Annotated in this window: 94 protein-coding genes, 3 pseudogenes and 5 CRISPR repeat arrays (2 of these 102 cut by a window edge); of the genes and pseudogenes, 54 read left to right on the top strand and 43 right to left on the bottom strand. The window is 71.0% G+C overall.

The window, feature by feature from the left end:
• The 4 genes from ABEB06_RS06415 to ABEB06_RS06400 form a co-directional block, all read right to left on the bottom strand.
• Positions 1-424, bottom strand: partial view of a hypothetical protein gene (locus ABEB06_RS06415; RefSeq protein ID WP_345695809.1) — the beginning only. It extends 1,232 nt beyond the left edge of the window; the window shows 424 of its 1,656 coding nt (coding positions 1-424); the start codon lies at positions 422-424; its stop codon lies beyond the left edge, outside the window.
• Positions 421-3,006, bottom strand: coding sequence for a lantibiotic dehydratase (locus ABEB06_RS06410; RefSeq protein ID WP_345695808.1), 2,586 nt, complete (start codon positions 3,004-3,006; stop codon positions 421-423). The genes ABEB06_RS06415 and ABEB06_RS06410 overlap by 4 nt, the downstream gene beginning before the upstream one ends.
• 292 nt (positions 3,007-3,298) lie before the next feature.
• Complete coding sequence (locus ABEB06_RS06405) at positions 3,299-4,354, bottom strand: hypothetical protein (RefSeq protein WP_345695807.1); 1,056 nt, start codon at positions 4,352-4,354, stop codon at positions 3,299-3,301.
• Between the two features lie 170 nt (positions 4,355-4,524).
• Positions 4,525-4,716 carry a thiopeptide-type bacteriocin gene (locus ABEB06_RS06400; protein ID WP_345695806.1) on the bottom strand — a complete coding sequence of 64 codons (192 nt, stop codon included), beginning with the start codon at positions 4,714-4,716 and terminating at the stop codon, positions 4,525-4,527.
• A 363-nt stretch (positions 4,717-5,079) separates the two neighbouring features.
• Between ABEB06_RS06400 and ABEB06_RS06395 the strand changes: the two genes are divergently transcribed.
• The 12 genes from ABEB06_RS06395 (at position 5,080) to ABEB06_RS06340 (ending at position 18,668) form a co-directional block, all read left to right on the top strand.
• Positions 5,080-6,066, top strand: a complete 987-nt coding sequence (locus ABEB06_RS06395; protein ID WP_345695805.1) for an ATP-binding cassette domain-containing protein — start codon at positions 5,080-5,082, stop codon at positions 6,064-6,066.
• Positions 6,063-6,821 carry an ABC transporter permease gene (locus ABEB06_RS06390; RefSeq protein ID WP_345695804.1) on the top strand — a complete coding sequence of 253 codons (759 nt, stop codon included), beginning with the start codon at positions 6,063-6,065 and terminating at the stop codon, positions 6,819-6,821. Before ABEB06_RS06395 ends, ABEB06_RS06390 begins: the two co-directional genes overlap by 4 nt.
• Positions 6,822-6,857: 36 nt before the next feature.
• A complete protein-coding gene (locus tag ABEB06_RS06385) occupies positions 6,858-8,156 on the top strand; it encodes a M16 family metallopeptidase (protein ID WP_345695803.1) in 1,299 nt (432 codons plus the stop codon).
• Positions 8,153-9,667 (top strand): M16 family metallopeptidase, encoded by a 1,515-nt coding sequence (locus tag ABEB06_RS06380; protein ID WP_345695802.1) that lies wholly within the window; start codon positions 8,153-8,155, stop codon positions 9,665-9,667. Before ABEB06_RS06385 ends, ABEB06_RS06380 begins: the two co-directional genes overlap by 4 nt.
• A 31-nt stretch (positions 9,668-9,698) precedes the next feature.
• Entirely contained in the window at positions 9,699-10,757 is a 1,059-nt protein-coding gene (locus tag ABEB06_RS06375; protein ID WP_345695801.1) for an LLM class flavin-dependent oxidoreductase, read from the top strand.
• Positions 10,754-11,845 (top strand): hypothetical protein, encoded by a 1,092-nt coding sequence (locus ABEB06_RS06370; RefSeq protein WP_345695800.1) that lies wholly within the window; start codon positions 10,754-10,756, stop codon positions 11,843-11,845. The genes ABEB06_RS06375 and ABEB06_RS06370 overlap by 4 nt, the downstream gene beginning before the upstream one ends.
• Positions 11,842-13,641 (top strand): hypothetical protein, encoded by a 1,800-nt coding sequence (locus ABEB06_RS06365; protein WP_345695799.1) that lies wholly within the window; start codon positions 11,842-11,844, stop codon positions 13,639-13,641. Before ABEB06_RS06370 ends, ABEB06_RS06365 begins: the two co-directional genes overlap by 4 nt.
• 45 nt (positions 13,642-13,686) lie before the next feature.
• On the top strand, positions 13,687-15,201 hold the full coding sequence (locus tag ABEB06_RS06360) for a hypothetical protein (RefSeq protein WP_345695798.1): 1,515 nt from the start codon (positions 13,687-13,689) through the stop codon (positions 15,199-15,201).
• 22 nt (positions 15,202-15,223) lie between these two features.
• Positions 15,224-15,865 (top strand): CE1759 family FMN reductase, encoded by a 642-nt coding sequence (locus tag ABEB06_RS06355; RefSeq protein WP_345695797.1) that lies wholly within the window; start codon positions 15,224-15,226, stop codon positions 15,863-15,865.
• Positions 15,866-16,578: 713 nt separating this feature from the next.
• The gene (locus ABEB06_RS06350; protein ID WP_345695796.1) at positions 16,579-17,241 is read left to right on the top strand and encodes a hydrolase; all 663 of its coding nucleotides are present in this window, start codon (positions 16,579-16,581) and stop codon (positions 17,239-17,241) included.
• Between the two features lie 5 nt (positions 17,242-17,246).
• The gene (locus tag ABEB06_RS06345; protein WP_345701753.1) at positions 17,247-17,780 is read left to right on the top strand and encodes a DoxX family protein; all 534 of its coding nucleotides are present in this window, start codon (positions 17,247-17,249) and stop codon (positions 17,778-17,780) included.
• Positions 17,781-18,026: 246 nt separating this feature from the next.
• Positions 18,027-18,668: a GPR1/FUN34/YaaH family transporter gene (locus ABEB06_RS06340; RefSeq protein ID WP_345695795.1), complete on the top strand. Its 642-nt coding sequence runs from the start codon at positions 18,027-18,029 to the stop codon at positions 18,666-18,668.
• A 307-nt stretch (positions 18,669-18,975) separates the two neighbouring features.
• On the opposite strand, the gene ABEB06_RS06335 is transcribed toward ABEB06_RS06340, so the two are convergent.
• Positions 18,976-19,125, bottom strand: coding sequence for a hypothetical protein (locus tag ABEB06_RS06335; protein ID WP_345695794.1), 150 nt, complete (start codon positions 19,123-19,125; stop codon positions 18,976-18,978).
• 349 nt (positions 19,126-19,474) lie between these two features.
• The gene (locus ABEB06_RS06330; protein WP_345695793.1) at positions 19,475-19,675 is read right to left on the bottom strand and encodes a hypothetical protein; all 201 of its coding nucleotides are present in this window, start codon (positions 19,673-19,675) and stop codon (positions 19,475-19,477) included.
• Positions 19,676-20,022: 347 nt separating this feature from the next.
• On the opposite strand from ABEB06_RS06330, the gene ABEB06_RS06325 reads away from it, so the two are divergent.
• The 8 genes from ABEB06_RS06325 to ABEB06_RS39305 all read left to right on the top strand — a co-directional run bounded on the left by ABEB06_RS06325 (position 20,023) and on the right by ABEB06_RS39305 (position 27,021).
• Positions 20,023-20,859 (top strand): alpha/beta fold hydrolase, encoded by an 837-nt coding sequence (locus ABEB06_RS06325; RefSeq protein WP_345695792.1) that lies wholly within the window; start codon positions 20,023-20,025, stop codon positions 20,857-20,859.
• A 155-nt stretch (positions 20,860-21,014) separates the two neighbouring features.
• Positions 21,015-22,112, top strand: a complete 1,098-nt coding sequence (locus tag ABEB06_RS06320; protein ID WP_345695791.1) for an LLM class flavin-dependent oxidoreductase — start codon at positions 21,015-21,017, stop codon at positions 22,110-22,112.
• On the top strand, positions 22,109-22,723 hold the full coding sequence (locus tag ABEB06_RS06315; RefSeq protein ID WP_345695790.1) for an FMN reductase: 615 nt from the start codon (positions 22,109-22,111) through the stop codon (positions 22,721-22,723). The genes ABEB06_RS06320 and ABEB06_RS06315 overlap by 4 nt, the downstream gene beginning before the upstream one ends.
• Before the next feature lie 137 nt (positions 22,724-22,860).
• A complete protein-coding gene (locus ABEB06_RS06310; protein ID WP_345695789.1) occupies positions 22,861-23,694 on the top strand; it encodes an alpha/beta fold hydrolase in 834 nt (277 codons plus the stop codon).
• Positions 23,695-23,732: 38 nt separating this feature from the next.
• Entirely contained in the window at positions 23,733-25,643 is a 1,911-nt protein-coding gene (locus ABEB06_RS06305) for an amidohydrolase (protein ID WP_345695788.1), read from the top strand.
• 130 nt (positions 25,644-25,773) lie between these two features.
• Entirely contained in the window at positions 25,774-26,169 is a 396-nt protein-coding gene (locus ABEB06_RS06300) for a YoaK family protein (protein ID WP_345695787.1), read from the top strand.
• Between the two features lie 5 nt (positions 26,170-26,174).
• Positions 26,175-26,510, top strand: coding sequence for a DUF1275 family protein (locus ABEB06_RS06295; protein WP_345695786.1), 336 nt, complete (start codon positions 26,175-26,177; stop codon positions 26,508-26,510).
• A gap of 79 nt (positions 26,511-26,589) precedes the next feature.
• Positions 26,590-27,021, top strand: coding sequence for a hypothetical protein (locus ABEB06_RS39305; RefSeq protein WP_425559579.1), 432 nt, complete (start codon positions 26,590-26,592; stop codon positions 27,019-27,021).
• 93 nt (positions 27,022-27,114) lie between these two features.
• Here ABEB06_RS39305 and ABEB06_RS06285 read toward each other — a convergent pair whose 3' ends face one another.
• From ABEB06_RS06285 to ABEB06_RS06275, 3 genes are all read right to left on the bottom strand, one after another.
• Positions 27,115-27,558, bottom strand: a complete 444-nt coding sequence (locus ABEB06_RS06285; protein ID WP_345695785.1) for an SsgA family sporulation/cell division regulator — start codon at positions 27,556-27,558, stop codon at positions 27,115-27,117.
• A gap of 137 nt (positions 27,559-27,695) precedes the next feature.
• The gene (locus tag ABEB06_RS06280; protein ID WP_345695784.1) at positions 27,696-28,250 is read right to left on the bottom strand and encodes a Dps family protein; all 555 of its coding nucleotides are present in this window, start codon (positions 28,248-28,250) and stop codon (positions 27,696-27,698) included.
• 89 nt (positions 28,251-28,339) lie between these two features.
• Complete coding sequence (locus tag ABEB06_RS06275; RefSeq protein WP_345695783.1) at positions 28,340-29,314, bottom strand: alpha/beta hydrolase; 975 nt, start codon at positions 29,312-29,314, stop codon at positions 28,340-28,342.
• An 884-nt stretch (positions 29,315-30,198) separates the two neighbouring features.
• On the opposite strand from ABEB06_RS06275, the gene ABEB06_RS06270 reads away from it, so the two are divergent.
• Positions 30,199-32,526: a helix-turn-helix domain-containing protein gene (locus tag ABEB06_RS06270; protein ID WP_345695782.1), complete on the top strand. Its 2,328-nt coding sequence runs from the start codon at positions 30,199-30,201 to the stop codon at positions 32,524-32,526.
• A gap of 28 nt (positions 32,527-32,554) precedes the next feature.
• Here the strand turns inward: ABEB06_RS06270 and ABEB06_RS06265 are convergent, their stop codons facing one another.
• From ABEB06_RS06265 to ABEB06_RS06250, 4 genes are all read right to left on the bottom strand, one after another.
• Positions 32,555-33,598, bottom strand: a complete 1,044-nt coding sequence (locus ABEB06_RS06265; RefSeq protein ID WP_345695781.1) for a helix-turn-helix domain-containing protein — start codon at positions 33,596-33,598, stop codon at positions 32,555-32,557.
• Between the two features lie 416 nt (positions 33,599-34,014).
• Positions 34,015-34,986, bottom strand: a complete 972-nt coding sequence (locus ABEB06_RS06260) for an AraC-like ligand-binding domain-containing protein (protein ID WP_345695780.1) — start codon at positions 34,984-34,986, stop codon at positions 34,015-34,017.
• Positions 34,987-35,275: 289 nt separating this feature from the next.
• Complete coding sequence (locus ABEB06_RS06255) at positions 35,276-36,940, bottom strand: hypothetical protein (protein ID WP_345695779.1); 1,665 nt, start codon at positions 36,938-36,940, stop codon at positions 35,276-35,278.
• Entirely contained in the window at positions 36,937-37,347 is a 411-nt protein-coding gene (locus tag ABEB06_RS06250) for a hypothetical protein (RefSeq protein ID WP_345695778.1), read from the bottom strand. Before ABEB06_RS06250 ends, ABEB06_RS06255 begins: the two co-directional genes overlap by 4 nt.
• A gap of 179 nt (positions 37,348-37,526) precedes the next feature.
• On the opposite strand from ABEB06_RS06250, the gene ABEB06_RS06245 reads away from it, so the two are divergent.
• Positions 37,527-37,778: a DUF397 domain-containing protein gene (locus tag ABEB06_RS06245; protein ID WP_425559578.1), complete on the top strand. Its 252-nt coding sequence runs from the start codon at positions 37,527-37,529 to the stop codon at positions 37,776-37,778.
• A 69-nt stretch (positions 37,779-37,847) separates the two neighbouring features.
• On the opposite strand, the gene ABEB06_RS06240 is transcribed toward ABEB06_RS06245, so the two are convergent.
• Together ABEB06_RS06240 and ABEB06_RS06235 are read right to left on the bottom strand one after the other, a co-directional pair.
• Positions 37,848-38,075 carry a DUF397 domain-containing protein gene (locus ABEB06_RS06240; protein ID WP_345695777.1) on the bottom strand — a complete coding sequence of 76 codons (228 nt, stop codon included), beginning with the start codon at positions 38,073-38,075 and terminating at the stop codon, positions 37,848-37,850.
• Positions 38,072-38,917: a helix-turn-helix domain-containing protein gene (locus ABEB06_RS06235; RefSeq protein ID WP_345695776.1), complete on the bottom strand. Its 846-nt coding sequence runs from the start codon at positions 38,915-38,917 to the stop codon at positions 38,072-38,074. Before ABEB06_RS06235 ends, ABEB06_RS06240 begins: the two co-directional genes overlap by 4 nt.
• A gap of 301 nt (positions 38,918-39,218) precedes the next feature.
• On the opposite strand from ABEB06_RS06235, the gene ABEB06_RS06230 reads away from it, so the two are divergent.
• Positions 39,219-39,809 (top strand): ATP-binding protein, encoded by a 591-nt coding sequence (locus ABEB06_RS06230; protein ID WP_345695775.1) that lies wholly within the window; start codon positions 39,219-39,221, stop codon positions 39,807-39,809.
• Between the two features lie 429 nt (positions 39,810-40,238).
• Here the strand turns inward: ABEB06_RS06230 and ABEB06_RS06225 are convergent, their stop codons facing one another.
• The 9 genes from ABEB06_RS06225 to ABEB06_RS06185 all read right to left on the bottom strand — a co-directional run bounded on the left by ABEB06_RS06225 (position 40,239) and on the right by ABEB06_RS06185 (position 49,322).
• Positions 40,239-40,364, bottom strand: a complete 126-nt coding sequence (locus tag ABEB06_RS06225; protein WP_345695774.1) for a hypothetical protein — start codon at positions 40,362-40,364, stop codon at positions 40,239-40,241.
• Between the two features lie 809 nt (positions 40,365-41,173).
• A complete protein-coding gene (locus tag ABEB06_RS06220; RefSeq protein WP_345695773.1) occupies positions 41,174-41,749 on the bottom strand; it encodes a DUF4913 domain-containing protein in 576 nt (191 codons plus the stop codon).
• Positions 41,742-43,478, bottom strand: a complete 1,737-nt coding sequence (locus ABEB06_RS06215) for a type IV secretory system conjugative DNA transfer family protein (protein WP_345695772.1) — start codon at positions 43,476-43,478, stop codon at positions 41,742-41,744. The genes ABEB06_RS06220 and ABEB06_RS06215 overlap by 8 nt, the downstream gene beginning before the upstream one ends.
• Positions 43,475-44,899, bottom strand: a complete 1,425-nt coding sequence (locus ABEB06_RS06210; RefSeq protein WP_345695771.1) for an ATP-binding protein — start codon at positions 44,897-44,899, stop codon at positions 43,475-43,477. The genes ABEB06_RS06215 and ABEB06_RS06210 overlap by 4 nt, the downstream gene beginning before the upstream one ends.
• 110 nt (positions 44,900-45,009) lie before the next feature.
• Positions 45,010-46,452, bottom strand: a complete 1,443-nt coding sequence (locus tag ABEB06_RS06205) for an SCO6880 family protein (protein WP_345701751.1) — start codon at positions 46,450-46,452, stop codon at positions 45,010-45,012.
• A gap of 2 nt (positions 46,453-46,454) precedes the next feature.
• Positions 46,455-47,873 carry a hypothetical protein gene (locus ABEB06_RS06200; protein ID WP_345695770.1) on the bottom strand — a complete coding sequence of 473 codons (1,419 nt, stop codon included), beginning with the start codon at positions 47,871-47,873 and terminating at the stop codon, positions 46,455-46,457.
• A complete protein-coding gene (locus ABEB06_RS06195; RefSeq protein WP_345695769.1) occupies positions 47,870-48,586 on the bottom strand; it encodes a hypothetical protein in 717 nt (238 codons plus the stop codon). Before ABEB06_RS06195 ends, ABEB06_RS06200 begins: the two co-directional genes overlap by 4 nt.
• 70 nt (positions 48,587-48,656) lie before the next feature.
• A complete protein-coding gene (locus ABEB06_RS06190) occupies positions 48,657-48,920 on the bottom strand; it encodes a hypothetical protein (RefSeq protein ID WP_345695768.1) in 264 nt (87 codons plus the stop codon).
• Positions 48,921-48,947: 27 nt separating this feature from the next.
• Positions 48,948-49,322 (bottom strand): hypothetical protein, encoded by a 375-nt coding sequence (locus ABEB06_RS06185; protein ID WP_345695767.1) that lies wholly within the window; start codon positions 49,320-49,322, stop codon positions 48,948-48,950.
• 273 nt (positions 49,323-49,595) lie between these two features.
• On the opposite strand from ABEB06_RS06185, the gene ABEB06_RS06180 reads away from it, so the two are divergent.
• Complete coding sequence (locus ABEB06_RS06180; protein ID WP_345695766.1) at positions 49,596-50,612, top strand: bifunctional lytic transglycosylase/C40 family peptidase; 1,017 nt, start codon at positions 49,596-49,598, stop codon at positions 50,610-50,612.
• Between the two features lie 581 nt (positions 50,613-51,193).
• Positions 51,194-52,222 carry an NAD-dependent epimerase/dehydratase family protein gene (locus ABEB06_RS06175; RefSeq protein WP_345695765.1) on the top strand — a complete coding sequence of 343 codons (1,029 nt, stop codon included), beginning with the start codon at positions 51,194-51,196 and terminating at the stop codon, positions 52,220-52,222.
• On the opposite strand, the gene ABEB06_RS06170 is transcribed toward ABEB06_RS06175, so the two are convergent.
• Positions 52,219-53,565, bottom strand: a complete 1,347-nt coding sequence (locus tag ABEB06_RS06170; protein ID WP_345695764.1) for an NsdA family TPR-like regulatory protein — start codon at positions 53,563-53,565, stop codon at positions 52,219-52,221. The genes ABEB06_RS06175 and ABEB06_RS06170 overlap by 4 nt on opposite strands.
• Before the next feature lie 251 nt (positions 53,566-53,816).
• On the opposite strand from ABEB06_RS06170, the gene ABEB06_RS06165 reads away from it, so the two are divergent.
• From ABEB06_RS06165 to ABEB06_RS06125, 9 genes are all read left to right on the top strand, one after another.
• Positions 53,817-54,257, top strand: coding sequence for an ATP-binding protein (locus tag ABEB06_RS06165; protein ID WP_345695763.1), 441 nt, complete (start codon positions 53,817-53,819; stop codon positions 54,255-54,257).
• 228 nt (positions 54,258-54,485) lie between these two features.
• Positions 54,486-54,653 carry an FxLD family lanthipeptide gene (fxlA, locus tag ABEB06_RS06160; RefSeq protein WP_345695762.1) on the top strand — a complete coding sequence of 56 codons (168 nt, stop codon included), beginning with the start codon at positions 54,486-54,488 and terminating at the stop codon, positions 54,651-54,653.
• Positions 54,654-54,785: 132 nt separating this feature from the next.
• A complete protein-coding gene (locus ABEB06_RS06155; RefSeq protein WP_345695761.1) occupies positions 54,786-57,812 on the top strand; it encodes a lantibiotic dehydratase in 3,027 nt (1,008 codons plus the stop codon).
• Entirely contained in the window at positions 57,809-59,065 is a 1,257-nt protein-coding gene (locus ABEB06_RS06150; protein WP_345695760.1) for a lanthionine synthetase C family protein, read from the top strand. The genes ABEB06_RS06155 and ABEB06_RS06150 overlap by 4 nt, the downstream gene beginning before the upstream one ends.
• A 15-nt stretch (positions 59,066-59,080) precedes the next feature.
• Positions 59,081-61,165, top strand: a complete 2,085-nt coding sequence (fxlM, locus tag ABEB06_RS06145) for a methyltransferase, FxLD system (protein WP_345695759.1) — start codon at positions 59,081-59,083, stop codon at positions 61,163-61,165.
• A gap of 4 nt (positions 61,166-61,169) precedes the next feature.
• Entirely contained in the window at positions 61,170-62,279 is a 1,110-nt protein-coding gene (locus ABEB06_RS06140; protein WP_345695758.1) for a hypothetical protein, read from the top strand.
• 383 nt (positions 62,280-62,662) lie between these two features.
• Positions 62,663-63,136, top strand: coding sequence for an ATP-binding protein (locus tag ABEB06_RS06135; protein ID WP_345695757.1), 474 nt, complete (start codon positions 62,663-62,665; stop codon positions 63,134-63,136).
• Between the two features lie 260 nt (positions 63,137-63,396).
• The gene (locus ABEB06_RS06130; protein WP_345695756.1) at positions 63,397-63,831 is read left to right on the top strand and encodes an NUDIX hydrolase; all 435 of its coding nucleotides are present in this window, start codon (positions 63,397-63,399) and stop codon (positions 63,829-63,831) included.
• Positions 63,832-63,863: 32 nt separating this feature from the next.
• Entirely contained in the window at positions 63,864-64,403 is a 540-nt protein-coding gene (locus tag ABEB06_RS06125) for a radical SAM protein (protein ID WP_345695755.1), read from the top strand.
• 211 nt (positions 64,404-64,614) lie between these two features.
• On the opposite strand, the gene ABEB06_RS06120 is transcribed toward ABEB06_RS06125, so the two are convergent.
• Together ABEB06_RS06120 and ABEB06_RS06115 are read right to left on the bottom strand one after the other, a co-directional pair.
• Positions 64,615-65,430 (bottom strand): hypothetical protein, encoded by an 816-nt coding sequence (locus tag ABEB06_RS06120; protein WP_345695754.1) that lies wholly within the window; start codon positions 65,428-65,430, stop codon positions 64,615-64,617.
• Between the two features lie 88 nt (positions 65,431-65,518).
• On the bottom strand, positions 65,519-66,205 hold the full coding sequence (locus ABEB06_RS06115; RefSeq protein ID WP_345695752.1) for a DUF488 family protein, N3 subclade: 687 nt from the start codon (positions 66,203-66,205) through the stop codon (positions 65,519-65,521).
• Between the two features lie 238 nt (positions 66,206-66,443).
• Here ABEB06_RS06115 and ABEB06_RS06110 point away from each other — a divergent pair, with 238 nt between their 5' ends.
• From ABEB06_RS06110 to ABEB06_RS06100, 3 genes are all read left to right on the top strand, one after another.
• The gene (locus ABEB06_RS06110) at positions 66,444-67,250 is read left to right on the top strand and encodes a hypothetical protein (RefSeq protein ID WP_345695751.1); all 807 of its coding nucleotides are present in this window, start codon (positions 66,444-66,446) and stop codon (positions 67,248-67,250) included.
• 2 nt (positions 67,251-67,252) lie between these two features.
• Positions 67,253-67,417 carry a hypothetical protein gene (locus ABEB06_RS06105; RefSeq protein WP_345695750.1) on the top strand — a complete coding sequence of 55 codons (165 nt, stop codon included), beginning with the start codon at positions 67,253-67,255 and terminating at the stop codon, positions 67,415-67,417.
• A 379-nt stretch (positions 67,418-67,796) separates the two neighbouring features.
• Positions 67,797-68,564, top strand: coding sequence for a hypothetical protein (locus ABEB06_RS06100; RefSeq protein ID WP_345695749.1), 768 nt, complete (start codon positions 67,797-67,799; stop codon positions 68,562-68,564).
• Between the two features lie 28 nt (positions 68,565-68,592).
• Here the strand turns inward: ABEB06_RS06100 and ABEB06_RS06095 are convergent.
• A pseudogene (locus ABEB06_RS06095) lies at positions 68,593-68,739 on the bottom strand (IS5 family transposase); the annotation flags it as partial.
• 811 nt (positions 68,740-69,550) lie between these two features.
• Here ABEB06_RS06095 and ABEB06_RS06090 point away from each other — a divergent pair.
• Together ABEB06_RS06090 and ABEB06_RS06085 are read left to right on the top strand one after the other, a co-directional pair.
• Complete coding sequence (locus ABEB06_RS06090; RefSeq protein WP_345695748.1) at positions 69,551-70,306, top strand: hypothetical protein; 756 nt, start codon at positions 69,551-69,553, stop codon at positions 70,304-70,306.
• Between the two features lie 71 nt (positions 70,307-70,377).
• A complete protein-coding gene (locus tag ABEB06_RS06085; RefSeq protein ID WP_345695747.1) occupies positions 70,378-70,500 on the top strand; it encodes a hypothetical protein in 123 nt (40 codons plus the stop codon).
• 51 nt (positions 70,501-70,551) lie between these two features.
• On the opposite strand, the gene ABEB06_RS06080 is transcribed toward ABEB06_RS06085, so the two are convergent.
• The 3 genes and pseudogenes from ABEB06_RS06080 to ABEB06_RS06070 all read right to left on the bottom strand — a co-directional run bounded on the left by ABEB06_RS06080 (position 70,552) and on the right by ABEB06_RS06070 (position 71,768).
• A complete protein-coding gene (locus ABEB06_RS06080; protein ID WP_345695746.1) occupies positions 70,552-71,034 on the bottom strand; it encodes a DUF6924 domain-containing protein in 483 nt (160 codons plus the stop codon).
• A gap of 124 nt (positions 71,035-71,158) precedes the next feature.
• A pseudogene (locus ABEB06_RS06075) lies at positions 71,159-71,263 on the bottom strand (LexA family protein); the annotation flags it as partial.
• A 187-nt stretch (positions 71,264-71,450) separates the two neighbouring features.
• Positions 71,451-71,768, bottom strand: coding sequence for a hypothetical protein (locus tag ABEB06_RS06070; RefSeq protein WP_345695745.1), 318 nt, complete (start codon positions 71,766-71,768; stop codon positions 71,451-71,453).
• Between the two features lie 252 nt (positions 71,769-72,020).
• A CRISPR array of direct repeats spans positions 72,021-73,574; the repeat unit is 29 nt; unit sequence GGAGCAACCCCCGCGAGCGCGGGGACGAC.
• 1,557 nt (positions 73,575-75,131) lie between these two features.
• A CRISPR array of direct repeats spans positions 75,132-75,649; the repeat unit is 29 nt; unit sequence GGAGCAACCCCCGCGAGCGCGGGGACGAC.
• 454 nt (positions 75,650-76,103) lie between these two features.
• A CRISPR array of direct repeats spans positions 76,104-78,121; the repeat unit is 29 nt; unit sequence GGAGCAACCCCCGCGAGCGCGGGGACGAC.
• A gap of 91 nt (positions 78,122-78,212) precedes the next feature.
• Positions 78,213-83,847: a CRISPR direct-repeat array (repeat unit 29 nt; unit sequence GGAGCAACCCCCGCGAGCGCGGGGACGAC).
• Positions 83,848-84,021: 174 nt separating this feature from the next.
• Here ABEB06_RS06070 and cas3 point away from each other — a divergent pair.
• The 7 genes and pseudogenes from cas3 to cas1e form a co-directional block, all read left to right on the top strand.
• Complete coding sequence (gene cas3 / locus ABEB06_RS06065; protein ID WP_345695744.1) at positions 84,022-86,913, top strand: CRISPR-associated helicase Cas3'; 2,892 nt, start codon at positions 84,022-84,024, stop codon at positions 86,911-86,913.
• A gap of 220 nt (positions 86,914-87,133) precedes the next feature.
• Entirely contained in the window at positions 87,134-88,843 is a 1,710-nt protein-coding gene (gene casA / locus ABEB06_RS06060; protein WP_345695743.1) for a type I-E CRISPR-associated protein Cse1/CasA, read from the top strand.
• Positions 88,833-89,438, top strand: coding sequence for a type I-E CRISPR-associated protein Cse2/CasB (casB, locus tag ABEB06_RS06055; RefSeq protein ID WP_345695742.1), 606 nt, complete (start codon positions 88,833-88,835; stop codon positions 89,436-89,438). The genes casA and casB overlap by 11 nt, the downstream gene beginning before the upstream one ends.
• A gap of 79 nt (positions 89,439-89,517) precedes the next feature.
• Positions 89,518-90,657, top strand: coding sequence for a type I-E CRISPR-associated protein Cas7/Cse4/CasC (gene cas7e, locus ABEB06_RS06050; protein WP_345695741.1), 1,140 nt, complete (start codon positions 89,518-89,520; stop codon positions 90,655-90,657).
• The gene (cas5e, locus tag ABEB06_RS06045) at positions 90,657-91,505 is read left to right on the top strand and encodes a type I-E CRISPR-associated protein Cas5/CasD (protein WP_345695740.1); all 849 of its coding nucleotides are present in this window, start codon (positions 90,657-90,659) and stop codon (positions 91,503-91,505) included. Before cas7e ends, cas5e begins: the two co-directional genes overlap by 1 nt.
• Before the next feature lie 5 nt (positions 91,506-91,510).
• Complete coding sequence (gene cas6e / locus ABEB06_RS06040; RefSeq protein WP_345701750.1) at positions 91,511-92,275, top strand: type I-E CRISPR-associated protein Cas6/Cse3/CasE; 765 nt, start codon at positions 91,511-91,513, stop codon at positions 92,273-92,275.
• 3 nt (positions 92,276-92,278) lie between these two features.
• Positions 92,279-93,196: pseudogene (gene cas1e / locus ABEB06_RS06035) on the top strand (type I-E CRISPR-associated endonuclease Cas1e); the annotation flags it as partial.
• 67 nt (positions 93,197-93,263) lie between these two features.
• Here cas1e and ABEB06_RS06030 read toward each other — a convergent pair.
• Positions 93,264-94,453 (bottom strand): IS3 family transposase gene (locus ABEB06_RS06030; RefSeq protein WP_345694688.1). Its coding sequence is split into 2 segments (ribosomal slippage): positions 93,264-94,189 and positions 94,189-94,453, totalling 1,191 coding nucleotides; the frame shifts between segments, so codons are not numbered across the junction.
• Between the two features lie 152 nt (positions 94,454-94,605).
• Here ABEB06_RS06030 and cas2e point away from each other — a divergent pair.
• Entirely contained in the window at positions 94,606-94,884 is a 279-nt protein-coding gene (gene cas2e, locus ABEB06_RS06025) for a type I-E CRISPR-associated endoribonuclease Cas2e (protein WP_345695739.1), read from the top strand.
• A gap of 18 nt (positions 94,885-94,902) precedes the next feature.
• Positions 94,903-96,273: direct repeats of the CRISPR family, unit length 29 nt; unit sequence GTCGGCCCCGCACGCGCGGGGATCTCTCC.
• A gap of 229 nt (positions 96,274-96,502) precedes the next feature.
• Here the strand turns inward: cas2e and ABEB06_RS06020 are convergent.
• From ABEB06_RS06020 to ABEB06_RS06010, 3 genes are all read right to left on the bottom strand, one after another.
• The gene (locus tag ABEB06_RS06020) at positions 96,503-97,645 is read right to left on the bottom strand and encodes a hypothetical protein (protein ID WP_345695738.1); all 1,143 of its coding nucleotides are present in this window, start codon (positions 97,643-97,645) and stop codon (positions 96,503-96,505) included.
• Positions 97,646-97,668: 23 nt separating this feature from the next.
• On the bottom strand, positions 97,669-99,333 hold the full coding sequence (locus tag ABEB06_RS06015; RefSeq protein ID WP_345695737.1) for a mobilization protein: 1,665 nt from the start codon (positions 99,331-99,333) through the stop codon (positions 97,669-97,671).
• 80 nt (positions 99,334-99,413) lie between these two features.
• Positions 99,414-99,818: a hypothetical protein gene (locus tag ABEB06_RS06010; RefSeq protein WP_345695736.1), complete on the bottom strand. Its 405-nt coding sequence runs from the start codon at positions 99,816-99,818 to the stop codon at positions 99,414-99,416.
• A 174-nt stretch (positions 99,819-99,992) separates the two neighbouring features.
• Here ABEB06_RS06010 and ABEB06_RS06005 point away from each other — a divergent pair, with 174 nt between their 5' ends.
• Positions 99,993-100,322: a hypothetical protein gene (locus ABEB06_RS06005; RefSeq protein ID WP_345695735.1), complete on the top strand. Its 330-nt coding sequence runs from the start codon at positions 99,993-99,995 to the stop codon at positions 100,320-100,322.
• Between the two features lie 1,061 nt (positions 100,323-101,383).
• Here ABEB06_RS06005 and ABEB06_RS06000 read toward each other — a convergent pair.
• Complete coding sequence (locus tag ABEB06_RS06000; protein WP_345695734.1) at positions 101,384-101,572, bottom strand: DUF4158 domain-containing protein; 189 nt, start codon at positions 101,570-101,572, stop codon at positions 101,384-101,386.
• Positions 101,573-102,144: 572 nt separating this feature from the next.
• Between ABEB06_RS06000 and ABEB06_RS05995 the strand changes: the two genes are divergently transcribed.
• Positions 102,145-103,305, top strand: coding sequence for an ROK family protein (locus ABEB06_RS05995; protein ID WP_345695733.1), 1,161 nt, complete (start codon positions 102,145-102,147; stop codon positions 103,303-103,305).
• 20 nt (positions 103,306-103,325) lie between these two features.
• On the opposite strand, the gene ABEB06_RS05990 is transcribed toward ABEB06_RS05995, so the two are convergent.
• Genes ABEB06_RS05990 through acpS form a run of 3 tightly spaced genes read right to left on the bottom strand, consistent with a single transcriptional unit; the run spans position 103,326 to position 106,224 of the window.
• Complete coding sequence (locus ABEB06_RS05990; protein WP_345695732.1) at positions 103,326-104,645, bottom strand: DUF6271 family protein; 1,320 nt, start codon at positions 104,643-104,645, stop codon at positions 103,326-103,328.
• Complete coding sequence (locus ABEB06_RS05985) at positions 104,642-105,688, bottom strand: phytanoyl-CoA dioxygenase family protein (RefSeq protein ID WP_345695731.1); 1,047 nt, start codon at positions 105,686-105,688, stop codon at positions 104,642-104,644. Before ABEB06_RS05985 ends, ABEB06_RS05990 begins: the two co-directional genes overlap by 4 nt.
• A gap of 14 nt (positions 105,689-105,702) precedes the next feature.
• On the bottom strand, positions 105,703-106,224 hold the full coding sequence (gene acpS / locus ABEB06_RS05980; RefSeq protein ID WP_345695730.1) for a holo-ACP synthase: 522 nt from the start codon (positions 106,222-106,224) through the stop codon (positions 105,703-105,705).
• Between the two features lie 273 nt (positions 106,225-106,497).
• On the opposite strand from acpS, the gene ABEB06_RS05975 reads away from it, so the two are divergent.
• The 5 genes from ABEB06_RS05975 to ABEB06_RS05955 are packed head-to-tail and all read left to right on the top strand — an operon-like array spanning position 106,498 to position 111,098.
• On the top strand, positions 106,498-107,832 hold the full coding sequence (locus tag ABEB06_RS05975; protein WP_345695729.1) for a condensation domain-containing protein: 1,335 nt from the start codon (positions 106,498-106,500) through the stop codon (positions 107,830-107,832).
• Positions 107,833-107,869: 37 nt separating this feature from the next.
• Positions 107,870-108,148, top strand: coding sequence for an acyl carrier protein (locus ABEB06_RS05970; protein ID WP_345695728.1), 279 nt, complete (start codon positions 107,870-107,872; stop codon positions 108,146-108,148).
• Positions 108,145-109,419, top strand: a complete 1,275-nt coding sequence (locus tag ABEB06_RS05965; RefSeq protein WP_345695727.1) for an AMP-binding enzyme — start codon at positions 108,145-108,147, stop codon at positions 109,417-109,419. The genes ABEB06_RS05970 and ABEB06_RS05965 overlap by 4 nt, the downstream gene beginning before the upstream one ends.
• Entirely contained in the window at positions 109,412-110,137 is a 726-nt protein-coding gene (locus ABEB06_RS05960) for an SDR family NAD(P)-dependent oxidoreductase (RefSeq protein WP_345695726.1), read from the top strand. The genes ABEB06_RS05965 and ABEB06_RS05960 overlap by 8 nt, the downstream gene beginning before the upstream one ends.
• A 31-nt stretch (positions 110,138-110,168) precedes the next feature.
• Positions 110,169-111,098, top strand: a complete 930-nt coding sequence (locus tag ABEB06_RS05955; protein ID WP_345695725.1) for a transglutaminase-like domain-containing protein — start codon at positions 110,169-110,171, stop codon at positions 111,096-111,098.
• Positions 111,099-111,849: 751 nt separating this feature from the next.
• Here the strand turns inward: ABEB06_RS05955 and ABEB06_RS05950 are convergent.
• From ABEB06_RS05950 to ABEB06_RS05935, 4 genes are all read right to left on the bottom strand, one after another.
• On the bottom strand, positions 111,850-112,668 hold the full coding sequence (locus ABEB06_RS05950; RefSeq protein WP_345695724.1) for an ABC transporter permease: 819 nt from the start codon (positions 112,666-112,668) through the stop codon (positions 111,850-111,852).
• Entirely contained in the window at positions 112,665-113,507 is an 843-nt protein-coding gene (locus ABEB06_RS05945) for an ABC transporter permease (protein ID WP_345695723.1), read from the bottom strand. Before ABEB06_RS05945 ends, ABEB06_RS05950 begins: the two co-directional genes overlap by 4 nt.
• Positions 113,504-114,520: an ABC transporter ATP-binding protein gene (locus ABEB06_RS05940; protein WP_345695722.1), complete on the bottom strand. Its 1,017-nt coding sequence runs from the start codon at positions 114,518-114,520 to the stop codon at positions 113,504-113,506. The genes ABEB06_RS05945 and ABEB06_RS05940 overlap by 4 nt, the downstream gene beginning before the upstream one ends.
• Before the next feature lie 114 nt (positions 114,521-114,634).
• Positions 114,635-115,343, bottom strand: partial view of a Gfo/Idh/MocA family protein gene (locus ABEB06_RS05935; protein WP_345695721.1) — the 3' portion only. The gene runs 554 nt beyond the window's last position; only the last 709 of its 1,263 coding nucleotides appear in the window; its start codon lies beyond the right edge, outside the window; it ends in the stop codon at positions 114,635-114,637.

The following is a 115,343-nucleotide window of genomic DNA, read 5'->3' as shown; positions in this document are numbered from 1 at the left end:
GGGTGCGGACGGCGGTGCGCGCGGCCGGGCCGGTGCCGAGGACGATGACGGTGGTGGCGCGCAGCACGGCGAAGTCCCGGTAGGGGTCGACGCTGCGGGTCTCCAGGTGGGCGAGGACGTCGGCGTACTCGGCGGCGGTCTGCGGGTCGGGCGCGGGCACGGTGAGGGCGTCGAGGTCGAGCAGGACGTCCTGGTGGAGCAGCCGGCCCAGCACGTGGGCGAGGACGGGCCGGGCGGCCGGGTCGCCGGTGGCGGCGGTCAGCTGGTCGAGGTCGGCGCCCTCGGTGAGCGGGCCGAGCAGGCCGTCGACCAGCTCGTACAGGGCGGGCGGGCCGGCGAGGACGAACTCGCGGCCGCCCCGGGCGACGTACAGGCCCTGCGGGACGGGCGCGTAGTGGGTGTCGGGCCGCAGCTTGACTCTCATCGGTCGGTGGCCTCCCGGTCGACCTCGACCGCCCACTCGAAGGCGTTCGCGCCGTTGCGGACCTCGGGCAGCGCCTCCTCGAAGTAGCCGCGGTGGCGGCGCTCCATCAGCCGGGGCAGCACCCGGACCATCAGGGCGCTGGCGAGGTCGAGGTACTGAGGCTTCTCGCGGCGGCGGGCGGCGATGATCTGCTCGATCCTCGGCGCGGCGGACTCCTCGCCGGGACGGGCCATTCCGGGCAGCCGCCACAGCGGGGTCTTGACGACGATCTGCTCGGGCACCTCGTGCCGGGCGCGCCAGGCGGTGAGGGCGAGCAGGTCGGCGACCTCGTCGACCGGGGCGGTGGGCGCGGGCAGGTCCTCGCCGGGGTACCAGCGGCGGCGCTGCAGGATGCAGTCGCCGGCCACCAGCCGGGGGTACCGCACGGTCGGGGCGGTGTCGCCGAGCGGGCGGGCGGCGGTGCGGTGGGCGCGCTCGACCGGGTCGAAGGCGACCAGGCTGGGCCCGTGCAGCCAGGCGGCGACCAGCAGCGGGGCGGGCTGGGCGTCGATCCACTTCATGCCGAGCGAGAGCACCCGGATCGGCTGCCCGTCGCCGTCCAGCAGGACGAGCCGGTCGGTGGCGGGGTCGTGGACCAGCCGGGCGCGGACCCAGTCCTGCGGGGTGAGGCGGCGTTCCAGCAGCGGCAGGCGGTGGTTGAGGTTGCTGCCGTGCAGGCCGTGGTCCTCGACGGGCTGTTCGCCGCGTCCGGAGTGCAGCCGGTGGAGCCGCTCGCGCAGCCGGTCGCGGAAGACGCCGTCCTGGTCGGCGGTGTCCAGGAAGCGGGTGGTGAGCTGCCCGGACCCGGGGTAGCAGGCGTTGACCACCAACCGGTCCGCGCCGGCGGGCTGGACCAGCAGGCCGTACGAGGGGCTGTCCCCGGCGCACTCCTCGGGCAGGCCGTCGGCGAGGGCGGCCAGTTCGGCGGCGGTCAGCCGGGCCTCGGCCAGGCCGTCGGCTCGGGAGCGCTCCAGCAGCTCGGTGAGGGCGCCCTCGGCGCGGGTACGGGCGCGGTGGAGCTGTGCCAGGACGCCCTCGGCGGCGGCCGGGTCGGTCTCCACCCGCTGCTGCCGGGCCCGGACCTCGGCGACCAGCTCGGGGGCGTGGTCGAGCAGCGGGGCCTGACCGCCGGTGCCGAAGCGGTCGGTGAAGGCCCGGACCAGCAGGGCGCGTACGTCGTGGTGGCGGTCGAAGAGGTGCAGGAACCGGCCGACGGCGGGCAGTTCGCCGAGCGCCGTGGCGTGGCCGCCGGGGCTGACCGGGGTGGGCGGCAGCAGGTGATCCTCGTTGACCCGCAGCCGCACCGGCACGGCGCTGAGGGTGTTGAGTTCGCGGCCGGCGCGTTCGATCCGGCTGAGCGCGGCGACCCGTTCGGGCACGGCGGCCCGGGCGGCGCGGGTGAGCTCGGCGCCGATGCCGTCGAGGAGTTCGGCGGCCCGGCCGTGGCCGGTGGCGAGCGCGGCGGTGGCGTCGGCGAGCAGCGTGGTGCTCTGCTCGTCCAGCAGCGGAGCGGGGATGAGGATCTGCGCCCGGACGGCGGCGGTGATCAGCGTGCCGGCGGCCTCGACGGGGACACCGAGGCGGTCGGCGGTGGCCGCGGCGAGCTCCGGCGGGGTCAGCGGGCCCATCTCAGTGAGCCGGAGCAGCACCGTCAGCTCGCGGTTGAGCTCGGCGGCGAGCATCCGGCCCTGGCCGTCGCTGTGGTGGTGGAAGCGGATCCGGTCGCCCTCGACGCGCAGCATCGGGTTGCGGGCGAGCACGGTCGGGCTGGTGTGCTCCGGGGCCTGGAGGATGCCGTTGACCAGGCCGGACAGCTGCGGCTGGTCGAGCCCGAGCACGCTGCGGGCGTCCCGCCGGGCGAAGCGCACCTGGTCGAGCGGGGTGCCGTCGTCCGCCCATTCGGCGAAGGCGACGGCGGTCAGCCGGGCGAGCGGGCTGACCCGGACCACCGCGCGCGTCCAGTGCTGGACCAGTCCGCGCTCGGACTTGCGGTCGCGGGCCGAGGCGCGCCCGGCGGCCTTGCGGTAGCGCTGCACCGCGTCCAGGACCTGCGGGGAGTTCAGCGCCAGCGAGAGCTGGAACGGCTCGCTGCCGAGCACGTCCGCGAAGGCAACGCGCTCGTGGGCGAGGAACGCGGCGTGCCCGGTCCGGACGGCGGTCCGGGCGAGCCGCCGGCGGTCGTCGGCGTCCAGCCAGGCGGTGACCGGTTCGGGCAGCGGCTCGGGCCACGGCCCCGGGCCGGGATCGCGGTCGTTGTGGACGGCGCGGCGCAGGTGCAGCAGCCGGTGCCGGTCGGCGCCCTCGGCGTGCGCGATCGCCTTGTACAGGCTGTCGCAGGCCGGATCGGCGAGCCGGGCGCAGCGCTGCTCGGACTCGGCGAGCGCGCTCAGCGCGGTGCGCAGCTCGGGCGCGGCGAGCCGCCGCCCGGGGGTGGGGTTGATCCGCAGCATCACGCTGTCGGCCAGCACCCAGCCGCCGGCGGACGCGGACGGGTGAGGCGGCGCGGCGGGTTCGGCGGGGGAGGGAACGGCGAAGGTGGGCACCGGGGAGCGGCCTCTCTGGGAGCGGAACGCGGCTGCGCGACGGAAAGCGGGGTGCGCTTATGGAGCGCTGGTGCGCGCTACGGAACGCGGGTGCGCCACGGAGCACGGGGGCGCCACGGAGCACGGGGGCGCGCTGCAACGCGGATGCGCGCGGGAACGCGGCTTGGGACGGCGCGACTTGGCGACGGCGCGCGGCGCCCACCGCGGGTCCGGGGCCCGGGACGGGCCGCACCGGAGCGCGGGCGGGCACGGCGGCGAAGCGGGGCCGGCGGCCGTCGGCAGGGGGCGAGGGTCAGGACGCGGCGAGCTGGCTGCGCCGGGCCCGCATCCGTTCCACCGACGTGGCTCCGGTGAGCTCGTCCGCCGCCTCGGCGATCCCGTAGCAGAGGTAGTAGCGCTGCATGGGGGTGATGCCGAAGCAGGTCAGCGTCGGGTAGAGGGTGTTGAGCAGCAGCCGGTACGCGTTCTGCCGGTAGTTCTGCTCGGCCGCCTGCCGGTTCTCCAGGTACGCGGCGATGAACTCGCTGCGCACCGGCCTGCCCAGCGGGTACTCCATCGGGCCGACGGCCTGGTGGATGGCGTCCTCGTTGAGGGTGCCGTGCGCGCACGCCGCCTCGGCGGTGCCCCAGATCCGGGTCAGCGCCTTCTCCCAGCCGGCCAGCAGCGCGCTGTCGACGGGCCGGGTGAGCGCCTCGGTGAAGCGTTCCGCGTCCTGCCGGTACCGCCGGGCGTAGATCGCGCGCAGGTCGGTGTGGTTCCCGGTGGCGGAGCAGACGCCCTCGACGTGGGAGCGCAGGGCCAGGGTGCCCACGGGGTAGCCCTGCGGGTGGGAGCGGGCGACCAGGGCGAGGATCCGGGCGAGCTGCGGCAGCAGGTCCTCGTCGGGCAGCGCGGCGGTGTCCAGGACGGAGTCCAGGTAGGCGTCGGCCATCAGGTCGCGGGTGAGCAGCAGCGGGGCGGAGAAGCGGGCCGCGTCCTCGTCGGGTCCGGACTCGACGTGGCCGTGCGGGTGCAGCGGCAGCGGGTCCTCGCGGCGGTTCTCCCAGCGGCCGAGCTGCTCGGCGCGGCGCAGGTAGTCGCTCTCGGTGGGCGGCTGCGCGGTGAGCGCGGCGGCGGCCCGGCCGGCCTGCTCGGTGAACTCCTCCAGCACCGGCGGCCGGTGCGGGTAGGAGCGGACCAAAACCCGCAGGTGCGAGCCGTGCAGCCAGCCGCGGCGCAGGTGCACCACGGGAAGCTGCTGCGCGTCCCTGAGCTGCCTCAATGGCGTGTCCAGGGCGCGCAGCAGGTCCCGCGGCTGCGCCGAATGGTCGGTGATACGTACGGCCGTGCCCGGGCCGATGGTGTCCATGGCGTGTCTCCCGGAGGTACGCGAGGCGACCGGTGCGGCTGAGACCGCGCGGTCGTTCGCAGGTGGCCGATGGGCTGTTCGGTGGCGCCGTCCCCGTCCGTCCTCAGTGCGGAACGTGCGGAACCTTTTCCGCCTGGCGGATCGTCAGCGCCTCAGCTGCTGGGGCCAGGTCAGCAGCAGGAGGTGGACAGCGAGCCGGAGATGCCGTTCAGGTCGGCCTCGCCGAGGACCTCCTCGCCGTCGGGGGTGACGGTCGGGTAGATGATGACGATGGACGCGCCCATGTCGGGCAGCGCGACGCCGTCGCCGGCCTCCAGGACCTCGAGCTCGGTGACGTCGAAGGCGCCGAAGTCGATGCTCATGGCGATTTCCTCTCGGTTCGTTCGAGGACGCCGATCGTCCTCGCAACGGCAATCAGCTTCCGGCCCGGGAGATCGAACCGGCAAGCGGATGGCGCGGCATCAAGTTGCCGTCCTATGACGGGTTTTGACGCGATCAGGAACCGGATTTGACGGTTCGTGGGGGCGCCGTCGGCAACCGGAACGGAGCAAACCGGTCATTTCCCGCTTGCAGTTTGCTGCCAACGACCTCTCCGGGTCCCCGTCCGCTCTGGACGGCATCGGTGCCGAGCTCGCAGAGTCGGTGATCGGCCTGGCGGCGCACCTGCGGCCGCGGCCCTCCTTCCGCCGATCCGGCCGGGCACCCCGCTCAGAATCGGAGCCATCGTGATCCAAGCCCAGGGACTGACCCGAAGCTTCCGCACCCGCTCGGGCCCCATGGAGGCCGTCGCCGGCGTCGACCTGTCGGTCGCCGAGGGCGAGGCCGTCGGCTTCCTCGGCCCCAACGGGGCCGGCAAGACCACCACCGTGCGGATGCTGTGCACCCTGCTGCGCCCCACCTCCGGCACCGCCACCGTCGCCGGGCTGGACGTGGTGCGCCAGCGGGCGGAGGTGCGCCGGCAGATCGGCTACGTGGGGCAGAGCGGATCCGGCGGCGACCACCGCGCGGGCGACGAACTGCGCACCCAGGCAAGGCTGCAGGGCATGACGGCGGCGCAGGCCGCCGAGCGGGCCGCCGAGAGCGCCGAGCGCTTCGAACTGACCGAGCTGCTGGACCGCCCGTGCGGGCGGCTCTCCGGCGGCCAGCGCCGCCGCCTCGACCTGGCCCTCGGCCTGGTGCACCGGCCGAAGGTGCTCTTCCTCGACGAGCCGACCGCCGGACTCGACCCGCAGTCCCGCGCCAACCTGTGGGAGCACCTGCGGGCCCTGCGCGCCGAGCAGAACCTCACCGTCTTCCTGACCACGCACTACCTGGAGGAGGCCGACGGGCTCTGCGACCGGATCCTGGTCATCGACGGCGGGAAGATCGTCGCCGCCGACACCGCCAAGGCACTGAAGGACCAGATCGGCGGCGACGTGATCATCCTGGAGACCCAGCAGGTCGGCGACTGCGCCGCCGCCGCGGCCCGGGTCCTGCCCGACTGCCGGCCGGACGTGACCGCCGAACGCGTCCACCTGCACTGTGCCGACGCCCAGCGCCGACTGCCCGAACTGCTCAAGGCCCTGGACGCGGCCGGAGTCGCGCTCAGCTCGGTGGAGGTCAAGCGGCCCAGCCTGGAGGACGCCTTCCTCCGGCTCACCGGCCGCTCGCTGCGCGAGGACCGCCCCGCCACCGCCGCCGCCCCCGTCTCCGCTCCGGCGGTGGCCCGGTGAACACCCTCCGCACCAGCCTCATCATCTTCCGCCGCTCGCTGCGGTTCACCCTGCGCAACCCCGCCTGGGTGGTCATGAGCCTCATCCAACCGCTGCTCTACCTGGTGCTGTTCGGCCCGCTGCTGGCCAAACTCGCCGCCGTGCCCGGCTTCGGCAGCAATCCGTGGCGGGTGTTCGTCCCCGGCCTGCTGGTCCAGCAGAGCGTCTTCGCCTCCGCCTTCGTCGGCTTCGGCGTGATCGCCGAGATCCGCTCCGGCGTCCTCGACCGGATGCGGGTCACCGCCGCCGGCGAACTCGGCCTGCTGCTCGGCCGGGTGATGCGCGACGCCGTCGTGTACGCCGTCCAGGGCGGCCTGCTGGTGCTCGGCGCCGTCGGCCTCGGCCTGCGCGCCTCACTCGCCGGCGTGGTGCTCTCGTTCGTGCTGCTCTGCGTACTCGGCCTGGCGATGTCGGCGCTGTCGTACGGGCTGGCGCTGCGGATTCCCGCCGAGGACGTGTTCGGGCAGCTGATCAACGCGGTCACCCTGCCGACGCTGCTGCTCTCCGGCGTGCTGCTGCCGATGACGCTCGCCCCCGGCTGGCTGTCCGGGCTCTCCCGGGCCAACCCGCTGACCCACGTGGTCACCGGGGTGCGCGAGCTGTTCGACGGGCGGCTCACCTCCAGCGGCACCCTGACCGGCGCGGCGGTCGCGCTCGGCCTGGCCGCGCTCACCGTCTGGTTCGGGCTGCGCTCGGTCCGCTCCGCCGACCGCTGACGCCCGCGGCCGACCGCCACTCAGAAGGGAACTCCCGTGCCACTCGGCACCACCGCGCCGTCCGCCCCCGGGCAGCTGCTGCGCCACCGGCTCGGCAACGGGCTCACAGTCGTCCTGCTGCCCGACCCCGAGGTCCCGGCCGTCGCCGTCGCGGTCGCCTACGACGTCGGCTACCGCAGCGAGGCCCGCCCCGGCTTCGCCCACCTCTTCGAGCACCTGATGTTCCAGGGCAGCTCCACGCTCCCGAAGCTCGCCCACGCGGAGCGGGTGCAGGCCGCCGGCGGCGCGTTCAACGCCGTCACCCAGCGCGACCACACCTGCTACTACCAGGTGGTGCCCGCCGAGGCGCTGGAACTGGTGCTGTTCCTGGAGGCCGACCGGATGCGCGGCCCCCGGGTCACCCCGGAGACCATCGCCAACCAGGTCGCGGTGGTCGCCGAGGAGATCAACCAGAACTTCCTCGGCCGCCCGTACGGAGGCTTCCCGGCCTTCACCCTGCCGCCGGTGCTGTTCCACGAGCAGGCCAACGCCCACAACGGCTACGGCGACACCGGCACGCTGAGCGGCGTCACCCCCGAGGAGTGCGAGCGGTTCTTCGCCGACCACTACACGCCGGGCAGCGCGGTCCTCGCGATCAGTGGCGCCTTCGAGCCGCAGCACGCCCTCGACCTGGCCGAGAAGCACTTCGGCGCGCTGCCCGCCCGCCCCTGTACGCCGCGCCGCGACAGCCCCGAACGGCTGCCCGACGCCGAGCGCACCCACACCCTCACCGACCCGCTCGCCCCCGCCGCCGCGGTCGCCGTCGGCTGGCGCTGCCCTGCTCCCGGCACCCCCGAGCACCTGGCCGCCCTCCTGGTCGCCGCCCTGCTCGGCGACCCGCAGCACGGCCGGCTGCGCCGCACCCTGGTCCGCGACGGGCACGCCGCCCAGGCCGCCGTGCTCCCCTCGCTCACCGGGCAGGCCTTCGACGCCCGCGACCCGGAAGCACTGGTCGCCACCGCCGTCTGCGCGCCCGGCAGCACCCCCCGGCAGGTCGCCGACCTGATCCGGCACCAGCTCGACCTGCTCGCCGCGCCGGACGGCTTCGACGACGCCGAACTCGCCCGCGCGGTACGGCGCCTGCGGGCCGCCTGGTACAGCGAGACCGACCCGGTCGCCGCCCGGGCCCGGCGCGCCGCCGCCTTCGAAGTGCTGCTCGGCCGGGCCGAACTCGTCACCGAGCTGCCCCGGCTGCTCGCCGCCGTCGACGCCGGGCAGGTCCGGGCCGCCGCCGCGGCCCTGGCCGCCTGCCCGCCGGCCGTCCTCACCGTCGAACCCGCCGGAGGCCGCCCGTGACCACCACCCCCGTCGAGCCCGGGCCCGCTGCCCCCGCGACCGACGCCGCGGTGACCGGAGCCCCGGCGACTGCTGACTCCGTGACCCCCGCGACCGCGCGCGGTGACGCTGAGCTCGCCGACAACAAGGTGACCATTGCCGCAGTGCGCGCAGATGCTGCGCCCGCCGGCGCTGTGGCAACCGGCATCGTGCCCGCCGGTGCTGTGTCCGCCGCCGTGCCCGCCCGTGCCTCCGCGTCCGCCGCCCCGGACATCCCCGTGGTGCCGCCCCCGGCTGCCGCGCGGCCGATCGAGTACCGCGAGCGCACCCTGCCCAACGGCCTGCGGGTGCTCGCCGCCCGGCGCGCCGCCGTCCCGGTGGTCGAACTCCGCCTTGCCCTGCCGTTCGGCGGGGAGAGCGCCGAGCACGCGGCCGAGGCCGAACTCCTGGCCGCCGCGCTGACCTGCGGCGCGGCCCGCCGCGACCGCGCCGCCGTGGACGAGGTGCTCGCCGAGTACGGCGGCAGCCTGCGGGTCGAGGCCCGGCCGGAGCGACTCAAGGTCACCGCCCGGCTGCTGAGCGAGGGCCTGCCGACCCTGCTCGACCTCCTCGCCGACCTGCTCACCGGCACCGCCTTCCGGACGGCCGAGGTGGAGGCCGAACGCGCCCGGCTGCTCCAGCGGGTCGCGCTCGCCGGCCGGATGCCGCAGTACGCCGGCCGCTCCGCGCTGCTGCGGCACTGCTTCGGCGACCACCCGGCCGCCCGGGAGACCCCCGACGCCGCGCTGGTCCGTGCGGTGGCCGTGGACATCCTGACGCGCCGTCGCGCCGAGGGACTGCTTCCCGAGGGCTCCACCCTCGTCCTGGTCGGAGACCTGGTGCCCGAGCAGGCCCTGGACGCCGCCGCGCTCGCCCTCGCCGGCTGGACCGGGCAAGGCCCGGCCCGCGAGATGGCAAGCCCGCCACAGGTCACCGGCGGCCCGGTCGCCGACGTCCGGATGCCCGGCCTGCGGCAGGCCGAGGCGCGGCTCGCCGCGCCCTCGCTGCCCCGGACCGACCCCGGTTTCGCCGCCCTGCACCTGGCCGAACTGGTCTTCGCCGGCTACTTCTCGTCCCGGCTGGTCCGCTCGCTGCGCGAGGAGGCCGGCTACGCGTACAGCGCCCGCTGCGCGGCCCACGAGATCGGCACCACCGCCGTCAACCTGGTCCAGTTCGGCGTCGACCCCCGGCACCGGGACGAGTCGCTGGAGCGTACCTTCGCCGTCCTCGCCCGGCTCAGCGGAGACCGGCCGCCTACCCCGGCCGAGGTCCGGGCCGCCGCCGGGTACAGCGCGGGCATCCGGTCGATCTCGCTGGCCACCCAGATCGGCCTGGCCGACGCCCTGCTCGACGCCGCCGTGCACGGCCTGCACCCGGTGTGGCTGACCGCCTTCCCCGCGTCCCTGGCGCAGGTGACGGTCGACCAGGTCGCGGAGGCGGCCCGCGTCCACCTCGATCCCGGCGCGTTCACCGGCATCGTCCTGCAGCCCTGAACCCTCACCCCACGCCCCCGGAGGTACCCCCGTGCGTTTCGGCCTGTCCTTCCTGCCCGACTCCACCCCGGAGACCAAGTCGCCCGCCGCGTACTACGACGAGGTCCTGGCCCTGTCCCGGTACGGCGACCAGGCCGGCCTGGACTACGTGAAGATGACCGAGCACTACCTGCACCCGTACGGCGGCTACTGCCCCAGCCCGCTCACCTTCCTCACTGCCGTCGCCGCGCAGACCACCGACATCCGGCTGATCACCGGCTGCGTACTCCCGGTCTTCCACCACCCCGTCCAACTCGCGTCGTACATCACCATGGTGGACGCGATCAGCCACGGCCGACTGGAGATCGGCTTCGCCCGCGCCTACCTGCCGCACGAGTTCCACGCCTTCGACGTGCCGATGGACGGCAGCCGCGCCCGCTTCGAGGCGGTGATCGCCGCCGTCGCGCGGATGCTCAAGGAGGAGGGCGTTGACGAGCAGACCCCCTACTTCACCCTGCGCAACGCCACCGTGCTGCCCCGCCCCACCCAGCAGGACGGCCCGCCGCTGTGGATCGCTGCCGTGCAGTCCCCGGAGAGCTTCCGCCGGATCGCCGAACTCGGCCACGGCCTGCTGATCACGCCCACCGGCCGGGAGCTCGACAACAGCATGGTCGAGCTGTACCGGAAGACCTACGCCGAGCACCACCCCGACTCCGCGCCGCGCGTGATGGCCAGCCTCCCGCTGGTCGTCGCCGAGACCGACCAGGAGGCCCGGGCCATCGCCGACCCGCACCTCAACCGGTACCTGGAGGTGTGGAGTTCGGCCCTCGACCCGTGGGACGAGACCGTCTCCAAGGACTACCACCAGTACACCGGCCTGGCCGCCTCCATCCGCACCCTCACCGCCAAGGACCTGCGCGCCAACGGCAGCGCCATCGTCGGCTCGCCCGAGCACGTGGCCGAGCAGATCGGCCGCTTCCAGGAGCGGATGAACGTCGACGGACTGCTCTGGCAGGCCGACTTCGGCGACTTCGGCGGCGCGGCCGCACTGCGCAGCACCGAACTGTTCGTCGAGAAGGTCCGCCCGCAGTTCCCCGGGGCTGCCCGGTGAACACCACGACCGCCGTGAACCCGGCGCCGGCCGCCGGCCCGATGGCCGCCGACTCCGTCGCGCTGAACCCCACCGCCGTGCTCCGCGACGGCCAGGTCCGCTACCGGGTCGCCGCACCGGACCGGACCCGTAGCCTCGCCGTCACCGCCACCGCCACCGTCCGCACCCTGGTCGCGTTCAGCGCCCTCGGCCCGGCCGACCGCGACCGGCTGACCGCCGCACTGGCCCACCGGCTCGGGCCCGACCGCGCCGAGGCCGCCGTCGTCGCGGGCCTCGGCAGCGGACTGCTGCTCGGCCACCCCGCCGACGCCCTCCCCGTCGCCGACCCTGCACCCGCCCGGCGCCACGTGCTCGACGCACCGCCCGAGGGGTACGCCGAGGCGTTCGCCGACCTCGCCGCGCTGCTCCCGCTGCTCGGCCTGCTCGACCGCGGCCACGACATCCGGGCGCTGCTCACCGTCGCGTTCATCGACCGCCACGGCAGCGGGGGCACGGCATCGCTGGTCGACTGCGCCGCCGACCTGCTCACCGTCGTGCACCGCCGGTCCGGCATGCTCGACGCCGACGGCGCCGAGGAGTTCGGCCCCGCCGACGGCTCCCTCGCCGTGCTGCTCGCCGCCCGCGCCACCGCCACCGCCGACCTCGCCGCCCGGCTCTCCGGCGCCGCCCCGGGCCCCGTGCCCGAGCTGCCGGCCCGCTTCCGGCAACCGGACGGCGGCTACCAGCTCCTGACCGCCCCGCAGGACGGCTCGCTCGTCCTGCTTGGCGCGGGCACCGCGGGCGAAGCCGCCGACCCAGCCCCGTACCGCTGGTACGAGGCCCGGCTCAGCCACCGGCCGGACACCGACACCCTCACCGTCACCGACCAGGACGGCCGACCGCTCACCGTGCCCTGCCCGCCCGCGCGCCCGGCGTGGCAGCTGCCCGCGCCGATCCAGATCGCCGCCTGGCTCTCCGGCGCCACCCGCCTGCGCATCGACCTGCCCGCCCAGCGCCCCGAACAGCCCCGGCTCGGGCGCATCCTGCTGGGCCCCGCCGCCCCGGCCGCCGAGCCCTGGCTGATCGACTGCGGGGGCCGACCCAGGTGACCCGCCTGAAGCTCCGGCCCGGCTGCCACTTCGCCCCGGTCCCGCAGGGCCTGCACTGCTCCTTCCACGGTGCCGCGTTCGTCGTGCATGGCCCCGCCCTGCTGTTCGAGGCACTGGACCGCCGACTGGGCCCGCTGACCGACGGCGTCGAGGCGTCCGAGCTCGCCGGCGGACCGGGCGGGTCGCTGCTCGTCCCGTTGCTCCGGGTGCTCGCCGATCGTGGACTGCTCCTCGACCTGGACGCCGCGGGTGGGCCGCCGCCGACCGACCCGCGACACGAGGAGATCGTCGCGCACCTGGAGGAACACGCCGATCAGCCGTACGACCTGTACCGGCGCCTGCGCCGCACGCCCGTGGCGGTCACCGGCACCGGCCCGGCCGCGGACGCCGCCACCCGCTCGCTCACCCGCCTCGCCGTCGGCACCGCCGCGGGGGAGGACCGGTCGGCGGATGTCACGGTGCAGATCCTGACGGACGCCGAACAGGCGCTGCCGGTGGCACCGACCGCTGACGGGCCCCTCACGGCCGATGGGCAGGCGGCGCACGGGCCGGGCACCGGCGAACCGCTGACGGTCCGCCGATCCGACGCCGGCGGCCCACCGGCGTCTCCCGAACAGGTGGCGCCGTCCGCGGCAGGTCCCACCGGATCCTCGGCGCCCGACGGGCCGGCGGGTTCGCCGGAGTCCAGCATCGGGCCGCTGACGGCCGGTGGGCCCGCCGCGCCCGGCGCACTGCTGCCCGTCTCCGTCGGGACCGGGCATGCTGTCGTCGGACCGGTGCTGGGCGACCCCGCGCAGGTCGCCGGGTTCCGGGCGGCGGTCCGGCGGGTGGCGGGCTGGCTGGCGGTACTGCCGCAGGGGCCGGCGCCGATGCCGGTGGGCGCGGTCCTCGCCGGCTCGCTGGCCGCCCGGCGCGTGGTCGACCGGGTCACCGGCCTGGCACCCGTCGACGGGATGCTGGTGGTGCACGGCCCGACCGCCGAGGTCACCGCCGTACCCCTCCCGGACGGAACGGCCACGGCCTCCTGGCAGCCGACCGATCCGGACGAGCCGCCCGGCGACACCGACCCGGCCGTCCTGACCGAGCCGTGGCGCGGCCTGGGCCGGTGGCTCGACCCGGTCGGGCCGGAACACCGCCGTCCGATCGCCGCCGTCGCCCTGCGACCGGTCCTCACGTCCACGCCCGCATCGCTGACCGGCTGGGGCGAGGACTCCGCCGCCGCCCGCCGCCACGCCCTGCTCGCCCTGCTGCGCTCCCACGCCGACGTCGCGGGGCAGGAAGCCGGCGCAGATCCCGCGGAACACGCCTGCGCCGGCACCACTCCCGCACACGCCACCCTCGACGGCCTGCTCCGCGCGCTGGCACCGCAGACCCTCGCCACGCCCGGCCGGACCCTCCCACCGACCGCCCTGGAACATCCGACCGCCCGCGCCCTGCACAGCGCGCTCACCGACTACCACGGACGGCAGTTCGACCTGGCGCTCCACCAACTCGACAACGGCGCATGGCACCTTGCCACCGCCCGCTCCCCGTACGGCGGCCTCCTCGCCGCCGAGTGGGGCCCGAGCCCGGCGTCGGCCGCCTACGCCGTCCTCGGGACGCTGTTCACCGCCGAGACCACCGGCGGCACTCGCCCGCCGACCGGCACCTGGTGCGTGGAACACCTCACCGAGGCGGCGCTGACCCGCACCCTGAACGGGCTGCTCGCCGAACACCGCGTGACGGTGCACAGGCTCGCCGCCGACCCGGTCCTCGGCCCGCTGCCGTGGACCTGCGCCCGCCTCCTGCTGCGCTAGCGCGCCGCCCCGGACCGCCCCGACCCGACCTCCGAGGAGCCCCGGATGTCCTCCGCCCCCGAGTCCCCGTCCGCACCCGAGGTACTGCGCTTCGCGCTCGCCCAGGGCCCGCTCCGGGGGCTGCTGCTGGACCCGATCGCGGTGGACGAGCGGATCGCCACCACCGCCCTGCTGCCGCCCGCGGCGGCCCGCGGCGAAGAGCTCCACCCGCTACCGGCCGGCACCTTCCGGCTGCTGCAGGACCTCCCGTTCGGCGGCGGCCGACAGGCGGAGCGACCAGCCGACGCGCACCTGCTCGGGCACCTGCTGGTGGCCGCGCTCGGCATGCAGCGGCGCGAACCGTCGAACCCGGCCAACGACCACCGCACGGTGGCATCCGTGCGCAGCAAGTTCCCGGTCCACGCGCTGGTGGTCGCCACCGACGGCCCGGCCGGATACCTCGACCTCTACCGGCACGCCCTGGTGGCCCTCGACGCCGAAGTGCCGCCGGAGCTGCGGCCGCCGGACTCGGCGGTACGCGTGGTGCTGGCCGCCCGGCTGACCGACCTGCCCACGCCGTACGGCATCCTGCGACGGGCGCTTGGCGAGCTGGAACTCGGCATCAACCTGCGCGCCCTGCTCACCACCGCCGAGCTGTTCGACTGCCCGGCGACGGTACAGACCACCGGCACCGAACCGGCCGCCGCCGAGCAGCTGGTCGCCGACACCGGACCGGGCTGCTGGTCGACACCCGTGGTGGTGACCCTGCACGGCCTAACGGGCCCGGGCCCGTTCGGCCCGACCGACACCCGCCGCCCGGTGCCCGCCGAACTCGACGCGCTGCTCACCGACTCCGCCGCGCACCCCAGCCTGACCGGCTCGGCGCCGATCACCGCGACGCGCCGTACCGCCCCCGCCGCCGTCCCCGTTCCCGCCGTCGCCCTCCCCAAGCCCGTCGAGGGGCCGGTGTCCTGGGCGGACGTGCTGTGGAACCGCAGCGCAGGCCGCGTGCCGCTCCCGCTCACCGGCTTCTCCGTCCGCCCGAGCAGCAGCACGGCCGCCGAGGTGGAATCGCTGGCGGGGTGGGCGGGCGTACCCGTACCGTCCGGGCCGCTCACGGCTGTCCGCGACGCGCTGTCCGTCCACGTCGTGCTCCAGCACACCGCAGGTCTGCCCGACGGCCACTACCGGGCCGCACCGGACGGCGGGCTCGCCCTGGTCCGCCGGGCCGAGGGCCTGCCCGCAGAACTCGAGGCGGGATTCGGCTACCCGCTCGCCCCCGGCAACGACAGCGGCGTACGGCACGCCTCCTCCCTGTGGTTCCTCACGGCGGACGTGCAGCAGCTGATCGAGCAGCAGGGGCCCGCCGCCTGGAGCCTGCTGCAACTCGCCTCCGGCTGGGTGGCCCACGGGCTCGGCCTCGCAGCCGCCGCGCAAGGCCGGTTCGCCCGGCCCGCCCGCTCCTTCGACGAGCACCTGGTCGGCCGCCTGCTCGGCCTGCCCGCGGGGGAGTACCCGGTGCTGCTCACCGTCTGCGGCCGCACCCGCTACGCGGAGCCGTACCTCGACCTGCGCGTCTGACCCCGACAGAGAGGCCCCGCCCATGCCGCCGTTCAGCGTTCCGCCCGGCCCCACCCGGCAGCTGACCGTCCTCAGCGGCGGCCTGAGCGGCTCCTCCTCCACCCGCCGCCTCGCCGACCATCTGGCCGCCGCCGTCCTGGACCGGCTCGCCGCCGACGGTGCGACCGCCGTGACGCACACCGTCGAGCTGCGCGACCTCGCCCACGACCTGGCCGACCACCAGCTCACCGGACTGCACACCCCGGCGCTGGCCGACACCCTGGACCGCCTCGCGGACTCCGACGCGGTGATCGCCGCCACCCCGGTCCTGCACGCCTCCTTCGGCGGCCTGTTCAAGTCCTTCCTCGACACCACCGCCCCCGGCGCGTTCACCGGCCGCCCCGTGCTGCTCGCCGCCTCCGGCGGCTCCCTGCGCCACTGCCTCGTTCTCGACCACGCCCTGCGCCCACTCTTCACCACCCTCGGCGCCCGCCTCACCCCTACCGGCGTATACGCCACCCCGGCCGACTGGGCGGGCCCCGAACTCCCCGAGCGCATCACCCGCGCCGCCACCGAACTCTGCGCCCTGCTCCCCGCCGCCCCGACCCGCTCCCGCGGCCCTCGACCCCGACGACGCTCGGCCGCAGCCGTCCCGAACCAGGCCTCGCCGCACCATGAGCGATAGGGCCCCGACGCCACCGACGGAACCGATCAGGACCGATACGAGGACGAAGGACCGCGACCGAAGCTTTCCCTGGCACGTTGTGCAGGCAGTCTGTACCCGCGGTGTCAACTCTCTCCACCGCCCGCGGTGATTCATTGACCGATCAAGAAACGTCACGAAAGCCACTAACTCGCTCTTGCTCTGGCTCGCTCTACTCCGCGCTCGGTTACGTCAGCCCCGTCCAGTTCGAACAGCGGACAGCGGCGTCCCGTGGGATCACCCTCGCCGCATGAAACCCCGCTGTCCACGTCCCGGGGGAAGGCTCAACACCGCACTGCTCCGCCCGCAGGCGTAGTGGCTCCGCGGTTGCGTGGACGGTGTCGAGTTCGGTGCGCAGCGCGGTGTTCTCGTCCCGGCGGGTGCGACTGCGCCTGCGTCGCGCCGCCTGCAGCCGGCCGGCTGCCCCGTTCCGATTCGGGCCAGGGTGCGCGGTTTCGAGGCCGTCGGCATGTGGTGGTGGGTCAGGGGTGGGGCGGGCGGCCGGAGCGCCAGGTCGGCCGGGGCGGTGTCCGGCTCGCGGCAGCGTGCGAAGGCCGTGCTGACCGTCCGTGCGCTGTCGTGCTGGTTCGTGGGCACGCGTGGGAAACCCGGCCGGGCGGTGCGCTCGTAGCTTCGGGAGGTGCCCGGCCGCGCAGGCGGCCGGCGTCCTACCGACAGCTCCGAAAGGGTTCCCGATGTTCGACATCACCAAGGTGCAGGCAGCTCCGAGTGCGGATCTCCTCACGCCCGACAACGCGGTCATGCTCTTCGTGGACCACCAGCCGCAGATGTTCTTCGGCACCGGAAGCGGTGACCGCGCCGCGATCGTGAACAGCACCGTGGGACTGGCCAAGGCGGCTCGGGCCTTCGACGTGCCGACCGTCCTGACCACGGTCGCCGCCGAGTCGTTCTCCGGTCCCCTGCTTCCGCAGCTTGCCGAGGTGTTCCCCGGCCACGCGGTCGTCGACCGCACGACCATGAACGCCTGGGAGGACGAGGCGCTGGTGGCGGCGGTCAAGGCGACCGGGCGCAGGAAGATCATCCTGTCGGGTCTGTGGACCGAGGTCTGCCTGGTGCTGCCCGCACTGTCGGCGCTGGCGCAGGGGTACGAGGTGTACGTCGTCTCCGACGCCTCCGGCGGCGTCAGCCCGGCCGCCCACGAGCACGCGCTGCAGCGGATGGTGGCCGCCGGCGCGGTCCCGGTGACCTGGGTCCAGGTCCTTCTCGAGCTGCAGCGCGACTGGGCGCGCCAGGAGACATACGGCGCGGTCATGGACATCGTCAAGGCCCACGCGGGCGCGTACGGCCTGGGCGTCGTGTACGCGCAGAGCGTCATCGGCGCGCACGCGGCCGGCTGATGTCCATGAACACCGGCATTCTGATCCTGCGTCTGCTGGTGGGACTGCTCATCGCGGGCCATGGTGTGCAGAAGGTCAGCTTCCATCTGGGGGGCAAGGGCCTCGACGGCGGCACCGAGGAGTTCCGGGCGGACGGCTTCCGTGGCGGAATCCTCACCGCCCTGGCGGCGGGCGGCGGCCAGATCGGCTCCGGTCTGCTGCTGGCAGTCGGCCTCCTGACCCCGCTCGCCGCGATCGGTGCCATCGGGGTCATGACGGTCGCTCTGTCCGTGAAGTGGCGCAACGGCCTCTGGGTGCAGAACGACGGGTACGAGTACCCGCTCGTTCTCATCGGCGCCGCCACGGCTCTGGCCGCGACCGGCCCGGGTGATTGGTCCCTCGACGCGGCCTTCGGCTTGACGCCGTACCCGCTGTGGTGGGCGGCCCTTGCACTCGCCGCTGGGCTCGGCTCCGGCCTGCTCACCCGGATCGTCCTGCACCGGCCTTCCCCTGGGGCACGGGCCTCGGTCAGCAGCGGACACCGAGCACGATCAGCATGAACCCCGTCCGGCCGCCCCGACGTCCCCCGTCCGGGCGGCCGGACCCTTCTACCCGTCGGCTCCCGGACGTGTCGGTGGACACCGCCATCGCCGCGCCCAGAGCCTTCCGCCCGAGCCCGCCCCCCGGAACCCGAACGAGAGATCACCGCGATGAACACAGCCACCGCCGCCGACGGCGCTGACGAAGCGCCGGACAGCCGACCGGAGACTCCCCGGAGGCACAGATTCGAACCCGACCTCCGGTCGATGACCCGGATCAACCTTCGCCCCATCGCCTCACCGATGCCGCTGGGTTTCTTCACCGTGGCCATCGCCTCCGCGATGACGGCGTGCCTGCAACTCGGGGTCTTCGACGCCGAGGCACGCCGCGCTGTCGCCCTGTGCGTGCTGCCTGCTTTCGCGCTGCAACTCCTGGTGAGCGTCCTGGCGTTCGGCGCCCGCGACGTGATTGCAGCAACACTGATGGGCGCCTTCGCCGGCAGCTGGCTCGCGTACGCGCTCGTCATGCTCAGCGGCGCGCCCGACGGTCTGCGGGTGCTGGGTGTCTTCAACCTGGCGTTCCTGTGCCTGGGGGCGCTGATGGCCGCGGTGACGCGGCCCAAGCGCGCGCTGTGGTTCGTCCTGCTGGTCTCCCTGCCCCGCTGGGCGGCAACCGGCCTGTCGGGTCTCACCGGCGCCGAATGGCTCACCCGCACCTCCGGCGCGCTGGGCCTCCTGGTGGCGCTCGTCGCGATGTACACGGCCTTCGCCCTGATGCTGGAGGACATGCGTACCGAAGAGGTCCTGCCCATCGGCCGCAGCGGCCCGGCCCACGCCGCCGTCGAGGGCGACCTCGCGGTCCAGCTCCGTAACCTGGAACGCCAGGCAGGCGTTCGCCGCACGCTCTGACCCCCCCGGACCGGTCCCCCCGAACGAGCCGCCGTCCTCGCCTCGTTGGTCGATGATGACGAACCCCCGGCGCATTGCGCCGCCCGCGGGACGGGAGGACCGGTCCGAGGCGGGATACCGCCCGGTAGCCAGCCAGCCAGCCAGCCGGTCAGGTCCAGGGCGGGTCGGACTGGCCAGGACGGCCGAAGGCCGGCGCATCGCGCCGCCGCGGGCGCCTCCGGGTGAGACAGGAACCGGCGGTGGACGCTGTACGAGCAGCTGCCGATGCGCCACGAGCCGCCCGATCCTCACGCGTGAGGGTCGTTGATCAGTAGGCCGGCCGGCCGACCAGCCCCTTTTGCCCCGGGCAACTGTTCTGCCTCGAGGCGGACTTGACCCTCACCTTCACCGACTCGGCGCCCAGGTCGACCGACAGCGTCGAGACACCGGTGATCGACGGAAAGACCCGCACCTCCAAGCGGGGCACCAGATCGTCAACGGCCCCGCGCCAGCGGCCACCGCGGCCCGGACGCCGGCGAATTCCGGGCAGCTCCTCGGCGTCAACTGGACCGCCGGATCGTCAGTCACCGTGCGCAGAGCACGGAAGCCGAGCCACAGCTCAGCCTCGTGAGGAGAGCCACGAGACCGGCGCGTTCTTGACGACGAGGACCACGCGCAGCGCACGACCGAGCTGTCGGCGGACGTGGTGCTCAGTGCCCTGACTCCATTGGCGCTCTGCCCGATCTCCAAGTGGTGGCAGCGCTGGGGGTCCCGCTGCGGGACTGAGCTCCAACTGCCCGGCCGGACGGAATCTCCGTCACCGACGACTACGTACGGAGCAGGCTCAGCACGGCCTCGGCTGCCGCAACCGGATTGTCGACTTGCATCCATGAGTACTCGTCCGAGACGACGTACGGCGATCGACCGGCCGGCCGGCACTCGAACTCGACGGCTTCGAGGCTCCCCGCGAGCCGAAACGCGAAGAAGCGTCCGCTGTCGGTGGCGCCGTCCGGGCGCTCGACGACCACACATGCGGCACCTGAGCCGGCACAAGGCGGAGGACACCAGCCGCAGGACCTTCGGCATCACCTGACCACAGCGCTGATTCCACAACGGTGATCATGCCACCGCTCAGTGATCGCCCGGGCAGGTCCCATCCGTGCGCCGCGCGCATCGCAGCTGTCCGTTCTGCCTGCTCGGCGGCCTGGAATTGCGATGTCGACGTGCCGGCCGCCGCTGTCCGAGGTCCCTGCGCCCGCAGGCAAGACCCAGGGCGCCGTGCGACAACATGCGGCGTCCGTCCCGCCATAGCGTGACGGCATTCCGCGCGGCGAACGACGCGCGGACCAACCGACCCTGAGCGAGGAACACAGCCATGCCGTACATCACCGTGGGCCAGGAGAACAGCACCTCCATCGACCTCTACTACGAGGACCACGGCACCGGGCAGCCGGTCGTCCTCATCCACGGCTTCCCGCTCGACGGCCGCTCCTGGGAGCGGCAGAGCGCCGCGCTGCTCGACGCCGGCTACCGTGTGATCACCTACGACCGACGCGGTTTCGGGCAGTCGTCGCAGCCCACCGTCGGCTACGACTACGACACCTTCGCCGCCGACCTGAACAGCGTGATCGAGACCCTCGACCTGACCGACGCCGTCCTGGTCGGGTTCTCGATGGGCACCGGCGAGGTCGCCCGCTACGTCTCCCGGTACGGCTCCGCCCGCGTTGCCAAGGTCGCCTTCCTCGCATCGCTGGAGCCCTGCCTGCTCAAGAGCGACGACAATCCGGACGGCGTCGCCCCGAAGGAGTTCTTCGACGGCGTCGTCTCCGCCGTGAAGGCCGACCGTTACGCCTACTACACCGCCTTCTTCAACGACTTCTACAACCTCGACGAGAACCTGGGCGTGCGCATCAGCGAGGAGGCCGTCCGCAACAGCTGGCACACCGCGGCCGCCGGTGGCTCCTTCGCGGCCTCCGCGGCACCGTCGACGTGGTACACCGACTTCCGGGCCGACATCCCGGCCGTCGACGTCCCCGCCCTGATCCTGCACGGCACGGCCGACCGCATCCTCCCCGCCGAAGGCACCGCGCACCCCTTCCACAGGGCCCTCCCGTCCGCCGACTACGTCGAGCTCGACGGCGCCCCGCACGGCCTGCTGTGGACCCACGCGGAGGAGGTCAACACCGCGCTCCTCGCGTTCCTGGCGAAGTGAGGCACCTCCCGCCGGCCCACCCGGAGTGAGCCCCGCCCGCGGCAGCCGGACCACCGGCTGCCGCGGGCGCCGATGCCGCACCGACGACCGGGCGCGCTCCGGCTCCGAGGCCCGCGATCACAGCACCCACACAGGTACAGGAGAGCAGAAGCAGCATGCAGTTCGGCATCTTCACCGTCGGGGACGTGACACCCGACCCCACCGACGACCGTGTTCCGACCGAGCACGAGCGCATCAAGGCGATGGTCGCCATCGCCCTCAAGGCCGAGGAGGTGGGCCTGGACGTCTTCGCCACCGGCGAGCACCACAACCCGCCGTTCGTGCCCTCCTCCCCGACCACCATGCTCGGCTACATCGCGGCCCGCACCGAGAAACTGGTCCTCTCCACCGCCACGACCCTGATCACCACCAACGACCCGGTGAAGATCGCGGAGGACTACGCGATGCTCCAGCACCTGGCCGACGGCCGGGTCGACCTCATGCTGGGGCGGGGCAACACCGGGCCGGTGTACCCCTGGTTCGGGCAGGACATCCGCCAGGGCATCGACCTCGCCAGGGAGAACTACGCGCTGCTGCGCCGTTTGTGGCGCGAGGACGTCGTGGACTGGGAGGGCAGGTTCCGCACGCCGCTGCAGGCCTTCACCTCGACACCGCGCCCGCTGGACGGCGTCGCGCCCTTCGTCTGGCACGGATCCATCAGGTCGCCGGAGATCGCCGAACAGGCCGCGTACTACGGCGACGGCTTCTTCCACAACAACATCTTCTGGCCCAGCGACCACACCAGGCGCATGGTGCAGCTGTACCGGCGCCGGTACGCCCACCACGGTCACGGCCGCCCGGAAGACGCCATCGTGGGACTCGGCGGCCAGGTCTTCATGCGGAGGAACTCGCAGGACGCGGTCCGGGAGTTCCGTCCCTACTTCGACAACGCGCCGGTCTACGGCCACGGCCCGTCGCTGGAGGACTTCACCGAGCAGACCCCGTTGACCGTGGGTTCTCCCCAGCAGGTCATCGAACGGACCCTGTCCTTCCGGGAGACCGTGGGCGACTACCAGCGCCAGCTCTTCCTGATGGACCACGCGGGGCTGCCCCTCAAGACCGTCCTGGAGCAGCTCGACATCCTCGGTGAGGAGGTCGTCCCCGTGCTGCGCAGGGAGTTCGCCCTCGGCCGCCCGGCGAACGTACCGGACGCCCCGACGCACGCGGCGCGGGTCGCGGCCGCCGCGGCCCCGCAGGGGGTGGCCGCCCCGTGAGGCTGGTCGCCGTCTCCGCGGGGCTGAGCTCCCCTTCGTCCACCCGCCTGCTCGCGGACCGCCTGGCCGAGTCGGTCCGCGACGAACTCGCCGTCCGGGGCTCAGACGTGACGGCCGAGGTCGTGGAGTTGCGCGCTCTCGCCGGAGACATCGCCAACCACCTCGTGACCGGTTTCCCGGCACCGCGCCTGGCCGCTGCGATCGGCGCGGTGACCGGAGCCGACGGCCTGGTCGTCGTCACCCCGGTGTTCACGGCCTCCTACAGCGGGCTGTTCAAGTCCTTCTTCGACGTGATCGATCCGAACGCCCTCGCGGGCAAGCCGGTCCTGGCCGCGGCCACCGGGGGCACCGCGCGCCACTCCCTCGTCCTCGAACACGCCGTGCGACCGCTCTTCGCGTACCTGCGCGCCGTCGTCGTTCCCACCGCGGTGTACGCGGCGTCCGCCGACTGGGGCGCCGGGGGAGACGAGCACACCGACGGACTGACCGCCCGGATCCGTCGGGCGGGCGGCGAGCTGGCCGCGCTCATGGCGGACCGTCCGGCCCAGGTCGATCCCGCGGACGACGTCACCGCCCTCGAACAGTACCTCGCGGACCTGCGCTTCGACTGAGGCTGCTCCCTTCCACGACCGACCGGAGGGGGCCGGCGCGGTGCGGCGGAAACCCGTCGCACCGGCCCCCGAACCGTCGCCCCCGAGTCACGTCGGCCGCCGACGCCGGCACGACCACACCTGCACGGAGTGCGACCATGCCCTTCCTTCCCGTCGACGGGGAGAGTTCCGGCACCGTCAACCTGTACTACGAGGACCACGGCACCGGCCGTCCCGTCGTACTCATCCACGGCTGGCCGCTCAACGGCGCGTCCTGGGAGAAACAGGAAGCCGCACTGCTGGCCGCCGGACACCGCGTGATCACCTACGACCGCCGCGGCTTCGGCGCCTCCGACAAACCGTCCTCCGGCTACGACTACGACACCTTCTCGGCCGACCTCGATGCCGTGCTCACCCACCTCGACCTGCGCGACGCCGTGCTGGTCGGCTTCTCGACGGGCAGCGGCGAGGTGACCTGCTACCTCAGCGCCTACGGCTCGGCGCGCGTCGCCAAGGCCGTGATGCTCGGCGCGGTACCACCGTTCCCGCTGAGCACCGAGCACGACCCGGACGGTTCTGGCGGCGTCGTCCTCCAGGAGGTCCGGAACGCCGTCCACGCCGACCGCCCGGCCCCCATCGCCGACTTCCTCGCCGACTTCTACGACGTGGACGTGCTCGGCGGCGACCGGGTCAGCGACCAGCTCGCCCAGTACAGCTGGAACGCCGGTGTTTCGGCGTCCGGCAGGGCAACGGTGGACCGCGTCCCGGCCTGGCTCACCGATGTCCGCGCAGACCTTCCGAAGATCGACGTCCCCGTCCTGATCATCCACGGCGACGCCGACCGCACCCTGCCACTGCGCTCGACCGCCGTTCCGCTCTCCGAGGCCATCGCCGGCGCTCGCCTGGTGGTCCTCGAAGGCGCCCCGCACGGCCTCATCTGGACCCACGCCACCGAGGTCAACGACGAACTGCTCGCCTTCATCGGCGAGTGACCTACCGCTTCCCCCGCACTTCCGAAAGGCGAGAACGCATGTCCAGCATGCCCGTCGCCGGGATCCGCCCCGGCCCGACGACCTCCGACCGCTCCCTCGACCACGCTGCCGACCTGGTCGTGCGCAACGCCAAGGTGTACACGGGCGACCCGCTGCGCCCCCGGGCGAGCGCGGTCGCCGTCCGCGCCGGCCTGATCACCGCCGTCGGCGACGACGCCGACGTCCTGCCGCAGGTCGGCCCGCGAACCCGGGTGGTCGACGCGCTCGGCCGACGCGCCGTCCCCGGCCTCAACGACTCGCACCTGCACGTCATCCGGGGCGGCCTCAACTACGTGCTGGAACTGCGCTGGGACGGCGTACCGACGCTCCGCCGGGCGCTGGCCATGCTGCGCGCCCAGGCCGAGCGGACCCCGCCGGGCCAGTGGGTCCGGGTGGTGGGGGGATGGTCCGCCGACCAGTTCGCCGAGCGCCGACTGCCCACCCTCGCCGAGCTCAACGCCGCCGCCCCCGACACCCCGGTGTTCGTGCTGCACCTGTACCAGTCGGCGCTGCTCAACCGGGCGGCACTGAAGGCGGCGGGCTTCACCCGCGACACCCCCGACCCCGCCGGCGGGCAGATCGTGCGCGCTCACGACGGCGAGCCGACGGGCCTGCTGCTGGCCGCCCCGGGCGCCCTGCTGCTGTACTCCACGCTGGCCAAGGCGCCGACCCTGGACGACGCCGACAAGGCCGCCTCCACCCGGCACTTCCTGCGCGAGCTCAACCGTTTCGGGCTCACCTCCGCGATCGACGCGGCGGGCGGCTTCCAGAGCTTCCCGGAGAACTACGGCACCGTCATGGAGCTTGCTAAAGAAGGCCAGTTGACGCTCCGGATCGCCTACCACCTCTTCCCGCAGACCGCCGGGCAGGAGCTGGACGACCTGCGGCGCTGGGTGGAGACCGTCCGCCCCGGCGACGGGGACGAGTGGCTACGGCTCAACGGGGCCGGGGAGAACCTCACCTGGGCCGCCGCCGACTTCGAGAACTTCTCCGAACCACGCCCCGAACTCGGCCCCTACGAGGCCGGCTTCGAACAGGCGGTACGTCTGCTGATGGAGCACGACTGGGGCTTCCGCCTGCACGCGAGCTACGACGAGACGATCCGCCGCGACCTCGTGGTCTTCGAGCGGTTGGCCGCCGAGGGCCTCTTTCCCGGCGGGAACCGCTGGCTCTTCGACCACGCCGAGACGGTCTCCGCCGCGAGCCTGGACCGGATCGCGGCGCTCGGCGGCGCCGTCTCGGTGCAGAACCGGATGTCCTTCCAGGGCGAGGCGTTCGTCCGGCGTCACGGCGCGACCGCGGCCGCCGGAGCGCCGCCGCTGCGGGCGATGCTGGAACGCGGCCTGACCGTGGGCGCCGGCACCGACGCCACCCGGGTCTCGTCCTACAACCCGTGGGTGGCCCTGCACTGGCTGGTCTCCGGACGGAGCGTCAGCGGCCGTGCGCTCCGCCCGGCCGCCAACCGGTTGAGCCGCGAGGAGGCGCTCGAGCTGTACACCCTGGGCGGGGCCCGGCTCACCGGTGAGGACGAGGTCAAGGGCCGTCTGACGGTGGGTTCCTACGCCGACCTCACGGTGCTCAGCGCCGACTACTTCACCGTTCCCGAGGCGGACATCCCGCACATCGAGTCGGTGCTCACCGTGGTCGGCGGCCGCATCGTGTACGGCGCCCAGGAACACGAGGGCCTTGCCGCCGAGTTGCCCGCCGTGGTGCCGTCGTGGAGCCCGGTGGCCCGCTTCGGCGGCTACCAGGCCTCTCCCGCGCCGAGCCTGTCCGGCCTCCGGCAGGCCGAGCAACTGGCAGCCGCGGTGGCCGACTCCGACGAGCAGCGTGTCTGGCGCGCGGCCCGCGGCCAGTGGGCGCCCGGAACGGACAGCGGTCCGGCACTCGACGACCACTGCTTCCTCTGAACCGCCCGCTGTTCCGTCGACCTCATCAACCTCAGTGCGCCGCAGGGTTCTTGCCAGGCCCGGCGGCGCACTGTGTGGCCCGGCGCGAGCCGTGAAAGGACACCCCCGTGACCTCCCCCCGGCGTCCCCCATGCCCGTGCCCGCCGCGCAGGTCCACAACCGCCACCCGCTCGCAGTGGCCCTGTTCGCGCTGACCGCCGCGAGCGGCCTGATCGATGCGATCAGCTACCTCGGACTCGGCCACGTCTTCACCGCGAACATGACCGGGAACGTGGTCGTGATCGGCTTCGCCCTGGTGGGCACGGACGGCTTCTCGATCACCGGCTCGCTCACCTCGCCGGCGGCCTTCCTGACGGGTTCCGTGCCGGCCGGGCGGCTCGCGGCCAGGCACGGCTCCGGCAGCCGGGGGCCGTGGCTGCGCACTGCACTGCTGGCGGAAACGGCGTTGCAGGCGGTGGCGGCGGCGGTCGCGTTCGCGTGCGCCGAACGGGGCGGGCGAACGCGACGGCCGCCGCGACCACGCTGATCGCCTTGCTGGCGCCGGCCATGGGCCTGCGCAACGGCACCGTCCGCAAGCTCGGGGTCCCGGATCTGACGACCACGGTCCTGACGCTCACCCTGACCGGCATCGCGGCGGACTCCTCGCTCGCCGGCGGTGACAACCCCCGGTCGGCGCGTCGGCTCGGCGCGGTCCTGGCGATGCTGGCCGGTGCCGCACCGGGCGCCGCACTGGTGGTCCACGGCCACCTGGGTTGGGCACTGCTGGCCAGCGCTGTCCTGGTCGGAACCGTCGGGCTCGGCTACCGCGAGGGCGGCCAGGACGACCGGAACCGGCAGGCCGCTCGACACCCGCCCGTCGAACGGTGAACCGCGTTCAGTGGCGGGCCGCCGGCGGCCCGCCACGCGAAGGCGACGACGGGGACAGTCGCGGCCGACACCCGACCACGTGTCGCGGTTCGCGATCACGGAGGACGGCGCACTCGCTGCTTCGCACGATCACCACCACGACGACAGCGAGACCGCGTCCATCCACAGCGGGACCGACCCCGTGCTCGGCTGCCCGGGACTCAGCTGCATCCTGGCCTGCGCTGCCATCGAGGACGGCCAGGCAGACGGCCGGCCGTCCTTGCACACTGCCCGCGCATCTGCGGCCGGCTCGGCGGACTCGCCGACCACGTCGACCTGCCGCTGGGATGCCGAACACACTTGGTTCAGCCGCGGCACCCCGCAGGCCGTCGTTTCGGTTGCCGCCGGTCAACGTGCAGGCGAGCGGGACACCGTCCGCGTCGGTGCTCAAGCGATGCTTGCTGCCCTGCCTGCCCCGATCACCAGGGCGCACCGCCGCGCCCTGGTGTCCTTGCAGGGCTCTGACGTGTGACGGGTCCACCGCGGGGCGAGAGGATTGCAGGACATCCGGGGCGCGATCGGCCGGGGCGGTGTCCGGGCGCGGTTCCGCCGGGAACATGCGGTCTCAGCGGTCACCGACCAAGCGGCCCAGCTCCGCATCCCAGTCGATGAGTCCGGACTCGGCGCCGCGGGGCACGAGGGCGAAACTCTCCTCGCGAAGCCAACTGCGCAGCGGCTCGGCGGAAACCTCGAGCAGCGCCGTGCCCTCGCGCCCCACGAGCATGATCCGCAGCCGTCGGCGGGCCTGGCAGTGACACGGCGGAAAGATCCGCACGTCTCCCAGACCAGCCGGCTCGTGCAGGCCCTCCCACAGCAGGTCGCGGGAGAACTCCCAGGCCCCGACTGCCTCGCCCGAGTCGGGGAATTCCAGCACCACCGCGAAGGGCGCCGCGCGACGGTACGCGAACCGCACCGGCAGATTGATGAACTGGTCTTCCCCTACGACAAGGTGTGCTTCCAGCGGGAGCTCGGTGGAGCCCGCGCCCTCGGTGGGGCCCTGGTCGTGCATCCGGTGGCGTCCAGGCACGGTACCTCCAAAACGGTGACGGGTGGTGCGGCGGTCGAGCGGGTCGCCTTCGCGGCCTCGGTGACCGCGCGGGGGAGCGCCTCGGGGCGGGGCCGTCGGCGGACGGCCCCGCCCGTCGGTCACGCCCCGGTCGGGCGGGTGGCCACGAGGTGCTCGGCGAGGAACCAGACCTGTGCCTCGCCGGTGCGGACGACCTGGGAGACCAGCAGGTCCTGAGTGCCGTCGTCGCCCGACTGCGCGGTACGGGCGGCCGCGTCGCGGGCCTCGGCCAGGATGCTCTCGTGGGCGTCGAGCAGCCTCGAAAGCATCGCCGGCACGTCCTCGACCCCGTCCGGCGGACGCGGTACGCCGGTGATCTCGGCGGCGTGGCGGGGGTCGCCCACGGCAACGCCGCCCAGGCTCTGCACCCGCTCGGCGAGGGCGTCGACCAGGTTCAGCTGCTCCTGGGCGTGCTTGTCGAACAGGAGGTGCAGTTGGTAGGAGGTCGGGCCGTGCACCCCCCAGTGGTGCTTCTTGTACAGGCTGTACAGGAACTGAGTGTCCGCGAGGACGCGGTTGAGCCGCTGGCAGGAGTACTGCCGGGCGTCGTGGGACAGGGCGATCGGCAGCTGGGTGACGGTGCCGAACGGGTGGATCTCGGGGCTGTGCTGATGCAGGCGCGGTTGGCTGCTCATGGTCCTCCTGTTCAGTCGGTGGCGGAGCGGCGGCGGCGCGGAGCAGGCCGGCGACCCCGCCCGGGGCGTGCAGAGGCGGTGACGGGCGGTCAGTCCCGGTGCAGAGCCTGACGCAGCGTCTGGACCGCGAGGGTGATGGCGCCCTGCGCGGACTTCGAGGAGCGCAGCGCGTCGAGCATCACGAAGTCGTGGATCGTGCCGAGGAAACGAACGGCGGTGACGGCGACGCCTGCCTGGCGCAGCTTCACCGCATAGGCCTCCCCCTCGTCGCGCAGCACGTCGGCCTCACCGGTGATGACCAGCGCCGGCGGCAGCCCCTGGAGCTGCTCGACGGTGGCGCGCAGCGGCGAGGCGGTGATCTCGGCACGCTGGTCGGGGTCGGTGGTGTACTGGTCCCAGAACCACTGCATGGCGTCGCGGCGCAAGAAGTAGCCGGTCGCGTACCGGTGGTAGGAGTCGGTGTCGAAGGCGGCGTCGGTCACCGGGTAGAACAGCACCTGCTGGACCAGCTCGACGTCGCCGCGCTCCTTGGCCATGAGCGTGAGCGCCGCGCTCATGTTGCCGCCCACGGAGTCGCCGGCGACGGCGAAGCGGGACGCGTCCAGGCCCTTGGCGTGTCCGTCGGTCACGACCCAGCGGGCGACGGCGTAGTTCTGTTCGATGGCGATCGGGTAGCGCGCCTCGGGCGACAGGTCGTACTCCGGGAAGACGACCGCGGCGTGCGCGCCGACGGCCAGCTCGCGGACCAATCGGTCATGGGTGCGGGCGTTGCCGAACACCCAGCCCGCGCCGTGGATGTAGAGGACGACGGGGAGCGGACCGGTGGCCCCGGCCGGGCGCACGATGCGGGCGCGGACCGCGCCGGTCGGGCCGTCCGGCACCTCGATCCACTCCTCGTCGATCCCCGGCTTCGCGATTTCGCCGGACTGCACGTCGTCGACCGCCTGGCGGCCCTTGGCCGGGCCGAGGTCGAACAGGTAGGGCGGGTTCGCGGTGGCCTCGGCGAAGGCCCGGGCCTCGGGCTCCAGCGTCGGTCCGGTGCCGGCGGCGTTCTGTGCGGACATGGTGATCACCTCAGGGTCTCGTTGCTCTGCGCGGTGGTTATCAGGCTAGGAACGCGCAGGCAGGAGGCCTTTCCCGACGGCGCACGGCCTCGCGCCGCTCCGCGCACCCCTCACCGCACCCGCCACCGGACCGGTGTCGCCGAATTCCGCGGTGCGTTCGCGAGCTCTGAAAATGCGTGGGTTCGTGTGGCTCCGGGGGTGGCGAGGCGGTGGGAGCCGGCGCCGGTTTCGTTGTGGACGCTGTTCGGCACTTCGAGGCGTGGGGTGTCCTGGCGTATGCCTGCAGCGAGCGCGATGACGAGGTTCTGTCCGAGGTCGTACTGGGCCTGGTGGATCGTGGCTGGGCCGAGGTGTGTCGGTTCGAGTCGTGGACGGCTCCGAACGGTGACCGGGGCCTTCAATTGGGGGCTGCGATTGCTCGGGGAGACCTTGGCGAGGTCCTGGCCGATCCAGGTACGTGGGATGACCCGGCCGATGTCTCGTGGGTGGGTGTGGTCACGCTGCGGGAGACCGAGGAGTGGCTGAGGTTGAGCCGCCGGATCCCTGACGGCGCTCCCTGACCCTGGCTCCGGCCGCGATTCCTTGACGGGCTCGGCCCAACGGAGAACCTGACTGGATCCGACGGTGAACCGGCTGTTGAGGCAGGGCTTGAGCGATCGAGGCAAGTGACCCCGCTTCGAAATGAAGGTTCGTCGAGACTGGTTCCGGGCCGGCGAACCTGACAGGCCCTGGCCGGCACAGGGCCTGGGACATGCTCGACCCCCGCGGCCGATCGAACTCGCGACCTTTCCCACAGTTGGCGAGGAATCGGCGGAAATTAGCACTTTTACTCTCTGTGACGATATGAAGGAGCCGAAAGGACAGGTCGGACGGACGGGAACGGGATGGGCGACGCGAGCGGGACGCGGTTCGGTCGGATGCTGCGGGAGCTGCGACAGGCTCGTGGCCTGACGATCGAGGAGCTGGCGGAGGCCTCGGGCGTGTCCGGACGTGCGATCGGTGACATGGAGCGGGGGCGGAGCCTGCGCCCACAGCGCGGAACCGTCACCGCGATCGCACAGGGCCTCGCGCTGGATGAGGCCGCGCATGCCGAACTGCTGGCGGTCGCCCGGGCCGGCCGTGCGGGCAGCAGGCCGCCGACTGCCGCCGCGGCGCCGCCCTGCGCGCTGCCCAGAGGCGTCCGGGACTTCGTCGGGCGGCGGGCGGAGCTCGCCGCGCTGCGGGGCCTCGCGCACCGGCCTCCGCCCGGCGGGCCGGACGGAGGAGCCGCGTCCCCGCCGGTTGCGGTGGTGTTCGGCGCGCCGGGCAGCGGCAAGACCTCGCTGGCCGTCCAATTGGCCGAACAGCTCGCGCCGGAGCTGACGGACGGGGCGTTCCTGCTGGACATGCAGGGCCTGGGCGACCGGCCGCTGTCGCCGCAGGAGGCGGTGATGCGACTGCTGGGCGCGTGGGGTGCGGGCGACCTGGACCTGGTGCAACTGAGCCCCGAAGACCGCCTCGCGCGCTACCAGGAGGCCGCGGGCAAGCTCCACGGCGTCCTGATCCTGGACAATGCCGGCCGCGAGGCCCAGGTCAGACCCCTGCTGCCACGCGAAGGCCGGCTCCTGGTCGTGGTGACGAGTCGCCACACCATGGCCGGGCTGGAGGGGGTGCAGCGCGTGGATCTGCCCGCGCTTGACCCGCTGGAGTCCGGTTCGCTGCTGCGCGCGGTCGTCGGTGCGGGCCGGGTGGACGCAGAACCCGACGCGGCCCGGACGATCGCCGAACTGTGCGGCCACCTCCCGCTCGCCGTGCGGGTCGCCGCGAACTGGGCCGCCACCCGCACGAACTGGAGCCTGCAACGGCTGGCCACCCGCCTCACCGACGAGGACCGCCGACTGGACTCGCTCAGCGCGGGTGACCTGCGCGTCAACTCCGCGTTCTCGCTGTCGTACTCGCGCCTCGCCCCGGGCGCCGCCCGGATGTTCAGGCTGCTGTCACTCGTCCCGGCGCCGGACTTCAGCCTCCCGTTGGCGGCCGTCCTCGCCCGCGTACCCCTGTACGACGCGGAGGACCTGCTGGAGGAGCTCCTGGAAGCAGGTCTCCTGACGACTCATCAGGACGACCGCTACCGGTTCCACGATCTGTTGCGCCTGTACGCCAGGGCGCAGCTGCGTCAGGAGGACGGGGGGACGGAACCGGAGGTCTCCCGCTCCCGGCTGCGCGCCTGGCTGCTGGACACCGCCGTCACCGCCGGGCGGTGGCACGAACCGGAGTACGGTGCGCCGCCGCCGGACCCTGAGCGGCTGGTCGCGCTGGAGAACCCCGGGCAGGCCATGGGCTGGCTCAAGGCGGAGTACGCCAACTGGCTGGCCGCGTTCCGCGAGGCCGCCCGACTCGGCGAACACGGCGCGGTCAACGAGGTCGGCCGGGCCATGGGGCTGGTGTCCGACAACTGGGTCTCCGCCGGCCACTGGACCGAGGTGTTCGAGACGGCCGCCCGGGCCGCAGCGGCCCTCGGCGAGCCCGCGATGGAGGCCGGGCATCTGAACGACCTCTCCTGGGCCCACTGGGTGTGCGAGGGCGATCACGCGGACGCGGACGCCGTCGCCGCGGCCGCGCTCGACCTCGCCCGGGCCTGCGGGGACCAGGTCCAACAGGCCCGGGCCCACCTGCGGATCAGTGTGCTGCGGGACGCCGTCGGTGACGCCTCGTCGGCTGCCGACCACTGCCGCCGGGCCATGGACCTCTTCATCGCGGCGGACGAGATCAACCGCTACCTCCCGGCCTGCAACGTGAGCATCCGGCTGCTGCACAGGGCCGGCCGCATCGACGAAGCCATCGCAACCCACCGGGAGGTCATGGACGTGCTGGCCGATCCCCGTTTCGCCGAACGCATACCGGAGAGCGTGCGGGGCCTCACCACGCTGATCGCGACGTACCACGTGTCGTTGGTCCACCTGAACCTCGGGCACTGGAACGAGGCGGTCGACGCCCTCCGCCCGCTCCGCGGCCAACTCGACGCCCGCGGCTACCACCGGGTGGGGGCCAAGGTCCATCTCCACCTCGCCCATGCGCTCGCCCATCTCCAGGAGAGTCAGGAGGCCGCCTGCGAGTACCGGGCGGTCCTCGCGCTCGAGGACCGCATCCCCGGGGACCTGGTGGAACAGGCCCGGGCCGGTATCGAGGACCTTGAGGCCGGACGGTTGTCGCCGCCGACCGTTTTCGACTGACGGGAGGTCCTGCCGCCGGGGCTGGCGATCACACGGCCATGCCGTACGCCGCCGAGGCGGCGGCCTGCCCGCTCGTGCCACCCGAAGGCCGCAGACGGACCGGGTCCGCGGCGAGGCCCGTCACGGCACCTGCTCGCCACTCGCGGGGCGAGACCCCGTAGGCGGACCGGAACGCCCGGCTGAAGTGGCTGGCACTCACGAAGCCCCATCGGGCCGCGACCGAAGCCACGGTCAGTGCGCCCGAAGGACGGGCCAGGTCCCGTCGGCACAGGGCCAGCCTCTGCTGCTGGATCCAGCGGGCCACCGTCGTGCCCTCGAACTGGAAGATCTTGTGCAGGTAGCGCACCGACACGTGGTGGGCCACCGCGATCCGCTCCGGCGACAGGTCCGGGTCGCCCAGGTGGCGCAGGATGTGGTCCTTGACCCGCGCCAGCGTGGCGCCCACCGCCTCGGGCGCGTCCGGGACCGGCCGCCCACCGCGCTCGTGGGCGAGCACCGCGAGCAGGTCCAGGGCCGTGGTGGCGAGTCGGCCGGCCGCACCCGGGTCGAGCGAGCCGGCCGAGCGGGCGAGTCGCTCCAGATAGGTGGCCACCAGTGCGGCCGTGCCCCCGCCGGCGTTGGCGTCGAAGGCCGTCGCGGTGAGCACCCGCAGGTCCTCGTCGGACACGCCCACCGCGGAGCGCGGCCAGTGGAAGGCCGTGAACGCGAAGGGCTCCGGCAGTTCCTTCGCGAACGGCTGTCCGGCGTCGGAGATCGCAAAGGTGCCCGAACGCAGCAGCACCCGGTGGCCGTCCTGCTCCAACCTGGCGGTGCCGCGGTGCTGGAGAGCCAGCGTGAGGTGGTCCTCCCCGCCCCGGGCGATCAGACCCGCCGTGCGGACGACCCGCTGCGGACCGGCCTGGACCAGCGACACCTGCAGCGCGCCCAATCGGTGACTGGTGATGGTGCCGACGGCGGGCCGGCTCTCCACCAGGCGCACGTCCAACGGGATGAAGGTGTGGGAGACCGCCTCGTGCCAGTACTCGGCCCGGTCGGCCGGCGGCACCGGGGCAGTGTCGAGAACGAGGGACATCAGCGCTCCTCGGCATATCGGGGTACGGGTATCGGGCGGGCAGCAGGTTCCCCCGCTCCGCCGTGATCCATCCCATCCCGCCGCGACGCCCCGGACCAGGAAGAACCGCAGGAAGAAACCCACCCAACCCGCCGAGGTCCACCACGCCCTGCCTCACCGGGAGCGGCCGCGCGGGGCCGACACGAACCACCCGTCGGGAACGGAGGCAGGACGGGCTGCCGATCCGACCTCGTGACCGTGCGGATGGAACTACGGCACCGGTTCCCCGGGGTGAACTCCCGGATCCTGGCGTGATCGGGCAGGGGACGACGCTCCGATCGGCGCACCGTCCCCTGCGCGTACACGCTGCTCGACCGTACGTCCCGACGGTGGCCGAACCGGCCGTGTACGGACTCCGGGCGTCGGTCTGCGGATCGTCAGCCGACGTCCGTGGTCCGCAGCGCGCGCCACTCGCGGGGCGAGACCCCGTACGCGGCCCGAAAGGCCCGACTGAAGTGTGCCGGATTGACGAAGCCCCACCGTTGGGCGACCGCCGACACGGCCGGCGCGGTACGGCCGCGACGGCCCAACTCCCGGGCGCACTCATCCAGCCGGCGCTGCTGGATGAGCCGGTGCACTGTGGCCCCCTCGCTCTCGAAGAGCCGGTGCAGGTACCGCACGGAGATGTGGTGGGCTCGCGCGATCGTCTCGGGCGACAGTTCCGTATCGCACAGGTGACGGTCGATGTGCTCCCGCACCCGGCGCACCAAGTGGTCGTTCGCAGTGCGCGGCCTGTCGGCAGTCCGCGCGGCCGTCAGCTGCGTGACGAGCGTGTTCACCAGGTCGGCGACACTGCCGGCCAGCCGGTCACCGACCGGGGCCGAGTACGAGTGGGCGGATGCGGCCATGGTGCTGAGGAAAGGCAGCAGCACGGACCCGCACCCCTCGTCCGGGGAGACGACCGTCCCCGCCACCTGCCGCAGCTCGCGCTCCGGCACACCCAGAAGCCGGCCCGGCAGGTGGAACAGGTGGGTGCGGAAACGCTCCGGGTAGTCGATGGAGTACGGCCGCGTCGTGTCGTACAGGACGAGCCCTCCCGTCGGCACCTCCGCCCGGCGCCCGCCCTGCTCGAGCACGGCCCGCCCCGACACCTGCAGGCCGACCCCCACCTGCGGCTCGGCCTGCGGGGCCCGTGCGATCAGCTCGGGCGTGCGGGAGACCCGCACCGCATCCGCCTCCAGCGTCGATATTCGGACGTACCCGAGCCGATGCGACGTCAGGTGTCCCACGAAAGGTCGCGCGGCACGCGGGACCACCTCCACGGGTACCAGCGCCCGCGACATCGCCCGACTCCAGAACGCCGCCTTCTCGTCGTCCGGAACCGATGAGGTCGTCACCTCCGAACCCACCTGATCGTCCTTCCGTCGTCACCCTGCGGAGCAAGCCTAATCAGCAGCTCAGCCGGCTTGTCAGGACATTCGACCTGTGGGCCGCCGCTGTGCGCTGCGGGACCGGCCGGGTGCGCGGAGAGCACAGTCTGCCGCACGACTGGGCCCTCTCTTTCAAATCGTGCCGGACCGGTGAGTGGCCTTCCGGGGTGGTCACGTGCCGTGATCAACCAGTCAAGACCCCTCAATCAGGGACAGAGCCCGGAAGCGATCCAGAACCTCATTTCACCCGTTGCCGACAAGTACGGCGCTATCGGTGGCGGCTCTTTGCGCGATCCGTTCCGTACACTTCCGCGATCTCGCGGCGCAGGGCGCGGGTGCGCTCCTTGAATTCGCGCGGTCCGTCGGGCTTCGGGGACGGAGTGAGGACGCTGCGGGCACGGGCCGCTGAGGCGCGCACCCGTTGAGCGTCGCTCTCCGGGTCACCGCTGAATCCGAGAGTCTGCCGCCGGTCGGCGTCGAGGTAGGAACGAAGGATGGGATGACCGAGGTCCCGGGCTACCCGGGCCGCTGCGGTCTCGGCGGCTGCAGATGCTGACCGGGCGGCCAGATAGGCTGCGGCCACGGGCGCGAGCTGATCCGGTGTCGCCTGGTACCAGCGTGTCCAGCCCTTCTGCATCTGTGCGGGCAGGTCGCTTCCGCGAGGATTGAATGTGGGGTCCGAACTGAGCAGTACGCCTCGTTGGGCCATGATCAAGGCCATCATCGGAAGGTGCTCGGCAAGGACTTCTCCGGCCGCAGGAACCGCGCGGACTGCGTTGAGCAGCGGACGATGTGCTTCGGGGCCGGTGATGATGTCTGCCGCAGGCCTGGGATGACGGGTGGTGTCGCGAGGTGTCCAGCCGTAGGAGAACAGCGTTCGCCCAAGTCTGACCGTGACGAACTCTGCTTCCCGGGCCATGGCGGTCGGCTGGCCGGCCGGGGTTGAGTGAAAGCTGGATCCCCACGATTGCGACGCTGCCTGCCAAACGTGGGCTGCGGTCCTCAGACGCTGGCAGGCCTCGTTGAGGGACTTGGTCGAGGCCGTATCGGGAGTGAGCAGGTCCCGGGTGTGTTCGAGCAGCCTTGCTGCGATCAGATGACTCAGCGCGGTTCGATTGGAGGCGGTGATGAGTTCGGCAGGAGTAACGTTCGGCAGACGCTCGGCAGCAAGGCGTACTGCGTGGGCTGCCAGCCATTCGGAGCCGCTCACCACCGAGCGGAGCGCCGTGTCCTGCGACTCTCCGGGCATGACAGCAGCAGGGCGCAGGAGGGCCGCAGCCGGCAGCGCACCGGCTGCCCGAGGGACAACGAGCGGATCGTCGAGCCCGTCGATGCGGTGCAGCACGTTGGTGGCGACCCGTTCCACCTGGATGGCTGAGAGGGTCAGGCGCTGGCTGAGCGATACCCATCGACGGGTGTTGCGGGGCGTCGGAGGGCATGTGTGGCCCAGTTGTACGGCGGTGGCGCCGGCGAGGCCGGCGAGGCGGACCGTGGCGCCGAGAAGGTGACTTGCTCCCGCCGGGCTGTCGAGATAAGCGGCGTACGGACTTCGTGGGCTCCGACCGGGGAAATGGTGCGTGGCCAGCAGGTCCTGGCTGAGCTTGAGCATCTCTCCAGCGTCGCGGATCCAGCCGGCCAGGGGGTTCGGCTCGTGTGGTGCTGAGGCGGCTTCTCGATCGAGGACCGATCCGAGATACTGAAGGTTCAGCTGGAGGTCGCTGATCTCTGCTGGGGTGACGGCGCTGACGGAGATGGGCCCGAACTCGCCTACGAAGCCATGAAGCAGTCGGCAGACTTCGGCCAGCGCGGCGCTTCGGGAAGAGTGCTCGCCGAGGGTGGCTCGGGTGCTGGATTCGACGAGAGCGGCGTAGCTGTCGCTGAGCTGGCGCGCTGCGAACTCGGCGAAGTCGCCCCACGTTGCCTCGGAGCTCATGAGCCGTTCGCCACCGGTGGAAGTGCCGCGCGCAGTGCGGCTGAGGCATTTCGCATGCAAGCCGCTGCCGAACGGCGAGTGAGGGTGTTTCCAGGATCTTCCCTGACGGGTTCGCTTGCGACCAGGGAGTCAGCGCCGCAGTCGAGCCGTTCCGCCAACTCCAGGATGGTTGCGTCGTTATCCGGCGCGGTCGGACCAGCGTTCGGGATGGCCTGTGCTGGTGCGAGCAGACCGCGTGCTTCGCTGATGTATCCCGCAGCGCCGAGGGCCGGACCGACGTCGTACCGGTCGTCGAGGAAGGCCTGGGCAGCGAGGCGGTCGGTGGCGGCCATCGCTTCCTCCAGGAGGGTGGCTGCAGCCTGGTCGACGCGATTCGCGTCGGCCGGCAGAGGGGCGGAGCTGCTCACGGTCTCACGTCCTTGCAGGTGGCGGTCCAGGGAGTTCACAACAGGAGCACATGTCGTCTCCTGGTGGTCCGATGAGAGACAGTCTTGTGGAAAACGAGGTCCGTATCCGGTGTACTGTCACCCGATCGAGCGAGTGAGAGTCGGGTCACCACTCGAAGAGATGGCTGTCGAGACGGTCGGTGACGCAGACGGAGGTTTTCGCGGTGAGTGGGTCAACGCCGGCTCCGAAGGCCAAGGGATTGAACCTTGACGGTGCGCAGTGGTTTGCGGCGCCGAGCGCTCAGGACGGCCCCCGCGTCGCATTCGTGGACGGCTTCATTGCCCTCCGCAACGGCGCGGACGGGGAGTCGCCCGTTCTCATTTTCGACCAGGACGAGTGGCGGGCCTTCCAGAGCGGTGTTCGCAGGGGCGAGTTCGACGATCTCACTTGAGGCGAGACCTTCGATCGCGTCAACGCCGCCGGCCCGGTGTGGCGAGGCACCGCCGGGCCGGGACGGGCGTCACTCGGTGACCGGGACGAGCGTGCCGGCTGCCACGGCAGCGGTAAAGGCGTAGAACTTGGCGGCAGGGAAGGCAAGGGCCGGGCCGTGCGGGTTCTTGCTGTCGCGGGTGACGACTACGCCGTCCTCGAGGGTTCCGCACTCCACGCAGTCGTCGTTCGGATTGCTGTCGGTGGCCTTCCGCCAGACCACGGGTAGGGCGGAGGCGACGGGGTGGGCCTGCGTCACTTGAGCTGCTCCTTTTTCTCGTTGATGAGTTCCAGCGACTTTGTGGGGTCGAGGGCGGTCGCCATGATCTCGTTGAAGGCGGCGCGGTAGACGTCGACGTGATCCGGGTCTTCTACCCAGTGACTGCTGAGCATGCCGCTGAGCAGGACGAGGTCGAGGTCGCGGTGACGGAACTCGAGCAGGGCGAACGCCCCGGTCATGCCGGCGTGAGGCGGTGCTGCGGCAGGCATGATCTGAACGTTGACGTTCGGCAGCGCGCTGAACTGCAGGAGCTTGTCGAGTTGATCGCGCATCACTTCGGCCGCTGCGCCGACGGTCAGTGCGGACTCGTGGATGACTGCCCAGAGGCTGAGCGGTGCCTCGGAACGAGTCAGCACGGCCTGCCGATTGATCCGGACCTCGACCTGCTCCTCCACGATCGCCGGCTTGACCACGCCACTTGAGATGATCGCGTGCGCGTACTGGCGCGTCTGGAGCAGTCCGGGGATGTAGGCCGACTGGTAAGTCTTGTGCCCGATCGCGGTCTCCTCCAGGCGAATGAGGTCGGTGTAGAGCGGGTTGAGTCGCTCATAGCTCGCCACCCAGCCTGGTCGGCGCTTGTCCCGAAGGGTGTCGATCAGGACCGTTGCGAGGTCCGGATCGCACTGGTAGTAGTCCAGCAGCAGCTTCACCACTTCAGGTTTCAGCTGTACGCGGGCGTTCTCGTACCGCGACAGCTTGACCAGGTTGAGGCCGGGGACCGAGGCGACGACGTCCTCCGCCGAGAGCTTTCTGGACTCGCGAAGCTTCTTGAGCTCGGCGGCGATTCGCCGCATCCGCACCTCGGGAACTGCGACTGCCATTGATCAACCCCTCCTGACCTGTCCCGAGGACAGTGTGCACGGGCGACCGCGCGGGCCGCCAGCACCGCGAGGCGTGCAAGGTGGGTCACATAGCCCTCAGAGATGAAAGTTTTCATATTTGGGTGACATGCCTTGCGCTGAGTCGCCGTCAGGTCGCATGCTTGCGAGTAACGGAGTGCAGTCGACCGGTGACATTGCGCATCGTTCTGATGTGTCACGTCGCCTGAGACCTGCCTCCGGCGGCCTCGCTCCTGTGCACAATCTGGAGGTATCCATCGTGCCTACGTTCCGAATCCGTCTGATGTCTTCCGAGTCGGCCGTCTCCCTCGCGCGCAAGCGGACGGTCAGGCAGCTCGCGCTGTGGTGTGGGCCGCTGTGTGACTCCGACGCCGAGGTTCTGGAGCTGCTCACGTCCGAGCTGGTGACCAATGCCGTCCGCTACGGGCGCACCACAGTGGTGGGGTTGAGCGTGACGGTGACGCCCGCGAACACCGTCGTCGTAGGGGTCGCGGACCGCAATCCGCAGGTGCCGCGGCCCAGGGCGGCCTCGGACGACGCCGAGGACGGGCGTGGCCTCTTCTTGGTGGAGGCGCTCGCCGACAGGACGGGGGTGGCCGCAACGGCCGACGGCAAGACCACGTGGTTCGAGCGAACGCTCGAAACGGCGGTGCCGACATCGCTGTGGGAGTCGTCGGCGGTGGTTACTGCAGTCGACGAGAGCCCGCACTGTCGGCGCGCTCAGCTCGACGCACGCATCCGCGCGCAGGTTCCGCGACCGCGCATCGGAGGCCTGCGCCCTCCGCGGTTGGTCCGGCTGTTCGGGGCCGCAGGGCCGTTCGACATCGGCCGCCAGTTCGACCGCCACCCGTGGATCAAGCGGCCCTCGGACTGAACGCCCGACGGTGTGTATGGGCAGTTCGGCTCGGTAGGGGCTGCCCAGCGTCGCCGACGTCCTTCCGTGAGGGCCAGGCCACTGCTGCGCATGCAGCGGAAGTGCAGCTCGATCGGAGGAAGCAGGACGTTGGCGCCGCGCGCCCTGGCCCACCCAATGAGCGTCTCGCGACGCAACTCACCGGCGAGGCAGCCGGTGTAGGGCCCGCGATCACTCGATCGGATGGCTACCTGGCAGCGTTGGTGTCGTTGCAGTGAACGAACCATCCGGCTGGGCAAGGTGGTGGATCGGCGGAGGGGAGTGCGAATGACGTCCGGTGTGCGTGAGCAGGGTGCTGCGGCTGCGCCGAGAAACGGGCGGATCGGAGTGCCGGCGGCCTCTGCGGGGGAGCTGCCGGAGGCTTACCGGCGGGACGCCGAGAGGGTGCGGTCAGCGGTTCGGGCTCGAGACTACGAGGGTGCCGTAGTGCTGGCTGACGGACTTCAGCAGCGCGTCGCTGCTGAGCGCGGGGCGCTGCATCCGGATGCCCTGCGTGCGCAGGAGCTGAGGGCACATGTGAGCGTGTGCCGCGGCGACTTCGCCTCGGCGGCTGAGATCTACTCGGCGAGCGCGACGGCCTGGGCAGCCCGAGGGTTCGGAGCAGACACGGCGGCGGCGCGAAACGCTGACTACTGCCGACGGAAGGTTCTGGCGGCGGGCGCGGCGGTGGGACTTGATTCGGTGAGACCGGAGGGAGGTAGGCGCGGTCGCCGGGGACCGGTTCGGAAGGAGACAGTTCAGGGTGTTCGAAGAGGTACCGGTGCACTCGCGCTTGCCTGCGCCGGGATGCTCGTGGGGTTCGCCTTCGGTGGCGGGGCCAACCGGGAGGTCGACCTTCGGAGTCGCCCGACCGCGGGGGTGACTGCTGGGGCAGGACCGGTCGCTCCTGTGCTGATGGAGGTGCTGGATAAAGCTCCGGAGCCTGTGCCCAGGGCGAGCCCTGGCGGAACAGGCCGGGTTGAGGACCAGACGCCAGCGCCAGCGCCAGCGCCAGCGCCGGTGCCGGTGCCGAGTGATGAGCCGACCGCGGACGCCGGCGGGGCGAACGAGCCGGTGGCACCGGCCCGGAAGCCTTACGGATCGGGGGGTTCGGCGGCGACCGGTCGTCCTCACAGTCAACGTCCGAGCGGTGGCACGCAGACGGCAGGTCCGGCACCCACGCCGGATCCGGTGGGGCCGCGGTTGCCGAAGGAGTTGGCTTCGGCATGCGCTGCCGGCCGCGAGAGCGGAAGGTTTCCCGAGTTCGTCGAGCAGATGTGTCGAAGGCTGCCCGGTCGTTGAGTTGGGGTGTGGTGGCTGACGGGCCCTGCCGCTGGGTGGGGCCGTCAGGGCTCGAGGTGCCAGTCGCTGGGGACGCGGCCGGGGAGCCGGTGGGCGATGTGGTGTTCGCCTTTGGTGCAGCCGGCGAACGGGCCCCGGGGGCCGCGGAGTTCGTTCATGCAGGGGCGGTAGTGGTCGCGGTGCCAGGTGCTGGGGCCGGTGTAGCCGCAGGATGCGGGGTCGGTGAGTTCCTGCCAGGCGAGCCAGAGGGCGTGGAGGTGGGCCACGGCGTCCTCGTGCTCGAGCCAGCGGTGGCACCAGCGGGCGTCGGCGGAGGGTTCGCCCAGGTAGCCGGGTACGAGGACGCCTTCGACCCATTCGGCGAGCACGCGGAGTTCGGCGTCGCGGTCGGGGCTTTCGAGGAGGAGGACGAACGGCGGGTAGCGCCAGGCCCGGTCGTCCGCCGCCGGCTCGCGCTGCTGCGGCAGGTCGTCCGCCGCGTTGCCGAGGGATTCCTGCAGGGCTGTCAGTTGGGTTGTGAGTGCCCGGACCTGGGCCTTGAGGTCCTCGATGTCCTCCTCGACGGCGGCCGGGACGGCGAAGGGGCCGTCGGGCGCGGGGCGGTCGGTGCCGTCAGGCACGGCGAGCTGCCTTCCGTTGCTGATGGGCGGTGATGGCGCGCTTGGTGATGGCGGCTTCCTCGGCAGCCATCTCTGGGCCGATGTGGGCCATGGCCGGCTCCTCGTACCAGGGGCGCAGCGCGATCTGGGCGACGGGCATGCCGGTGGCGAGGAGGAGGCCGGTACCGCGTCGCATGGCGCGGATCTGGGCGGGTTCGAGGATCTGTTCGCGGTGCTCGCTGACGGAGTAGGAGCCGCCGTCGCGGCTCTTGGAGTGAGAGCCGCGGGTGATGTCGTGGTTGCCGATGAGGGTGGCGATGTCGGAGACGAAGCGCGGGTCGTCGAGGCCCACGCCGACGATCTTCTTGGTAGCGGCGCCCCACAGGGCATCCATGCCGACCTCACCCCAGGCCTGCACGCCCTGGCGGTAGGACTGGAGGATCGTGTAAGGGGTGATGCCGCGGGATCCGAGGTGACTGTAGAGATCGGGCAGGTCGGCGATCTTGCAGATGTTGGCGGCTTCGTCGAGGATCGCGCGCATTGGTTCGGGGAGCCGGCCGCCGTGGCGTTCACCGGTTTCGGCCGCGGCGGTGAAGACGGCGTCGGCGATCGCCGCGACGACGGCGGAGGCTGCGCCGCCCTTCTTGCTGAGCAGGTAGAGGGTGTCCTTGCTGAGGGCGAAGACCTCGGGCTTGAACTGGTCGCGGTGGGGGTCGGGCATGACCCAGGCGAGGACCTTCTCGTCGCGCAGGGCGGAGACGGCGGTGCGGGCGTTCTGGTAGATGCCGCTCTGGGTCTCCTCGGCGATGTTCACGCTCGACTCGACCTGCTCGGCGAGGACCGGCTCGTGCTCGTAGAGGACGCGCAGCGGCGCCTTCTCGTTCGGGTCGGCGAGCCACCCGAGGACGTCGCGGACGGTGGCGCCGCTCCACCAGGCCGCGCGGAAGTAGCCGACCAGGACGTCGGAGGCGCCCTGGGCCCAGAACGGGTCGGCGGCGTCGCTGCGTACCTGGTTGATGAAGTGGCTGGCGAGGCGTTCGGCGCGGTCCAGGGTCTCGGCTTCGGCGACCATGTCCCACCACCAGGTGCGCTCGATCTGCGCCACGCCCTGGGTGTCGAGAGCCCAGGTCTGTCCGACGCGGCGCCTGGTGGCGGCGGTGGCGGCGTAGACGTCGGGCTTGTTGCTGGTGAGGAGCAGTGCAGCCGGCGCCTCCTGGGCAATCGGGATGGCGAGGGCGGTGGACTTGCCGGCGCGGGGCGCCATTAGTGCCAGGTAGGTGTCCTCGTCGGAGCCGCGGAGTTCGACGCCGGTCGGCAGATGGTCGCCGAGCAGCACGCCGCGGTCGGCGGGCGGGACGGTTTTCGGCGGGACGCCGCGCAGGGAGGTGCGCAGCCGGGTGGCTGTGCGGGCGGCGGGCCGGGGGGTGAGGTCGCGGACCTGGTGGAGGGTGGCGAGGTGGGAGGCGGTGTGGAACCAGCGGAGCGCGGCACGGATCCCCAGCGTGATGCCGACGGCGGCGGCCGCGTCGGCGAGTGCCGCGCCGATGGCGCTGGCGGTGGGGGAGTGGGGCCAGACCGCGTGCCAGTCGCGGACCATGTTGACGATGGTGACGGGGCTGAGCGGGGGCGCGCTGTGCCCGGTGGTCAGGGTGCCGAGGGCCGCGCCGGCCCAGGTGGCGGCGGCCAGGGTGATGGCGCCGCCGAGGATGATGCCGCTGGCCAGCCACTGCCGGTCGTTCTCCGTCATCATCGGCCGGCGGCCTCGTGCTCGAGCGTGTTCCGGTCGGTGTGGTACAGCCTGCGCTCGGTGGCGGTGAGGCTCATCGCGGCCGCCACTCCGGGCCGGTTGCCCAGTTTGATCAGGTACTTGCCGCGCCCCGGGTGGACCTGGTCGCTGGTGTCGAGGCCGGTGCTGGTGGCGGACGACCATGAGCTGATCATCATGCGTTCCTGTTCGGTGAGCGCCCGCTTGCCGGTCACCCGCTGGAGCTCCTCCTCGGTGGACGCGCCGATCACCCACGTGTCGCAACGGTCCATCAGGCCGCGGGCCTTGGCCCGGTCCTCCTCCGTGGGAAGGGACTCCGGGTCGAGCAGGGAGTGCGTGACGTACACGGCGACGTCGTCGGTCGTGCGGTTCAGGCGGCTGATGGAGTCCATGGCGTCGACCAGGCCGGGGCCGGAGCGAAGGGCCCGCCACATCTCGTCCATGGGCAGGACCAGCTTGCGGTTCATCAGTCCGATGCTGCGGGCGCTGTCGATGGAGGAGTACGTGTAGGCCCAGGTGGCGATCATCCCGGCGCTGACCACGTCGTTGCCGCGGGCACGCAACGCCGAGATGTCCACCGACACAGCGGGGGCGTCGAGGTCCAGGGGCACACTGGTGGGGCCGTCGAACATGCCCTTGAGGGGACCGTCGCACAGGTTGTCCAGGCCTGCGATGACCGACCGGGTCAGAGCGAGGTAGGCGTTGCCGGCCGCGGCGAGCTTGGCGCGCAGCGGCTCCGGCGCCTGACGCAGCACGGCGATCACGTCCGGGATGATCGGGTCGGCACCCGGCACGGCGTCGGCGGCGAGCTGGACCGCGGTGTTCAGCGCGGACCGCTCGATCTCGTTCGGCGCCCGGCCGAGCCCGTTGCGGGTGGAGAGCAGCGCCCCCAGAGTCTCCAGGCGGCGGCCGGTCAGCACATCCAGCAGCGCACTGCGCTCGGTGCCCGGCAGGGAGGAGAGCCTGGTTTTCAAGGGGCCGGAGTCGAGCGGGTTGATGCGGCCCAGGCCGTCGCCGATCCGCACGACGCTGCCGCCGAGCTCGCGCACCAGAGTGCTGTACTCGCCCTTCACGTCCGCCGGTACGCACATCAGATGGCCGTACGCGACGTACACCAGGCAGATCCGCTTCACCAGAGCGGACTTGCCGGCGCCCGGCTGCGACATCACCCACACACCCGGGTTGGTCGTCAGCCGGCCCGTCCAGCCGGACGGGTCGATGCACACCAGCTCGCCCGTCAGCACATCCCGGCCCACCGGCACGCCGTGCGGCGGCAGACCTGTGCCGAGCAGGAACGGGTACAGCCCACCCACCTGCGTGGTCGGCCCTGTGTGGACGGTTCCCGCGTCCTCGACCACCGCGCGGCCACCGAACCGGCCGCCCCAGCCCAGCCGGCCCGCGAACACCCTCCGCCGTGACGCGAGCCGAGCGGGTGGGCGTACTACCTCGTCCGGGTGCGGTGACGCACTGGGCCGGTGCGGTGCGATCGCCTTCACGTTGATGCCCATACCCGACGTCACCTGACCAAGGGGTTGTAGCCGACCGGAAGACCCGCCGCGAATACCGATGCCTGCGCACCGTAGGCCGGCCGCATCCTGATGCCCCGGGTCGCCTTCACCGCACGGTGCAGGTCCTGCCGCGCAGCCGGCAGATCCGCGGCAGTGAAAGCCGTCGTGGTCACCATCAGCGTCCAATCCACCACCTGCGCACCACTCGCCGCCTGCACCGCCGCCTGCTCCGCACGCTGATGATCGGCTCGTTGACTCCACCGCGCCCTACCCCGCACCTGCGCCGTCGCCGTCGCCCGCTGCTCCGCGTTGGAGATCTCCCGCTCCAGGACCGCCTCGCCCTCGTACGGATCCAGCACCCGGTACGCGAGCGTGATCCGGCGCTGGAACCGACCAGGGGACAGCAACGGCAGCAGCACGCTGTACGGGATCGGCCGGCGAGGCATCTCCCGCAGCACCCAGGACACCGAGACCGCACCGTCGTGCGCGTACTCCTCCCAGCCGTCATCAGCCGCGATCGGACCGCACTCACCCCACTGCAGCTCCTGGAACTCCTCCTCCCGGGCATTGAAGCAACCCGGATCGAACGCCGACCGCACGATCCGCCGCAGATCCACATCCGTCGCCCGACGGAACACGTCCGTGCCGGTGCCGCTGAGATCCAGGGTGTCCACCACCCGCAGCGCCTCGGCCACCTTCTCCGCCAGGTCCGTCGGCGGGATCGCGGTCGCCATCGGGTCCACCGTCACACTCATCCACGGCGTCACCGACGCCGTCGCCCGCGGAGTCGTACGCACCAGCTCGTCGATCGTGTCCTGGGCAAGCTGAGGCGCCTCCGGGCGACGCCGCAGCCTCACATCGTCACCCAGCGCCTCACCCGCACCCGGCGTGATCTGGATCGTCACGGACGCACCCTTGATCTGCTCGTCCGTGCTCATCGCATCCAGCACCGCACTCCACGTCCGAATGTTGCCGCGCACCGTGTTCGTCGGCGCCATCAGGCTCCCGCCCGGCGCGAGCAACGTCGTCAGCGTCATCCGATCCGTCGCCCGATCGTGCACCACCCCCACCGAGCGACCCGTCGTCGGATCATGCGCAGCAATCAACGCCGACGGCGCACCCACACCCGGCAAATCCAACGCAAACGGATGAGGCAAAAGCACCTGCCGGAACGACGTCATCTCCGTCCGCGACGCCCGATGCCACGCCAACTGCGCCCAGAAATACGACAACGCCGGCATCCCATGACGCCGCGCCGCAGCCAACGCAGCCACCGCCAACGTCAACGGAACCGTCACGAGCAGCGTGCCCGGATGAACGACACCGAGCAGTCCGTCTGCCGTCAACGCGACCGCCACCGCGAACGTCGCATTACGCGACATCGACCCCAGCCCGAAGCTGCGCCGGGCACGAAACCCCTCGACCCGCAGCACGTCCGGAACCTCGTGCATCGTCACGAGCGCTCCCCGCCCTTCCCGAACTCGTCCGCGGCTCGCTGGACCGTGTTGTTCACGCCGTCCAGCACCTTGATCGCCAGACCGGCCCCGCCTGCCGACGGCGTCCCGCCACCCGCGGCAGTCCCAGGCTGCGGATGGCTCGAGCCGTCGGCCCCGGATGACTGACCGGGGATCACGGCCGACTGTGAAGCCCCGGTGCGGGCCGCCTGAGCGACAGCGTCCCCACCGTCCCCCGCACGATCCCCTGAACCCATCGAACGCTCGACGTGGCGGGCATGCTCGACGGCCGTCGCCGGCTCGCCACCACCAGCCGCGGGGCCGTCGCCCGCCCCGCCGCGCCGCTGCTCGACGAACCCGACCACGGACGCCACGGCGCCGACTGCGCCGCCGATCGCCAGGCCCGAACCGACATCGGCCCCGAGCGGAGCGAAGATCCGGGTGAGCGGCGCCGGAGCGAGAACCGCGAGCACCAGCGTCGCGGCGCCCCGCAGCCACTCGGTGAAGGTGGCGGCCTTGCCGAACTCGGTGAAGCCGACGCACAGGATCACCGCCACGATCGGCTTGTAGGCGATACACACCAGGATCGACGTGATCAGTCGCGGCGCCCACCGACGAGTCGCCTCACCGCCCGTCCTGCCAGCACCTGCGATTGGCAGGAGTAGGCACTGGATCGGGATCGCGGACTTCCGCAGGTAGATCAGCAGCAGCTGGACCGCCCCGATGAGCAACAGCACCAGCAGGTTCGCGGCGACGATGGCAGGGTTGCCCATTGCCACCATGATCGGGAACATGACGGCGATGATGCGGTCGTACGCGGCAGCGTTGTCGCCGAAGGACACACTGACCACACCGGCGGTGAACTCGTCGCCCGCCTGCAGCAGCAGCGCGACGGCCGACAACCCGAACACACAGAGCAGCGAGTTCTCAGCCCAACCGGCCATCGCCCGACCGAGATACCGCGACTTCCCCGTGATGGCCATCGCGCCCAGCTGCCACATCACACCGAACGTGGAGATCACCAGGCCCAACCACACCATCATCCCCGCCAGCGTTGCATCCGCCCCGAAGAGCCCGGTGTCCTGCAACTTCAGCGAGGGATCCTGCAATGCGAACGTCAGCGCGGTGCGGATCGCCGAACGAGCGAGGTCCTCGGCGGACTTGATCCAATCGCCGACCACCGAGTTCCAGACGTTTGCCCACTCCTCCTTCACTGCTTTGTCGGCCGCGTCGCCAGCCTTCTCGCAGCTGTGATCGTCGGTAACCAGACCGTAGAGCCCGCCGATGCTGCCGACACACATGCCTTCAACGATGGTTCCGACGATTCCAGAGTCATCTGCGCTTGCAGGTTGAGGACAGGCGATGACTGTGAAGGTCGCGATGACAGCGAGGAACAGGCCCGCGAGACGCCGCATCACGATGCTTGCCTAATGGCGGTCCAACCAGCTGAGTTGAACGCAGCATCGCCTGGCGCCGCAATTGCAGGCGCTTCGTCGGCTCGGTCGGACGTCGGTCGGGCCGTGAACTTCCAGTCGCCCTCACGCCAGGCCACGCTCAGTGCGCACACGATGTATGAGACCTTCTCAGGTTGAAGTTCGCCAGCCTTCTGGGTCGAGCGGACGAGCAGGTGAGTGCTGACAATTCCTGGCGCTGATCTAATGATCTTGAAACCAACAGCCTGCGAGCGGATGTGCGCTCCGCTCGGCATCGGCCCAGTTGTCTCGAGTCCCATCGCCGCTCGGGTGCTCGCATCGGTCCGTGCTGTGCCTTCGCGGACCTTCTGAGACAGGGCGGCACTCTGCTCGGACGACGCTGTGTAGGCGGCGTAGATGGCCCACTGCTCATCTGCAAGGCTCCTGCTGCCCTGGGCGTTGATGGCGGATGCCGCCACAAGCATGGCGACAGCGCCGTCAACGGAGTCCGGAAAGCCGGTCTCCCGGCCGTTGGCAGCGGCGCGCGATCCCCGGGGAAGCGCCTGCCAGCGGGTTGGCTCGGTCCACGTTGCCGGGGCACTGTAGGTCTCCAGCGGAATCGGTGTAGCGGTGTTCCGCGGAGTCGGCGGCGGTGCGGTGGCCCCAGGCCGCGCCGATGTCGGTTGCTCTTCGCTGGTCAGCGCAGAGTAGGTGGTCAATATCGCGACGGTGGCCAAGAGTCCGCCGACGGTCCACAGGACCGTCGAGCGTCCCCTGCGCCTCCCCATGTCAGCCCGCAATGCTGTTCAGGATGCTGATCAGCGAGCCGGCGACGAGGATCGCGGCGATGCCGCCGCCCATCCACTTGAAGGGCTCGCTTCCGCCCCCGTGGCGACTCTTGTCCACGACGGCGAGCTTGTAGAGACCGAAGCCGGCGGCCGCCACCCCGGTGAGGACGACGAGCCACAGCCCGTAGCCGAAGAGCTGCGAAATGGTGTTCTCGAGACCCGGGATCTTGGTGGGCTTGGCTTCGGGAATCAGGCTGCCGCTCACAGCAGCGAGGTGTGACATCAGCACTGGTCAAGGTCCTTCCAGTTGGCGTCGCAGCTGTGCTGCGGCGCGCGCCACGGTCGGGTCGTTGAGGGCGTCCTCGGGGCGCTCGACTGCTCGGAGCGCCGGGAGGTAAGGCAGCGCGACGGTCCCGGCCAGACGGGAGCTGAGAACGCGCAAGCGGTAGCGGGCTGCGGATGCAGGCTTGGCGGGGATGTCCGCAAGCAGGACGAGCCACGGGCGGGGCAGACCGGCAGGCGGCCAGCCGCGCAGGATCGTCTCGACCAGCACCGTGCCGTAAACGGTGGTGGGGGAGACCAGTACCGGCTGGAGCCCGAACGGGATTGGCTCTCCCGGGTGAAGTCCGCGAGCGCGAGACCCGTCACCGTCTACCGAGTCGAGCATGCACAGCACCGCGGCTGCGCCGATGTCGTACCCGTGGACCGGGATGACTCCGTATCCGCGTCGTGCTGTGCCCTGGTGGTCCTCCGGCGAACCGGTGCCATCTGATGTCGCACCAGAACCTCGTGGCGATACCGCCGTTGTCCGTAGCATCGTCCCTCCCGCGACTACAGAGAGTTGCGTGATCACTCGGCCACGTAGAGTAACAACAGTTGCGATGCGAAGGAAATCCATTACCGCTCGATCGGGTTGGTGGTCATGTCCCACGGGGGAGTTGTGAAGCGAGCAGGCCTGGTCTGCGCGGGGCTCGCCGCCGCGATTGCGCTGCTGCTCGTTGCCGGTCTCGGAGCGTTGGCCTCAGCGAGCGCCTCCACTCCGGGCATCCAGACGCTCGATGGCGTGCCCGCCGCCTACCGGCCGTGGCTTCAGCGCGCTTCGCAGGAGTGCCGGTTTCCTGCGCTGAGCCCGGCGTTGCTTGCGGCCCAGCTCCAGCAGGAGAGCGGGTTCCGAACCGAGGCGGTCAGTCCGGTCGGGGCGGTGGGGCCGGCGCAGTTCATGCCCGGGACGTGGGCGACCTGGGGCCGGGACGACGACCGCAACGGACTCGCCTCCCCGCACGACATCGGTGACGCGGTGATGGCCCAGGGCCGGTTCATGTGCAGTCTGCTCGGGCAGGCGAATGCATCAGGAATCGCCGGAGATCCGCGGGCGCTGGCGCTCGCGGGCTACAACGCGGGCTGGGCCGCGGTCGAGCGCTTTGCCGGCATCCCTCCGTACCCCGAGACGCAGCACTACGTGTCGAGCATCCTCGAAAGCATGGCCCGCTTCCAGAGCGGAGCCGTCGCGGGCCACGGAAGCGGAAACTCCGCGGTTCGACGCGCCCTCACGCAGCTCGGTGTGCCCTACGCCTACGGCGGCGGCACCCCGTCCGGGCCCGGAACCGGCTTCTGCGCCGATGGCAACGGATACCTCGACGGTCGGTGCGTCGCCACCACGACAGTTGGCTGGGACTGCTCCAGCCTCGTGCAGTACGCCTACTGGCCGACCACGCGTCTTCCGCGCACCGCCGCCGAACAGTACGCTGCCACGGCCAACAGACCGGTAGCCAAAGCCGAACTCCGTTCGGGTGATCTCCTGTTCTGGAGCCGCGGAGGCGAAGCATCCGTCTACCACGTGGCGATCTACGTCGGCGAGGGGAAGATCGTCGAGGCCCCGAAGACCGGGGACGTCGTGAAGGTCGCCGACGCGTCAACCATGCCGGCGGCGGACTACTTCGGCGCGACACGGCCATGAGGATCGAATGCCAAGATGGTGCGGCAAATCCCGGTAGTCCCGCGCTGTGACTCCCGGCGGTAGGGGCAGCACGTGCCGGAGGTGCCGCGCGGTGCCTCCGGCGGTGTGCTGACCTTCGGCTGCCCTGGCGGGCTGTCGTTCTCCGGGGTCGGGGACACGTAGTCCGAGACCAGGTGCTCTGGCAGTGGGTCCGCGAACACGGTCACCGACCAGGTCTGGGCGCCGCCGCCACCCCACACCGGGGTGGTCCCGTCATCCGTGACGCCCTCGATCACGTCGACGAGGCCGACCTTGAGTCCGGCAGCACGGCGCCTCCGGACGCGGCGGGTGATCGCTTCAGCGGCAGGGTGCTACGCCCAGTCCCGGAGAGCAGCTGTGGACCGAGCTGAGCGACGGCAGCAGCTTCGACGGCGTTTCCCCGAGACGGCAGAGTTCCACGCCCTTGCCGTTGTGCACTTCATCGAGAGCGACTTGGAGCAGCAGCTCGGCGACGGGTACCGAGACCTGCTCCGCGACCGGTAAGTGACTCCGATCCGCCGGGCGGCTGCGCACGAGGGAGGCGGACTGGCAGGATCGGCCGCATGAGGATTCTCGTCCTGGGCGGTGGTTGGTTCCTGGGCCCGGCGGTCGTGACCGACGCTCTCGCCCGCGGCTGGGAGGTCACGACGTTCAACCGCGGTCGGTCCGGCAGGCTGATAGCCGGCGCAGAAGCCGTGCACGGTGACCGTGAGCGGCCCGAGGACCTGGCCCGGCTCGCTGGGCAAGGTCCGTGGGATGCCGTGGTCGACACGTCCGCCTCCGCTCTCAGCCCGCGTGATGTGCTTGCTGGTGTCCGGGCTCTGGAATCAGTTGCTGGCCGGTACGTGTACGTGTCCACTGTGGCCGTGTACGAGGGCTGGCCCATTGAGCCTTTGAACACGGACTCTCCGGTGTGGGCGGCGCCGGCCGACGCGGGCCCGGAGCCTGCTCAGATGCCGGATGGGGTGTCGGGTGTCAATCCCGACTACGGGCGACGGAAGGCCGGCACCGAACGGGCCGTGGTCGACACGTTCGGGCTCGCTCGTACGAGCCTGCTCCGGCCCGGTGTGATCCTCGGCCCTGGGGAGTATGTGGGCCGACTGCCGTGGTGGCTGCGTCGCGCCGAGCGGGGAGGACGGATCCTCGCGCCCGGTGACCCCTCGAGAAGCATCCAGTCGGTGGATGTCCGAGATGTCGCCGCGTTCGTTCTCGACCAGGTTCATCGCGTCGGTCACCAGGTTCACAACCTCGCCGCGCCGATCGGACGCGAGTCGATGGGTGGGTTCCTTCAGGCGTGCTTGGACGTGACCGACAGCTCCGGCGAGCTGGTGTGGGTCGAAGACGAGATTCTGCTCCGCCAGGGCCTGCGCCAGTGGACGGAGCTTCCTCTGTGGTGGACCCACCCGGGCGTGTCTGCCATCGACGCGTCCTCGGCGGTCGCGGCCGGCTTCCGCAGTCGGCCGCTCGCGGAGACCGTTGCTGACACGTGGGCCTGGCTGAGCTGTGGCAACGTGCCTGTGCCGCACAGGCGTTGGGCCAGGCACGGGATCGATCCGGACAAGGAGCGAGACATCCTCGAGAGCGTGTTCTAGCTATCGCGGCTGTCGAGGGCGTGCCGCACTGTGCCTTGCTGGAGCACCTGTGGCGCGGCAATCAGGGTGAAGTCGTCGATCTGCTCTGCGAGGTCCCGTGCGAGCTGGGCGTTGCGGAACGCAGGTGAAGCCAGTTCGCCTCGGATCGCGTTGACCCGGCCGGCGAGCCCGGCTCCACGCCACTCCCGAGGCAGGCTGAGGACTGGGCGGAGAACGTCAACGGCGCCGTCCAGGTCGTTGCGCATCAGCAGGGCGGCGGCGAGATCGGCGCCAGCCTGGGGCGCCACGACCGGTGGCGGGGCGCCCTCCGATCTGGTGGCGATCAGCTCCAGCGACTGCCGGGCTGAGGCTTCGGCGCCGGCGCCGTCCCGCAGGAGCAGCAGGGAGGCGCTGTTGCTCATGGCGACTCGCTCCAGGTTGAAGCCGAACTCGCCTGCCACGCCGTCGTGGAGGTCGTCTGCGGCAGAGGTGCGGTCTGCCACGCTCCGCTGCATTGCGGCGTGGGACTCGTCGGCGCGGCCAAGGTGCGCGTAGGCGCGGGCCGCGATCGCCGCCAGTCGCGCTTCTCCTGTGGCACCGACGCCATGGAAGGTCTGTGCCTGCTCGATCTGGCGGACGGCTTGAGCCGGGTTGCCGCTCCAGTAGTACAGCACAGCCAGGTAGCCGTGAGAGTAAGCCTGGAGCGGTCCGTTCTCCGCGACCTGTCCGTAGAGCGCAGCTGCTCGTGTCAGTTCGAAGGCGTTGGGCATGGAGCCGAGGTCGAAAGCGCACGCGGCCAACAGCGCCGACGCTTGGCCGGCGACGAGGAACAGCCGTCCTCGCTGCGACAGCACCTGGGTGCGGTCCAACATCACCTTCGCCAGGTCTAGCAGTTCCTTCCCCTGGCCGAAGACCACGTGGGGCGGCCTGGAGCTCGTGGACCGGACCAGGCGCACCAGGTCGTCTTCGAGCTGGTCGAGGCTGAGATCGGGCAGCAGCTGGGATGCTGCTTCGGCGGCGTGGGCACGGGCATCTCGTGCGGTCATGGCCAGTTCTCTCTCATCGAGCACAGGTGCCTGCGCTGCTTGCAGCGCTTGGACCTGCTCGTCGGTGCAGGGCGCGAGCAGTTCGTGCATGGGCCGGCCGAACATGCTCTTGAGAATCGCGGGTGTGGGGTGGTGTGGCCGGGTGACGTCCCCGCTGCGCCAGCGCTGGAAGCTCTTGTCCGTCAGGGTGGGGTTCTTGAATGCGAGATCGCAGGTCTCCCGGTAGAGCTCCGATGCGACACGTCGGTACTCGGCGTGGAAGGTGCGAAAGTCCATTCCCTCGCGGGCGACTAAGGCATCGAACAGATTGCTGCTCATCGCGGTCCTTTCGGGGCCGCGGCCCCAGCTGCGAACTACCTGACCCCTTGCCTACCACTACGGCAACAGGTCTGCAGGAGTCTCTGATGAATCGTCAGCTACTTGTCCGTGATTTGTCCTTCACCTCAGCCGAATGAGAACGAACTGTCGCTCCTGTGACTGTGGCTATGTCCCGTCGGCAGGTCCACTGTTGATCCCCGCAAGCAACCAGCCCCGGGGCGTCCAGACGCTCCTGATGAGGAGCGATGCACATGGTGGCCGTCGAGCAGCCGAGAGCCCGTCTTCGCCAGTGGCAGGCTACCTTCGCCGCCGTCCCAGAAGCGGTTGCCGAGGCGCGCCGGGATGTGCGTTTACTGCTCAAAGGGTGGGGTTGGGAGGGAGACCGGGTTGATGATGTGGTCTCCATCTGCTCGGAGCTGGTGACCAATGCCGTCCAACACGGCAGCGACCCGGGCAGCGAGGTTGGGCTCCATGTCCAGGAGATAGCAGACGACTGTCGAATCGAGGTCCTGGACGGACGCCCTGACCTGGCAGTGCCCCGAACCTCCGTGCCCCGAGGCGAGAACGGCCGCGGCCTGATCCTTGTACGCAAGCTCTCCGACGACATGGCGGTGGCGACGTCCCGGACTTCCAAGAAGGTGTGGGCGAGGGTTCTCCTCGCCGCCGACAACACGCCAAGGAATGCCCGGTGAAACGTGTGATCCGTCGGCCTTGAGGGCTGTTGGCCGGCTGCTCATTGACGCGACGCCGGTCCGATCACGAGCACCTCTCCCGCCGCGTGGGCCCGAGCACGCCGGACAACCGACCCCGCGGGTCGTGTGATCGAGAAGATCCGCACCCGTATCACCGTCTCCTGGTGATGCGGGGCGCAACCCCGCGCCCCGACACCAGGTCCGCAAGGAATCGCACAGGAGGAACAGATGGCACAGCAGATCCAGCCGCAGGCCCCGGCCGCCCCGGTGACCTTCGCCGACGACTTCGACCTCGACGTCGCGGCCGTTGAGGTGGCGGACGCCGCCAGCCTGCAGGTGCTCACAGACGACGGCTGCGGCTCCACCTGCGGCGCCTGCACCACCGGCGTGCACTGACCCCGCCCGGCCGGGTGCCAGGACACCTGTCCCGGCACCCGGCCAGCACCCCCACCAACTCCACAACCCGAGGCCCCCGCCATGCGTCCACCTGCTCCCACGGCTCCCTACCGCGCCGCCGGCGTGGCGTTGGTGCGAGCCGTAGCCCACCCCGACCTGCCAGTGCCCGCCTGGCCGGACCTCACCACCGACGGCACCGACCTGACGCTCCAGCGGGTGGAGTGGCTGCGCGCGGTGTGGGCCGATGACCATCTGGCAGAGGCGCTGTCGCTGGCGAGTCCGGTCCTGGCCCGCAGCGTCGAGCAGCTGACCTCGTCCCCGCAGCCGGCAGTACGCGAAGTACGCCGTGCCGTTCTATCCACGGCCTGCTACCTGTTGCGCGCCCAGGGCCGGTCGACCCCGTTCGGGCTGTTCGCCGGTGTGCAGGCGGCCACCTTCCGCCCGTTGTCCTCGGTCCGGTGGGGAGACGACCACCGCCCGGTGGCCCGGGCGTCGGCGGCCTGGCTCTCCGGGGCCGTCGAGCGCCTGGAACGGTGCCCCGGTCTGCTGGCCCGGCTGGAGGTGACCGCGAACACCACCGCCCATGTACGCGGGGATCGCCTCGTGGTCCCTCACCAGCCGTTGACGCGTCCCGACGGCAGCACGACCGTCACCGAGACGACCCTGCGCCACACCCGCCCGGTCGCGTTAGCCCTCGCCGCTGCCCGCCACCCGATCCGCATCCAGGACCTGGCCGACAAGCTCGCCGCCGAGTTCCCCACCGTACCCGCCAGCCGGATCAGTGGTGCGCTGGGCGAGCTGGTCGCGTCCCGGGCGCTGATCACAAGCCTCCATGCCCCGGCGACCGAACCGGACCCGCTTGCGCACCTGCTGGCCGCCCTGGAACGGGCCGACGCCGACGACGTCGCCTCCAGCGCCGACCTGCTGGAGGACCTGCGGTCCGCCCACGCCCTGCTCGCCGACCACAACCGGCAGCCCGGCCGCGTCGCCCGGACCGCTCTGGACGGCCTCTCTGGGACGGAGCGTCCGGGGCTGGCCGTCGACCTCCTGCTGGACGCCGACCTCGTCCTGCCCGAGGCCGTCGCGCACGAGGCCGCCCGGGCGGCCGAACTGCTCACCCGCGTCAGCGCGTTCCCCAAGGGCACAGCCGCATGGCGGGCTTATCACCAGCGCTTCTACGAGCGGTACGGCCGAGGGGCGCTGGTGCCGCTGCTGGACATGGTGGCGGACAGCGGGATCGGTTGGCCTGACGGGTACCCCGGCGCCCGGCCCGCCGAGGCACCACGGTTCGACGCCCGGGACGAGGTGCTGGCCGCCTTCGCCCAGCGGGCGGCCCTCGACGGCCAGCGCGAGGTCATCGTGGATGACGGGCTGCTGGCCTCCCTCGCGCCGAGCCCGGAACAGCGCCGGTTCCCGCCGCACCTGGAGGTCGTCGCCCGCCTCCACGCCCGAAGCACGCAGGCGCTCGACCGCGGTCAGTTTCTCCTGGAGGTGGTCTCGGCGTCTCGGTCGGCCGGCGTCTCGGTCGGCCGGTTCCTCCACCTCCTCCCCCCGGAGCGCCGGGCGGCGTTCACCGACGTGCTGACCGGTCTACCGACTATGGACGAGCGGACCGTGACCGCTCAGCTGTCGTTCCCGCCGCTGGACGCCGCGACCGGGCACGTGGCCCGCAGCCTGGCCACCGGCCAGCTGGTGATCAGCCTCGCAGAGCACCGCCCCGCAGCCGACGGCGTCCTGCGACCGGAGGACCTAGCAGTCGGCTGCGACGGCCGCCGGATGTTCCTGGCGGCGCCGGCCCTCGGAGTCAGGATCGAGGCCGCCGCCACCCACGCCCTGAACCTGCGCACCCACACGCCGCCGCTGGCCCGCCTCATCACCGAGCTGTCCCGCGCCCAGGCCGCCCAGGTCACCGAGTTCTCCTGGGGCTCTCTCAACGCGCTGCCCTTCCGGCCCCGGCTGCGGCACGGCCGCATCATCCTCTCCCCGGCCACCTGGCGACTCGCAGCCCCTGAACTTCCCACCCGCACTGCACCGTTCGACCAGTGGAACGAGGCACTGTCCGTCTGGCTGACCAGCCGCCGGGCTCCACGACACGTGATGCTCGCGGCCGACAGCCAGGGCCTGCCCCTCGACCTCGACCACCCCGGCCACCGGGCCCTGCTGCGCCACCACCTCGACACCGCCCCGCACGCCGTGCTGGTCGAGGCACCCGACCCCGACAGCCTCGGCTGGGCCGGCGGCCGGGCTCACGAGATCGCCATCCCACTCACCGCCACCCGGACGCCGACCTGGCCGCGCCTGCCCAAGCCGACGACCGCCCGGCTCCTGCATCAGGGCCACGGCGACGCCCCCGGCACCTCCCGGCTGCTCCTCGCCTCGCTCTACGGAGACCAGGAGCGCCAGGACACCGTCCTCACCCGACACCTGCCCGACCTCCTGGACCGCCTCGGACGCCCTGCCTGGTGGTTCGTCCGGTTCCGCGACCCGCGCCCGCACCTGCGGCTGCGCATCGCCCTGCCCAACTCGAACGGCTTCGGCCCCGCCGCCGCCGTGATCAGCACCTGGACCACCGAACTCCACCAGGCCGGTCTGCTCGCCGAGGTGGTGTACCCGACCTCCTACACGGAGACCGGCCGGTGGGGCGAAGGCCCGGCCTGGGCCGCCGCCGAGGACGTGTTCCGCGCCGACTCCGCCGCCGTCCTCACCCAGCTGTCCCAACCCGCACGGCCCGCCCAACAGGCGCTGCTCGCCGCCCATGCCGTCGCCATCGCCTCAGGCTTCACCGACTCCACCACCGCCGGCCTGCGGTGGCTCGTCGCCAACGTGCCCGCCGAAGCGCCGACCGCCACGCCCCGGCCGCTCTTCCACGAGGCCGTGCGCCTGGCGGATCCCGCCGGAGCTTGGGCCGCATTACGCGCCGAGCCGGGCGGCACAGCGATCGTGGATGCCTGGGCCGAACGCCACCACGCCCTCGCGGACTACCGCCGCCACTTCCTCGGCCCGCACACCGAAGGCGTCGACGCGGACGACGTGCTCGGCTCCCTCCTGCACTGCAGTTTCGTCCGCGCGCACCGCATCGACTTCGACCACGAAGCCCAAGTCCTCTACCTGGCCCGCGCCACCGCCCTCGCCCGCCTCTCCCGGGACGGTGACCAGTGACCGCGCACCCCGCCCTGCGACTGTCCGACCGGATCGCCGAGCTGCTCTCCGACCCGGCCAACGCACCAACGGCGTGGACGTCCCGCCCGCAGTGGCCCCAGTCCCTCGCCCACGGCGCGCCTGGCATCGCCCTGCTCCACATCGAACGCGCTGCCGCTGGCCGAGGCCAATGGGAGCCGGCTCGCGCCTGGCTCATGGTCGCCGCCAGCACCCCGGTCACCCGCGGAGCGGACAGCTACCTGTACTACGGTGCCCCGGCGCTCACCCACGCACTCGCGTGCGCAGCCCAAGGCCGGCCCGGCTCCTACCACAACGCCCTCGCCCACCTGGACGACGCCGTCGCCGCCGACGCGGTGCGCCGCTGCGAGCGGGCCGAGGAACGGATCGCACGCGGCAACCTCCCGGCGCTGGCCGAGTTCGACACCATCCGCGGCCTGGCCGGGATCGGCGCCGTCCTGCTGAGCCGGGCACCCGAAGGCGAGGCGATCCGGCGGGTCCTGACCTACCTGATCCGCCTGACCGAGGACATCAAGCACGACGGCGAGGTTCTGCCCGGCTGGTGGACCGCAGACGGCCCGTCCGGCCAGCCAGACCCGCGCTTCCCCGGCGGACACAGCAACAACGGCCTCGCGCACGGCATCGCCGGCCCTCTCGCCCTGCTCGCCGTGGCGCTGCGCCGTGGCGTCGAGATCGAGGGCCAGCGCGCGGCGATCCGGACCATCCTGGCCTGGCTGGAGCGGTGGCGCGACGGGCACGCCTGGCCGTACTGGATCACCCGCGAGAACCTGACCGGTCCCGACCGCCGGCCGCTGGCCCCGCAGCGTCCGAGCTGGTGCTACGGCACCGCAGGCGTCGCACGCGCCCAACAGCTCGCCGCCACCGCGATCGGCGACCACCGCGCACGCCACGACGCCGAGACCGCCCTCGCCACTGCACTGCTGGATCCGAAGGCGCTCGCCGCGACCACCGACGTGTCCGCCTGCCACGGCTACACCGGCCTGGCCCACATCGCCTACCGCGCCGCCTCCGACGCCTCCCCACGCAACGCCGCGCGGCTGCGGTCCGCCGTCGCCCTGCTTCTGGACACCACCCACCCCCCGCACACCGACCCCGACGAGCAGGCCCGCAACCTGCTCGACACGGCAGGGCCAGCGTTTCTGGAAGGCGCCGCCGGAACCGCCCTGGCCCTGCTCGCCCCCGCCACCGACACCACCCCGGCAACCCCCTGGGACGCCTGCCTCCTGACCGCCTGACCGAGGACCGATCCGATGACCACCGGCTGGATCCAGCACGACATCGCCGTCACCTACCGCGCCACCACCGAGCAACTCGCCGTGCACCGCCTCGCCCCCGCGCTCACCGAAGCCCAAAACTCCGGAGAGCTGGAAGGCTGGTGGTACATGCGCAAGGACCCCTTCCGGCTCCGCTACCGGGCGAACGCGCCGGCGCCGGCCATCACGGCCCTCCTGGACGACCTCACCCGAGAAGGTCACCTCGACGGCTGGAGCCTGGGCATCTACGAGCCCGAAAGCGCGGCATTCGGCGGCGCACCGGCCATGGAGGCGGCCCACCGCCTGTTCAACGTCGACAGCCACCACCTCCTCGCCCGCGCCGCCGATCACCAGCAGACGGCCGCCCTCGGCCAGGCCGAGACCACTGTGCTGCTCACCGGCGCCATGCTGCGCGCGGCGGGCCTGGACTGGTATGAACAAGGCGACGTGTGGGCGAAGTTCGCGGAACTGAGGCCGCAAGCGCCTGCGGTCGCACCCGAGCGAGCCGCCGAGCTCACTGTGGCCATGCGGCGCCTGATGACGGCCGACACCCACCAGATCGCCGAACCCGGCTGGGCACTCGACAGCCACGGCCCCTGGATCCACGCCTTCGAGCAGGCCGGGCAAGACCTTGTGCGGCTCTCCCGTGAAGGACACCTCACCCGCGGGCTGCGTGCTGTCCTTGCCCACCTGCTCCTCTTCCATGCCAACCGTGCCGGGCTGCGCGTCGAGCATCAATCTGCCCTGGCCGCACGCGCGTTGGATGCTGTCTTCCATTCCGGCGAGGACTCCGCGTCCTCGCAGTCAACCATCCGCACAACCACTAGGGTCGCCCACGTGACTACTCTCAGCGACAACACCGCCATCCCATCCGCCGAGGAGCTGCGCGACAGCCTCACCAACCGGCTCCTCACCCAGAAGGCCATCACCACCTGGGCGGTGGAGAACGCGTTCCGCACCGTGCCCCGCGAACACTTCCTGCCCGGCTTCCCGCTGGACGTGGCCTACGCGGACAACCCCACCTACACGAAGACCGACGGCTCGGGCGTCCAGATCAGCGCCGCCTCCCAGCCGTGGATCGTCGCCATGATGCTCGAACAGCTCGCCGCCCAGCCCGGCGAGAAGATCTTCGAGTCCGGCGCCGGAACCGGCGTCAACGCCGCCTACCTCGGCGTCATCGTCGGCCCCGACGGCCAGGTGGTGACCGTCGACGTGGACGACGACCTGGTGGACGGCGCCCGCAAGCACATCGCCGACGCTGGCGTCACCAACGTGGACGTCGTCCTCGGCGACGGCGCCCTCGGCCACCCCGCCGCTGCCCCCTACGACCGCATCATCGCCACCGTCAGCACCAGCGAGATGCCCACCGCCTGGCTCCAGCAGATCAAGCCCACCGGACGGATCGTCCTGCCGCTGCGGCTGCGCGGCACCGCCTCCCGCTCGATCGCCTTCGAGCGCGGAGATGCCAGCTGGCGCAGCACTGACAGCCAGCTCGCGGTGTTCATGCCGCTGCGCGGCAGCATGGACGACGCCCGCCGCACCGTCACCCTCACCGCCCAGGACGACGTGACGCTGCAGGTCCACAAGGACCAGACCGATGCTGTGGACACTGACACCCTGCTCGGCGTCTTCGACGGCGAGCGTCACGAACGCTGGACCGGCGTGAACGTCCCCGCCGGCACCACCTACGAGTTCATGGACCTGTGGCTGTCCTGCACGCTCCCGAACGCTCTGATGCGCATGAGCGTGGCCGACACCGCCCAGGACCGCGGTGTCGCCCGGATGTTCAGCTGGGGCTCCATGGCGACCGTCAACGGCTCCTCGCTCGCCTACCTCACCATCCGCCCGGCCGAGCCCGCTGAGGACGGCCGCAAGGTGTACGAGACGGGTGTCATCGGCCACGGCCCCGACGGCGCCGCACTCGCCGACCTCGTGTCCCAGGAGATCCGCACCTGGGGCACCGCCTACCGCGACCGCACGGTGCGCTTCGAACTCCCCGACGCCCCGGCCACCGCCGACCCGGCCGCCGGCATCTTCGTCCTGCCCCGCCCCAACCACCCGATCACCGTCATCTGGGAGTAGCCGCGTGCAGCTGACCGGAGCCACAGCCCAGCGCTTCCCGCTGGTCGCCCGGATCCGGCCCGCATGCCCGCCGCTCGAGGCCCGCGTCGGCAAGCTCCAGGAGCTTGCCGACGCCAGCACCCGGCGGGCAGACCCGGGCCTGGCATCCACCGTCTTCAACCAGGCCGCGCTGCTCGCGTCCGACCTCGCCCTGCCGCACCTGGCCCGCGAGTTGTGCCACCAGCACGCCGCCCTATACCTGCGCGCCCGCCCGCTCCCCGCGATGAGCGCAATCCGTGCCCTGGAACCGATCGTCAACCTCGCACGCCTTCACATCCGGGCCGGCCACGGCGACACGGGCCACCACTTGCTCACAGCCCTCTACAGTGCCGTCACCAGCGGCGCCGAGATGATGGTGGACGGCATCACCGTGCCCTCCGACCTCACCGACGACCCGGCTCAGCGCGCCGAGGTACGACGATGGCTGTGGAGGGTCCTGCTGGCCGACGGCACCCGCGCCCTGACCGGCGCCGGGCGCTGGCAGGAGGCACTGGAGCACCTGGAGCGCCACAAAGGCATCGGCAACCGCATCCTCGACGGCCGCCAAGTCGCCATCCTCGCCCGCGCCACCACCGGCGACAGCGCAGGCGCGCTCACCCTCCTGGAAGCCACCGAGCCCGGCGAGCCGTGGGAGAACGCCGTCACCGCGGTCCTGACCTCGCTGTGCCGCCCCAGCAGCCGTACAGAAGCGCTGGCCGCCATCGACCACTGCCAGCGACTGGAGGACAGCGAAGGCCTCGCGCTGTTCACCACCCGCCTCGTGCTGACCGCCGTGGACGCCACCTTCCGCATAGACCCTCAGGGCGCCCGCGACCTCGCCAAGTACCTCATCGCCCGGACAAGGGCGTTACCCGACGGCTACGCGGTACGGGATATCCTTCAGCACGACTTCTGCCGCGATCACCTGAACCCAGCCGAGTCGAGCGCCCTCGAGGCCGCCTCCGCTGCATGCGCTCTCGATGCCAGCAGCATGCCGGACGTCCTCCGACGCCGGCTCGATGACTCGCTCGCCCAGGCAGCCAAGGTGCTCGAAGCCACCCTGCTCGACCCGACCGCCCCAGGCGGCGATCCCTAGCGAGGGGTTCATCGGTGCTCAACGTCAAGCCGTGAGGTCGAGTTCGACGCCCTACACCGCCTCACCGCCAGCTGCGATGCCCGCCGATCACCATTCCTCTCGCTCGTTGAGTCCCTGACAAGCGTTCTGGCTTTACTTGTTCAGGTACCAACGACCTTCCGCGACTTGATCTCGCACTGAACCGCGCCGGCAGGCCTCGCCACCGACCGGAGGAGAGAGACGCCATGTCACCCGTACGCCGCCGCCAGGCCGCAGGGCCCGGACCGACCGTCCGGGTGGCGTGGCTGTGCGCCCACCGCTGGCTTACGGGTGGTTGCACCGCCCCGCCCACCGACCCGGTCGCGTCCGTCTTGCGGCAGCCGCTAATGCGTTGGAGCAGCCCCATGCCCGAAAGACCTTTCGACCACATCCGGATCGCGCATCTCAGGCTGGAGTGCCAACCCAAGGCGCCCGGGGAGGCGCGACGCCAGGCGATGGCCGCTCTCCGTGAACGCGGCATCGGGCTCGACGACGACACCGCGCTCGCCGTCGAGCTCACCGTCACCGAACTCGTCACGAACGGGATGCGGTACGGCGGGATCGTCAGCCGGCTCGAGGTCTTCCTGTACCTGGAAGCGGGCGGGTTCCTCACGGTCGAGGTGTGGGACGGCGAGGGCACCGTAGAGCCCGTCGTCACCCGGGCTGCGGACGACGCCGACGGTGGGCGCGGCCTGGCGCTGGTCGCCGAGCTCGTCGAACACCTGTGGTGGGAGTGCGCCGACAACTTCGCGAAGAAGGTGTGCGCTCGGATCGCGCTGCGCACCGCGGCCGAGCCGAAACCCGATCTGCACCGCGACCGGCAGCCGGCCGCCGCGTAGCGGCCCCCGAGACTGCGCCCGCCAGGTCAGGGAACACCGGCCGGGCGCACCCGGCGCCGGCCGCGTACGTCCCCCGCGGACGGCCAGCGCCACCCCGAGGCGGTCCCGCCGCCGAACCACGATCCACGGCGACGCCACGTTCGCCGCACAAGCCACCGAACGCGCCCGAGGGTGCGCGCCGTTGCCTGCCCACAGCCTGCACCGACCGAGTACCACAGCCTGGGTCGGCGAACCCACCGCAGAGAGCGAAGGAGTGACGCATGTCGGAGAAGGTCGTCAGGGAGAAGGTCCTCGCGTACGTCGTGCGGGACAGCCGGCTGTTGGTGTTCAGGCACGCCGACAACACCTACGAGGAGGTGGGGATTCAGGTTCCCGCGGGCAGCGTGCGCCCCGGTGAGACGCCGGCGGACGCGGTGCTGCGCGAGGCACGGGAGGAGACCGGGCTCACCGACTTCAAGATCGTGTCCAAGCTCGGCGAGGCCGAGTACGACATGACCCCCTACCGCCGTGAGATCCAGATCCGGCACGTCTTCCACCTGGAGCTGACCGAGCCCACCGAGGAACGGTGGATGAGTCAGGAGGACCACGACGGCGAGCAGGAGCCGACCCGGTTCGAGTGCTTCTGGATCCCGCTGGAAGCGGCGCACATCCTTCAGTCCGGCCAGGGCGCGCTGTTGGGGCAGCTGCCCGAGTAGTGGCACGTCCCGAAGCAGCAGGGAGGCGAACGATGGACGGCACCACTGGCCCGCAGTTCGAGATTGATGAGCTCTACCGCACCTTGAACCCCGGGAACCACGCCGAAGCGGCATCCGTGATCTTGAAGCTGTGGGGTGAGACGTGCGACGTCGACTGCCTGTACTGCTTCGAGAAGCGCAAGGAAGCCCCCGGAGGGGCCGTGATCACCGCCGAGCAGGTCCGGGATCTGCACCGGCTCTTCCTGGGGCGGCCGCTGGCGATCGAGCTGCACGGCGGCGAGCCGCTGACGGCCGGCCGCGAGCACGTGGCTGAGGTGCTGCGCGAGCTCGCCGTGCAGCCGAACGTGGTCCGAGTCGCGCTCCAGACGAACGGCGTGCTGCTCGACGCCGAGTGGCTTGACCTCTTCGACGAGTTGTGCCTGGCCCTGCGGATCGGGATCTCGCTCGACGGCGACGCCGAGGCAACGCCTGGCGCGTCGGTTACGACGGGCGCCCGATCTATCCGCGGGTCACCGCTGCCCTCCGACTGCCGGCCGACCGAGGCCGGAAGGCCGGGGTGGTCTGCGCGGTGACACCGGCGGCAGCTACGCCCTCACCGTTCCCACGGCTGACGACCCTATCTACCGCTTCGTACTGGACCTCCCAAGGGCCCCCGGCCTGCTCTACCGCATGCGGCCGCACTGAGCCAGGCACCGCAGCGTTACGGTCGGCCCACTTCGTTTTCCCGGCGTGGATCCGTTGGTGATAGGGGGTCCGACACCGGTAAAGGCTACGAGTGCGCGCTCAGAAGAGCGCGTCCTGGCGCGGGGCGGTAAGAGCGGCGATCGTGGGGTTGAACACGCCAAGGAGCATGAAGGTCCTCGGGCGGGCGGCGATGTTACCGACGAAGAAGTGCGTTGCCCGATCGGGCGTGACCATTCTGGTCCACCAGCGCTCGCGCAGGACGTCGGTGAGCCGGTGGGCGGGGTAGGTTCGGCGGAACTTACGCCACGACTGGCCGGCTTCCCAGTCGTGCAGGCCCATGTCGTGGCCCCGGCAGGCCTCGTCGTCACAGTGAAAGTGGTAGCGAAACTCGTAGGGAACCCATTCGAGAGGCCGGTGGTCGGGGCTCAGCATGTCGGTCTGGTTGACGATGCCGTGCTGCTCAGCGGTCCAGGGGCTGGCGTCGGCGAGGCGGAAGGAGCCGATGCGCGCGGGACGGAACAGCCCGAGGGAGGTTCCGTTGGCGGCCTGGAGGCGTTTGATCGCGCACAGGGACGGTTGGATCAGCGGTCTGGCGATGTCGAGGCGCTCGGCCCAGCCGTTCCGGCTGCTGACCGTGCCGACGACCCGGAGGGTGTCCAGGTTGGGTCGCAGGCTCTCAGGTCTCCGGTCGGCGTGGTGGCGCCGGACGTCGACCTCGACAACGGAGTACTTCCCGAACTGCTTCTCCTCGTCAAGCAGCCGGTGCGGGACGGGAAAGAGTCGCACGTGCCGCACCGGGTCGGTGTCCAGACGGATGCCGGCGACACAGCAGGTTTCCAGGTACTTGTGCGAAACGTCGGGATACGTCTTGACCGTGATCAGGATGCGCGCTCGTTCCCAGCCCGATGCCGACATACCAACCCCCTGGTCTGACTCCTGTCACCATTGGGCGGGCAGGGTGCCGAATGCGCAAGGGTGCCTGTTCGGACGGGAGTTGAACGGATCAGGCCAGGGCGGCGACGGACAGCGCGGTTCGCTGGTGCAGTTCAGCCAGGACGGCCTGGCGGTGGCAGCGGCGCTCATCCTGCTCGAAGCACAACACCGCCACCGAACGCTCGACGGCCAACTCGGCCAGTTCCTCCAGCTCCCGGCGGGCCGGTTCTGCCGCCATGACATCGGCGAACGCCGCCAGGCCTTCGCCGACGCGGCCGTCCCAGAACGGCGCCCGATTGTCCTTCGGGTTGCCCAGGGAACGCAGGTGAAGGTAGGAGATGTCCGCCTCGGCCAGGGCTGCGCTCAGCCGGGACTTGCTGAACCCGGGCTTGCGGCTGATCGGTGTCAGCCGGACATCCGCCACCGCGTCCACGCCCGCCTCGACCAGCGCCGCCACGAACGAGTCGATCGTTCGGCCCTCGTAACCCGTGGACCACAGGCCCGGCACCGGACCCGCAGCCGCCACCAGCTCGTCCACCGTCACCTCCAAGGCCCGCGCCAACGCCGCGACGGTGAACAGTCCGGGCTGCGCCACGCCCTCGGTCTCCAGACGGGACAGCGTGCGCAGGGGGACGCCGGCGGCGGAGGCCAACTCGGGTCGGGTCAAGCCGTGCGCCTCGCGCAGCGCCCGTAGCTGGCGGCCCAGGCGGTGGGCGCGAGCACGTTCAGAGCTATCGGCAGAGGGGAGACCAGACATAGCGAAATCCTAACGAGCAGTCAGCTCGAGTCCGTCACCGCATCCCCGAACGGGTGAAGGTCGTGAGCGACGTTGGGGGGCGGCGAAGTCACGGTGTACGTAGATGCTGCTGCGACGACCGGGAATCCGGAACACTGGCGGCAGGCGGCTGCGGCAGTTGCCCAACCGGCCCTGTCCTGTGAGTCGTTGCAGAGGATCGTGGATGTACTCGGAACCTGAGCCGAACACCGCTGCCCGCATGCGCAAGATGCTCACCGCGGCGGCGATGACGCTTGAGGTACAGCCCAGCAACACCCGAGAAGTATGGGGCTGGCGAGGGCGCACGCTCAGCCGGTCGGTGGCGACCGCCACCGGCGGCCGGGGCTGGCTGCGCCTGGTATCGGCACCGGCCGACAAGGCGGCCGGCAAGCTCTGGGACGGACCGATCGAGGCGGAGCGCGCGATGCCGCTGGCCGTCCCGCGGCCACGGCTGCACCAGCAGCACGCCTGGACCGAAGACGGCCACGGCTATCTCGCTGAGCTGTACGAAGAGGTGACCGCCGTGGTCGTCTCCGGCGACGACCCCGTACTGCGAACTGAGCCCGCGCTGAACGAAGCCTGGTGGACGGACCTGGTAACCGCGCTGGATGGGATCCAGCAAGTGTCGACCAGCCGGGTGGCCGTGCGTCAGGAGTACCTCGACCGCGCCATGCCCCAGTTTCTCGGCGCCCCAGTCCGGACAATGGTGCCGGTCTGGACGACGGCCCACGGTGATCTCCACTGGACCAACCTCACCGGCCCAACACTCACCATCCTCGACTGGGAGGGCTGGGGCATCGCGCCAGCCGGCTACGACGCTGCCCTGCTCCACAGCTACAGCCTGCTCGTCCCGGCCACGGCCAACGAGATTCGGGAGCGCCTCGGCCACATCCTGGACACCCCCGAGGGCCGGTTCGCGGAGCTGGCGGTAATCACGGAGCTGCTCCAGACCACCACCCGCGGCGACAATCTGGACCTGGAGGGGCCGTTGCGGAAACGGCTGGCTGAACTTCTGCCCCAGCCGTAGCAATGCCTCGCCACCCACTCCCGCCCCAGCCGGATCGGGCGGAAGAGGGCCCGGTCGTCGCCGAGATCGTCGCGCACTCAGTCTCCGATGTCCGCTCCCGGCCCAACGTGCCTGCCGCCGAGCTCGCGGTCTCCAGCGGCCCCGACGGCTGGGACGCCGAGCAGTGACGCTCCTATGTCACCCGGGGCACGGGCGGGGCGGCATCCGTCAGGAGTCCGGAACGGGATCGGCCAATGTATCCGCAGCCACAGCATCACCAAGCCAAGGAGCAGGCGCGACAGATAGAGCTGGTGTCTTGCGCGATGCTCTCCACAGGTCCACGGTGGAAGTACCCGACACATACCGCCCTTTCGCCGGTAGAGATCATGCACACGGCTCCATATGAAATTGGAATGACCAGTCCGGTCCGGCAGGAGCTTGCGATCCCTTAGGCTTCTCGGATCGGCAGCAGCCGGACTTTAAGCGGCCCTTCCCGCGTCGCCCGCGCGAGGCTCCGTTATGGATCGACCCTGGTGGGGCGGCGGGGCAACGGCATAGGAGGAAGTTATGCCCGAGGTAATTGGCGCAATTCGCGACAGATGGCTAGAGCTGAACGGCTCGAACTCATATCTCGGAAACCCGGTAACGGATGAGATGGATTATTCCGAAGGTGGACGGGTCAGCGTTTTCGAGAATGGCGCCATCTATTGGTGGCCAGATGTAGGGGCGATTGACATCGGCGAGATGTTCGTTCACTACCAAGGTCTCAACTGCTTCAGTGCGACCAGCGGATTCGGGTCCGACCAGCCTTACGTGACGATGGCCATCACCGTCCCCGGAATGGACCCGAAGGCATTGCGATCGCAAATTTACCAAGATGTTGATGGGGGCGACACCAGGCCGGATCAGCTGGAGCTCTACAGGGGGCAGCCGCGCGGAATGGTAATAGTCGCACAATGCATCGAGCATGATAGCGGAAACCCCGAGGACTATCGTGATGTAATGCATACTGTGGCGAAGGCGGCAGGTGCGGGTGTCGTAGGGCTGATTTCATACGTACCGGATATAGGACCTGTGCTGGCGGCTGTTTCCGGCGTCATCCTGGCTGGCTTCTCTGATGAAATAGGTGATGCACTGGGAGAGCTATTTGGCCTGAGCGACGATCTGATCGGTGGCCCTGCCACGTTCGCTCTCTCGCCGCGGGACATGGTTTTACTTGCCGCGCGGACCCAGAATTCAAGTGATCGACAGGTTCAGTTCAAGATTGCCAGCGACCTGCTCTCGGGAGATGGAGGGGACTACAAAGTGTACTTCGGCATGTCGAAAGCACCATGACTGGGCGTTTCACCCCTGACTTTGGAGGTCAGGTTCCGCGCCAGGTCGGGGTGGTCTCGCCAGTGAGGCGGCGGGTCATGAGGTTGATCATTGCGACGTAGACCATGGCTTCTGAGCGGGCCGGGAGGGCCTCGTAGTCGCGGGCGAGGCGGCGGTGGTTCATGAGCCAGCCGAGGTCCGCTCGCTGCCCGCCCAACGGCACGCTCACCGGCGGCGGTCAGGAGTAGCGGTCAGGGGTGGTGCGGGAGAGCGAGGCGATGGTGGCGGACCGCCGCACGGACTGCTACCGGCCTCGCCAGCTCCACCGGGGCGGGAAGGTCGAACGGGAGCACACCCGACTGATACCCGCCCGGGCGGGTCTGTGACCTGCGCGGAAAGCCCGACCCGCGGATCGCCGCGTTCCACGTGCTGATCGCTCAGGAACCCAGTGTCACAGCGCCGACGGCGAGAGCAGTGGCTATCAGGCCCGTGACCAGCATGAGCAGCGAGACCAGCAGACAACCTCCCGAAGCCGCGGGCGTGCCGCTCTGGTAGGACGGACGACGGGTGGCCGCCCTCCGAGCCCGGTCCTCGGCACTCTGTCTCACGGTCCGCGCGTTCTGCGCTCCCCGTTGTGTTGCCTGCTGCGCCGCCTGCTGCGCCGCCAGCTGCGAGGCCCGGCGAGCGTTCTCCTGCGCAAGGCGAGCGTTCTGCGCCGCTTGCTGAGCAGCCTGCTGCGCGGCTCGCTGCGCTGCCTGTTGTGCCTGCCATCCTGGCCCCATCGCGGCCCCTCCGGTCCTCTGTGGTGATGTGGTGTCCCCTTCATTCCCCACAGGCCCCGGCCGGGAACGCGGTCCTGCCGGTGGCGCCCGGGGCCCTCCGCGCGTTGATCACCCGCCAGTACGCCTCTTGGACGTCCTCCATGGACACCCGGGGACCGGGACCTGCTGCTCGTCGCAGGGCGGGCCTCACGCTCGGATGTCAGTGACCGCGGGCACCCTGTGCTCATGCTGTACCGATATCTGGTGCCGCCGCCGCAGGGATTCTTCGGTAGCGAGCGCGCTCTGGCTGATCATGTTCTGGGACGACTTGCTGCGCACTTCCTCATCGAACGGGAGGTAGAAGGCCGCTACCCGGACGGGCGGACCGTGCGCATCGACGCCGTGCTGCGACCCCGTGATCCATCCGGCTGGTTCGATGTGGAGCCGGTGTTCGGGATCGAGTTCAAGCTCCCGGACAAGATCAACAGCGTGGGTGAGTTCGGCGCGCAGATCGCGCAGGCGTCTGACTACGCGCACTGCACCTTCGACGGCTACGGCCGGCTGACGATCTTTCTGTGTCCCTCGCCGGTGTCCGACCTTCTGACGCAGGCCGACAGGAAGGTCGGAAGCATGGTCAGGACGCTGGAGGAGACCTGCAAGGTGCTGGCCGAGACTGACGCCTTCCTCGGGCTGTCCCGTACCGCCGAGGCGATCGAGGCGCAGGCCCGGGAGTGGGAGCGGCGCGACCGGGAGAGACTGGCGGCCATCGAGGCGGGCGCGCGGGCCGAGGGGTACAAGAGCGCGCTCGACCGCGAGAAGGAACGCGTCCGGGAGAAGGCCGTGTTCGCCGCGCACCTGCTCGGTCAGCTCGGCGTCGGCGAGCTGATGCCGCACACCTCCGACGGCTGGGTGCTGCTGCGCTCGGGAGAACGCGTATGGAGCGAGAAGGGCGGGCCGAGGCGCTCCATGGGGACGCTGCGGCCCAAAGTCGGCAACCGGTAGTGGCGGCGCACGCTAGGGGGCCTACGGGACGATGTGGCTGGCTGACAACGGTCCGGCTTCATCAAGCCTCCATGCCCGACACGGCGAACGTTCTCGGTCACAGCACTAGCCACCCCGGCGCCGAGCACGAGGACCTGGTCCTCGGCATCTGGACCGAGCCGCCCACCGAGCCTCAGGCCGTCGAACCTCGGTGAGCCGGCCCGGTCTCGAACCCCGGCCGGCCTGCTGAAGCGGGCAAGCCGCTTTCATCTCACGGGGAGAAGGACGCCTTCGGGGTCAGCGAGTGCGCTCTCGGCAAACTCCTGGAAGTCCATGTTCCCTATCGACAGATTCCCGTGGACGTCATGCACAGCGGCCGGGGTGGTGCGGAACTCGCGGGCCAGCGGAGAGTCGATCAGCTCCTGGTAGTACATGGGGTCGAGGTTCTCGTCCTCATAGAGGGGGTCGAGGGCGAGTAGAGCGTGCTGGGCGGACTTCATCGTGATGCCGTCGGCGACGAAGACCACGTCGAGATACTCGTCCCGCTTCACCGCGGCGACGACTGCCTCGGCTGTCGCCCCGGCCCACATCGGGTCGTCGACCAGATACACCTCGGCCTCATATGCGCCGCCCCCTCCGCGCGTCCGGGCCAGCTCCTCCACCACCGCCCGCCATGCCGTCTCATCCTCGTAGTCGGTTCTGATGACCAGAGCAGCAAACTCGCCGCGTCCGATGATCTCCGGCAACACGTGCACATCTCCCCTGCCTCGTCCCTGCGGTTCAGGGCCTGACTGTTTCACGTGCCTCCGACGCCGACTTCGTCCAGCGATCACCGTGACAGCCGGCGCTGCCGGTTCACCAGGGCTGCGCCGTTCAGAGCCTGCGCAGGACGCCGACGACCTTGCCAAGGATGGTGGCGTTGTCACCCAGGATCGGGCCATACGCCGGCTTGTGTGGCATGAGCCAGATCTTGCCGTCCACATCGCGGTGTCCATCACCCACCCCGCGACCGCAGCCGTACCCGCCGCTCTGGAGCAGGCCCCCCACCCGGCCCCCGGACGACATCCGCCCGGCGAAGACGAAGGCCAGCTACGCCCGCGACCGGGCATTATGGGGCGAGTACTTGGACTGGCTCGCCGCTCCGGAGCCGCCGGTGGCCGCTGTGTCAGTTCGGTGCGGTGGCGCCGCCGCCCTTCTTGACGGCATCGATCATGGCCTGGTGGACGGCGTGCAGGTCCTTGCTGGCCGGGATGTCGGCGGGGCTGTTGTGGACGGTGTACCACTCGTCGGCGTCGTCGTACTGGATAGCCAGCGCGGCTTGGTTGCCTCGCTGGGTGGTGCGCAGGGTGAGGTCGCCGGTGATGACGCCGACCTCGACGGTCATGACGCCACCGGGCCCGGCGGTGATGCCCTTGGTGACCAGCGGCCCCTCGTCCGTGCCGCCGCTGCTCGTGCTGCTGTTGCGGTTGTTGCTGGTGGTCATCGGGGTGCCTCCGTGGTGCAGGTGTCGAGCATCTGGTTCAGGGCTGCCTTCTCGTCGGTGGTGACGGTCAGCTGGTAGGCGGTTTTCACGTCGGTCCAGGCGCGGGCGTAGGCACACCAGATCTGCCGGTTCGGTGGCTTCCACGCTTCGGGGCCCTGGTCGCCCTTGGCGCGGTTGGAAGAGGCGGAGACGGCGAGCAGCTGCGGGTGGGTGAGGTCGTTGGCGAAGGCCTTGCGTTGGTCGGATATACATGGAGCAACCCCCGCGACCGCGGGGACGACTGCCCGCCCAGGAACAGCCGGCACAGCGTGCCGGAGCAACCCCCGCGAGCGCGGGGACGACCGGCACCGAGAGGCGGGCGGCATGACGCTGCGGGAGCAACCCCCGCGAGCGCGGGGACGACACCCCCGCCGACACCACCGGCTGGACCGGCCCCGAGCAACCCCCGCGAGCGCGGGGACGACAGAGTCAGCTCGCCGCTGAGCACGTAGGTGGCGGAGCAACCCCCGCGAGCGCGGGGACGACGCGGAGCCCGGGGCTGCCTTCGCCTCCGGCCGGGAGCAACCCCCGCGAGCGCGGGGACGACTCATCCCAGGCGCGCGGGATCAGGCGGAAGGTGGAGCAACCCCCGCGAGCGCGGGGACGACGCGTCGTGGCGCTTGGGCCGCAGCAGGCGGTGGGAGCAACCCCCGCGAGCGCGGGGACGACCTGCCGAGGCCGACCTTGCGGCCGCCGTCGGCGGAGCAACCCCTGCGAGCGCGGGGACGACTACCTGAGCATCCAGCAGTTCGCCCTGGACTGGGAGCAACCCCCGCGAGCGCGGGGACGACACGCGAACCTGTCGGCCGTAGCCGCGCGGGTCGGAGCAACCCCCGCGAGCGCGGGGACGACTCCCAGCTGTCCGCCAGGTAGGACGGCGTCCCGGAGCAACCCCCGCGAGCGCGGGGACGACAGGGTGATGCGGAGCTTCCAGGTGCTCGCGGCAGAGTAACCCCCGCGAGCGCGGGGACGACCGCGCCACCGCCGGCGCCACCGGCGGTACCGTGGAGCAACCCCCGCGAGCGCGGGGACGACAACCTCGACATCAACGGCGCGTGGTTCGCGCCGGAGCAACCCCCGCGAGCGCGGGGACGACGCAGCCTTGGGCTGCGGCGGGTGCTTGCGCGGGGAGCAACCCCCGCGAGCGCGGGGACGACTTCGGTCCGCAGACCAGCAGCGTGGTGGTGCAGGAGCATCCCCCGCGAGCGCGGGGACGACGCCCGGCATGAGGCCCAGGAGCACGCCAACGAGGAGCAACCCCCGCGAGCGCGGGGACGACAGCATGAGGACGCCGTAGCGCACGGCTTCGCCGGAGCAACCCCCGCGAGCGCGGGGACGACCCGCCGGCGCCGAGCCAGTGGTTGGAGGTGCCGGAGCAACCCCCGCGAGCGCGGGGACGACGCCGCCCGCAACGCCTGGCTGGCCGCCCACCGGGAGCAACCCCCGCGAGCGCGGGGACGACCGCAGTACCCCAGACACGAGGTCGCCGAAGGAGGAGCAACCCCCGCGAGCGCGGGGACGACGCCGACCCGGCCGAGGTCCAGCTGTCCCGCCAGGAGCAACCCCCGCGAGCGCGGGGACGACGAGGTAGCTGGCGCGGCTCATCGGAGGCTCCCGGAGCAACCCCCGCGAGCGCGGGGACGACGGGTTCATCCCCCTTAACGCTGAAATGCGCGGGGAGCAACCCCCGCGAGCGCGGGGACGACCACGCCACCGAGGCCGCCGCCGTCCGGGCCTGGGAGCAACCCCCGCGAGCGCGGGGACGACATCTGGAAAAGACCCGCCGCACCGGAGGACGAAGAGCAACCCCCCGCGAGCGCGGGGACGGCCCAGAGGTCGCGTGTGACGGACGGCCAGAGCGGGAGCAACCCCCGCGAGCGCGGGGACGACACCTGGTGGGGGTGCAGGAGGAGGCCCTCGGCGGAGCAACCCCCGCGAGCGCGGGGACGACTCCAGCTCGGGGGTGCGCCGGCAGTGGCGGGGGGAGCAACCCCCGCGAGCGCGGGGACGACTCCAGCTCGGGGGTGCGCCGGCAGTGGCGGGGGGAGCAACCCCCGCGAGCGCGGGGACGACAGCTGCACGGTGCCCGATGCATTGCCGTTTTGGGAGCAACCCCCGCGAGCGCGGGGACGACGACGTGGCACAGGCGGATCCGGTAGTCCGCGGGGACCAACCCCCGCGAGCGCGGGGACGACAAGGCCATGCGCATGTGGCCGGCCTGGGCGGCGGAGCAACCCCCGCGAGCGCGGGGACGACTCGATCGAGCTGGGCAGCGAGGACAGGTTGATGGAGCAACCCCTGCGAGCGCGGGGACGACAGCGCCGCGGCCGAGCGCGACGTGGCCGACCGGGAGTAACCCCCTCGAGCGCGGGGACAACACGCGAACGCTGCTACGGCGATCGACACATACGGAGCAACCCCCGCGAGCGCGGGGACGACTTCTCCAGCTCGGGGCCGGCCGGGCAGTAGGAGAAGCAACCCCCGCGAGCGTGGGGATGACACGTAGTCGCGCAGGGTCTGGATGCCCTGGATGGAGCAACCCCCGCGAGCGCGGGGACGACAACCTCGGGTGGGTCACGACCGTCGGCGGCCGGGAGCAACCCCCGCGAGCGCGGGGATGACGACTTGACCAGGGAGATACACCGCCATGAGCAGGAGCAACTCCCGCGAGCGCGGGGACGACTGCACGCACAGTCTTCGCTCCTCTCGTTCACCGGAGCAACCCCCGCGAGCGCGGGGACGACACGGTGCAGGTTCTCGAGGAGCCCGCCGAGATGGAGTAACCCCCGCGAGCGCGGGGACGACCAGGACGGGTCGGTGATGACCGCGTCGACGGAGGAGCGACCCCTGCGAGCGCGGGGACGATGTTGGGCTCCCTCGGTCGTGTGGAGGCAGCCGCGGGAGCACCCCCGCGAGTGCGGGGACGACCTCTGTCAGACGTTCACCGGGTCGGTCTCGATGGAGCAACCCCCGCGAGCGCGGGGACGACTTCTACTACGTCACCCCCGGCACCTTCGACGAGGAGCAACCCCCGCGAGCGCGGGGACGACGTGTCCACGTCCGAAGTACTCGAATACGGGCCGGAGCAACCCCCGCGAGCGCGGGGACGACGTGATGGCGTCGCCGACGGCGCCGCTAATCCAGGAGCAACCCCCGCGAGCGCGGGGACGACGGCCGGCGTGAGCTCGCCGAGATCGCGGAGATGGAGCAACCCCCGCGAGCGCGGGGACGACTACCCCGACGAGATCGCCGAGTGGGAGACCCAGGAGCATCCCCCGCGAGTGCGGGACGACGCGTCCCACGGAGTCGGGACCAGCCGCATGGTGGAGCAACCCCCGCGAGCGCAGGGACGACAGGATACCGACGGTCCGGTCGGCGGTCATGGCGGAGCAACCCCCGCGAGCGCGGGGACGACTTCGCGACGGTCGGCACCTCCTGGGCCAGGTCGGAGCAACCCCCGCGAGCGCGGGGACGACCGGGACCAACTGGTCCCGACACCCCCTCACCCGGAGCAACCCCCGCGAGCGCGGGGACGACCATGGCGCGGTAGATCTCCAACAGCACTCGGAGGAGCAACCCCCGCGAGCGCGGGGACGACAGCCGAACCCTCACCGTGGTGGAGGCCACGCCGGAGCAACCCCCGCGAGCGCGGGTACTACACCCTGGGCACCACCTACGACGCCAGCGAGGTCGAGCGACCCCCGCGAGCGCGGGGACGACATTGCGCGCTCTCCCCGGCGTCGGTATGTCGTGGAGCACCCCCCGCGAGCGCGGGGACGACTTGACGTAGCCGGTGCGCCGCGCCATCTGGTGCGAGCTACCCCCGCGAGCGGGGGGACGACGTAACCATCATCTCAGCCGACACGCCCTCCCTGGATCAACCCCGCGAGCTGGGAGACGAAGTTGGTGCCGAGCCGCCGAATGCCTGAGTCATGGACAACTCCTGCGAGTGAGGGCGACCAGGCCTTGACCGACCGCGCCGAAGGCCATCTACGAGCAACTCTCGCGGGCGCGCAGACGACTGGCTGTGCCGGTCGACCACCAGGGCGGTGGCGGAGCAACCCCCGCGAGTGCAGGGACGACGAGGCGGCACCGACCTGAGCGGTGGTGATGACGGAGTAGCCCTTGCGTGTGCGGGGAGGACTCGTAGGTGGTGCCGGCATGGTCGACGACGAAGGAGCAACCCCCGCGAGCGCGGGGACGACGGGGGACGGGGAGACCCCGAGGGGCAGCTCGCGGAGCAACCCCGTGAGCGCGGGGACGACGTCCGGAGGCTTCAGGACGAAGCCGCAGCGCAGGAACAACCCCCGCGAGCGCGGGGACGACAGGTCCGCGATCCAGTGCTCGGCGTCCGGGTGGGAGCAACCCCCGCGGGCGCGGGGACAACGTGGCGATCCGGTTGAAGACCTCGGCGCTGCTGGAGCAACCCCCGCGAGCGCGGGGACGACTTCGGCCTCGACTTCGACGGCTCGCTCGGGCAGGAGCAACCCCCGCGAGCGCGGGGACGACATGACGCCGGCCGCGATGCCGATCGCGGTGGCGGAGCAACCCCCGCGAGCGTGGGGACGACTACCAGCGGCACCCGCAGCTCACCGCCCAGGCGGAGCAACCCCCGCGAGCGCGGGGACGACCCTGGCGAGTACCCGTACGAGCCCGGCATCGCGGAGCAACCCCCGCGAGCGCGGGGACGACGAGTCGCCGATGGCGTGCGCCAGCTGCACCGCGGAGCAACCCCCGCGAGCGCGGGGACGACTCTACTGCTCAGGTCCGCTGGATGTCCTGGAGGGAGCAACCCCCGCGAGCGCGGGGACGACAAGCCCACGCCTACGAACTCTTCCAAGAACAGCGAGCAACCCCCGCGAGCGCGGGGACGACACGACGACGCTGTACGGGCCCTCGTTGGCGAAGGAGCAACCCCCGCGAGCGCGGGGACGACAGGCCGATGCCGGCCACCGAGACCACGATCCCGGAGCAACCCCCGCGGGCGCGGGGACGACCCACCCTGGATGTTGATGTTCTCCACATCCGGGGAGCAACCCCCGCGAGCGCGGGGACGACACGCGACGGACCTGTACGGAGCGCAAGGGTTAGGAGCAACCCCCGCGAGCGCGGGGACGACGCGCCGGCCGAGCTCGTACCGGTCACGGTCAGGGAGCAACCCCCGCGAGCGCGGGGACGACGGGACGTTCGGCGACGCGGTGAGGTTGGTGCAGGAGCAACCCCCGCGAGCGCGGGGACGACGCCAGACCAGGGTTCGCACCTGGCCGTACTGCGGAGCAACCCCCGCGAGCGCGGGGACGACAACGTGGTCCAGTCGGCGGGCAGAAGGCTGCCGGAGCAACCCCCGCGAGCGCGGGGACGACGACGGAGCCGTACTGGCCGCGGTCGGGGGTGAGGAGCAACCCCCGCGAGCGCGGGGACGACCGGCCGCCTCGCTGCGCGCGGTCCACGAGCAGCGAGCAACCCCCGCGAGCGCGGGGACGACGAGACACCCAGCCGTTCGGCCAGCTTCGCGGTGGAGCAACCCCCGCGAGCGCGGGGACGACGGCGCGGCCAGCAGGGGCTTACCCCTCCCGCTGGAGCAACCCCCGCGAGCGCGGGGACGACCTGCAGCGCCGCGCGGCCGAACCAGCTTGCGAAGAGCAACCCCCGCGAGCGCGGGGACGACATCCTGATGTACCGCGAGGACGGCTCGCTGGCGGAGCAACCCCCGCGAGCGCGGGGACGACGCACGCTAAGACAGGAGAGCCCCCGGGCCCCAGGAGCAACCCCCGCGAGCGCGGGGACGACACCATCACCGGCCTGACCAGCGAGCAGGTGATGGAGCAACCCCCGCGAGCGCGGGGACGACGAAACGCTTCCGAACAAGAGTGCGAGCGCCCCGGAGCAACCCCCGCGAGCGCGGGGACGACGGCATGCAGAACGTCATCGTCGGCGTCGTCGTGGAGCAACCCCCGCGAGCGCGGGGACGACGAGATCAGGAAGATGATCAGGCCGACGATGACGGAGCAACCCCCGCGAGCGCGGGGACGACGCATTGCTGATGGTCAGGGCCGCCGCTTCGACAGAGCAACCCCCGCGAGCGCGGGGACGACCTTCCGAGCAACAGTCACACCGTCAGCCAGACGGAGCAACCCCCGCGAGCGCGGGGACGACCCGCCCTCCGAAGCCATGATGTCGGCCAGGCAGGAGCAACCCCCGCGAGCGCGGGGACGACAGTCGGCCCCGCGACCCACGGAAGGTACCCGTGGAGCAACTGCGCAGGGCGTCGGGGGTGCCGGACTCGGAGCAACCCCCGCGAGCGCGGGGACGACCTGTCCCAGCACCACATCGACGGTGACGGGACGGAGCAACCCCGCGAGCGCGGGGACGACGCGGGGCGGTCCCCCCATTCAATCGTGCTCAAGGAGCAACCCCCGCGAGCGCGGGGACGACCGGTGCCCGCCCCCGAGAGGCTGCCAGGAGTAGGAGCAACCCCCGCGAGCGCGGGGACGACATCTACCTGACGGGCCCTCGGCCGGGCGTGGAGGAGCAACCCCCGCGAGCGCGGGGACGACAGGGTGAGCCGCAGCTTGTAGGTGCTCGCGGCGGAGCAACCCCCGCGAGCGCGGGGACGACGAGATGATCACGCTGTGGTCCCGGGGGTCCGCCGAGCAACCCCCGCGAGCGCGGGGACGACCTCGCTGTCGTCGCGGCCGCCGGATGACAAGAGGAGCAACCCCCGCGAGCGCGGGGACGACTGGACCGTGCCCAACCAGCCGTCGCGCAGCTCGGAGCAACCCCCGCGAGCGCGGGGACGACCAGTGGGGCATGGGCAGGACGCGGCGGGTGTCGGAGCAACCCCCGCGAGCGCGGGGACGACTCTCAGACCTTCTCCCACACCACCGAGGATCAGGAGCAACCCCCGCGAGCGCGGGGACGACCCGCCGACGCCCAGGCCCGGAACCTCGGTGGCCGGAGCAACCCCCGCGAGCGCGGGGACGACCGTCGCCCAAGACGGTCGTGCAGCACCTCGCGCGAGCAACCCCCGCGAGCGCGGGGACGACGTGGCGGGGCCGCCGTGGAAGGTGACGCTGGCGGAGCAACCCCCGCGAGCGCGGGGACGACTTCCGGCGGCCGGAAGACGTGGCGAACCAGAGGGAGCAACCCCCGCGAGCGCGGGGACGACAGGCGAGCCCACCGACAAGAAGCCGCGCGCGGAGAGCAACCCCCGCGAGCGCGGGGACGACCCCGCGGTCCCCACCGGCGGCACCGGTGCCGTGGAGCAACCCCCGCGAGCGCGGGGACGACCCGTACGCCCGCCGCCAGCACGAGGACTTGACGGAGCAACCCCCGCGAGCGCGGGGACGACGTGTGCCTGTCCGAAAAGCGCTGACCTGCATAAGAGCAACCCCCGCGAGCGCGGGGACGACAGGGCGCCGGTGTCGTCGTTCTGCAGCGGCGCGGAGCAACCCCCGCGAGCGCGGGGACGACATGAAGTGGGTCCACCTGGGCATCGTCCAGGCGGAGCAACCCCCGCGAGCGCGGGGACGACCCCACCGGGTCGGTGACGGGCCGGGCCCGGCCGGAGCAACCCCCGCGAGCGCGGGGACGACGGGCTCACCGGGCAGCAGCTCTACGACTACCAGGAGCAACCCCCGCGAGCGCGGGGACGACCCGCCGGGCAGCCGCTCGTCGCAGGGCGGTCCGGAGCAACCCCCGCGAGCGCGGGGACGACGGACTTCCCGGCGGTCGTGATGAACAACCCGGGGAGCAACCCCCGCGAGCGCGGGGACGACCGTGACCATTCGCACCAATTCCCGGAACCGGGAGAGCAACCCCCGCGAGCGCGGGGACGACGGCAGGCAGCCGCTGGACGACCAGGAGCAGCTGGAGCAACCCCCGCGAGCGCGGGGACGACGCCTTGACGTTCGCGGCCTGCCCGGCGGCCAGGGAGCAACCCCCGCGAGCGCGGGGACGACGCGCGTGCGGATCCGCCCTGGGACTCGTAGTAGGAGCAACCCCCGCGAGCGCGGGGACGACATCCGGCCGGTGCTCTCGTCGCGGAGCCGGTCGGAGCAACCCCCGCGAGCGCGGGGACGACAGCCCCGCGCACACCTCCTCGACCACGCGGGCGGAGCAACCCCCGCGAGCGCGGGGACGACACATGGTCAGTGCTCCTGTGGAGGTCATAGTGGGAGCAACCCCCGCGAGCGCGGGGACGACACGCCGACGACGGACGACGTGCCTGGCGCCGCGGAGCAACCCCCGCGAGCGCGGGGACGACTGGGTGGTAGGAGCGGTGGAGGGGACGCCGAGGGAGCAACCCCCGCGAGCGCGGGGACGACGATCCGATGTCAGGATCATCCGGGGACCTTCGAGAGCAACCCCCGCGAGCGCGGGGACGACATCTGATCGAACCGGACGGTCCGGTAGCCGCCGGAGCAACCCCCGCGAGCGCGGGGACGACAAGCCGCCCGGATCGTAACCCTCCACGTCCGGAGAGCAACCCCCGCGAGCGCGGGGACGACGCCAGAGCCCGGCGTCGATCAGGGCCTTGATCAGAGCAACCCCCGCGAGCGCGGGGACGACGTCGCCGTCGTGCCGCCCCTCGCCGCCGAGCTGGAGCAACCCCCGCGAGCGCGGGGACGAGCTCGTGGTGCCGCCAACCTATGTTGCTGACCTGGAGCAACCCCCGCGAGCGCGGGGACGACGCCGTCTCCCCCGTCGCACCAGCGACACCCTGGAGCAACCCCCGCGAGCGCGTGAACGACACGTCACTGACGCCGCCGCCGTAGACGCGCACGGAGCAACCCCCGCGAGCGCGGGGGCGACTCCGCGCGTCCTCCGCGCCGATCGAGAACTGGTCGGAGCAACCCCCGCGAGCGCGGGGACGACAGGACGCAGGCGAGGTCGCCGAAGTAGTCCTCCGAGCAACCCCCGCGAGCGCGGGGACGACAGCGTCAAGGAGTCCACCCCTGCGCTGAACGGGGAGCAACCTCCGCGAGCGCGGGGACGACGTCCATACCGAGCAAGGGACTCCTTCCGGGAGGAGTAACCCCCGCGAGCGTGGGGACGACTATGCCGCGCTCGCCCTGCTGCCGTTCCTCGCGGAGCAACCCCCGCGAGCGCGGGGACGACTGCTGGCGGGTGGCGTACTGGACGCGGTCACCGGAGCAACCCCCGCGAGCGCGGGGACGACCAGGTAGTGCACGGCGTCGCCGCGCAGGGTCCAGAGCAACCCCCGCGAGCGCGGGGACGACGGGAAGAATACGATCTCGATCTGGATGCACAGGGAGCAACCCCCGCGAGCGCGGGGACGACTGTGCGGCGTGGGCCCGCTGTAGGTCAGCGCTGGAGCAACCCCCGCGAGCGCGGGGACGACGGCAGGCAGCCGCTGGACGACCAGGAGCAGCTGGAGCAACCCCCGCGAGCGCGGGGACGACGGGGTGCCGTTGCGGCACGTCGCGCCCTGGCCGGAGCAACCCCCGCGAGCGCGGGGACGACATCTCCCGGAGGCGGGCGAGGAGCGGGCTGGGGGAGCAACCCCCGCGAGCGCGGGGACGACTGACCGGCAGACAGGGCGATCGTCCGGCGACCCGAGCAACCCCCGCGAGCGCGGGGACGACCTCGCCAACAGCGCGCTGGACTCCGCGAAGGCGGAGCAACCCCCGCGAGCGCGGGGACGACGGCCGGCGCGAGCTCGCCGAGATGGAGCAACCCCCGCGAGCGCGGGGACGACTCGTCGGCCGTAACGCAGGGACGTCCTACCGCGGAGCAACCCCCGCGAGCGCGGGGACGACTGGCTGATGGCGAAGCTCACCACCCGCAACGCGGAGCAACCCCCGCGAGCGCGGGGACGACCCGACCGCGCCCCCCGGCAGCTCCGGCTTGAAGGAGCAACCCCCGCGAGCGCGGGGACGACGAGCAAGTAGCGAAGCGGGCCGGCGGCCTGCGGGAGCAACCCCCGCGAGCGCGGGGACGACGTCTACATCGCCGTCCTGGTCAGCCTCATCGCGGAGCAACCCCCGCGAGCGCGGGGACGACTCGACCAGCTCTCGGCCGAGGAGCAGGAGCGGAGAGCAACCCCCGCGAGCGCGGGGACGACGGCCTCCAGGCGTTCGGCCCGGCGGCCCAGGACGAGCAACCCCCGCGAGCGCGGGGACGACAGCACCTTGACGGGGCGTCCCGGCGGGGCCGGAGAGCAACCCCCGCGAGCGCGGGGACGACAGACGCGGCCGTCGTCGGTGATGGTGAGCGGGGGAGCAACCCCCGCGAGCGCGGGGACGACTACGGGCAGCTGGCCTGGGCGCACTGGGAGAAGGAGCAACCCCCGCGAGCGCGGGGACGACCCCAGGAGCCGCTTCCCGCAGTTGCAGAAGGCGGAGCAACCCCCGCGAGCGCGGGGACGACGCCGCGCAAGCTCCGGGAAAAGGGCGAGGCCCCGAGCAACCCCCGCGAGCGCGGGGACGACTGGGTCATCCCGCACTTCAACCCGGCGCACCACGAGCAACCCCCGCGAGCGCGGGGACGACTTCATCGCCCGCGCACGCCGCCGCGACAATCCGGAGCAACCCCCGCGAGCGCGGGGACGACGCGGTCGGCATCCTGAAGACGGTCGTGCGGGAGGAGCAACCCCCGCGAGCGCGGGGACGACGTCAGCACGCTGCCCGCCCTGGTCGCCGGCCTGGAGCAACCCCCGCGAGCGCGGGGACGACGGCATCTGCCCGATGACGAGCATGGGGATGCCGGAGCAACCCCCGCGAGCGCGGGGACGACCTCTTCGTCCTCGCCAGGGTGAGGCCGCCGTGGGAGCAACCCCCGCGAGCGCGGGGACGACTACACCGACGACCCGAAGCGCGCCCCGATCAAGGAGCAACCCCCGCGAGCGCGGGGACGACATCATCTGCCTGTGGGTCGGCGGCGCACTGCTGGAGCAACCCCCGCGAGCGCGGGGACGACGAGGCGCTCTCCCGGCTCCGGTCGGGGGCGCCCGAGCAACCCCCGCGAGCGCGGGGACGACAGCGTGGTGCATGCATCCGCACCGGGGAGAAGGGAGCAACCCCCGCGAGCGCGGGGACGACCGCCCCGACATGAGCGACCACGACCGCGAGGAGGAGCAACCCCCGCGAGCGCGGGGACGACGGCATGGGGTCGGTGGCGGAGGAGACCGCGGCGGAGCAACCCCCGCGAGCGCGGGGACGACACCTACCGGGCGAACTGGGTCGACGGAACGGTGGAGCAACCCCCGCGAGCGCGGGGACGACCCCCGGGCGGAGAACGTCATGTCCGACGCGGAGGAGCAACCCCCGCGAGCGCGGGGACGACTGCGGGGCCTGGTGGCCGGCGGGTACTTCGAGGGAGCAACCCCCGCGAGCGCGGGGACGACTGTACGTCTGCGTCCGCCACCTGGTGGACCCGAGAGCAACCCCCGCGAGCGCGGGGACGACGTGCCGGAGACCGGGCGGAATCCCGACGGCAGGGAGCAACCCCCGCGAGCGCGGGGACGACCGCACCGCCGGCCGCCACGCCCGCCTCTACCCGGAGCAACCCCCGCGAGCGCGGGGACGACGGGGTCGGTCCGCAGGCCGACCTCCTCCTCGAGGAGCAACCCCCGCGAGCGCGGGGACGACTCGAGGGCGGCGCGCGCCTGTGCCACCTCGCGAGAGCAACCCCCGCGAGCGCGGGGACGACTACATCACCGCAGCCAGCAGCCGCCGGCAGCCGGAGCAACCCCCGCGAGCGCGGGGACGACTGCCGGACGACGGTGCCGATCCACTCGCCGCCGGAGCAACCCCCGCGAGCGCGGGGACGACTGGGACGGCGCCAGCGACGAGGAACGCGCCGAGGAGCAACCCCCGCGAGCGCGGGGACGACTTGGTCGGCGAGGCGATCAGCACCAGCGTGCCGGAGCAACCCCCGCGAGCGCGGGGACGACAGGCCGCCCGCGGTCGAGTCACCGAGCTGGACAGGAGCAACCCCCGCGAGCGCGGGGACGACTTCGCGTCCTCCTGCCACAGCTCATCCAGGAGGGAGCAACCCCCGCGAGCGCGGGGACGACACTTACTGACCTGCGGTTTGTTGTCTCAGCGTGCGCTGATTGATTCAGTTCGATTTGGGTCGCGAGACGAGGAGAAGGTCATGTGCTGTGACTATGGCCCTTCGTGCCATGGGAGTTGATGTCAGTGGGTGCTTCTACGATCTCGAAGCGTACTCGCATGTGGAGGTCGGGACGATGGCCGAGGATCGTTGGCAGTGGTATCCGCCTGAGGTCAGGGGATGGTTGGCCGCATTGTGGGGGAAGTCCGCAGGCAAGGCCGGCGGAAGTGCCAACCTGTTGCTGTCGCACATGCTAGACACTGCCGCGGTGGCGGAGGCCATGTGGGACCGCTACCTGCCGCAGGCGATGCGGTGGCGGCTGGATGCTGTTGCGGGCGATCCGGGCAAGGGGCGGCGCCTGTTCGCCTGGTTGTGTGGGATCCATGACTGCGGCAAGGCCACGCCGGCCTTCCAGTGCCTCGACGCCGCCGGGGAGGCGGCGGTGCGCCGGGCCGGTCTTTCGTGGGACAAGTACGCGGTGAAGGGTACGCGTTGGCGGCACGACAGGGCTGGCGGGCGAATCCTGCGGGGGCTCCTGGATGGCGCGGGCTGGTGCGAGGAGCAGGTCAGCTGGGTCTGGCCGCTGGTCGCCGGCCACCACGGGGTCTTCCCCACTTTGGGACAGCTGCGCCCGAGGAAGGAGGACCTTCAAGGAAAGGGTGAATCCTGGAAGTTGGCGCAGCGGGCGTTGGTGGAGGTGTTCTCTCGAGAGGTCGGGTTCTGGGGGGAGTCGCCGCTGGCCGGGGTGGAGCCGATTGTGGTGCCGAGCCGTGCGGTGCAGCTGCAGCTGTCGGGGTTTGTGGTGATGGCGGACTGGATCGCCAGCGACGAGCGCCATTTCACGGGGGTGTCGGACCTGGCGGGTGTGTCGATGGAGCGAGCCCGTTCGCGTGCTGAGGCGGCTTGGGGGCGGCTCGGGCTGCGGGGCGGATGGGGAGCGCTGCGCATGCCCGGCCCGGAGGCGTTCGGGGATCGCTTCGGTCACGGAGCTCGGCCGTCGCAGGAGATGGTCCTCGATGTGGTGCGCCGCATGGATGGTGCTGGACTTGTGATCGTCGAGGCGCCGATGGGGGAGGGGAAGACGAAGACAGCGCTGGCGGCCGCGGAGTTGCTGGCCGCCCGCTGCGGGGCGGACGGGGTGTTTGTGGGCATGCCGACCCAGGCAACTGCGGACCCGATGTTCTCCCAGGTCCGGTCCTGGCTGGGCAAGGTCGAGGACGGGGTGGACGGCCAGGTCGCGCTGCTGCACGGCAAACGGATGTTCAACACCGAGTGGCGGGCCCTGCTGGAGGGAGCGGGGGAGTGGGGACAGGACGCGGACGACCCTTTCTCGTCGGTGGGGGAGGACGAGTACGGCCTTTCCTCCCACTGCGTCGACAGCTGCCAGGACGCGGAGCGCAGGGCTCCTGCCGAATGGTTCCTAGGCCGCCGTCGAGGTCTCTTGAGTCCGTTCGCGGTCGGCACGATCGACCAGCTGCTGTATGCCGCGACCCGCACCAAGCACGTCATGCTGCGGATGGCAGGCCTGGGCGGCAAGGTCGTTGTCCTCGACGAGATCCACGCCGCGGACGTCTACATGTCCCAGTTCCTGCTGGAGGCCCTATGGTGGCTCGGACAGGCCCGCGTGCCGGTGGTGCTGCTCTCCGCGACGCTGCCGCCCGAGCAGCGCAGGCGGCTGGCTGCGGCCTACGTGGCCGGTATGCAGTCGGCGGAGGACCACGAAGGACTGGACCTTGCCGAGCCGCAGGGCTATCCGAGCGTGACAGCCGTGTGGCTCGGGCGAGACGGGATCCCGACGGTGGTGGTCGAGAGCGCCAAATCGTGGCGTGACGACCTGCGAGTACGTGTGGAGGTACTCGACGAGCCACCAGCCAGTGGCACGGGCGCGGCAGCGCACACCGACGCAGGGCCGCAGGACACCGCTGTGGTCGACTATCTGAAGGAGCGGCTCGTCGACGGCGGCTGCGTCCTGGTCATCCGCAACACGGTGGCCCGGGCCCAGTCCACCTTCGAGGCACTCCGCGAGGAGTTCGGATGCGATGTGCGGCTTCTGCACGGGCGCCTGCACGCCGGCCACCGGGCGGACCGCACCCGGGAGATCCTGGACCTCCTCGGACCGCCGACGAACGGAACTCGGCGTCCCGACCGACTGATCGTCGTCGCCACTCAGCTGGCCGAGCAGTCCTTCGACGTCGACGCGGATCTGCTAATCACCGACCTCGCACCCGTCGATCTGCTCCTGCAGCGCATCGGTCGTCTCCACCGCCACGACGGCGTCACGCGTCCCCGCCGGCTGGCCAGGCCCACCGTTGTCGTCACCGGTGTCCGCTTCGACAACGACCGGGCACCGCGCATCCTGCGCGCCTCCGAGCTCATCTACGGCCGCTACCTCCTGCTGCGCACGGCCGCCGAGGTGCAGCGGGCGGCGGTCGCAGACGGTGGCGGGTGGAGCATCCCCGGCCAAGTGCCGGAGCTGGTCGCCCGCATCTACGGCACCGGACCGGTGGTGCCGGAAGGGTGGGCCGAGGCCGAGGACCAGGCGCGCAGCGACTGGGAGGAGGAGCAGGCCGGGCGACGCGCCGACGCCGCCCGGTTCGTCCTGACCCGCGCCGGGGAGCACGGCGCCCAGACCCTCGAGGGCCTGCACTTCGGAGCCCACAGTCGAGTCGAGGACGGGCTTTTGGAGGAGCTTGTCAGGGACGGGGACCGGAGCGTCGAGGTGGTCCTGGTGCGCCGTGTCGGGAGCGGTTTGGAGGCTGTGACGGGCCGCAGGCTCGGGCCCAACGGCGAGGTGGCGGTCGAGACGCTGGACGATGTGCTGGCCGGCACGGTTCGCCTGCCCGCCGGTTGGACAGAGGCGGCCGAAAAGGAGCTCGGCCCGCTGGCTGGGTGGCGCGACCATCCGTGGTTGCGGCACAGCCTGGCCCTTGTGCTGGACGAGCACGGCTGCGCGGTCCTGGGCGAGGCCCGGCTGCGCTATGACGACCGTCTCGGACTCGTCGTGAGCGGGGGCCGTCCGAGGAGGTAGGGCGTGTGGACGGGCCGATGGGGTTCCGGCCGTCCACACGCTCCTCCAACCCCGCGACCACGGGGCCTACTTGCGACCGAACCGGGTGCCAAAACACAACCAGGGGCCATCCCCGCGATGCGGGGCGACAGCAATTCAAGCATTCGCCCTACCCCGGGGCTCTGCCGGTGCCAGGATTGACCAACAGCGGTTTAAACATAACCAGTTGGGAGACCAGTGCGTGCGTGGGTACAACCTTCTCGATGAACCGTGGCTGACGGCACGGCCCGTCGGCGGCGGTCCACTCGTCCAGCTGGGGATCGCCGAGGCGCTGGCTCGAGCCCACAAACTCGAGGGCCTCGTCGTGGAGCTCTCCACCCAGCTTCCGGCGGTTCTGCGCCAAGTCCTGCTGCCCATCGTCGCGGACGCCACCGGCGCCCCCGGGACCCTTCGAGACAAGGGCGAACGCCTCGCCCGTGCGGAGGGGTTCACCGCGACGGAGCGGGACGAACTGGAGAAGTACTTCGCCGAGCATCGCGCGAAGTTCGATCTGCTGGATCCCGCGGCCCCGTTCGGGCAGGTCGCGGGTCTGCGGACGGCGAAGGACGAGACGAAGGGCTCAGCCGCCCTGGTGGCGACGGCGGCCAGCGGCAACAACGTCCCGCTCTTTGCCAGCCGGACGGACGCGGACCCGCTCGACCTGACACCTGCCCAGGCCGCCCATTGGCTGGTGCACACACACTGCTGGGACACCGCGGCGATCAAGACCGGAATGGTCGGCGACCCTCAGGTGAAGGCCGGCAAGACCACGGGGAACCCGACCGGCCCGCTCGGCCAGCTGGGCGTCATCATCCCCACCGGGCGCACCCTGTACGAGACGCTCATGCTGAACCTTCCCCTCACCCCGCCCGGTACCCTCGGCGTTCCGCAGTGGACGCGTGCCCCCCACGGTGCCGGCTGGCAGGCCCGCGCGGCCGAGGGTCTGCTGGACCTGTGGACCTGGCAGGCCCGGCGGATCCGGCTCATCCCGCACGAGGACCGCGACGGGCAGCTGCGGGTGGCCCGGGTGGTGATCGGCGCGGGAGACAGGCTCACACCCACGCCCGAGACGGAGCCGCACACGACCTGGACCTTCACCGCCCCGAAGAAGTCCCCCTCCGGCAGACCCGAGCGCAGGCCCCGTCGCCACGCCCAGGGCAAAGCCGCCTGGCGCGGCCTGGACGCCCTCCTCGCACCCGCTCGGCAGGACACCGACGGCGTCTTCGAGACCAGCATCCTCCTCGACCAGGTCAGCGCCCTGCGGGAAGCCGGCCAGCTACCCGCCGACTACCCGCTCCAGGTCGAGACTTTCGGCCTCGTCTACGGCACCCAGTCCTCCGTCATCGAGGACGTCATCCACGACGCCATCCCACTGCCCCTGCTCGCCCTCCAGCAGGACAGCGAAGCCCACGAACTCCTCCTGGACGTCGCCGAACAGGCAGAACGCCTCGCGACCGCCGTCAACAACCTGAGCGCAGACCTGCGCCGTGCCGCCGGAGCCGACCCCATCCCCTGGGACAAGGGCCAGCGCCCGGGCCAACTCCTCCTGCACACCCTCGACCCCCCGGTACGCCGCCTTCTGGCAGGCGTACGCGACACCGGCACCGACGAGGACATCCTCCACCGCGGCCGACTGGCGTGGGAGCAGACAGCCGCCCGCCACGCATGGGATGCGGCGACCGCGCTCCTGCTGTCCGCACCCGCCGACACCTTCGGCGGCCGAACGATCGACCAGCCAGGAAAGACAGGGAAAACCCTGACCTTCACACTCGGCACGGCCGGCGCCAACTTCCGCCGCCAGATCAACCAGATCCTTCCCCGCCACGCCGACGCGGTGCGCACCGCCGCCGAGGCACACGACAAACCCGCCACCACCATCAACACCCTCCCCGGAGCGGACCTTGAGCACTGATCAGACACCAGCAGCGAAGCGGCGCCGCTACTGGGAACAGGCCACCGCACCCGACCACACCTGGCGCATCGATGCTCGCACCAAGCAACCGCTCCGCCCGCCCGGCGAAGACCTCGCCGCCCTGCGATCCGGCCTCGGCAGGCCTGCCATGGACAGCCCCAGAATGTGGCCGCTCTACAGCTGCGACGTCGACGACTTCCTCGCACGACGCGACGAGGTCTCCGACGAGCAGAAAGCCGAACACGCCGCCCTGGCCCTCTACGGACTCCACCAGCAAGGCCAGCAGCACCCGATGCACCGCCGCGGCGTCAAACTCGGCGAGGCGCTACGGGACCTGCGCCGAAGCGGCAAGTTCAGCGAGCAGGCCCTCGACACCCGCGTCGCGCAACTCGCGGGCGCCACCAGTGTGTCCGCGCTGCTCGTCCACCTGCGCGGACTGATCACCCAACTGCGCACCGTCGGGCAGCCGCTGGACTACAACCACCTCATGTCCGACATCCAGGCATGGCACCACGCCGACCGTCGTCCCCAGATCCGACTCAAGTGGGCGATCGGCTACCAGGCGTGGAAGGACCGCGACCCGGAGCAGGAGTAGCTCCCCCGGACGCCCGCGGCAGGCCGAAACCCGCACCCCGGCACACCCGCCCACACCCGCACCCTCCCAGGAGAAGCGCATGACCGACCGCCTCTACATCGACATCCACATCCTTCAGACCGTCCCGCCGGCCAACCTCAACAGGGACGACAACGGCAACCCCAAGGAGGCCTACTTCGGCGGCAAGCGCCGATCGCGCGTCTCCTCCCAGGCCTGGAAGCGCGCCACCCGCATCCACTTCACCGAGACCCGCGACCCGCAGGACCTCGCCACCCGCACCAAGCGCATCACCGCCCAGCTTGCCAAGCGCATCGCCGCGCGCGGCGCAGTCAACGCCGAGGACGCGCAGCGCATCGCCAGCGCCCTGATCAAGTCGACCGGGATCTCCGCCGGAAAGAAGGAAGGCGACACCGCTTACCTGCTCTTCTACGGACGCCGACAGCTCGACGGCATCGCCGACCTCGTCGCCGACACTGCCACCGACCTCGCCGCACTCGACCCCAAGGCCCTCGACGAAGCCGTCAAGCCGCTGCAGGTGCAGCAGCAACTGCAGACCGGCCACCCCGCCGACGTCGCCCTCTTCGGCCGCATGGTCGCCGACATCCCCAGCCTCAACGTCGACGCCGCCACCCAGGTCGCCCACGCCATCTCCACCCACGCCACCGAACTCGAATTCGACTACTACACCGCAGTCGATGACGAGAACACCGCAGACGAAACCGGCGCCGGCATGATCGGCACCATCGGCTTCAACTCCGCCACCCTCTACCGCTACGCCACCGTCGGCCTCCACCAACTGCACGAGAACCTCGGCGACGACAAAGCCGCCATCGACGCCGTCGACCTCTTCGTTGACTCCTTCGCCCGCTCCATGCCCACCGGCTACGGCAACTCCTTCGCCCACCGCACCCGACCCAGCCTGGTGGCCGTCGTCGTCCGCGCCGACCAGCCCGTCAACCTGGTCTCCGCCTACGAGAACCCGGTCCCGCCCAGCCACGGCATCGTCGCTGAGTCCGCGCGACGCCTTGCCACCGAGTTCGCCACCGCCACCGACCAATGGGGAGACACCCCGCTCTACGTCGGCATCTGCCACACCCTCGGCCCGGACACCGACGACACCGAGCAGAAGCTGACGCAGACCTTCGGAGCGAACCGAACCTTCGCCGAGCTGCGCGACGGCCTGCGCACCACCCTCACCGAGCAGGTGAACGGCAACTGATGCACACCACCCCAGAAGCGGCCCCCGGACAGGGAGGCAGCCAAACGACCCTCGTGCTCCGCCTCGCAGGTCCGCTCCAGTCCTGGGGTGACCGCAGCGCCTTCAACCGCCGCGACACCACACCCCACCCCACCAAGTCCGGCATCGTCGGACTTCTCGCCGCGGCCGCCGGCCGACCCCGCGAAGCCGACATCACCGACCTCATCGGTCTGCGACTGGGTGTCCGCATCGATCAGCCCGGAACACTGCTGCGCGACTACCACACCGTCAGCGACTACCGAGGAAGGCCACTGCCACAGGCAGGTGTCAACGCAAAGGGCATCCAGAAGCCGACCTCCCCCGCCAAGGACACCCATGTCACCCACCGCTACTACCTCCAGGACGCCGTCTTCATCGCCGCGGTCCAAGGCCCGACCGCCCTCGTCATCGCCCTCGCCGAGGCCATCCGCCGTCCAGCCTTCCCCCTCGCCCTCGGCCGCCGCTCCTGCACCCCCACCCAGCCGATCGCCCTCACCACCGTGACCGACGGCACTCTCGAAGACATCCTCGCCAGCCAGCCCTGGCAAGCCGGCCAAGCCGTCAAGGACGCCTACCGACGTCAGGCACAGCAAGGCCCGCAGCCGTTCTCGCCCCACCGCATCGACCTCGCCGCAACACTCGACGACCCCGCCGGCGACGACACGCTCCAGGACGTCCCCCGCTCCTTCGCCCCCCGAGAGCGAGGCTTCACCACTCGGCGCATCCGCCACACATGGCTCAACATCCCCACCGGCCTCGCGCCGACCGCCACCACGCACCCCGCCTCCGACACCGGCGGCCACGACCCGTTCGCCCTCCTGGGCTGGTGACCTCGATGACCTACCTCTCCCGCGTCCGAATCAACCCCCTGCGCGCCGCCAGCCGCACGCTGCTCGCCAACCCCCGCGCCCTCCACGGCGCCGTCCTCGCCGGCATCCCCGACACCAACCCCGACGACCGGATCCTGTGGCGCCTGGACACCGACCACCCTCGCCGACCCCAGCTGCTCGTCCTCACCCCCTCCAAGCCCGACTGGACCCACATCGTCGAACAAGCCGGATGGCCCGACGCCGAAGGCGAGCACTACGCGATCCGCGACTACACCCCGCTGCTCGCCCAGCTTGCCATCGGTCGAGAGTTCGCCTTCCGGCTCAAGGCCAGCCCCGTTCAGAACACCGACCGGCCCGACAAGGCAAGCCCGCACCGCACCAAGACCGCAGCCGAACTGCACCACCGCTCCTACCGCATGGCCCACCGAACCGCCGCCCACCAACTCGCCTGGTTCCTCGACCGCACCACCCGCTGGGGCTTCACCATCCCCGCAGCACGGACGGACACCCCGGCACCAGGCCTCGAGGATCCCACCGACGACACCCCGCCCGCCAAGGAGGTCCGCATCACCGACCGCAATCGCGCGACCTTCACCAAACCCGGCACCCGCACCCCCGTCACCCTCACCACCGCCACCTTCGAAGGGCACCTGCGCATCACCGACCCCGGCCTGCTCCAGGCTGCTCTCCTCGGAGGCATCGGACCCTCGAAGGCTTACGGCTGCGGCCTGCTCACCCTCGCCCCGCTCCCGTCAACCGGACCGCGCTGACCCATGGCCGACATCTGGTGGAAAGCCCACCCGCACGACCTGCACCGTCTCGCCGACCGTGTCTCCAGCGTCTACGTCGAGCGGAGCCACATCGACCGCGACGAAAACGCAGTCGTCGTCATCAACAAGCGTGAGACCGTGCGCGTGCCCGCGGCGATGGTCGCCGTCATGCTTCTCGGCCCAGGCACCCGCATCACCCACGGCGCCGTCAACCTTCTCGCCGACTCCGGGACCACTATCTGCTGGGTCGGCGAGCAAGGCGTACGCATGTACGCCGCAGGACTCGGCCCCAGCCGCGGCGCAGCCCTCCTCAACCGTCAGGCCTGGTTGGTGAGCCGCACCAAGGAACGACTCGCCGTCGCACGGAACATGTACCAGATGAGGTTCCCCGGCGAGGACGTCAGCACCGCCACCATGCAACAGCTGCGCGGTAGAGAAGGCGCCCGAGTACGCAAGCTCTACCAAGCTCACTCACGCCGAACCGGCGTCCCCTGGAACGGTCGTGTCTACCGGGCGGGTGACGCCCATGCGGCAGGCGACGACCTCAACCGCCTCCTGTCGGCAGCCAACGCGGCCCTCTACGGAATCTGTCACGCCGTCATCACCGGTTTGGGCGCAAGCCCTGGCCTCGGCTTCGTCCACACAGGGCTCGCCACATCATTCGTGCTCGACATCGCCGACCTCTACAAGGCCGAATACACCATCCCGCTTGCCTTCGATCTCGCCAAGACAGGCCACACCGAGGAGCGTGACGCCCGCCTCGGGCTGCGCGACCGCATCGCCGAGGACAAGCTGCTGGGCCGCATCGTCCAGGACGTCAAGACCCTACTCAGCCCGGACGGCACCGACCTGCCTGACGCCGAGATCAACGAACTCTGGGACGAGCGTCTCGGCACAGTTCAAGGCGGCGTCAACTGGTCCGGAACCGAGAACCCGCCGATGGTGCCAGTGAGCTGCCCCGGCTTTCGTGGAGTCCGCGATCGTGTGATCAAGCGACTTGCGGGTGTTGGTCCAGGCTCGCCCAGTATGCCTGTTCGTACTCGTCGGGTGGCATGTAGTCGAGGGCGGAGTGGAGTCGTTCACCGTTGTACCACGCGACCCACTGGAAGACGGCCCGCTCAACCTCGTCGAAGTCCCGCCATGGTCCCTGATGCTCGATCAGTTCGGCTTTGAACGTACCGTTCAGGGCCTCGGCCATCGCGTTGTCGTACGAGTCTGCGACGGAGCCCACGGACGCCGAGGCGCCGGCCTCGGACAATCGCTCTGTGTAGCGAATGGACACGTATTGCGACCCGCGGTCGCTGTGATGAATCAAGCCGGCGCCCTTCTTGATCTTCTGTCGCCACAGCGCCATCTCCAACGCGTCCAGCGGCAGGTCGGTCCGCATGTGGGTGGCGGCCTGCCAGCCCACGATCCGGCGGGAGTACGCGTCCAGGACGAACGCCACGTAGACCCAGCCCGACCAGGTACGGACGTAGGTCAGGTCGGCCAGCCACAGCTGGTTCGGGCGCTGGGCGGCGAAGTGGCGGTTGACCAGGTCCGGCGGACGAGGTGCCGCCGGCTCCGGGACGGTGGTGCGGCGCCGCTGCCCGCGGATCACGCCCTCGATGCCGAGCTCGCGCATCAGCCGCTCGACGGTGCACCGCGCGACCTGGTGGCCGGCGCGGACCAGGGCCCGCGTGATGCGGCGGACCCCGTAGGTGCGGCCCGAGTCCTCCCACACCGCTGTGACCAGCGGAATCAGTTCCTCGTCGCGGAGCCGGCGGGCCGATTTCGGCCGCTGCTTGCGCGCGAAGTACGTCGACGGCGACAGCTCCAGCACCCGGCATACGGGATCGACCCCAAAGCCGTCGCGCAGGTGGTCGATCACCTGCTCGGCCTCGTCCGGGGACGGTCGATCTCCTGGGCAAAAAACACGCTGGCAGCCTTGAGGATCTCGTTGGCCCGCCTCAACTCGGCGACTTCCTTGCGGAGTTCCTTCAGCTCGTCCTGCTCTGCGGTCGTGAGCCGATCGTCGCGCTCTCCGGCGTCGGCCTCGGCCTGGCGCACCCAGGACCGCAGGGCCTCCTTGTGGATACCCAGGTCACGGGCCACGTGAGCGACGGGCCGACCCGTCGAGCGGACCTCGCGCACGGCGCGCTCACGAAGTTCATCGGGGTACTTACGGGGTGCTGGCACTGCTCGTGGTTCTCCTTACGTCTGGATCGTAACAAACCCAGACATCAAGGACTCCAGGAAAGCCAGAGCAGCTCACCAGTCTCGGACCCGGGCATGGGCGACGAACACCTGGCCATCGTCGGACCGGAGTTCTCCCAGGACGTGGGCAGCTCATGACCGTCATCATCCTCATCGCAGCCCCAGAAGGCCTTCGCGGACACCTCACCCGTTGGATGGTCGAGGTCAACGCTGGAGTCTTCGTCGGCACTCCCAGCCGGCGTATCCGCGACCGCCTATGGGACCTCCTGGCCACGCGCATCGGCGACGGCCAGGCAGTCCTCGTGGAACCGGCAGGCAACGAACAAGGCTGGACAGTCCGGACCGCTGGTAAGGACCGCTGGAAGCCCGTTGACTTCGATGGACTGATTCTCTCAGCGCGCTCCCGTAGATAAACATGCAGGTCACGAAGTGTCGGCCCCGCACGCGCGGGGATCTCTCCGACGCGGACGGGGTCTCAGGCACTGGCGTACTGTCGGCCCCGCACGCGCGGGGATCTCTCGATGATCGAGACCCGGCCCGGCCAGGTCGCCCGGTCGGCCCCGCACGCGCGGGGATCTCTCCGTCGAGCGTGCCCGCTTTGGTCCGCTTTGCGCGTCGGCCCCGCACGCGCGGGGATCTCTCCGCCCGCACTGCTGAGCGCCTGCGCCAACTCATGTCGGCCCCGCACGCGCGGGGATCTCTCCGGCCAGCCCGAAGTGCAGGTCCGCTTCCGCTCGTCGGCCCCGCACGCGCGGGGATCTCTCGACTGACGGCACCCTCCAGGCCGCTGGCATGGCGTCGGCCCCGCACGCGCGGGGATCTCTCCAGGAACTGCTGTCGAGGCTCCAGCCGCGGAACGTCGGCCCCGCACGCGCGGGGATCTCTCCGCACGGCCGTTCTTCAGCTTCCGGGCCGGATTGTCGGCCCCGCACGCGCGGGGATCTCTCCGGCCCGGCCGTGTCGACGCCGGCGGCCGGCGCGTCGGCCCCGCACGCGCGGGGATCTCTCCGGCTTCTTCCACCTGCACATCTACGTCACCTCGTCGGCCCCGCACGCGCGGGGATCTCTCCCCGCTGCGGCTGCAGGTGACGGAGACGACGTGGTCGGCCCCGCACGCGCGGGGATCTCTCCACCCCCACCCCGACTGCCACGAAGAAGGCCGCGTCGGCCCCGCACGCGCGGGGATCTCTCCTTGAGCGAGTCGGCGGTGACCACGCCGACGACGTCGGCCCCGCACGCGCGGGGATCTCTCCGCGCCGACGTCATCAACGCGCGCATCTCGGCTGTCGGCCCCGCACGCGCGGGGATCTCTCCACGATGTCGCCTGCCTGGAGACCGGCGGCGCCGTCGGCCCCGCACGCGCGGGGATCTCTCCCGGTCCGGCCGCGGCCTGCTCGGCGACCTGTGGTCGGCCCCGCACGCGCGGGGATCTCTCCGTACGCCACGCCGATCCCGCCGACCACGGCCAGTCGGCCCCGCACGCGCGGGGATCTCTCCGCGGGCAAGCTGGTCTACCTCGCGCTGGGCTTGTCGGCCCCGCACGCGCGGGGATCTCTCCGCGGACGACAGGCTGCTGCCGATGCTGGAGACGTCGGCCCCGCACGCGCGGGGATCTCTCCGCCCTGACCGCCATTGAGGACGAAGTCGGCATGTCGGCCCCGCACGCGCGGGGATCTCTCCGCCTCCGGGTCGGTGCTGGTCGCCTGGACGGTGTCGGCCCCGCACGCGCGGGGGTCTCTCCACCCGCGACCGCGAAGCCAACGAGCACCGCAAGTCGGCCCCGCACGCGCGGGGATCTCTCCCCGGTCTATTCGGGGGGGGCGAGTGACCGAGAGCCGGCCCCTACCCGAGGGGTCGCTCGCGATCCCCTGCGTCAGCTGGCGGCTGCATGCACCGAGCATGAGGACGTCTCCGTGGGTGGCGTGACAGGCTTGATGAACCTCTGAGGGAGCCCTGCGCGCTGGAGTGACCTGGTCCGGCCGCTGGCTCGGACGCGTCGAGCCATCCACAGGGATGATTGGTCGGTCTGCGTCAGCGGTTGCGAGTCGCTCGAGAGGCTTGAGCCTTCCGCTCGCGGTAAGCAGCTGTGTGGTTGCTTGTAGCGGAGGGCTTCTTCGGCGAGGTCGATTCGTGAGCGCTGGGGGAGGTGGCGCGGGCGGCGGCAGGGATGACGGCCGGCGGGGCGGGATGCTCACCGGCTGGCCGGTGGAGCGCTGCGCAGGCGGCGCGCAGGAGCCGCTCTCCGAGGCCGGGGGTCGGGCCGTCGGCCCAGCTGCGGTCGCGGTTGAGGTGGGCCAGGTGAGTGCGGGGGTCCGCGCCGTGGTCTTCCAGGCGGGCCATTCTCGCGGCGATCAGCGGCCACTGGCGTGTCGTCACCAGTAGGGAGATCGTCCGCTCCATTCCCGGGACGGCTTCGTGCGCCCAGCGGACGTACCGTGAGTTCTGGGCCTTGGACACGCCGAGTTGGGCGAGTGCCCGCTCGCGGTTGCCGAGGTCCAGGTCCAGCGGCACGTCGAGGCCCACGGTCAGCGGACCGTAGGAGCGCAGAGCGTCGCGACTGACGGTACGGGGGAGAGCCGAGCCGTAGGCCGGTACCCGTGCGACGGCTTGGTCCACCACCGCGCCTGCCCTGTGCGCTGCAGCAAGGAGCCTGTGCACGTCCACGCCGCGTTCGTGCAGCAGCTGCATGGTCGAGGCGATCTCCGGCCACGTCTGCGAGGCGAGGATCGCGTCCCGCACGGCGTCGTCCGGGAAAGCGTCCCGCAGGAGACTGGCCCACGGGCCCTCGGGGGACGTGCCGCGACGAAGCGCAGCCTTGGCCAGGACCTCGTCGCGTACGCCTGCGGCAACCTGACCGACCTCGGGGAGGAAGGTCTCGAGATCCACGCCGGCACCGCGCAGGGCGACCAGCTGCTGCGCCGTCCTGGGCCACTCCGCGCCCCGCACCAGCGCCGTCACAATGTCGGGAGGCAGATGCGCCCGGAGGTCTCCTGCCGCCTCGGCCACGGCCTGCGCCGCTGGACTCGACGGAGTCGAGCGGTGGGCCCGCGCCTCCGCCGCCAGACGTACGGCGTCCGCGACGGACAGGAGGAGACGAACCGCCATGGCGGCGGTCTCGACGGCGTCACCGACCGCTTCCGCGAACGGATCCGTGTGATCAGATGTGGTCGTCACAGCGCTCACCTCTCACCTTGTTGTCACCGGCGACGCTTCGGTCCGTCCGGACCGTGGTCGGGATTGCGACGGGCCGCCGACGTACGGGACGGCCGAGGTGCGGGAGGAACCGATGTGCCGCTGATCCCGGCCGGTGCGGACCCGGCGGTCGACACTGGGGCAACCTGCCGGAGCCAGCCGTCCAGCCGCCACGACAACACCTCCGCGACCGAATCCGCCGAACCCAGCTCACGACAGGAAGCCACCGCAGCCAGAACCCCGGCCGGATCGTGCCCCGCCGACGCGACCGCAGCCAGCCGCCGCGACAACGCCGGCCACGCCGCATCCCCCAGAACCGACTCCGCAACGGCAGGGACCGCCTCCCGCACCACCGCCGCCAGCCCAGCGGCGCCGCCCGCTGCGCCCTGCCCGACCGCCGGCATGGGCCCGGCCCCGCGACCGACCCCCACCGCGCGGCCGGCCACCAGCCCCACACCGACCTCCCCCGCCTCCCGCAACACACGCCCCGCCCGCACAGCCGACTCCGCCTGCGCAGAAAACCCCCGCCCAACATGCCAGCGCTCCGCCGCCGCAACCGCATCCACCAACGCCACCAACAACCCCAGCACCGCCGCCACATCACTACGACCAGCCGCAGGAACAGCCGACAACGCCAACGCTGCCTCCCTGAACAGCGGCCGCGCTGCGCCGTCGAAACCACGCTCACCGGGCGCGCGGGAAGCCCGCTCGAACTCCGCCACCGACCGCTGCACATACGCGGTCAACGCCACCGGAACAGCCGTCGCCGAAGCCGCAACCAGATCACCCAGCGCCACCACATCGCCCGCCCCCTCCAACGGCCCAGCCGACGACAGATGCTGCGCGCCGAGCCGCACCTGCTGCTCGATCACCCCCCAATCAGGCACCGCCGCCAGGTCGCCGACAGGCGCCACACACCCCGACGGGGCCCACCTCTCGCGCACCCGCGGAAGCGACAGGTCGAAGGCAAGCTTGGACCCCGGGAACCACACCGGCCGGGACACACCGTCACGGTCGCCCGGCAGCGCCACCGAATACCCCGTCACAGCCCCGCCCTCCTCAACCCGCTTCCGCACCCGAAGCCCCGAGTCCAGCAGCCGACCGAAGAACTCCTCCTCATCCCGAGCACCCGCCGCAGCGGACCGCACCGCCAGACTCAACGAGTCGCGGGCAGCCGCCGCGAGCCCCCTGCGCTCGGACTTCGCACTCTCCCCAGTGGTCGGCCACTTACGGGCAGTCCGATCACCCGACACCAGCCGACGAAGCCCCCAACGCCGCTCGAAATCACGCGCCAGACGCTGCATCCGCACCATGTCCTGACGCACATTCGGCCAGTGACCGTCCTGCCGCGCCTTCGTCGCCACAATGTGAATGTGGTCAACCGCATGTCGAACCGCCACCCACCGGCAACCCCGCCAGTCACCAGCCGGTGCGATACCAGCAGCATCCATCATCGCCGCCGCGACCTCCGCCCACTGCCCATCCGACAGCACCGGATCCTCCGGCGCATTCCGAACAGCCACGTGATACACCGGCGACGCCGGCAACGCCCCAGGCAGCGCCGATACCGGCGCATCAAGCAACAACGCGAGATCCCACAGATTCGTCTCCGAACAACGCCCCGGATCCGCTACGCCCCGCTCCCACGACGCCACCAGATGCGCATCCACATGCTCATCCCGATTCCCCGGACCGTACAAGTACGCCAACAACCCGCCCGTATCACTCCCATCCCGAGCCTTCTTCGGAATCACGACCGCTCGACCCGCTCCCGCATCACCTGAACCGTCGCCGCATCCAACCTCCCCACCACCCGCAACACCACACTCTCCACCGCAGCCGGCACCAGCACAGCCGACGACCCCACCCGCTGCAAAGCGCCCCCCGAAACCAGCTCCTCACGAAGCCGCGACACCTCCACCCGAGCACCAATCAGCTCACGCAACACAACCTGCGCATCAGCCGACACAGGCACCAACTGCTCCCGCGCAACCGCCACCGCCGCCCGCGCCGCCCACGCACCAGTCGCCATGCCCGCACGCTGCGCCGCCATACTGACGACCGTCAACTCGAACTCGTTGAACGACAGATTCACCCGGTTCGATCGGACATCGTGCGGCTTGCGCTCGCGGCGGCTGAATTGCCCGCCGGCCACCCGAACCTCCCTCGATCCTTGCCGCCCTCGCGGCCCCGTCGACGGACCGTCATGGCGAAAGCCTGCAAGGGGGAGAGGGGGTGTGTCCAATTCTGATCGAGAAGACCGCTGACACGAGTGAATATGCGCTCTGCGGCAACTGGTTTGTGTCAGGAATGCCATACCGTAGGCGCCATGAACTCGAGCGACGACGCCTTCCTCCGCAAGGTCCGCGAGATCCAGGAAGCCCGCGACAAAGCCATCCGGCCCCTCGCCGCAGTCCTCGTCGAACGAGAGCGCCTGCGCACGCTCCTTGCCGAGACCGACGGCCCGTACGGCGCGGCCTACGCCGACGCCGAGGCGGCAGGCTGGCGGACGGAAGAACTCGCTGCACTCGGCGCGGAGCAGCCGCTGCGCCGGCCGAAGGTCCGCCTTCGGCGAGCTGGATCGAACAGGGCGAGGATCCCGGCGCCCGTCAACGCCGACGAAGCCGCGCAGGATGCCGAGGCTGCCGCCGGTCGCTGACCTGCTGTAGGCGCTTGTTGCAGCAGCAGCGAGTTAGTGGCTTTCGTCACGTTCTGCGCCAGAGCGCTGCTTCTTGGGTGATCGTCTCCGGCGATCCCCGTGGTGGCTCCGGCAGAGACCTGGACTCGATGGTCTGCTCCTCGCTCTCCGCGTTGGGCCGTCGTACCACGCGTGGATCAGCACACCGAGGTTTTCGTCCCGTCGCTCGAGGTGTTGCTGCGCTGGAAGAGGTCGGGCGTTCCAGGTCTCTGGAGCGCACCACCTACAACGTCGTCGACCCGATTCGCCGTGAAGCCTTCATGGTGTTCCCGAATTGCCGGCCTGCGCTGACCTGGCTCCCGGGCAGGCCGGTCAGTGGACGTTCGGCAGCACCAACCCCTATTTGAAGGCGTTCGGGTACCAGCGCCAACTCCTCATCCAGTAGCTCCTTTCAGGCGGACAGCATCGCGCTCACCCGTGGGGACGTCGCTGTGCTCCGCCTTGCTGAAGTGGTGAGAGAGTCTGCGGTCCGGTGATCGGAACGGTACCGTCCCTCCACAGCGTCGTTTTCGCAGCGGATATCTCAAGTTGGGACTGACGCCCCCTCCAGTCGTGGGCTCCCGCAGCCGCAGCCGCAGCCGCAGCCGCAGCCGCAGCCGGGCCCGCGCCCGAACGCCAGGTCGCCGCGTTCGAGGACTCCGCCGGCGTTGACCCGGCCGACCAGGTGACGCTGGGGACGCCTTCTGCCGGCGGCGGTCGCGCCCGCAACCTTCCACGCCGCTCGCTGGTGCGCGGGCCCGGACACCGGCTCTCAACGATCCCTCGGCCTGCCCGCTCGTCGCGTTCGGACCGCTGGGCTCCTCGCCGTCCTGGTCGTCGTTCACCCCGCTCGGGTCGCGCAACTGGCGCAGGTCGGCCTCGGGCCGGCAGCAACCCCGCCGTCTCGTGCAGCCGCTTCTCCGCCCCCTCCCGTGCCGCCGATGCCTGCCGGGCCAGTGCCGAGACGCCCGGCAGCGCCACCGGGTGGCGGCATAGCCGCGCCGCCGAGTGGTCGTGCAGTGCCACCGTCCCCTCGGCGTGCGTCACTTCCGCCGGTGCGGGAATGTCCGCAGCCGACGACCGGCCAGCAGATCGTCGTGATCCCGATACTCATACCGGCCGCGGACCTCCCAGGAGTACTCGTACGCCGTCGGCTTGCGCTCGGTGTACCGTTTCACGCACGCGGCGTCCGTGGTGCCCAGTTGCTCGGCCAGGTGGTGCAGCCGTCCCACGGCACCTCTGCCAGGAACTGGCCGGTGTACCGCACCGTGAAGAAACCGTGAAGATCTGCAGCACGATGCCCCGCCGATGGCTGTCGATATGCCGCAGCACGATCACGTCCCGGCGGCGTCGTTGAGGAAGAAGAATCGCTCCAGCTACGGCCGGGTGGGGACCTCCTCGAAGGAGCCGTACGACGCAGCCTGATCGGCATTCAGGAACTCGACAGCACGGGGCGGGCGCTTGCCGGGAGCGTATCGTCCCGCGTCATCGACCGAACGTCCGGGCGGAGAATTGTTCCTGTGAAAGCGGACCCCATGCATGATCAATCTCAGCGTCAACGGCTGCCTCGCCACTGCTCGCCCCCGAGACCGTGAGCGAACTTCATGACCCGGTCCCTCGGGCCGGTGATCGTACGAACGCCTCCCGGTCGCCCGACCCCAGCCCCTCGGCGGTTCGGCCGAATGACTACTGTGCTGCACAGTGATCGAATGAGAAGCGTTCGGCTGGGGCGCGACCGAGTCCATGTTATTAATGGTGCATTGTTTAATAATTGAGCCGAGCTGCTTGTGGAGAGGAAGCTTCAGTGCGACAGACCCGCAGGGTCGAGACCGTGCCGCGCCGCGCGAACCAGGTGGCCACGCTACGCGCGCTGCGGGCCGCTGCGCCGGCCAGGCTGACTCAGCTGCACCGGGACACGGGCTTGTCACGGCCAACCGTGGAGGCGGCGGTGGGCGAACTCCTGGACGCGGGGTGGGCTGTTCAAATCGACCCCGACCCCGAGGTCGCGTCGCCCGGGCGCCCGGCGCGCCGGTACGTTTTCAACGCCCGTGCCGGCTACGCCCTCGGTGTCGACCTCGCCCCGCACCGGGTCCTCGCTCGGCTGACGGACCTGGACGGCGTGACCGTCGGAGAGTTCCAGGCTGCTGTCGACCCATCTGACGACCGGGCCACGGTCCTGTCGGCACTGCGCTACGCGGCACGCCGGTGTCTGGCGCAGGCAGGTGTTCCCGACACGGCTCTGTGCGCGGTGGGAGTCGCTTCTCCGGGGGTCGTCGGGCGGGACGGTACCGTCCTGTTCAGCGTGCTGCCCGGCTGGGCAGGCCAGAACCTGGCGGAGGAGCTCAGCGGCGACTTCCCCTGTCCGGTGCTGGTGGAAAACGACAGCAATCTCGCTGCGGTCGCCGAACACTGGCGCGGATCCATCAAGGGCAGCGACGACGCACTCGCCGTGCTGTCCGGCCTCCGTACCGGTGCCGGCCTGATTCTCGGCGGGCGGCTGCACCGCGGTAATGCGGGTGCCGCCGGCGAGACCGGTGCCCTGCCGCAGCTGGGCTGGGCCCGGGCCCAGGATCGCATCCTGGCTTTTCCTGGCCTTCCGGCGGACGTGCCGCAGGCGGACCGCGCGGAGAGAGTCTTCGCCATGGCCCGGGCCGGAGACGAGGCAGCGTTGAGCGCGATCGACGCCTACACTGCCGACTTGGCAGAGGGGATCGCGGCGATAGTCCTTACCGTCGACCCCGAGGTGGTGGTTCTCTGTGGCGGCTTCTGGAGCTCCGCGGACCTGCTCCTGGAACCTCTGCGGGCACATCTGGAGCCCTTGTGCCTGGTGGTGCCTCGCTTGGTGGTGTCCTCGCTCGGCGACACCTCGGCAACCCTCGGGGCGGTGCGCATCGCCCTCGGAAGGTTGGAGCAGGTCCTGTACGACGCCGACCTGCCCTTGCCGGTTCCGCCGGTCCGCAGGTAGACGCCGCCCACCAAGTGCCCTCAGGGGTCCACGCCGGTGGCCGCCTCCACCAGTTCACTCCACGCCTCCACCAGCAGGGCGAAGTTCACGATGTCCGTACGCACTTCGTCGATCAGTTGCGGAGCGAGTGCGGTGATGTGTCCGGCCAGGTCCGCGTACTGTCCGCCGAGCCGGCGGTAGCTGCCAATGATCTGTGCCAGACGCTTCTCGTCCGTCCGTGGGCTGAGCCGCAGGCTTTCCCGGACGATCGCGGCGACCGCATCGGCCCGGATGCGAGACCGTTCGTCCAGCACGGTGGAGCGTGACTGCGCGAACCGCGCATGGGCGTGGCTCAGGTACGGAGTCGAGAGCAGGAGCTTGACAAAGCGCGTCTGGTACGCCAGGAACCCCTTCCGGGTGCGGCGTTCGGGCGTGTAGTAGTTGACGATGTGGCGATTGTGCACCACGCCTGGCAGCCTCGTGTCGTGGGCCAGGTGGATGAGGAAGTAGTCGCTGCCGATGGTCTCTTCTGCCGGCGGCAGCGGCACGCGCTCGTACAACTCGCGACTCAGGGCGACGTTGCACATCTCCGCGCTGTAGATGTCGACGGTGCCGAGTGTCGACCGGTCCGAGGTGAAGGGCGCCGAGCCGCCGCCCACGAAACACTTGTCTGCCAGCCACCGGTTCACGATCCGGCCCCAGCCGGGCCGCTCGCCCGTGTCCACGCTGTTCGCCAGGAGGCCGATGAGATCCTGGTACACCTCCGGATCCAGCCTGCGGATCTCCGAGACGTCGACGGACAGCTCGCCGATGAAAGAACCCGCGACCAGCGACACGGGTTGATCCGCTTGGACCGGATCGAGAGTCGACACGGTGACGCCGCTCACCGCGTCGGCTGCTCGCAGGCCCAGCGAGGCCAGCTCCTGACCGATGGGATAGATCGTTTCACCGCCGACCGACTGGTAATGGCTGTCGGAGTCCCGGCGGTGGACGGAGGAACAGCCGAGTGCACTCGCAACGAGGAACACACGATTGGTGCAAGCACCGTACGAGACGCCTTCGGGGAGCATGAGGTCGAACAGCCGCTCGGGATCCGGGGCTGCGGACCGCTCGATGACCGTGCGCAGGAATTCGCCCTGCCGGCCTTCGTCGATGTGGTGGACGACCACGCCCGGGGAGACGCGCAGGAGCTTCACCGCCGCGGCATGCTCCGAGAAGTCCGCGGTCGAGCAGGAATCGAGGACCACGACGTGGACTTCGACGGCGAACCGGGCGGCGGCCCAGACGGCCTCGCCGTGAACCGCGGCGATGGTGGCCGCGCAGGGGCGGTTGGTGGGCAACGCGAGGCAGATCCTCTTCACCGCGTCTCCTCGGTGGGCGTCGGGGAGGGCGCCTCGGTCCACGAGTCCAGGCCCAGCAGCTTCCTTCCCAGCGTCGTCAAGGACGCGGTGCCGTAGCGGGTTGCCTCGGGCCGGTCGCTGTCGCCGACCATCGTCCTGTTCGACCTCGGTGTGCGGAGGGTGCGCCACGATTCGATCCGGGCTCGCCTCAGGTCCTTGTGGGTCTCCAGGGCCGGCATCATCGACAGGTACTGCACCGCACGCACCCCGTTCGTGGACAGGTTCGGTGCGACACCGTGGGCGAGGTGGCCGTTCCAGATCAGGAGGTCGCCGGGGTCCAGGGCCGGGTTGACCACAGGGAACAGCGCGCGGTCGGTGTTCGGCCTGATCGGATCGCGATCTGCCGGCTGTTCGTCCCGCCACCGTTCGAAGTGGCGGAAGAGCTCCGGTGAGCACTGGAATCCGCCGAGGTCGGGATGGCTGCTGTTCAACGCGATGATGCCCTGGACCCGCTGCGGCAGCTCGTCGAGAGTCGTGTCGACGTCCCAGTGCAGTTCGATGTCGAAGCCGGTGTCGTGCTGTTCGATGAGCGAGCGGCTGCGGTTGCCGCGGTTCGGGGGGTTGAGATTGAGGCGGTCCAGCGTTACCCACAGCTCCTGGCAGTCCCACACGTCCACGAAGGCGTCGTACACACGCCGGCTTTGACGGCTCTCCCAGATGAGCTGGTGGTGGTACGCCTCGACGAAGCCGTAGACGTAGAGGTTCCGATGGAGCTTGGTGCGATGTTTCCGCGCGGGGTACCAGGTCTCCGGACGCCGAGGGTCCATGCCTTGGAAGTTCCAGGCGAAGTCGAGGAGCTCCGCGGCCAAGGCGGCGGGGATGGCCTCCTTGACGACGACGTACCCGTAGGTCTGCCAGAAGCCGAAGTCTTCCTCCGACAGCACCCTTAACGGCAGCGTCTTCTCCAAGTCCCGCAGGGAGACGGGAGCCAGGTACTCCTCGGCATTCGAACTGCGATAGTTGCGTGCGGAAGCGGCACGGTATCCGCGCACTACTGGAGGCATTCGACTACTCCTTGTCATATCCGTCGGCTGAGAGCGCGCAGCGCTCGGACGGCGCGTCCGCGGGGCACGACCCGTCGCCTTGGACGGCCGGCTGCGGATTGGTGGATCTCGGCCACGGCCACACAGAAGACGAGCCCTGCCTGATGGCTGATCGAGAGTGAAACGCGCACGACGCCGGCTTTCTCGGCGACCAGAGCGGCACCTCCGGACAGCACCACCAGGGGCTCGGCGGAACGGTCTGCCAGCACCTCGATCTCCGGCCAGGTGAGGCCCTGGCCGAGCCCGCGGCCGAGCGCCTTCGCGACGGCTTCCTTCGCGCAGAAACGCCCGGCCAGGTGCTCGAGGCGCCGTTGCGGACCGAGTGAGTCGGCGTGGCGGAGCTCCGCCGGGGAGAAGACGAGCCGACAACCGCTGTCGCGGTCGGTCAGCCGCGCAATCCTGGAGACCTCCAGGAGGTCGACACCGACCCTGGTTGTGTGGCCGCAGCTGACCGCCTGAGCCGCCGACCCTGAGGTCCTGCTTTGGTGGCGCTTCATGGTGCGAACGCTAGCTGCCGCCTGCAGTGTTATTCAATAGGTTTGAATAATTGGGCTTGGGTGCCGCGCAGGTCTGGCCGAGGTGTCGAGTCGAGGCGGCGGCTGTGGCCTGGGGTTGGTAGTTGACCATGATGGATCGCCGGTCTACAGTTTCGACCTGAATTTCGAAATCTGCTTGCAAAATGCAGGTGCCGTCTGGGTGCCTAGCGGCGGTCGAGCGGGGCACCGGGCTGGTCTGGTGCGGCCCCGCGGGGAGTTGGGGGACTGGTCGGCATGATGAAAGCCAAGTTCGAGGGTGCGACAGGAACCGGCGCACCGACCTGGGGGCAGCAGCTCTTCTGGTCCCACCTCAGGGCCGCCGACCCGCCTGACCAGTGGAACCTGTCCGCACAGTGGCCGCTGGCCGAACCGGTCGCCGTTGCGGACGTGGTCGAGCTGTTGGGAGACCTGGTCGGTTCTCAGCCTGCTCTGCGGACCAGCTTCGCCATCGACGGCGACCAATTGCAGGCGCAGAACATCATCGGCAGTGGTCATGTGGATGTCCTCCTGACGGACGTGAACGGCACCGCTGACCCCGAGCCGACGGCCGAGGCGGTGCGCGTCGCGCTGAAGGCGCTGCCCTTCGACCTTGAAAGCGGGCCCCTCGCCCGGTTCGGTGTGGTGACCGACGGGCCCATCGCATTGACGGTGGTGATTGCCTGTTCACACCTGGTACTGGACTGGTGGGCGTTCCACCACCTGCTCCGAGACGAGTTCTACACACGCGTCGCCGCCTGGCCGGCAGGGCGGGCAGGTCCCGTGGACCTCGCCTCGATCGAGCGCGCCGAACTCGAGAGTACGAGACGCTACCGAATCAAGAGCCGCACTGCCATTGAGCGTTGGCGTACCATCAGCTCGGCCTACCCATCGTCCTCCGACATCTGGCGCCCGGACGCCACTGGACCGGAACTCTCGGTCGTGAGCGTGGTCCTGAGATCCAGTGCGCTGGCCTTCGCCGAGCACACTGTGGCGCGGAGCATCGGGCTCTTCGCCGGTGGATCGCTGCTGCTGTCCGCTGCCGCGGAGTTCGTCTGCGAGGCCGAACGGCGCGATCGAACGGCCTTCAGGGTCGCGGTCTGCAACCGCTTCTCGGCCAAGGACCGGCAGTACGCAGGGATCCTCAACCAATATTCGCTCGTCGGGGTCGAGTCGGGCCGTTCGGGTTTCGTCGAGACGGCCAGGCAGACCGACCAAGCGCTGCTCGCGGCTGTGCACAGCGGCGGGCTCTACGACCCGGCGGAGCTTGAGGCCCTTGAGAGCGAGCGGCTCCGGGACGGTCACGCCACGACGTATTCGTACGACTTCAACGACACTCGCATCGGTGTTGCCCGGCGCCGCGCCCCCTGCGTCCTGGATCGCGTCGGGCCGGCGGACCTCACCTGGGAGGAACCCAGGCGCCGCCCCGCCGCCGTCCTCTTCACCCTGAGTGTCTGGGACGAGGAGGACGCCACCTGTGTCGGTGCGGCCGTGGACACCACCTGGGCTTCGCCGCAGCGCGTCGCCCGGTGGCTGGCAGACACCGAGCTACGAATCCTCAACGCCGCGCGAGCCTGCGAACCGGCTTCCTGAGGGCAATGGCGAACGACAAGAACTGGAGGAATGCACTGTGGACGAGACATCCGACGTCGACGTCGAGGGCCTGATTTCGGAGGAGGTGCTGCGCGAAGCGGTGACGGCAGTGATGTCCAGCGCTCGCGCGGGGATCGAGAACTGCGGCTTCGCGAGCAGGATGGCCGACCTGGGCATGGACAGCCTTGCCCTGGCCGAACTGATCGTCCGGCTGGAGGACGCCACGGGGAGCTTCCTGGAGCTGCGTCCGGTCGTGCGGCTGGACACGCTGGGTGATCTGTGCGCCGCTCTCCACCGCGCTGGGACGTGGCAGTGACCGCCCTCTTCCCCGACGGGACACCGCCGCCCGGGATCTGCGACGAGGAGGGTTTTCTGACGTGGAGCGAACTCCACGACTGCGCGGAGCTCGCCCGTGCACAGATCGCCGCATTGGCCTCCGAGGTCGTCGCAGTCAGGGTGAGCTCCGGACGGCACCTCCTCGTGATGCTGCTGGCCCAGCGGGGACTTGACAAGGACCTTGTCGTTGCCGGGCCGGTCCTGGATCCCGGGGCGCTGCGCGTCACCGGGGCCGGACACCTCCTTCACCTGGATCGGGTGGGACGGCCGTCAGCCGTGGTCGACCTCCCGACAGAGGGCGAACAGCACCGGCCCCCGGGATCGGCTGCGGGCATTTGGGTCTTCTCGTCCGGCACCTCGGGGCATCCGGTGCCGACCCGCCACTGCTGGTCCGGACCCGGCACGGCCGTGTCCGGCCGCTCTTGGCGGCGGGGCGAGTACTGGGGTATCGGCTACGCGCCGTTCACGTTCGCCGGCGTCACAGCCACGCGCCAGGCGCTCGATCGCGCGGACCGGATCGAGTACGTCGACCCCGCGGACCTGCTCGTCGGCGACCACACCTGCGGTGGATTCGACGTGGTGGCCGCGACACCGTCGTTCTGGCGGATCGCCGCCATCTGCGCACGCAGGGACGGTCGCGGCGTCCGCCGGGTGAATACCGTCTCGACGGGCGGCGAACCCGTTGACGACCTGCTGTTGGAGGCCATCGCCACCGTCATCCGTCCAGGCCGTGTCAAGCAGATCTTCGGGACCACCGAGACCGGAACGGTCATCGAGGTCGATGACGGGCGCCCAGGTCTTCCGGCACAGCTGGCGGGCCAACGCCTCCCCACCGGCGCCGCGTTCGACGTCCGGGACGGGATGCTCATCGTGTCGAAGGGGCCGGACGCACCGTTCGTCCACACCGGCGACCGGGTCCGCCTCGAGGCAGGCCGCGTCCTGGTGATCGGCAGGGCGGGCGCGCTGATCAACGTCGGCGGACGGAAGGTCGATCCGGTGACCGTCGCCGGTGCCGTGCAGAGGTTGCCGAGCGTTCTTGCCGCCCGGGCGTACGCGGTCCGAAGCCCGGTTCTCGGCCACGTCGTGGGAGTCGACGTCGTCGTCTCCGGCGAGCAGCCGGCGGACGAGGTAGCCGATCAGGTCAGGGAGTTCAGCCGGCGGCATCTGGACCCGCACGAGCGACCGCAGCGAGTGCGCGTCGTCGAGTCCTTGGCCATCGAGAGATCAGGAAAGCTGCGAACCAGTGAATGAGCGTACTGTTTTCGTTACCGGCGGGTCGCGAGGTATCGGTCTTGCCATTGTCGAGGGCCTTCTGCAGGACGGCTTCAAGGTCGTCGTCATCGCCCGCACGAGGACGGCTGAGTTCGACGGCCTGACGGCCGCGCATCCCGGTCGCGTGGAGTTCCTCCCCGCGGACCTGGGCAGCCGCGCAGGGCAGGACGCCGCGGCACGAGCTCTCCGAGCCTGTCCCACCCTGTTCGGCCTGGTCAACAACGCCGGCCTGGCCGTCTCCGGACTCCATGTCGGGATAGCGCGCGACGAGATGGTGCGGGCCTGGGCGTTGAACGTCGAGGCGCCGATGCAGCTGAGTCAAGCCGCCGTGAAGGCGATGTACCGATCGAGGAGCGGACGGATCATCAATATCTCCTCCATCAGCGCGCACAAGTCCTACCGGGGGCTCGGTGTCTACACTGCGACCAAATCGGCCCTCGAAGGCTTCGCCCGCGTCCTGGCCCTCGAAGTGGGCGGCTGGGGGATCACCGTGAACACCGTGGCGCCCGGGTTCATCGAGACCGAAATGAATGCCGATCTCCCGGCCGAGGTCATGGACCGGATCCGACGGCGCAATCCGTTGTCCCGCAAACCGGCGGGCGCCGACGTCGCGGATGCCGTGCGTTACCTGCTCGGCCCCGGAGGCGACGTCGTGACTGCCCAGGTGCTCAAGGTCGATGCGGGGGCAACGGCATGAACTGCTGCCCCAGGAACGAGGCCGCTGATCAATGACCGCTCTCGGCGAGGAAGTCATCGAGGCGGTGCCGGAGATCGTGGCGAAGGTGCGGAGGGTTCCGGATCGCGCGAGGCAGTTCGAGGTCTCCGCAACAGCCGCAGTCTCGGAGTTCCGCATCGTCCCGGCGCTGCTGGAGCAGCTCAGGAGATTCGGCCTACCGTCGCGGAGGGTCGGCGGTGACGAGCTCTTCGACCGGTACGACCTCCTCAACGTCGCGCTGAACCTGGACATCGGGTCCGCGCAGCGCAAGGTGCTCTCCTGGTGGGCCAGGGAACTGGATCGCCCGTACGGCGATTTTCACACCTACGAGCTGGAATACATTGCGTCATGTCCCGACCCGCGGCACCCCGGAACGTGCGACTACCGTGTGCTGAGGCCTGACCGACCGCGGCTATCGGCAACTCGAAGCGCTCCGGACCCGAGCACCCTGCACCGTGAGTCGTTCACTCTTCCTCGGATCTGGCCGGACCTGCCCCCGGCCGTACAGGAGCTGATCGAGGGTTTCAGCCGGTTGAGCTACCTGCGGCTCCCGCACCCACTCTGCTGGGACGTCGAGTTCATCCTCGCGAGCGGAATCGGCGACTGCGCGGGTATGAGCAGGATCCTCGTGGACGAGGGGCGAAAGCGAGGGCTGGCGGCTCGCTTCAGCTTCGGAAAGTCCTTGACTCCGCCATTCGCCTCGACCCACTACTGGGCGGAGTTCATGGTCGACGGCATCTGGGTTCCGGTTGACCCGCTGCTGAACGGCGCCATGATCGGCTGGGGCCTGTTGAACGCGTCGCGGTGGACCGTCTTCTCGTCACTGGGCGGAATCATGGCCCGGCTGGCGCGGGGAGAACGCGACCTGGTCCTTCATGCGGATGCCCGACACGGCAGTCGCCCGGTGCCGGTGCACCTACGCGCCACTCACCTCACCGGGTAGCTCCGTCGCCGACTAACCGGCGGTCCACTCCCCACGTGGACCGCCGGTGTGAGTGTTCCGAGTCCTGTGAAGTCCTTGGAGCCAGGCCTATGGCGCTGGCCTGCATACCCTGATGAAAATGGCCGAAAACGGCATCGACTGGCGTTCCGGATGCCGTCGGTGATCTTCGCATGTGAGGGCGGGGTTGCCGCCGATCAGCGGTCACTGCCCGGCCCGCCTGTTTCCCGGTCGGGAGTTCGGCCTGGCCAGAGGGATGGGCTGCGGTGGCAATGGGTTCCTGGCCCGGATCCGTACCGTTCCTTGCCGGCCTCGCGGCGTATTCTCCCGTCCCGGCCGAACACCTGGTCGCCGGCGGCTACGTCGGGCCAACGATGTGGGCTCTGCGCACCCGCCGCTGACGCGGCGGGTGCGCAGAGCCCACGTCAAGCATGTCCTCACCGCCGGACCAGTCCAGCAATCCGCTTCACGCTCCTGAGCCAGATTCGAGTAGCACCATCGGTTTCCGGTCGCGCGCGTCGCGCTGGACCTGGACATCGACAAGGAGTCCCTGCGGAACCGGGCCGCCAGTCCGCGTCGACCGCAACCTCACCGCCGAGTGGCCCGACCTGGACGAAACGGAGAGACGGTGCTGCGGTGGCGGATCAAGAAGGCCGGCCGGAGGGGCGCGGCACCGCGTGAACGAGGGTGGCGGCGAGCCCGACACGGTCTGCGTGGCCACGCGCGCCGAGTGTCCTCGGCGTTGCGGGGCCGCTCAGCCGTTAATGCCCGTGTATCCGCGCAGGGCGCGGTTCCACAGCAGGCGGGAGACCAGGTACGCCACCACCCCGACCGCCGGTGATGCGGCCGCGACGGCAGCGGGAACCCCGAGGCCGGCGGTGTTGCCGGTCAGCACGCCGGTCGGTAGATACGCGATGAACGCCAGCGGCAGCACGAAGGTGAATGCCCAGCCGACCGCTCTCGGCAGCACTTTCAGCGGATAGTTGCCGAATGTGCTCATGAGCTCGGCCGTCCAGTAGCTCCACTGCACGGCCGCCGGGAATCTGAAGTGCAGACAGGAGAGCGTCGTGTAGACGGCGGCCTCCAGCAGCGTGCCGCCTGCCAGGGCCGCCGCGGTGTACAGGATCCGGGCCGGAGTCCAGGGCACGTCGAAACTCAGCACCGCGGCGACGAACAGCGACACTCCGACGATCAGGTCGCCGAACGCGTTGGAGGGGAACGTGGCGAGCTGGACCTGGCGGTAGACCGGCAGCGGCCGAAGCAGCAGCGCGTCCAGATTGCCTTCCTGGACGAATTCAGCCAGCGTGGCGATCCGGCCGAAGAACAGCCAGAACAGGGCGTGGCTGAGCATGCGCAGGGCCACGATCATCAGCACGGCATGCGCCGGCCAGCCGCCCATCCCCGGGAAGCGTCCAAGGACGACCGAGGCGAAGACGATGACCGACGTCTGGTAGACGGCGCCGAACAGCACGTTGACCAGGAATTCGCCGCGGTAGTCGAGGCTGGCCCGGAACGTGAGCGCGACAATTCTCGCGGTGACTCGGAGGCGGGCGAGCGCCGGGTGCATGGTCATCCCCCCTGGGACTGGATCTTGTCGGACGCATTGCGCCACAGCAGCCTGGTCAACGTGGTGAGGACAGCGATCCAGGCGAGCTGCAGCGCGATCTGCTCAGGAAGCTCCTGCACGGGCATCCGGCCGGTGTAGAAGGAGAGCGGGACGTTGAGTGTCGCCTGGAAGGGCATCAGAGAGCTGAACAGTTGGAACCACTGGGGGAAGAACCACAGCGGTGCCAGAGCCCCGGACAGCAAGGCCTGGACGAACTCCAGGATCGCGACGACGGCCCCGTTCTTGACCATCCAGAAGCACATCTGGTCGACCAGCAGGCCCAGTTGGTAGACCACGACCTGCCCCAGCAGCGCGGTCACCGCAAAGGCCGCGGCGGCGCTGCTCGAGGCCGGTGCCGTCAACAGACCGACGGCCAGGCAGACGACGTAGACGACGGCGGCGCGGGCGAGGCCGTAGCAGCGGTCCCCGACGGCGCGGACCAAGCAGTAGCGCCGCGCGGCCATCGGCCGCAGGAACCAGTAGATGATGGTCCCCGACCCCACATGCTGGTAGACGGTGTCCCGGGCGATCCACCGGTCCGTCTCGTTGATCTGCGTGATCAGCACGGAGAGGATCGCGAAGGCGAGCGCCTGCGTGCGTGTCAGCCCGGCGCTCTGTGCCGTGCCCCGGTACAGAGCCGACCAGAGCCAGTGGACGAGGAGAACGCTGACGGTCAGTCGCACCGCCCGGGCGGCTATCCGTCCAGGAGAATGGACGTCACCGAGCGCGGTGATCACTGCGACCCCGGCGAGGCGGGGGAGGGCGTTGCGGACGGTCCGAACGCCGCTTGCCACGGAGGTGCTCATGCCGTCCTCACGCCGGGGCGGGCATCGAGGTAGGCGGCCCGCAGGACCTGCTCCAGATCCTCCTGTTCGATGGAGATGTCGGTCACCTCGTAGCGCTCGATGATCCGGCCGAGGGCCTCGTGCGGCGACAGGACGTCGGCTCCCTGAAGGGGTTCGAAGACCGTCCGCGAGCCTTCGCTGCGGACGACGGCGAGCCCTCGGGGGCAGCCTGCGGCGCCGTCGCGGCGGTGCGTGCCCACGACCGTCGCATGGACCTGCCAGCCGCTGCCGAACCGCTGCCGCATGTGCTCCAGCGTGCCGTCGAGCACCACCCGGCCGTGGTTGACGATCACTACGCGCCCGGCCAACCGCTCCACTTCGGAAACGTCGTGGGTGGTGAGCAGGACGGTGCGCCCGCGCTGCTCCACCTCGTGTCGCAGCAGTGCCCTGACCTTCTCCTTCACCACGATGTCCATGCCGATCGTCGGTTCGTCGAGGAAGAGTACGGGTGGGTCGTGGAGCAGGGCGGCCGACAGGTCGCACAGCACCCGCTGGCCGAGCGAAAGGTGACGGACCCGCGTGTTCCAGAACGCCGAGATGCCGAGCAGGCTGTCGAGTTCGGCCAAGCGAGCCGCGTGCGCGCTGGCCCCGACGCCGTAGATGTCCCGGAGGATCCGGAAGGACTCCCGCGCCGGAAGGTCCCACCACAGCTGCGTGCGCTGCCCGAAGACGGCACCGATGTTCCGGGCGTTCGCCTCGCGTGCCAGGTACGGTACGACTCCGCCGACGACGGCCGAGCCGGCTGACGGCGTGAGAATGCCCGTGAGCATCTTGATGGTGGTCGACTTCCCGGCACCGTTCGGTCCGAGAAGCGCCAGCAACTCGCCCTGCTCCACGGCGAACGACACGTCTTCGACCGCCCTCCTGACTTCGTACTCCGGTGCCAGCAGCGCTCGGAGGCCGCCGCGGACGCCGGGCTTTCGTACGACCGAGCGGAACGTTTTGACCAGTCCTCGGGCTTCGATCGCGGGCATGAGGAATCACCGCCTCGTCGTATGGGGCACGGCGGTGCGACTCGGGCACCATCCGTGCGAAACAGGCTCCTGCCGCACGTCGGGGCAGGATGGGGAAGGAACCGGTGGGCGAGACTACCGGCCGATGGCGACGACAGCGCCGGTCTTTCGCGCCTCCTCCGCAGCCCACACCACCCGGTGCGAGTCCAACGAGGCGGACGCGTCCGATCTGATGTGGGAGCGGTCTCCCGTGGCCACCGCGTCGAGGAAGCCCTCGATCATGGCCTCGTCGCCGCCGCCGTGCCCGTCGGGGAGTGTGGATCCCGCACTGCTGCGGGTGAGGATGACGCTGTCCGTGTCGGTCACGAAGTCGGTGATCCGAAGCCGCACGCCGTTCCCCTCGATCTGTCCCCTGGTACCGAAGAGCCGGGTCTTGCGGTGCTCCAGCCGGGTGAAGGCGCTCATGGTGAATGAGGCGGTGGCACCACTCCCGAACTCCATGGTCACCACCTGGTGGTCCACGACGTCGTTGTCGCAGCGGTACACGCAACGTCCGTAAGGGCTGTTTCGCAGGTCCGCCAGGACACCCTGCTCGGTGCGTTCCGGCGTCACCGGACTCAGTGGCCAGTACTCCCGGCGTTCGTCGCCGAGGCAGCGGAGGTAGATCCGCTTGGCCGAGTACGGGCACGACTCCTCCACCTGGCAGTCCAGGCAGTTCTCTGTCGACCCGGCCGGGGCGTTGCCGCTGTGGAAGTGCATCAGCGAGCCGAACGAGGACACCCGAGTCGGCACCTGGCCGATCACGTGGATCAGCCAGTCGATGTCGTGGCTTGACTTGGACAGC

The organism is Kitasatospora terrestris, from assembly GCF_039542905.1.
GTDB lineage: Bacteria > Actinomycetota > Actinomycetes > Streptomycetales > Streptomycetaceae > Kitasatospora > Kitasatospora terrestris.
This window is presented reverse-complemented; position numbering and strand designations above follow the sequence as displayed.

Bases quoted from the DNA above. Each gene is read 5' to 3' on its own strand.
- ABEB06_RS06285 (WP_345695785.1), bottom strand. From the start codon at position 27,558: ATGCACGACCAGGGCCCCACCGAGGGCGCGGGCTCCACCGAGCTCCCG.
- ABEB06_RS06255 (WP_345695779.1), bottom strand. From the start codon at position 36,940: ATGAGCTCCGAGGCAACGTGGGGCGACTTCGCCGAGTTCGCAGCGCGC.
- ABEB06_RS06355 (WP_345695797.1), top strand. From the start codon at position 15,224: ATGCCGCCGTTCAGCGTTCCGCCCGGCCCCACCCGGCAGCTGACCGTC.
- ABEB06_RS06135 (WP_345695757.1), top strand. From the start codon at position 62,663: ATGCCCGAAAGACCTTTCGACCACATCCGGATCGCGCATCTCAGGCTG.
- ABEB06_RS06175 (WP_345695765.1), top strand. From the start codon at position 51,194: ATGAGGATTCTCGTCCTGGGCGGTGGTTGGTTCCTGGGCCCGGCGGTC.
- ABEB06_RS06005 (WP_345695735.1), top strand. From the start codon at position 99,993: ATGAACTCGAGCGACGACGCCTTCCTCCGCAAGGTCCGCGAGATCCAG.
- fxlA (WP_345695762.1), top strand. From the start codon at position 54,486: ATGGCACAGCAGATCCAGCCGCAGGCCCCGGCCGCCCCGGTGACCTTC.
- ABEB06_RS06350 (WP_345695796.1), top strand. From the start codon at position 16,579: ATGTTCGACATCACCAAGGTGCAGGCAGCTCCGAGTGCGGATCTCCTC.
- ABEB06_RS06215 (WP_345695772.1), bottom strand. From the start codon at position 43,478: ATGATGACGGAGAACGACCGGCAGTGGCTGGCCAGCGGCATCATCCTC.
- cas3 (WP_345695744.1), top strand. From the start codon at position 84,022: ATGGCCGAGGATCGTTGGCAGTGGTATCCGCCTGAGGTCAGGGGATGG.
- ABEB06_RS06310 (WP_345695789.1), top strand. From the start codon at position 22,861: ATGCCCTTCCTTCCCGTCGACGGGGAGAGTTCCGGCACCGTCAACCTG.
- acpS (WP_345695730.1), bottom strand. From the start codon at position 106,224: ATGAAGCGCCACCAAAGCAGGACCTCAGGGTCGGCGGCTCAGGCGGTC.
- ABEB06_RS06275 (WP_345695783.1), bottom strand. From the start codon at position 29,314: ATGTCCGCACAGAACGCCGCCGGCACCGGACCGACGCTGGAGCCCGAG.
- ABEB06_RS06185 (WP_345695767.1), bottom strand. From the start codon at position 49,322: ATGCTCGACTCGGTAGACGGTGACGGGTCTCGCGCTCGCGGACTTCAC.
- ABEB06_RS06125 (WP_345695755.1), top strand. From the start codon at position 63,864: ATGGACGGCACCACTGGCCCGCAGTTCGAGATTGATGAGCTCTACCGC.
- ABEB06_RS05955 (WP_345695725.1), top strand. From the start codon at position 110,169: ATGACCGCTCTCGGCGAGGAAGTCATCGAGGCGGTGCCGGAGATCGTG.
- ABEB06_RS06100 (WP_345695749.1), top strand. From the start codon at position 67,797: ATGCCCGAGGTAATTGGCGCAATTCGCGACAGATGGCTAGAGCTGAAC.
- ABEB06_RS06325 (WP_345695792.1), top strand. From the start codon at position 20,023: ATGCCGTACATCACCGTGGGCCAGGAGAACAGCACCTCCATCGACCTC.
- ABEB06_RS06230 (WP_345695775.1), top strand. From the start codon at position 39,219: ATGTCTTCCGAGTCGGCCGTCTCCCTCGCGCGCAAGCGGACGGTCAGG.
- ABEB06_RS06225 (WP_345695774.1), bottom strand. From the start codon at position 40,364: ATGTGCCCTCAGCTCCTGCGCACGCAGGGCATCCGGATGCAGCGCCCC.
- ABEB06_RS06340 (WP_345695795.1), top strand. From the start codon at position 18,027: ATGACCCGGATCAACCTTCGCCCCATCGCCTCACCGATGCCGCTGGGT.
- ABEB06_RS06270 (WP_345695782.1), top strand. From the start codon at position 30,199: ATGGGCGACGCGAGCGGGACGCGGTTCGGTCGGATGCTGCGGGAGCTG.
- ABEB06_RS06110 (WP_345695751.1), top strand. From the start codon at position 66,444: ATGCGCAAGATGCTCACCGCGGCGGCGATGACGCTTGAGGTACAGCCC.
- cas6e (WP_345701750.1), top strand. From the start codon at position 91,511: ATGACCTACCTCTCCCGCGTCCGAATCAACCCCCTGCGCGCCGCCAGC.
- ABEB06_RS06120 (WP_345695754.1), bottom strand. From the start codon at position 65,430: ATGTCGGCATCGGGCTGGGAACGAGCGCGCATCCTGATCACGGTCAAG.
- ABEB06_RS06280 (WP_345695784.1), bottom strand. From the start codon at position 28,250: ATGAGCAGCCAACCGCGCCTGCATCAGCACAGCCCCGAGATCCACCCG.
- cas5e (WP_345695740.1), top strand. From the start codon at position 90,657: ATGCACACCACCCCAGAAGCGGCCCCCGGACAGGGAGGCAGCCAAACG.
- ABEB06_RS06400 (WP_345695806.1), bottom strand. From the start codon at position 4,716: ATGAGCATCGACTTCGGCGCCTTCGACGTCACCGAGCTCGAGGTCCTG.
- ABEB06_RS06345 (WP_345701753.1), top strand. From the start codon at position 17,247: ATGAACACCGGCATTCTGATCCTGCGTCTGCTGGTGGGACTGCTCATC.
- cas2e (WP_345695739.1), top strand. From the start codon at position 94,606: ATGACCGTCATCATCCTCATCGCAGCCCCAGAAGGCCTTCGCGGACAC.
- ABEB06_RS06130 (WP_345695756.1), top strand. From the start codon at position 63,397: ATGTCGGAGAAGGTCGTCAGGGAGAAGGTCCTCGCGTACGTCGTGCGG.
- ABEB06_RS06165 (WP_345695763.1), top strand. From the start codon at position 53,817: ATGGTGGCCGTCGAGCAGCCGAGAGCCCGTCTTCGCCAGTGGCAGGCT.
- ABEB06_RS05940 (WP_345695722.1), bottom strand. From the start codon at position 114,520: ATGCCCGCGATCGAAGCCCGAGGACTGGTCAAAACGTTCCGCTCGGTC.
- ABEB06_RS06360 (WP_345695798.1), top strand. From the start codon at position 13,687: ATGTCCTCCGCCCCCGAGTCCCCGTCCGCACCCGAGGTACTGCGCTTC.
- ABEB06_RS06265 (WP_345695781.1), bottom strand. From the start codon at position 33,598: ATGTCCCTCGTTCTCGACACTGCCCCGGTGCCGCCGGCCGACCGGGCC.
- ABEB06_RS06405 (WP_345695807.1), bottom strand. From the start codon at position 4,354: ATGGACACCATCGGCCCGGGCACGGCCGTACGTATCACCGACCATTCG.
- ABEB06_RS06090 (WP_345695748.1), top strand. From the start codon at position 69,551: ATGCTGTACCGATATCTGGTGCCGCCGCCGCAGGGATTCTTCGGTAGC.
- ABEB06_RS06085 (WP_345695747.1), top strand. From the start codon at position 70,378: ATGCCCGACACGGCGAACGTTCTCGGTCACAGCACTAGCCACCCCGGC.
- ABEB06_RS05945 (WP_345695723.1), bottom strand. From the start codon at position 113,507: ATGAGCACCTCCGTGGCAAGCGGCGTTCGGACCGTCCGCAACGCCCTC.
- ABEB06_RS05985 (WP_345695731.1), bottom strand. From the start codon at position 105,688: ATGCCTCCAGTAGTGCGCGGATACCGTGCCGCTTCCGCACGCAACTAT.
- ABEB06_RS06170 (WP_345695764.1), bottom strand. From the start codon at position 53,565: ATGAGCAGCAATCTGTTCGATGCCTTAGTCGCCCGCGAGGGAATGGAC.
- ABEB06_RS06115 (WP_345695752.1), bottom strand. From the start codon at position 66,205: ATGTCTGGTCTCCCCTCTGCCGATAGCTCTGAACGTGCTCGCGCCCAC.
- ABEB06_RS06305 (WP_345695788.1), top strand. From the start codon at position 23,733: ATGTCCAGCATGCCCGTCGCCGGGATCCGCCCCGGCCCGACGACCTCC.
- ABEB06_RS05950 (WP_345695724.1), bottom strand. From the start codon at position 112,668: ATGACCATGCACCCGGCGCTCGCCCGCCTCCGAGTCACCGCGAGAATT.
- ABEB06_RS06070 (WP_345695745.1), bottom strand. From the start codon at position 71,768: ATGACCACCAGCAACAACCGCAACAGCAGCACGAGCAGCGGCGGCACG.
- fxlM (WP_345695759.1), top strand. From the start codon at position 59,081: ATGACCACCGGCTGGATCCAGCACGACATCGCCGTCACCTACCGCGCC.
- ABEB06_RS06300 (WP_345695787.1), top strand. From the start codon at position 25,774: ATGCCCGTGCCCGCCGCGCAGGTCCACAACCGCCACCCGCTCGCAGTG.
- ABEB06_RS05975 (WP_345695729.1), top strand. From the start codon at position 106,498: ATGATGAAAGCCAAGTTCGAGGGTGCGACAGGAACCGGCGCACCGACC.
- ABEB06_RS06205 (WP_345701751.1), bottom strand. From the start codon at position 46,452: ATGCACGAGGTTCCGGACGTGCTGCGGGTCGAGGGGTTTCGTGCCCGG.
- cas7e (WP_345695741.1), top strand. From the start codon at position 89,518: ATGACCGACCGCCTCTACATCGACATCCACATCCTTCAGACCGTCCCG.
- ABEB06_RS06320 (WP_345695791.1), top strand. From the start codon at position 21,015: ATGCAGTTCGGCATCTTCACCGTCGGGGACGTGACACCCGACCCCACC.
- ABEB06_RS06235 (WP_345695776.1), bottom strand. From the start codon at position 38,917: ATGGCAGTCGCAGTTCCCGAGGTGCGGATGCGGCGAATCGCCGCCGAG.
- ABEB06_RS06105 (WP_345695750.1), top strand. From the start codon at position 67,253: ATGCCTCGCCACCCACTCCCGCCCCAGCCGGATCGGGCGGAAGAGGGC.